Genomic DNA, 88,986 nt, shown 5'->3' with positions numbered 1-88,986 from the left:
GTCTGCTGGTTAGAGGATTCCGTATTTACTAGTATTATAAACTACCAATTTTTTAGCGATCGCTCTTTGGGGAAAAACTTTTTGGTTTACTGATACTAGACCTCTTGCATAAATCAAAAATAAGAACCCCACCCCCAACCCCTCCCGAAGAGCGGGGAGGGGTTGGGGGTGGGGTGTTACGGACTTTTGCAAGAGGTCTAGTCTACTATATTGTCGTTTCATTAGTGCTAACTTTTTGCGGCAAAAGATAAATACCCCCAGAGATTAAAGTCAGGGCGACAGAAATCCAAAAGGCAATCAGAGAGGGAGTTTGCCATACTTCAGGTAGGGGTGCAATCAGAAGTGCGATCGCAACTATTTGACTAACAGTTTTGAGTTTACCCCAAATGTTCGCCCCGGTAATTGTCGTTTGATTCACCCGCCAACCAGCGATCGCTAATTCCCGCGCTAAAATCAAAAACACTCCCCAAGCCGGCACTTTTCCTAGTTCAATAAAAACCAGCAACGGCGCAAGTACTAGAAATTTATCCACTAAGGGATCAAGAAATTTACCCAAGTCAGTAATTTGGTTGAGTTTCCGCGCCAAATAGCCGTCTAACCAATCAGTTAAGGCAGCAATGATAAAAATCGCTAAACATATCCATCTAGCTTGTACTGCGGGATTGTACAAGCCATAAAGCAGAAATGGTACACCCAGAAGGCGAGAGAAGGTAATCCAGTTGGGTATAGTCATAGGGAATTCAAAAATAAAAGTTAGCAAGTGTAAAGCAACAAGCAGCCAAGCAAATATGCAAAATATATGCAGATTAGTGTATCTGAGTGTACCTGCGTGGGAAAATCTGTTTTCTGTAGCTCTCCTAAAACAATACTATGACTGAATACACAGACTCCCAATTCCGCATCGAACGCGATTCGATGGGCGATCGCCAAATTGCTAGTAGCGTTTATTACGGCATTCAAACGCTACGGGCACTCGAAAACTTCCCCATTAGCGGCATCAAGCCTTTAGCTACTTACGTAGATGCTGGATTAATCATTAAAAAAGCGACAGCAATTGTGAATGGAGAACTGAATTGCATTCCCCAAGATATTAGTCAGGCGATTGTGCAAGCAACTGATGAAATCTTAGCTGGGAAGTTCCGCGATCAATTTGTCGTGGATGTTTATCAGGCGGGTGCTGGAACATCCCACCACATGAATATCAACGAAGTTCTAGCAAATCGCGCCTTAGAAATTCTTGGTGAAGAAAAGGGCAACTATAACCGTGTTAGTCCCAACGATCACGTTAATTATGGACAGTCTACCAATGATGTGATTCCTACCGCAATTCGCATTGGTGGTTTATTGGCATTATCCAAGACATTACACCCAGCAATAGATGGTGCGATCGCGTCTTTAGAAAACAAAGCTGTAGAATTTCAAGATATCGTCAAATCTGGCAGAACCCACTTACAAGACGCTGTACCCGTGCGCTTGGGTGAGAATTTTCGGGCTTGGGCGCACATCCTTACAGAACACCAAAACCGGATTTATACCGCCTCTGGGGATTTGATGGTGCTGGGTTTGGGAGGTAGCGCAGCCGGAACGGGGTTAAATACTCATCCTCTATATCGCGCCCGTGTAGTGGAAGTTCTCTCAGAATTGATTGATACTCCTTTAGAACCTGCACCCCATCTTATGGCAGCAATGCAGAGTATGGCGCCATTTGTGAATGTTTCCGGTGCTTTACGCAACTTAGCGCAGGATTTAGTCAAAATATCTCACGACTTGCGGCTGATGGATTCGGGGCCAAAAACAGGCTTGAAAGAAATTCAACTGCCCCCAGTGCAACCCGGTTCCTCGATTATGCCAGGGAAATATAACCCAGTCATGGCAGAGATGACATCAATGGTGTGTTTTCAGGTGATGGGTTACGACAGTGCGATCGCATTAGCCGCACAAGCCGGACAATTAGAATTAAATGTGATGATGCCGCTGATTGCCTATAACCTAATTCACAGTATCGAAATTCTCGGCAATACCATCGCCGCACTCACCGAACGCTGCATTGGGGGAATTACTGCTAATCAAGAACGTTGTTTAGCTTATGCCGAAGGCAGTTTAGCTTTAGTAACCGCACTAAATACCCACATCGGTTATTTAAACGCCGCAGCTGTCGCCAAAGAATCTTTAGAAACAGGTAAATCCCTGCGCCAAATTGTTTTAGAACGAGGATTTATGAATGAAACAGACTTAGCCACAGTCTTAAATCTAGAACAAATGAGTGGTATCTTACCGCTCAGAACAGAATAATAGTTAATAGGGCATTGAGCAATTCAATTTTGGATTTTGGATTTTAAATTTTGGATTAAATTTCAATCTAAAATCCAAAATCTAAAATCTAAAATTCTTGCTCCCCCACTCCCTCTATCCCCTATCTATCCATGCAGACTCAAAAACCATCTGTCAGTCTCATTCGGGCTACATCCTACGAACGAGAAGCCTTACGGGAATCCTTAGTCATTCTCCTGGAACCTTTTGGAGGAATGGCAGCGTTTGTAAAAAAAGGCGATCGCGTTTTACTCAAACCGAATCTACTCACAGGATCGCGTCCTGGTAAAGAGTGTATCACCCGTGCCGAACTAGTTTACGAAGTTGCCCAGATGGTAATTGAGGTTGGCGGTAAGCCATTTTTAGGCGATAGTCCGGCTTTTGGCAGTGCCAAGGGTGTAGCAGTCGCAAATGGCTATCTGCCTATTTTAGAAGAACTCAATCTTCCCATCATCGATTTTCACGGTCAGCGTTACCAAACCATTAGTGACAATTTTAACCATCTGCGGCTGTCTAAAGAAGCAATGGAAGCAGACGTAGTGATTAACCTACCTAAAGTTAAATCTCATGCCCAGTTGACATTAACACTCGGCGTAAAAAATTTGTTTGGTTGCGTCCCTGGCAAAATGAAAGCTTGGTGGCACATGGAAGCAGGAAAAGACGCGAATAGATTTGGTGAAATGTTAGTAGAAACTGCCAGGGCAATTAACCCTAACTTAACCATATTAGATGGGATCATCGGTCATGAAGGTAATGGCCCCAGCAACGGCGAACCTCGCCAACTAGGTATTTTAGCAGCCGCATCAGATATATTTGCCTTAGATCGGGCAATGATAGAAATCCTCAATGTTCCTCCTGAACAAGTGCCTACAGTTGCAGCTTCCCAAAGACTAGGAGTTTGTCCAGAACTTGCTGCCATAGAGTTTCCGCATTTAAATCCTGACTTATTAAAAATAGAAGATTGGCGGCTACCAGACAAGTTAATACCCATCGATTTTGGTATGCCCCGCGTAATTAAGTCTACCTTTAAGCATCTTTACACCCGATTTATCAAGGAACCAATGAGTGTTTATGGAAGGGAGTAGGGAGCGTGGGAGATGACAAAGACAAGGGGACAATAACCCATCCCCAATCCCCATTACCCCTTATCCCCAGAGGGGGCCCCACAATCCCCAATTTAGTGCAAACTTGGTTACAGCAATTTCATTTATTAGCAGAGTAATCTGTAATTACCCTCCGATTGCTTAACCAGACCGCCCTATCATAGTTAGTGGCGGTTTTTTTAGCTGATTAATTTGTTATACAGGTTCTTGTTTTAGATTTTGATTGATCCAAAAAGTTATACGGATTTAGGATCTGGAAATTGGGATTGGGTATTTTGTTCAGATATGAGCAAAATCTGGCGATAAACCACCACACCTTTACGCCACCTTCTGAAACATTTTTTACTCTACCTATATATAGATTGACAAAATTCCTGTGATCTTAAGTATATTTTAAAATTTAAATTCTGAAATATTTGTTTAGTGGTATCACTGAATCCATGCTGCACAACACAGTTGATGTATCTGTATTTATTCGGTAATTATGATTGCTTACAAAAATCATTCCGACCCATTTCTTCTCTGGTGTCAAATATTTTTGTGTATAACTACCGTCTAACAATCGAAAATACTGAATATCTATCAGTGCTTTTGCGGTTTTGTGTTCTGTATCACAAATTAGTAATTTCAGTAAAATGACCTTATCAAAGGCATTGCAGGATGTTATAATTACGAAGTATAGGACAAATACATTTTGCTAATTAATCTTTAAGCAGCGAAAAAATGTTATTTATGATGCTGTTAAAGTTGGCTTTGCGTATGCGAACCGTTACACCATACAGGGAAACATCTGAAAATATTAATCACAAAATAAAACATGATTTGTTGACTTGTAACTTGGTATTAAGAATTCCATGTATAAAAACGCTATTATGACAGTTTTAAAACTGGTTTAGCTTGTATAATGCTACACATTTTACAGTTTAAAAATAGCTAAAATAGCATCAAGACTCTCACTCAGAGAGTAGACTTACACAGTGTTACGAATAACTTCAATTTTGTATGAATTCAAATAGCCAGTCTGCCAATCCTGCCGATACATATTCCCAACGTTTGGCAGACATTGTGGGAACTGCGATCGCTCTGTTGACTCTTACCCTACCCGTATTTGTCATCGCTCACTATTCTTCAACTAATGTTCAAAATAACCAGCAACCCCTGATCCAAAACCTACAAGGAAATCAAGATTGATAAAGCTTCCCAGTAGCATTTACCCACGAGGAGACCTACAAAAAAGCAGAACACTGATTTTGAGACAATCTTTGTAGATTTTGGATGCAGTTGATCAGGAATAAGCTGAATCTCGATTGTGTGACTCCAGATTTCAGTTGTCTTAACAGAGTTGGGACAGAAATCCCTCTAACAGCAATTAAGGGTAGAGGATATCCATAATACCCTCTTGGAAAAAGCGTTGCGAAGTTTGTTCGCAACGCTTTTTCTATTTTTTGGCTAATTTAAGGGAACTGGGAATTGGGGAGATGTCGCTTTAGCTTCCCGCAGGGGTAGGAGATGAGGGAGAAATAACCAATGCCCAATCTTCAATACCGTGGAATGAATACCTTGGGAAGAGATCCATATTGTCCTAAAATTCTACACGGGGAGCGAAGCTGACTGAGTGCCCCCATGATTCACTGTTATCAGAGGAGTTTTTTGTGGACTTATCTCGTATTCCTGCCCAACCGAAACCGGGTCTAATCAACGTTCTGATTGAAATTACTGGCGGAAGTAAAAATAAATACGAATACGACAAGGAACTAGAAGCTTTTGCTCTAGACCGAGTACTTTATTCCTCGGTACAATATCCTTATGACTACGGCTTTGTACCCAATACTTTGGCTGATGATGGCGATCCCCTAGATGGTATGGTCATTATTGACGAGCCGACCTTTCCCGGCTGTGTTATTGCCGCACGACCGATTGGCTTTTTGGAGATGATTGACGGTGGCGATCGCGATGAAAAAATCCTTTGTGTTCCTGACAAAGATCCGCGCTACACTCAAGTAAAATCACTGAAAGACGTAGCACCACACCGCTTAGATGAAATTGCCGAATTTTTCCGTAGTTATAAAAATTTGGAAAAAAAGGTGACTGAAATTCTCGGTTGGCAAGATGTAGACAAGGTTGCAGCTTTAGTTGAAAAATCCGTCAAAGCTTATAGAGGATAATAGAAGAGTTAGGAGTTAGGAGTTAAGAGTTATGAATTTTTATTCCTAACTCCTCACTTTGATAACTTTCGCTTGTTACGGATTTTAAAATCTGCCACCAACCCCAAACCAGAATGCAGCGTACTCTCCTTTTGGCAAAAATTCATAACTGCACCCTCACAGGGGCGAATATCAACTACGTAGGTAGTATCAGCATCGATGAAATCCTTTTGGAAAAAGCTGGTATCTTACCTTATGAGCAGGTGCAAGTAGTTAATAATGCCAACGGTCAGCGCTTTATTACCTATGCGATCCCGGCTCCAGCCCATTCAGGAATCATTGAGCTAAATGGAGGTGCGGCACGTCTAGGCATTATTGGCGATCGCTTGATTATAATGACTTACGGGCAGTTCGCTCCAGAAGAGTTAAAAAGTTACTCTCCTACAGTAGTCATTGTGGACGAAAAAAACAGGCTGTTGGAAGTGCGGCGCTACGATGACCTGCTCACTAAGGTCTAATTTCAAGGAAAATGCCAAATTTTGAGTTGTCGGGTTCCCAGAGCTACATACCTATCTGAAAAGTCAGCTACCATGCCAAGTAGTCCAGCAAGTGAATTTCTCGTGCAATTCTGGGGTGTAAGAGGTTTGATTCCCACCCCAAGTAGCAACACCAATCGTTATGGTGGTAATACCGCTTGTGTAGAAATACATGTAGCTGGGAAACGCTTGATTTTTGATGGCGGTACTGGCTTACGCATACTGGGTAAAACTTGGCAAGAACTACAACAGCCACTGGAAGCCCATTTATTTTTTACCAACTGCCAATCAAACAGAATTCAAGGGTTTCCCTTTTTTGCTCCCGCATTTATTGGGGAAAATTGCTTCCATATTTACGGCACAGCTGCCTCAAATGGAGCCTCAATCAAACAATGTCTGTACGATCAGATGCTCCAGCCACACTTTCCTTACCCTTTACAGGTAATGCAGTCGGAATTGCAGTTTTACAATCTGACTCCAGACAGTGATGTGAAATTAGATGATGTCACTATTACAACTGCATTCATTAATCAAACTCAGCGGTCAATTGGCTACCGAGTCACTTGGCAAGAGTATAGTGTTGCCTACGTCACGGATTTGCACCAAAATGCCGATCAAGTAGAGCGAGAGCGGATTTTAGAGTTTATTAAAGGCGTTGATTTGCTGATTGCCAATGCCACTTACACTCCGCCGACATCTCACAACCATGACTCTGCTGATTTACTCTGGCAAGCTGCGGTGAATGCGGCTCTGAATGCTGGCGTTAAACGGCTAGCTATTTCTCATCATCACCCAGATGATCATGATGATTTTCTTGACAAGGTTCAACTCGATATTAAATCTGCTTTTCCTCAAGCCATACTAGCCCATGAAGGTCTAGTATTAGCGGTTGGTAAGTGATTTAGACACGATCAAGTTTCTAAGAGCATGTTGATAGTCTAATTCGATCATGAGTACTCTCGAACAAGTGCTGAAAGAAGCTTTGCAACTTTCCTCCGAGCAGCAAGAAATGCTGATCAAGATTCTCCAAAACCGCCACCACGAAAATCGTCGTGCAGAAATAGCGACGGATGCTCAACAAACCCTAGCTGATTTTCATATCATGTCCGCTTAATAACTTACGATAGTCGTTGCGAGTGCAACGAAGTGGAACGAAGTGGAACGAAGCAATCACAAGGGTTCGGAGATTGCAACTCTTGGAGACGCTCCGCGAACACTTCGTTCGCAATGACAACTAATCAGCCGGACATGATATCATACAGGGAAATTTCGGCATCAGTCAGCCCAAGATGTTATTTCAGCATTACGCGGGGTTAGCTAAGACAGATGCTTTAATGATTACGGCAACTCCCATTACGATGCCAAACTTTGATGCTGTCATTAAACGCATAGCTGACAATGGTTTTCCCATCTAGGCTAATTGTGAGATGGTCAATCCTAGACTTATGTCCATACAGCACACAAAGCTGCTGCCTATTCTCTAGATCCCAAACTTCAATTTCGTTAATATTGCCAACAGCAAGCAGTGAGCCATCAGGTGTCATAGCACTATGAGGCATACCCGAATCAGGTTCGCGCTGGCTGATGCCAAGTGTATAAAGGACTTCCGTGGTTTGTATATCCCAAATGGCAACGGTAGTTTCTTCACTAGGTTTGTCCCTTTGTGCCACACCAGCAATGATTTGACCATTTGGGCGAGTTCCAACTGCATCAAGCCAATGCCTACAAACACAATTGGGGGAATGGAGGGAAGAATTTGAAGGTAGGGCATTAAATGTGCTGAGAACTTGCCCATTTTGCCAATCCCAAACTTGAGTTAGGAGATCAAATGCTTGAGCTACCAAAATACTACTATCTGAACTGGCTACTAAACAGCGAATTGGAAGATATGCATTTGCAAATAGTAAGGTGCGGAGTAATTGTCCCGTTGAGAATTCAATAACATTAATCTCAATCTTGGCATTCGTACCATAAGGAGCTTTGCATGTGGCTGAAAATAATACTTTTCCATCAGGAGTAAATGCTAAAGCACTGGAATCTCCTTGAAAAGAGAAGACTTCCTCTCCTGTCCAAAAGTCATAGGTTCGGAGATTGCCATACCGATCATTACTGATGATGCTTTTCCAGTCTGGATTTACCAAAGTATTAAAGTGACCATACCGATCTCCATGCAGTTCAAATGAATGGTTGGTATTCCCAGTCGTTAAATCCCAAACCTTGACAAGATTGTGAAAACAGCCTATCAGAAGAATTCCATCTGGGCTTAAGCTCAAGCTGTTTAAGTACTCTGAATGAGGTTCATCAAAGGTATGGAGACATGGAAACATAAACAGACTCTAGAAAAGAGTTCAGCGATAATAAATTTTTTAAATTACATATTTGGCTGGAAAAGAAGGTAGAATCGGGAAATCTACCTCATTGGGCTGCTGCCGCTAGTAAACGAGGCGGAGCCTCACAGGGGGCATTCCCAGCCAGAGGCTGGGAACGAGAGAAAGCTTTTCTAGACTGTCTAATATGCTTAAGTTGACACCAATAACAGATGTGTGCTAAGAAGCATTTTGCAACTCAGCTGTGCGTACTGAAAGCTGCTGTGTCTGATTACCCCGTTGCACTTTTACCTGTAATACTTGACCAAGGCGACTGTCTTCCACAACATTCTGCAATTGTTCAGCACTGGTAATTGCTTTACCATCAACTTGCAGAATTACATCCCCCCGCCGGATACCCGCAGATGCCGCTGGAGAATTGGGGACAACTCGCATGACAAAAACACCATTGATTTCTGGTATCTGAATCGGAGAGTTGGGATCGGTGTTATTTTGCTTGGCAAGTTCGGGTGTCAAAGTTAGCATTTGCACGCCTAAATAGGGGTGAGCAACTTTACCATCACGTTGCAGTTGCGCGGCGATCGCTTTAGCTTTATCAATAGGAATTGCAAACCCAATACCCATTGCATCAGGGCGAATGGCTGTGTTGATCCCAATCACTTCACCTTGACCATTCAATAGTGGCCCGCCAGAGTTACCAGGGTTAATGGCGGCGTCTGTCTGAATGAAATCCAAGCGTTTGTCACTAATGCCGACTTGGGCGCTAGAACGTTTGAGGGTACTGATAATTCCCAAGGTAACGGTATTATCAAATCCCAAAGGATTACCAACTGCGATCGCCCAGTCTCCTACTTGTACATTACTGGAAGAACCCAAGGGTGCCACTGGTAAATCGTTACCAGCGTTAATCTTGACTACTGCCAAATCTGTAACTTCATCAATACCTTGAACTTTACCTTCAAAGGTGCGGCCATCTTTGAGTCGGACTGTTACTTTATCAGCCTTATCGACCACATGAGCATTAGTCAAAACTAACCCGCTCTTGTCAATAATGAAACCTGAACCTAAACCGCGTAACTGCTCAGAAGGCATCTGTTGAGAGAAACCATCACCAAAAAACCGACGGAAAAAGGGGTCTTCCAAAAATGGATCAACGCGACGAGTAATTGTCCGCTCAGTATCAATGCGGACAACTGCTGAACCAACACGATTAACTGCTGCTGTGACAAAGCTAGTGCTACCGATCGCAGCAGTAGCTGGTGATTGCTGTTGGGCAATTAGGTTTGAAGTATCAAGAGCAGTTATTGTGGGTGCTGGTTCGGCTTGGGAGGGTAACACCTGTAATGTACTAACCGCTAGCACAACTCCTAGCGCGATCGCTAAAACATGAGTACTAAGTTGACGTAAAGATCGAGATATTTTGGGAAATCGCATAATCACAACCTAATTTATAAGCTTAATTGTTGCTTAGTCGTGACAAATCTATTTACAGTTATTTTTACTTCAGGTTTCGCTTGCTCTTTCCACTACTAGGGTTAGGGCATTTTGCGAACTACCTGTAATCAACTTAATGGAAAATTTAACCCAAAAGCTATTATGGACATTTACCCTTTACAAGTTCGGTTTTTACCCATCCATAAAACTTTTGGATTGCTAACAAGACTAGCCCACTGTCTGTTCTAACCGTGGACTATGGATAAACTAACTTTTGTATAAGATTTCATTCCGATTAGATGCGCCTAGCTGGGGTAAAGAGTTTATCGGTGAATGGGGAGTGAGGGCAACAGGAACGGTTAGAGGTTGTTGTAATTGTTTGACAACACTTTGCAGTAGTTGGTCTTGTCCAGTCCGGAAACCCCAGACATTTGTACCACGGTTGATAATAGCAAACCAAACCAAACCGCGATCGCGTGTGGGCATCACTCCCGCTAAAGCGCTCACATCCCGGAGAGTGCCAGTTTTGATCACAGTCGCAAGGGGAATGTGTCTGGTGTGTAGTGTCCCCCGGTGATCAAATCCAGACATGAGGAACAAATCAGCCAGATTCAGTTGATGGGCAGATGCCTCAACTTGAATAGCCATCAGCATGGCACAAACAGCCCTGGGAGAAATGCGATTTTCCGGCCCCAATCCAGAACCATTGATTAACTGGATTTCTACTTGTGGCACTCTAGCAAGGTTGGCAGCAGTTGATTGTACTACAGTTGCTCCTCCCACTGAGTCTGCCAGCATCTCTGCCATATCGTTGTTACTGTAAACATTCATTTCCTTGAGCAGTTGCTTTAAGGGCAATGAGCGATGACGCAGTAACAAAGTTTGTTGAGGGTTTGGTTGCGCCTCAACTTTCACCCCACCTGCAATCACAACTTGAGGCTTGGGTGTTCCCTTGGGCATGATTGAGTATGTATAAATAGCGGGGCGACCCCAAGTCGCACGATTTAGTGTTTGCTTGAGCATCAGACCTGCTAGCATCGGCTGACGTTGGAAATTCATGGCAAAACTGCCAGTAACGATCAAATTTCCCTTTACCTGCTTGATGCCCATTTTATTGAGAGTGTTACCAAGAGCGATCGCTTCTTCCCAAACAAACAAAGGATCGCCACGGCCTGTAATCACCAAATCGCCCTGCACAACTCCATTTACCACTGGGCCAGTCACACTGACCAAAGTATCAAATTGGTAATCTGGGCCCCAAGTTTTCAAAGCAACTAGTGAAGTAGCAATTTTGGTTAAAGAAGCAGCTGGCAGAGGAGTCGTACCTTGGTGATTTGCCATCAGTATCGGCCCCGACTGCATCCAAATCCCCTGACTCTCAGCCAGATTTGGCGCCACTACTTTTGATGTTATGAGCTTTTTCAGATATTCCTGCACCGTAGTCGCCCCAGCTGGATTTGGATCAGGGGCAAGAACTAAGCCAGGGCTACTTTGCCAAGTCAAAGCATCTAAGGCATCTAGAGGCTTGATTTGTACCCCGGCCATTTCCAGCCAAAGCGACACCAAACCTGAACCCAATAATTCCAGCATCTTTTATTCCTCTGTTAGGATTTGAAACGTTGTTTACTGTGCTAATATACAAGCTTTTTTAGGATAATCAGTATTGAGTCATAATAACTGGTGTTTTTCTGATCTGTAAGTAGGGTGAATCATATAGCGCTTCTGGGTTGAGTCCAATACAGACCTAACCCCCAGCCCCTTAAGAGCAAGGGAAGGGGGTAAGATTCAAAGCTTCTCTCCTAAAAGGAGAGAAGCCAAAGTATATTTCATACAAACGAGAAGCACTATATTGTTTTCGTGGCTGCTTTGACAGTGCCAAAATGTCCATTACTCATGAAGATAGCCCCATGAAAATAAAAAATAAAAATGCCTATAAAGACTTTTTGATATGTACAGATACTACGCCATTAGCCTGATTCAGAAACTGGCGATATTTACGACGGGCTGTGACGCTCAATAGCCAAGCGGTAGCGTTCGCGCAGCGTCTCGTAGAGAGGAACGAGCGTCCGTCTCGCTATCGGTGACGCAATTTTATAACCTTGAAAAAAGGAAAGGGAAAGTAATTCAAAATTCTCCCCCTTCTTTTCCTTAATAAGCGAGTCGGCATTCAAGTTGCATAATCAGGGCGGGTAAGACTTCGGCGTGAGCGCTTAGTCGAACGCTGCCCACCTTACAAGATATTGAGAAAATTTTAATATGCAAATTAGATGTGTTTTAGCTTACTTACTTTCTTTCTGGATGCGCTACATCCTCTAGTGAAGGAGTACCCATCCGGTTAATTGTGGCAATCATCTGATATAAGCGCCCCAAGTCGCGTTGATTAAAGTACAAAATCAGGCGAGGTAGTCCAACAGTTTCATCTTGTGCTTCTTGAGGTAATGCCTGACTTTTTTCAATCCTTCCTTGAATAATAATGTCGCTAAAATCAGCATTGAGTTGCTCTAAAAGAGCGTCTGATATATCTGTCTTCAGGCGGATGACTAACTTATCGCCTACATAGCGGCTGGAATGATAAACCTGGTAAAAACGGGTGATAGCGTCGCAAGCCACATTCAGGTTATCTGTCACCGTGTAAAGGCTGGGGTCTTCAGGATTGACAAGACCATTTTGCACTAATTGCTTATCAATATATTCGCTCCAAGAGCGCCAGTAATCACCACCAGGGCGATCGATTAAAACTAGAGGTACTGGCCCAAATTTACCCGTTTGGCTTAATGTCATACATTCAAAAGCTTCATCTTGAGTGCCAAAGCCTCCCGGAAACAAGGCTACAGCATCACTTTCTTTGAGGAGAAACAGCTTGCGGGTAAAGAAATATTTGAAGTTGATTAGCTTGGGATCGCCCTCTATAAACGGGTTTGCTTGCTGTTCAAAAGGTAACTGAATGTTTAATCCAAAGGAATTTTCTCGCCCAGCACCTTCATGACCCGCCTGCATGATTCCACCACCACCGCCAGTCATCACCATAAATCCTAATTGAGAAATAGCACGAGCAAACTCAACGGCCATTTGGTATTCTGGCCTATCTGGCGCTAGACGAGCAGAACCGAAGATAGTGACTTTACGAACGTGTCGGTAATCATAAAAAAGCTGGAAACCGCGCTCCATATCTGCTAATGCAGCCGATAAAATTTTCCAATCGAGACGCTCAATTTCGGTATCAGCTAGACGAACAATAGTAGCAAGTGCTTGCTGAATAAATTGCCGATTTTTTAATGTCGGTAAACGAGCAATCAATTCAGCGATATCCGCCTGTAAAGACTCTAATGTGTCAAACGACGCAGATGAGGTCATGAGAACTGCCGCAACAATGGCACTATATTTTACGTGAACTACTCACACTCTAGCAAGCGGGATATATTAAGTTGTCACCAGTATACGGAGCATAGAAACGAGACATGAGACAATCTCTAAAAGCTTCTTCTAAACTGCCTCTTACTTGAAGTTGACACTAATCAGCAATGTTCTCTATGAAAAATCTATATGTATCAGGGTTTGTGTAAAATGGTATGACTTGCATTTATAGCGTATATCAAAGAAAAATTTTGTATCTTATTGCCAGATTTTTTGGGAATTAATCTCCATAATAAAAGCACTCTACCCCTAATCTAAGAAAGTAAAAAAGCTCTCTAGACCACAATGCCGTTCAGTTAAACCTAAAATCCTTGGTAGAGACGCGAAATTGGACTGGGCAACTCTTGGAGACGCGTTAGCGCAACGCCCCGCTATGCTAACGCGTCTTTACAGGTCAAAAATCAGTAGCAAAAATCCTTAACCCAAGCGTATTGCTCTAAAGGATCTTTTATCGAAAACCGTCTCAATTACGCTTCGACACATTAATGCATAATATGAGCTATTTGTATAGTGCCAAAATCCTAGTAGAATATTTTCGCAAATCTAAGTAGGAAGATAGATGGAAGTTTCTGGACGCATCAATTACCCACTGAATCCTCCTCCCACTATTGAAGATTTTCCCGTCCTTCAAACTGAAAAATATACCCTACGGCTGGCTTCAACTGAAGAAGAATTAGAATCAATTTTTCGGTTGCGCTTTGAAGTTTTTAATCTTGAACTAGGCTTGGGATTTCCTGCTTCTAACTTTACCCAGATGGATATAGATAAGTTTGATGCAGTTTGCCATCATTTAATCCTAATCTCCAAACAAACGGGTAAAACGATTGGAACTTATCGGATGCAAACCTATACAATGGCTTCTCAAAGACTCGGCTTTGATGCTACCGATATATTTAATCTTAATGGAATTCCCAATTCTGTGCTTCAGGTATCAGTGGAAGTTGGGCGTGCATGTATAGCTAAAGAATATCGCAATAGTCAGACACTTTTACTACTCTGGTCAGGGCTGGCAAATTATCTCATCTGGAGTAAAAACCAATATTTCTTTGGCTGTGCATCATTACTAACACAATGTCCTTGGCAAGCTGCTTGCGCTTATGATTATTTTCAGCAGAATGACTTGATGCATCCGAGTATTTTGGTTTATCCAAATCCACAATCTTGTCTAGAAATACCTCAAAATTCTCCAGATCCATATAATGTTGAAATTCCGAAAATTTTGCAGGCATACTTAAATATTGGAGCTAAAATATGCAGTGTTCCAGCTATTGATCGGCAGTTTAAGACTATTGATTTTTTAACTATATCTAATAGCAAAAACTTTGCTAGATGGCGTTAACAAATTTTGCAAAAATTCTCTTTGGCGCTAACGATAGTCAGTCACAGGCAGCGACAGGAAGTAAAGTTTGATGTTCGTCACTCTGAATCTGGGGCGATCGCATCAACTTCAACTTCAATTAACATCCCTGGTTCAACTAAAGATTTCACTTCTACCATAGTTGAAGCTGGTGGATTTTCTCCAAAGAATTCTTGATGTGCTTGTCCAAATTCAGCCCAACAGCTAATGTTTGTAACGAACATCCGAGTCCGCACAACATTGCTTTGATCGGCACCTAAGTCTTGTAAAGCTTTTTGGATAATTTCAAAACAGCGCTTTGCCTGTGCATAAGCATCGCCAGGAGCAAAAATACCTCCTGTGGTATCAACTGGTGCAGTACCAGAAATATAAATGTGGCTTCCGACTCTTATGCCTCGACAGTAACCTACTTTTGACTCCCAAGATGTATTAGAAAATGTCCGCTTAAGTTGCATGATAAACCTAATTTATTACCAATTTATGATATTTTACTCCACATTCGCATCTCGGCTGCAAAATCAAGATCAGTTTTGCGGTATTTGATACAACCTTATGTAATTGTTTTCAGAGTTAATAGAAGAGAGATATTTATTGTCAATCTTTCAAATCAGATGACTCTCACTCAAAGTACCTTGGCTATGTCTGATGAACAAACTCAGATATAATTCCTAACGAACGCACCTGATTCAGTCCACCTGAATGGATTATTTTAGACAAATTATTGGGAAAACTACTTATGCACCATCTCAAATTTGCTCCGAGTTGGTTGCGATTTTTAATTATTTTCTTATTGTCGATGGGTATATTGTTTCGCTTTTCTAATCTTGATGGCAAAGTTTATTGGCATGATGAAACTTATGCCTCATTGCGGATTTCTGGTTACACAATTAATGAAGTAAAACAGCAACTTTTTAATAATCGTGTCATTGGTGGAGAAAGTTTTGCCCAGTTTCAAGGTGCAAATCCAGAAAAAAGCTTAAATGACACAATTATGTCTTTGGCAAAACAAGATTCTCTGCATCCACCGTTGTATTACATAATAGCCAGATTGTGGATGGAAATCTTTGGTAATTCGGTGACGGCGATTAGAAGTTTATCAGCCTGCATTAGTTTGCTGGTTTTCCCTTGTGTTTATTGGCTATGCCGAGAATTATTTAATATACCATTATCGGTTCCTGGTGTTGCGATCGCACTCATGGCAATTTCTCCAATTCACCTCGTATACGCCCAAGAAGCACAAGAATATATTCTTTGGTTAGTCACCATTTTACTATCCAGTGCCTCTCTGCTGCGAGCCATACGGCTAGAAGATGAGCTAGCAAAAGAACGGCAAAAACCCGATTCATTCGCTATCTGGAGCATTTATACAGTAACTTTAGCCATCAGCCTTTATACATTTCTTTGGAGTGCATTTATAGCAGTTGCTCACGGAATTTATGTGATGATAACTGCCAAATTTCAGTTTACTGAAACTGTTAGAACTTATCTGCTAGCATCTCTGGTAGGTTTTTTAGCTTTCATGCCTTGGATAACAGTTGTAACTGGTGAATTTTTTCAATTTTTGATTTCAGCAGATAAAACAACAACGCAGTCAGATTTGACACCTATATTTCCATTTTTACTAATGCAGTTAAGCCGAATTTTTTTTGACGTAGACCTAAGCTCAGAAAATTCTTTAGGCAATTTAATTGCACTATTTTTTTTAACTTTGGTAGGATATTCAATTTATTTTATTTGTCTAACAACTAACTATAAAATCTGGTCTTTTATCATCACATTAATTGTAGTTCCAGCACTACCTTTAATACTGCCAGATTTAATTGCTGGGGGTATACGATCATCTACCGAACCATATTTAATCCCATCTTATTTAGGAATACAAGTAGCTGTTGCTTATCTACTAGCTACGCAATTATATAATGGCAGCGTGTCACGTCGAGGCATTTGGCACATAATCATGGCATTAGTGATTATTTGTGGTTTGATTTCTTTTAAGGTGAGTTTCCAGGCAGAAACTTGGTGGAATAAGGGTATGAATTATAGCAATCCACAAGTTACCCAAATCATAAATCAGAGTAATCGTCCACTTTTGATTAGTGATGCTTTGGGGAATAATTATGGTAATGTCTTTTCTTTAAGCTATCTTTTGGAACCAAAAGTGCGATTTCTGTTGGTGAACAATCAAAAAATTCCGAAAATTCCTGATGGGTTTACTGATGTGTTTTTACTTAATCCTTCAGACACTTGGGTTCAAACAATAGAAAAAAAGTATAAATTCAAGACAGATGTTGTTTATAGTGATAACTATTATTCGCTCTGTAAATTAGCTAAAACTCGTAATTTGCGCCGACGTAATATCTCACTTAATAATAAATTATCTACTAGTTTATAGTGTGCTATGGCGGTTCTCAGTTGAGTGGGGTATAAGAACCCTACCCCCAACCCACTAAGAGCAAACCAGGAGGGGACTATGATCTACTTCATCTGATTAGGAAAGGCGAAAGGCTATATATTAAAACCTCACCCCGATAAAGCTGTGCTTTATCTTCCCTCTTTGTGAGTTCAGAGAGTGTCTGGGGGTGAGGTTAAGAATTAGGAAACTTTATAAAATGTTGCATATTAGATGCCTCACTCAGATTGGCAGATAAAGAGTATAAAATTATAACTTTTGGTGACAGTAATTAAACCTCATACAGTTGTTTAGTTAGAGTAAATAATTGTGTACAGGTTATTGTGAGATTTAGTTATGCGGCATCTCCAACTTGCTCCAAATAGGTTGCAGTTTTTGATTGTTATTTTGTTAATATCAGGTATATTTTTTCGCTTTTTTAACATTGACGGCAAAGTGTACTGGCACGATGAAACTTTCACTTCATTGCGGATTTCTGGTTATACGGCAAATGAAGTCAGGCAGCAAATATTTAATGGTCGCATAATTAATAAGGAAAGTTTTGCCAAATTCCAAAGTCCCAATATGGAGAAAGGCTTAAGTGACACAATTATGTCTTTAGAAATAGAAGATCCACAGCATCCACCACTGTATTATATAATCGCTCGGTTTTGGGTGGAAATATTTGGCAATTCGGTGACGGTAATCAGGAGTTTATCTGCCTTTATCAGCTTGTTGATTTTTCCCAGTATTTATTGGCTATGTCGAGAATTATTTAAAGCATCGGTATGGGTATCTGAGGTTGCGATCGCACTCATGGCAATCTCCCCTATTCACCTAGTATACGCCCAAGAAGCACGAGAATATATTCTCTGGATAGTGACTATATTACTATGCAGCGCTTCATTGCTACGAGCATTACGGCTGGAATCGAAAGATCAAGCACCACGCATATTAACTTGGGCAATCTATGCAGTCACTTTGGGGCTTAGTCTCTATACATTTTTGTTGAGTGGATTTGTCGCAGTTGCTCATGGTATTTATGTAATTGCCACTGCGAAATTTAGGTTTACTAAGACAGTCAAAGCTTATCTATTAGCATCTCTAGCAGGGTTTTTAGCCTTCACACCTTGGATGTTGGTTGTAATAGATAACTTTTTGCAATTTGACAGTTCAACAGTCTGGACAAAGAGACAGTTACCCCTAGAGATTTTAATTAAATCTTGGCTTTTACAGTTGAGCCGAATTTTTCTTGATTTAAACTTTGGCTTTGAAAATCCGTTTAGCTATGTAATTACGCCAATTTTTTTAATTTTTATTGGATATTCTATTTATTTTCTTTGCCGAACAACTAACTATACAATTTGGTTGTTTATCGTAACGCTGATTATGATTCCCGCACTACCTTTAGTGTTACCAGATTTAATTTTTGGGGGTATACGCTCACTTTCCGAACGTTATTTATTGCTTTCTTATTTGGGCATTCAACTAGCTGTTACTTACTTACTGGCTATGCAGCTACATAACAAGAGTCTTGTACGCCGGAGAATCTGGCAAACAATCATGGGACTAGTGATTATTTGTGGGCTAGTTTCTTATGGAGCGAATTCTCAGGCTGAAACTTGGTGGAGTAAGGTTATTAGCTATGGTAATCCACAAGTTGCAAAAATTATCAATCAGGCTACTCATCCACTTTTGATTAGTGATGATTCTGGTATTAATTATGGTAATGTCTTTTCTCTCAGTTATCTTTTACAGCCAAAAGTGCAGTTTCAATTAGTAAAAGACCATTCTATCCCCAATATTCCTGATGAGTTCATTGATATATTTTTACTAAATCCTTCAGATACCTGGCGCAAGCAAATAGAAACAAATTACAAGTATAAAACATTTGTTATATATAGTGACAATCATTACTTGCTCTGGAAAGTAGAAAATCCGCGTCGCGACGTAATTTTTTGAAAAAATTAGGACTTACGCAAAACTACACGCTGTAGGTAGGGGCAATTCATATAGACTAATTCGCATCTCGTAGAGAAGCGGCTTACTGCATGGTATTGCCCCTACCTGAAAATCATTCTTTTCAACTATTATTTGTGTAAGTCCTGAAAATGTAACAAAAAATTTCCAATAATACTTTATATTAAAAAATATTTTCATGTGTTTTTTAATACATCAATTTGTTTACTAGATTCATCATTTTTTATCAGATATTCAAATATTTGCTTGATTAAAATCAGCTAAAAATAACAAAAATAAATATTAAACAAATTCTCATCTGAAATTAATTTAAGTAATGGTACGATGCTTTAAATTATCCTTTGTGATGAACTCAATGATTCATTAAAAGGTATTGTATGCAAATAACAGATTTTCTTAGTCTTTTACATCCAGCGATCGCAATTATATTCGTGTTTCCACTCATCGGTACAGTGGTTAATTTTGCTTGGCAGACACGCCAACGTAGATTGCAAATGTTAGCCGGAAGTAAAAGTAAAATTCCTCCAGTGGTGGGTGCAGAACATAAGCAGTTAGGTGAAAGGCTCACAAGTGCAGTTGTCGGATTAACTTTAATCGGATTAAGCTACCCTATTGGCAAAAATATTATCAAAAATCAATTGTGGAATAAAACACCTTTTCAAGTTATTTTTATCCTACTAATATTTGCTGCCACCATCGCCTCGTTAGTATTTCTTTATCGGGCAAAGCAGCGGGTGTGGCGGGCAGTTTTTGCAACTTTAACCGGTGCAGGTTTAGTAATTCTAGGCTGTCAAGATGGAGTCTATCGCCTCACCAAGGAGTGGTATTGGTCACATTATTATATTGGGATTACCGCAGCACTGCTGATGATTTTTTCATTAGCAATTGTTCAAGATATTTATCAAGATAAGTCCAATCGCTGGCGTATCGTCCATACGATTTTAAACTGCATTGCTTTGTTACTATTTATTGGACAAGGCATGACAGGAACGCGAGACTTATTAGAAATTCCCTTGAGTTGGCAAGAAACCTACATTTATCAGTGTGATTTTCCTAATAAAACTTGTCCAACGCCAAATTCCCAAGCACCAAAATAAGCTCTGGATAATGCATATTTCATTTCACCAGATGTCTATTAAAAGCTATATTTAGGCTGCTGGATGCATTGGGGTTTTGGATTGCGATATCTGCGGTAAGCTACGCTAACCCAACCACGTAGAGATAATCTAGCTCATAACACAAAAAAATAAGTGGATAATTGTAGCTGTTACACCACATATCCACTCCATACTTACTGTATTAGGGTGATTACAAAAGACCCCACGAGATGATTAAAACTTGGGAAAGTTCAAACCAATTAACGTGACTCAGTTCCTTGATTGGGGCTACCTGCTACAGAATCCTCTCCTGGTGCTTCTGGAGTAGCACTGGGTTTAGCATCACTCTTTTCAGCATCGCCAGTTTTGCGGATACCTTCTTCGATAGGGGTTTGGTAGCCACCAGAAGCGGTAGGCGTAGCTTCTTGATTATTGGATTTTTCTTTTTGTTCTTCAGCCATGACTACATTCCTAATCATTTATTCTTGTGATTATCTTAAAAAAATTAGGGGTGTGAGTGTATCTATCTAGAATATAGTTATGGCTGATTCTTCCCTCTATCGTAAGTATTGTTTAGTACTACTCATATATGCTGATAAAAATCCATAAATATAGAATTTGTTAACCCTTAGAACCCTTGCTGTCGTTAAGGGAGAACTTGGAATGGGTTTTATGTCCAAGATGCTTTTAAAATTGTGTTTATTGATAGTTGACAGGAAATAGCAAATAATCTGACTGGATCAGGACTTACGCAAAAATCACCAAAAAGCTTAAGTTATCGAACCGCCAACGCGCAGCGTCTCGTAGAGTAGAGAAGATTTCGTAGAGTGTGGGTAAGTCCTATGGATCTGAATGAATAATATGGTGTGATGATTGTGATACAAACTATCAAAGTGTAATTAATGAACCAGAGCAATCTATCGTTACCATCTGGATGTGTCCTTCGTAAGGCAACCTCTGCGGATCAGTGGTCGATTCGATTGCTGGTATTCTCAGCGAAACTCGACCCAACCCAATTAAATTGGCAGCAATTTTGGGTCATTGAATGCGATAAAAATCTTATAGCTTGCGGACAGCTACGTAATTTCTCAGAGGCGCAAGAACTTGGTAGTTTGGTCGTTGCATTAGCTTGGAGAGGTGGCGGTTTGGGTACTTTGCTAACGCAGCATTTGATTAATACAGCAACGCAACCACTTTATCTAGAATGCTTAGGTCAGCGACTGGTGCAGTTTTACAGTCGCTTTGACTTTGTGCCAATATCTTTTGAAGACTTACCACAATTTCCCAAGACAATAGGCTTGTCTACGCTCAAGAGGAAATTTAGATTCTCGCAGTTAGCTAAAAGGCTGCTCAAAGTTCCTGTGGTGTTTATGGAATATCAAGGTCAGACTAATTCGTAATTCGTAATACTCGCCGGAGGCGAGAAGCAAGCTACGTAATTCGTAATTTAAGATATGCAGAACAAGGCTTGAGTGTCCCCCATTCCCCATTTTCAAATTGGAGGTTTAGCAAAAATCGTTAGTAAGATAGGCCCTAGTAAATAATGGTGATTCAAACACAATAACCCAGCAGAGGAGCCAAGAAGTTGACGTTGATTAGGGCTGTAAAGTCTAATTCCACGGGGAGAGACTGGCAATAATTGAGGTTCTGTCTCTTTTTTGGAAGTAATGTCAACCAAATAAAAGCGTCCATTAGGAGAAAGTACCCGTGCTATTTCACTAACCACCTGTTTAGCTTCCAAATAGTGCAAAAAGCTGATAGTACTGAAAACGGCATCAAATTGACCATCAGCAAAGGGAAGAGACTCAGCTTTGCCCTCGATATAAATTAAGCGTGGACGGTGACGATTGCTCTGTCTTGCTACCCGCAACATGTTAGCAGATAAATCCAATCCGGTAGCTCGCAGGTCGGGAAACTGAGTAGCAAGGCGCTCAAGCAAGCGTCCAGTACCACAGCCGATATCAAGTACATTTGCTGGCTCTGGTAAATCGACGTACTCCAGCAAGCGTTTGTGAACGGCTCGATAAAACACTGAAGGAAAGAGCCAATCGTAACTTGATGCCCATAGGTCAAAAAGTAGCTTTTTGTTACTGAAAAAGTCATCAGTCATTAGTTTTCGCAGCTTTCTTAAAGCTTGATGCTTTTTTAGGGTAAGTTTAGCTGCGCCTCCAAGAATTTGGTTAACAACACAAGTTAATTTTAGCGGTTCTGAATTGGTTGTAATACCTGGCTTTTGTAGGATTCGGTGCGTTAGCTTACGGCGTAACACAACGCCAGTTGCTTCTCCCCCATGCACTGGCTCCCCGACAAAAATGCAGTTTAGCACAAAAGATATGTTTGCCTTGACAAATTATCGGGAACCGTAGCACTTGAATGTGTAGTTAATAGTGTGCCGAGAAACTCATTCTATCTTTAGAGGTATGAGTAAAAAAATGTAGAGGCATAGCACTACTACGTCTCTACAACGGTTCTGGATAAGGCATATTTAATTTCACCAGATGTCTTCTGTAGAAAACCAAAGAACGAGCAGTCAGTGCATAAAACTACAGAACTTAACTGTATATATCTATAAAGGTTCAAATACAAAAAACTCAATCTAGTTTGAAATTATCAAGATGAAAAATTATGGCAAGCATTATTCAAGTCGAGTTACATAATGATCTACTGCACCCAGTCCGCGAGTGCTTGGAAACGATCGAAATTCATAACTCCAAATTGGCTCATTTCCTGTGCAAAGCTATTCCTGCTCAGTGTCCCTTTGAGCGAGACATCACGCTGTTTGGTCGGAAGCTATTTCAAATTCCCCCGATGTGTAAATTAAATCCTCTATACGAGGAAGTGGTTGGTTTGCGTTTTAGAGCGCTCTGTTATCTTGCCGATGAATGCGGTGAAGATATCACAGCTTATTGCTAATAACCAGTTGGATTGTTATTTGATCGAGCAGCGATCGCTAATTGCAGATTTACGGTTGTTACATTACTCAGGTTTATACTAAGCTAACGTACACCTAATTTAGATGTTTGGCTATTAAGTAGCTGGCACCTCGAAGACAGTGTTTCTAGACCGTATTGTTGCTTACCGTATCCTGCTGAAATCATTAACATCATCATGACGCACATCTTACTGATTGAAGATGAGGTCAAACTGGCAAGATTTGTCGAATTGGAATTGAATTATGAAGGCTATCAAGTCAGTATTGCCTACGATGGATTAACTGCACTCACCGCAGCACGGGAGTTGCATCTGGATTTAGTGATTTTAGACTGGATGTTGCCAGGTTTGTCGGGGTTGGAAATTTGCAGTCGCCTGCGAAGTATAGCTGATAAAGTGCCGATCATCTTATTAACCGTCAAAGATGAAGTGAGCGATCGCATTGTAGGATTAGATGCTGGTGCTGATGATTACCTCGTTAAACCCTTCAGCGTTGATGAATTATTAGCCAGAGTTGGCGCTCACCTACAATGAAGCAACCAAGCAGAGGCCGCAGATGTTTTAGAATTTGAAGACCTAAGTTTAAATCGTCGCACGCGGAAAGTGTACCGAGATCAGCGGTTAATTGAGTTAACTGCAAAGGAATTTGATTTACAGAATATTTACTGGCCCATCCGCGACAGGTAATTAGCTGCGATCGCATTTTAGAGGATGTCTGGGGTTACGACTTCATGGGCGATACCAATATCATTGAAGCTTACATTCGCTACCTCCGGCTGAAACTTGAAGCCAATAATGAAAAATGTCTCATTCAGACTGTGATCGGTGTTGGCTAAACATTGCATGATTGAATTGGGTATTGGGGGGAGACAAGCGAAAGACTTTTCAATAATTCTTCCTTATTCCCCTAGTTGCAAGTCCCCAATCCCCAATCCCCAAAACCTTCAATCAGAAGACCTCTTGCATAAATCAAAAATAAGAAAGAACCCCACCCCGCCAAAGCTACGCTTTGTCTCCCCTCCCCGCTTGCGGAGAGGGGTTGGGGACTTTTGCAAGAGGTCTAGAGAAAGATTTGGGGTTTTTGGCAATCTCAGAAAAAACTCATCCAACTCAGAGTTAATTATACTAGGATGCACAAAGCTGTCATCATCCAAAATCGAAAACCCAAAATGGCATGAGCTATCTAGAAACAGCAGCGCCATTCTACCGCGAAGTTGCCCAAACCCCCCAAGTTGGACTTTGTTGTGTGCAAAGTACGCCCCTGCAACTACCAGGATTAAAAATTCCTTTGCCAATGCAGCAAATGAATTATGGTTGTGGTACCACTGTTCACCCCACCGAACTAGGAAACCAACCTACTGTACTGTATGTCGGCGTTGGTGGCGGCTTAGAAGCGTTGCAATTCGCTTATTTTTCCCGCTATGCAAGTGCTGTAATTGCCGTTGAACCGGTTGGGGCCATGCGGGAAGCTGCTGCACGTAATCTGAAAATTGCTGCTAAACTTGCTGCTATCAAGCCATTAGAAATAATTGTTACCAATTCAACCTGGCATTATAGCGGTGGTGGTTGCTGTTAATTTATTCAGAAAGAATTCAGGAGTCAGGAGTCAGAATTCAGAATGATTCTGTGCGACTGGGTAATGAATGCACAATTTAAATATTTCACTAATTACATTCTGACTTCTTCTTTATAAACCTCAAAATGTTGTTAATTAGTCTATTTTTAGCTACGCTTTTTTTAGCATATTCAAATGGTGCAAATGATAACTTTAAAGGTGTAGCAACGCTGTTTGGTAGCCGAACTAGCAGCTATCAAACAGCAATTTTGTGGGCAACTTTTACAACTTTTGCGGGTGCAGTAACTGCAACTTTTTTATCAAGAGCGTTAATTAAAAACTTCTCTGGAAAAGGACTATTACCTGATGCGATCGCTAATACCCCAGAGTTTCATCTCGCAGTCGCGATCGCTACTGGTTTGACTGTACTGATTGCCACCCTCATCGGGTTTCCCATTTCCACAACTCACAGTTTAACAGGTGCGCTGGTTGGGGCTGGATTAGTTGCGATCGGACTACAAGTTAATTTTGCCGCTTTGAGAACTTCCTTTATTTTGCCTTTATTACTCAGTCCAATCATTGCTATTCCTTTGGGAGCAGGAATTTATAGATTATCTGGCTATATTAATTCAAAATGGCATCTACCAGTCAACCAAAAAATGATTGATACTTGCCATTTTATCAGCGCTGGAATTGTCTGTTTTGCTAGAGGATTAAATGATACTCCTAAGATTGTTTCACTCATCCTAATTATTGAGTATTTCTCGATTCAGGGAGGAATGATCACGATAGCGATCGCAATGGCACTTGGCGGTTTACTCAACTCCCAAAAAGTTGCAATAACTATGAGTGAAAAGATTAGCTCAATGAATCAGATTCAAGGCTTATCAGCAAATATAGTAACTGGAGTTCTGGTCATTGCAGCTAGTCGCTTTGGGCTTCCAGTTTCTACCACTCACGTTTCAGTTGGTTCTATTTTTGGTGTAGGATTAATTAGCAAAAAATCTAATCCGCGTGTTTTTTATCAGATCCTACTATCGTGGATTTTAACTTTACCAATTGCTGCAATTATTAGTGGAATAACCTACAGATTATTGCAAGGTTAGAAAAATTGAATATAGTTGTGTAATTTTTAGGAGTAGTAACTAATGCAAACTCAAACAAAAACTCTACTAAATACAACACTCACAGCCTTCACAAGTTATCTAAATTGATATGTCTTTTATCGATGAAATTAATCCTGTCAATGCTTTGATTGTGGGAGCCAGCCAAGGTATTGGTTTGGGTTGTGTGAAAAAATTGCTACAAGATCACAGAATAGCTAAAATTTATGCAACTTCTCGTCAACCGGAATCGGCCTCAGAGTTAATAGCTCTTGTAGACAAATATCCGGAGCGATTAATTTGTTTGGAGATAGATATTACTGACGAGTTACAGATTATTGAAGCTGTTCAAAAAATACATACTCAAGTTGACAAACTGCATTTGGTAGTCAACTGTGTAGGACTGTTACATGAAGATACTTTGCAACCTGAAAAAAGCTTAAGACAGATCAATTCAGAAAATTTGCTGCGCTATTTTCAGATAAATAGTATTGGTGCTGTCTTACTGGCTAAACATTTATTGCCTCTGTTTCGTCATGGAGAACGCAGCGTGTTCGCCACTATTTCTGCTAAATTGGGCAGTATTGGCGATAACCAACTTGGTGGATGGTATGGCTATCGGGCTTCTAAAGCAGCACTCAATATGTTGATGCGAACTGCGGCAATTGAGTATAAAAGAAGTTGTCCGAAAGCATTAATAGTAACATTGCATCCTGGTACAACTGATACGCGCCTTTCTCGTCCTTTCCAGGGAAATGTACCTGCGGAAAAATTATTTTCAGTGGAACGTACTGTTACCCAATTATTGGCTGTGATCGAACAGCTTCAAGAAGGCGATAGTGGACAGTTTTTCTCATGGAATGGGAGCAGATTGCCTTGGTAACTGCGTTACGCTGGTGCTAATGAAAGTCACGTTACTTGTAACCAAAGCCTATGAAGTTTTTTGTGCCAGCAGCTAAGGATGATATTAAAGCAGAGCAGGTGTATAGTGCGATCGCTCAGGCTGTCAAAGCACCAATAACCGAAAAACGTATTTGGAAGTTACAGTGGCGTGACAACGAAATTGATATGGAATGCGAGGTAGGTAAACCCTTACCATCCTCTTACCAAACAGGGAAAGAGCTAGTTATGGCAATATTTAAGTGTGAAAATCTTTATAAGATTTGTACTCTTAGCCGTGGAGGAGTAAAGGGAGAACCTATTTTGGTTGGAAAAAACTCTCAATCCTCAGCAATATATTTTTCGGATAATACAAACAATTGACTCTGCATTTTAATAGGCGATCGCCTGTTTGATGGAAGTGGATGCGATCGCCTTAATAATATAGTAGATAAAATGCAACTAAACGATATAAAGTTCCGATACGAGTTAGTTACTGACTGACTGATTATCGGAGATGTGACTTAATGATTTTAGTATATTAGCGTTTCCTAATCATACAAGGTACGTCATAGCCCCCTCCTCGCAAGCGGGGAGGGGGTTGGGGGTGGGGTTCTTGTATCTCACTCAACTGAGAACCGCTATAATGAGTATTAGACTGCTAAGAACTAGGAAACTCTAACTCAGCACTTCCCCGTCTTAACTGCACCACCTCAGATGGTAGGTGTCGCTCCAACCAATCTTCTAAATCAGCCAGTACCTCGCGATAATTTAGGTCACTCTGAATCTCGTGATAGGCTCCGGGATACTCGATTCTCAGCTTATCTGTGCAGTTTACCCGTTGGTAAAAGATGTTGCTTCCTGCTGGCAAAGCTACTCGGTCTGCGCCACCGTGGAGAATCAATAATGGTAATTGCCAATCACCTGCATGAGCATTAATCCAATCAACTGTAGCAAAGAATTCTGTCGCTAGACGGGCAGCAGCACGGGTATGTCGCATTGTATCTTGGGCATAGGCGGCTAAAATTTTTTGATCTCGTGAACCAGCGCTAATGTCAATGCCTGTATTCAGGGTGAAACGCGGCCATACCCGTGAGAGCATTTTTCCTAAAAGTACCCGCATAGGTGAAACTCCAACTTTCCCCAAGGTTGGCGCGAGAGCGATCGCACCCTGCAATAATGATGCTTGTTGGGGATAGCGCAGGATGTAATCTAAGACAATCACCGCGCCTAAACTATGACCCAAGAGAAAAACTGGGCATCCAGGATTCTGGGTCTGAATTAACTCTAAAAAGGCTCCCAGGTCTTCGCGAAACTCACTCCAAGCGTTGATATAGCCTTGCTGACCCGGTGAGCGTCCATGACCACGCAAGTCTAAGGCGTAGACAGCATATTGCTTGGGTATCAAATGCTGAATTACATTACTGTAGCGATCGCTGTGCGCTCCGAGTCCATGCAAAATGGCTAATATTGCCCGGACTTTACCCTCTGGCTGCCAGCTTTGGTAATACAGTTCGAGTCCTCCAACACCTGGGAATGTGCCTTCCCTACGAGACGCGATGCTCACGCTATGGTCAATCATCTGGTTAATTTTTTACGTATTTTCCCAACAAGCTACTAAAAAGTCAATATCTATAATAATGTACAAGAATTCAAATTATGAAGATTGCATAGTCAGAGGACTGTTGTCGTGGTGAGAGATTATTGCCCTAAAAAGTTTGTAACTTTGAAATTTGATGTTCCCTCCCAACAGTGGTTCAAAAATGCGTTTACCTGACCATCTGCTGAATCAGCCGATTCCCTAGATGCATTAAATTGCACTGCTGTCACAATGTACTCAAAGATAATTACAAACTGCTTTTGGGGTGAAAGTCTTTCCACTACAATTGTTTCACCTATCTTAGGGATTTGAGATAAATTTACCACAAACGTCTCAATTTTTGGTTTATCTAATGGATTTTTGAAATTGAAGTATTTACAGTAAACAATAATTTTCACTTAGACAACCACCAATAACATTATAGATAATCAAAATTATCCTTAAATTGAAAAATTGTTACTATTATAATAGTTTATTAAAAAACATCTCCCAGCTTATACTAATTCTCCCAAATCAGACTACAGATGTAAATCTAGAAACCCAGGTGAAATCTGACAAGTCTTAATTTTACGAATTACGAATTAGTATTATTTCCCCTGCCATAGCTGCCGCAACGACTGAAAAATCTTTACAAATCTCTCTTCTAGCCAGACCATAACATAATCAAGCCATTCTAGAAGTTGCTCTAAGGGGTGTTTCTCATAACCCGTTGAAGTTACTTTGGTTTCTATCCAGTCTGGCTGTGCCTCAACTTGACTACTTTGGTGAAATCGCTGTTGCAAAATTTCCCCTTTACGACTCTCGCTTTTAGTTTGGGAAATGCGGCTTTGAGTTTGTTTTACAGAGGCGACTTTTCCAGATGTTTTTTGACTTGAGGTAAGATTACTACTTGGTTGTTTCCTTTGCACCAAACCAGATCCGACTTTAGCTTGTTTTACACTCAAATTCTTTTGTGGAAAATGCCCTATTGTTAAACTTGGGGCTAAAGCAGGATTTATCCTCGCAGAAAGTGTAACTGGCTTGTCAGCAACAGCTTCGGTGTCACCAAATAAATCATTCCACGTTAGCCAAGGATCATCTGTGAAATCCTGGTTCTCTACCAGAGGGCTTTTTGCCAAAGCTTTTCTAAGGGGTGACGAGAAGAGTTTACCTGGCAATCTTTTATTACTAGTTGTTGCCTCAAGTGTTTTTCTATTACCAACACCAAAAAAGTAATTAAGCGCTCCCTCAATCAAAGCCTGAAAATTCAGTGTATGAGTTTCCAAACCATCAGCATTGGGTGCAATTTCTCCCCTAGCAGCTAATTCCTCTTTGCCATAAAGAAATATGTTTAACTGAGTTTGGGCAACTTGGACAATTTCCTGGCTACGTTCTTGCACTGGGACTAAAGCATTCGATTCCAACTTAGCAAAGGCTATATCTAGAAATCCTAATAATCTATCTGTATTAAGTAAATCTTTTGGTATCCCCTCGGCTAAAACTGGAATTTTGGCTGTATTTCCGTCAGTGAGTTTTGCTAATAATCGGTCAATTTGTGGTAATAGCTGCGTTTCTTTTTTAGCTACAACCAAACGCCAGAACTGCCAGTAATTAGCAACTTCGTTAATAATTCGATCTTCTAATTTTGCCTGTTGTTGGGGTGTTAAGATATCTAGAATTTCATTGTCGGCAGTAACAAGCACTAAATTCCGACTGATCAAATTTGTGGCAATTCCTCGCACTATTGTAAGATGCTCTTGAAGGGCATTCTCTAACTGTGAAGGGTTGAGACTTCCAGCTTGATTCTCTGTAATATTTGATGATTGAGTAAGATGAGCGTTATGATCAACGATTTTCGGCCGAAAAACTCCCAATAAAGCCAAGGGATTAAAATTTTCAGATGCTTTTGTAGGAGTGGAGGCGGGTTCATCTGATGATAGATAATTGACTGCCTCTAGTACATTTTGAATGGGACTATCAGCATTGGGCAGAGTTTCGGGCTGGAAATCGGTATCATTAGGTTGTAACTTTAGTCTTGTTTGTGGTTCTTTAGTTTGTAGCGTTTTCCCAGATGATTCAGATGACTGAAACAGTAGATACACTGGGTAAAGTAGTACCTCAACACTCCACTTCGTGGCGACTTGCAAATGCCGGAAGGTGTGTTCCCACTGTTGTGTCACCCGCCGAGATTGCTGGTGGACAAAGTTAAATAGTCTGCTTTGATAACGACCAGAGGAACCAGAAGACATAGTAGTAATTTTTTAGTTCAAGTCTTGTTAAGTTGTGAGACTCGCGCCAAACAATAAAAACGACCAACACCTCATCTTAGCGAATATATGACCCCGACTGTCTCTCAATCCCAGACCAAATTTATCTCGCAAGCAATTGAGCAACTGCGCTCTTTTTGTCAAGTTAATCTTCAGTCTACGTGGCTATATCAGGAATCTGACCTGATTATTACTGATGTTGTAGCTGCTGATTTGTCTCATTGGCAACCTGTCCAGTTGAATGCTAAAGAACATATCGCTTGGACGGGCGGGAAAAAAGTGCTATGGCTAGTGCAAAGATTGGTGGTTCCCCAAGATTTACAGGGTTATCCCTTATCTGGGTTATCTTTGCGGCTGGCGCTGGTTTGGTGGGCAGATTCTGCTGAGATTTATCTAAATGGGGAGTTAGTGCTGGAGGGTGATTTATTTGATTGTTCGCCAAGAGTACTTCTCAGTCAAGGGGTAACGCCAGGGGAAGAGTTTATTGTGGCTTTGCGGTTAGTGAGTCCGGGACATTGTGATGGTGCTTTAGTGCGATCGCTCCTAGTTTATGAATCTATTATTGATAATAATCCCGATCCCGGTTTTGTGGCTGATGAGTTAGCTGTGGTGCAGCTTTATTTGGAAAAGTTTGCGCCGGAGAAGTTGGATGTTTTGGCGGCGATGGTGGGGGAGATGACGAACCGCAGAGGCGCAGAGGACACGGAGGAAGATAAGGGAGAGTTGGTACAGTCGTTTTTATCTCTACGCCAAAACCTAATTAAATCCGACATCTTAGCCCCCCAATTGATTGGGGGTTGGGGGGAGCAAAAATCCAAAATTTTCCTATTGGGTCATGCTCACTTAGATTTAGCATGGTTATGGCCTGTGAGTGAAACTTGGAATGCGGCGCAAAAAACTTTTGAGTCGGTTCTGAAGTTGCAAGAAGATTTTCCTGAGTTAATTTTCTGTCATTCGACTCCCGCACTTTATGCTTGGATTGAGGAACATCGCCCGGATTTGTTTCAGGCGATTCAAGCACAGGTGGCCGCTGGACGTTGGGAAGTTGTCGGCGGAATGTGGGTGGAACCAGAACTCAACCTAATTGCTGGTGAATCAATAGTCCGTCAGCTATTGTATGGTCAGCGCTATATCCAGGAGAAATTTGGCCAGCTTTCAACTGTGGTATGGGTTCCAGATTCTTTTGGTTTCTGTGCAACTTTACCGCAGTTTTTCGCTAATGCCGGAATTGAGTATTTTGTGACGCAGAAGTTGCGGTGGAATGATACTACTAAATTTGATTATGGGGCTTTTTGGTGGCGATCGCCTGACGGTAGCGAAGTCTTTAGTTTGATGTCTGCACTCATCGGTGAAAGCATTGATCCAGTTAAAATGGCAACTTATGCTCTTGAGTGGCAAACCCAAACTGATTTACCAGAATCCCTCTGGCTTCCCGGTGTCGGCGACCACGGCGGCGGCCCCACTCGTGATATGTTAGAAACCGCCCAACGCTGGCAAAAGTCGCCTTTCTTCCCAGACTTAGAATTTACGACGGCTGAAAAGTATTTACAGCAAATCAGTAAAGGAGTCAGGAGGCAGGATAGCGCAGCGTTAGCGAGTCCGCGAGCGTCGGCAGAAGGGAATAGTGATGATTCTCCCTCATTCCCTACTTGGAATGACGAACTATACTTAGAATTCCATCGCGGTTGCTACACTACCCACGCAGATCAAAAACGTTGGAATCGTCGTTGTGAAAATTTATTGTATCAAGCTGAACTATTTGCTACCTTGGCGACTGTAAGCTGTGGTGTGACATATCCGAAAGCAGAAATTGAAGCAGCTTGGAAGGTGGTGTTATTTCAACAGTTTCACGATATTTTACCTGGTTCTTCAATTACCCAAGTTTACACGGATGCGTTACCCCAATGGCAGCAAGTAGAACAAGTGGGAACGAAGATATTACAGTCATCACTTTTAGCGATCGCATCTCACATTACCCTATCAGAACCACCAAAACCCGATAGTTTGTCTATTTTCGTTTTCAATTCTCTCAATTGGCAACGTTCTGAGGTAGTCTCTGTAGCCTTACCGACACCAGAGGAATGGCAGATTTACGATGCTTCTGGAAAGCAGCTTGTCTCCCAATTATCTGAACCATCAACCCTACTATTTCTCGCCACCGAAATTCCACCCGTAGGCTACCGCATATTTTGGCTTTCCCCCTCATCCTCCCCATCTCGCACATCCCACCCACTCCTGCCAGACTTGATTTTAGAAAATGAATTCTTGCGAGTTGTTATAGATCCTGACACCGGAGATTTATCAAGTGTTTTTGACAAAACTTATCAACGAGAAGTCTTGAGTGGGGCGGGGAATCAACTGCAAGCTTTTAAAGACAGTGGTCAATATTGGGATGCTTGGAATATAGACCCCAATTATGCCCAACATCCCTTACCTTCAACAAATCTTCAATCTATTCAGTGGTTAGAACAAGGCCCAGTGCAAAGTCGTGTGCGCGTGCTGCGTCAGTTGGGTGAATCGGAATTTTGCCAAGACTATATTTTGCAAGCTGGTTCACCTCTGCTGAACATCGCTACTACCGTTAATTGGCAAGAAAATCATGTATTAGTTAAAGCTGCTTTTCCTCTGAATCTTGAAGCAGACTTTGCTACTTATGAAATTCCCTGTGGCGCGATTCGTCGCCCAACTAAATCACAAACCCCCGCAGAACAAGCAAAATGGGAAGTTCCTGCTTTGCGTTGGGCTGATTTAACAGCAGAAGACACACAGACAAATACCGCAATCCCAAATTGTTATGGTGTCAGTTTGCTCAATGATTGTAAATACGGTTATGACAGCAAACCAAATCAACTCCGCCTCACACTCCTACGCAGTTCTAATTGGCCAGACTCAGAGGCTGACCGAGGTTTTCACGAGTTCAAATATACCTTGTATCCTCATGCAGGTAGCTGGGAATCAGCCCATACAGTACGGCGTGGCTATGAATCGAATATACCCTTGCAAGTGATATTGAATCCAAGCACTCACAACTGGGCACAGTCTAAACGCCCCGCTACCGCTAACAGCACTATTGAAGGGGTGAGTTTCCTAAATTTATCAGCTGAAAATTTAATCTTGATGGCCTTGAAGCCATCTGAAGATGACCCACAGCAGTTAATTCTGCGGTGTTATGAATCTCACGGAGAAACAGCCGAGTTATCTTTGCAAAGTGATTTAGGGTTAAATCTAGGAGATAAAGTAGATTTGTTAGAGCGTTCCTCTGCTACTGAATTCTCATCTGGGCAACAAATCTTGACGATACAGCCTTGGAAAATCGCCAGTTTCAAGGTAATGCCAGCGATTAATCTCAGGCTTAAGTGAGCCACTATTGCTGTGTCAGTGGTCAATTATGGTTTTCCACAGACCACAGACCACTGAATAATGACTAATCACACATGACTCTTTTAATCTTCGTGGTCATCAAACGGATCGTTCAATTGCTTGCTAGGAGGGCCAAAAGAGGTATAAATCGACAGTCCAGTGATGACAACCACCACGGCAGCTACAGAAATGCTAAGAACTATTGCGGGTTCCATAATTGAGAGATAGATGATGAGTGCTATTCTTATAGAATATTACAGAAGATTAAAAAAAGCTTTGGTAAGTAATCTTGGGTGAACTATGGCACAAAGGACTTGGTTGGGAGATATCTTGAAACCCCTAAACTCTGAGTATGGGAAGGTGGCTCCAGGATGGGGTACTACCCCTGTAATGGCTGTTTTTATTTTGCTATTTTTCGTGTTTCTGCTAATTATTCTGCAACTTTACAATAAATCACTGTTGGTTCAGGATGTATTTGTCGATTGGCGGAGTTTAGGACGCTAACGGATACACACCGATAGAGTTTGGATAACAAGTTAAGTTACACCCGGTTCTTCCGGGTTTTTTTGTCAGTTGCGATTTCCGACTAGACTAACTATATATGTGAGTTTCTGTAGTGGTTCTATAGTTTACAGGAGACAAAAAATGAATATATTTGGTATCGGTCTGCCGGAAATGGCTGTAATTATGGTAGTTGCGCTGTTAATCTTTGGCCCAAAGAAGCTACCAGAGATTGGTCGGAGTGTGGGCAAAACAATTCGTAGTTTTCAAGAAGCTTCCAAAGATTTTCAAAACGAGTTTCAAAAAGAAGCAGAACAGTTAGAAGAAGCTGTAAAAACGACTGCTGAATTGGAACCTAAGCAAATCCACCCTGCTAAATCTGAGCAGGATACCGCTAGTTCTTCCCAACCTAGCTAGTAGTGTGTCAAGTTCGTAGTAAGGACTTTAGTCCGGGATTTTTTAAGCACTGAAATGCTTACTACGAACCCATCTAATGAGACAGACTACTAGTGGTTCATATCATTAATTCTGATAGGTGATGGTGGTCATATCCCCGACTTCGTAAAAGTTGTCGGGGATCTCGCAGACCCTCAAAACTAATGGGACAGACTACTAGAAGAGTGATGCATATCAATTGACTGTAGACAAAATGACAGAAGCTGTTACGCAACCAGCTTTGGTAATTCCCCAACTAATTGTCGGGTTAGGGAATCCAGAAGCTAAGTACGACCAAACACGCCATAATATCGGCTTTGCTGCTCTAGAAGCTCTCTCTGGTTATTGGCGCATTTCCTTAGCGTCAAACCGGAAGTTTCAGGGTGAGTATGGCGAGGGTATGGCCCCAGGTGGAGGTAAGATTCGCTTGCTAAAGCCGTTGACTTACATGAATCGCTCAGGACAGTCAATACAAGCGGTGACAAGTTGGTATAAATTGCCGCCTGAATCAGTGTTGGTAATTTATGATGATATGGATTTGCCCTTGGGAAAAACTCGTTTGCGCTTATCTGGTTCGGCTGGAGGACATAACGGCATGAAAAGTGCGATCGCACATCTTAGTACTCAAAACTTTCCCCGTTTGCGAATCGGTATTGGTAAACCCAAAGATGCAGCTAATAATGATGATTCCGGTGCTGTCTCCCATGTGTTGGGGCGATTTTCTGCTGCCGAAAATCAGCAGATGTCTCTTGTACTTCAGTTCGTTGTTGAGTGTCTTGAACTAAGCCTCAAACAGGGAGTAGAAAAGGCGATGAATGTTTGTAATAGCCGCACCATTAATAATTCTGAGTCTTAGAGGATGTTTGAAACGTCTCACATAACACATTAACTTTGACCTTACCCCCCCAACCCCCCTTGTAAAGGGGGGCTTTAAGAGCCTATTTGCCCACTTTTTCCAAGGGGGGTATTAAATACTTTTGGTAACAAAAATAGCTTTTCAAACATCCTCTTAGGGTTGGATGAATACTGTCAGATGATTATTTTGCTTGATGGCAGCGATTTTAGCTTGCTTCCCCGTAGGGGTACGGTGTGAAACCCAACAAAGTCCTGAAAATGTTGGGTTTCGTTCCTCAACCCAACCTACACAGAAGTGATTTTTAGGCTTGATTTAGCAGTATAGGAATCATATTTGATTTCTGAAAAAATCTCGGTAGTCTTGTAGTGAACTGTCATGGCTTTAATGTTGCAAAAAATTGTAGGTTGGGTGGAGCGGAGCGCAACCCAACATCCTGATATATGTTGGGTTACGCAAAGCCTCCACCCAACCTACGTCTACGTCTAATGCACTGAAAATGTTGGGTTTCGTTCCTCAACCCAATCTACACAGAAGTGATTTTTAGGCTTGATTTAGCAGTATATTATTAACTACTAAGATAAACAAGGAAATATGATTATATTTAAAGATTTTGATAGTTGATTCTGCCCTCATTTAGTAATTTATATCCAGATGCTAATGCTGTAAAAGCAATTATGAAATTCCATAAGCTAGTTGGCCTTAAAATAACTCCACCGCTTCAGAAAACTAGTACTATGCCAATGCCTAAAAAAATCCATCCCAAGTTACCAGTTTCTCTACGAAAAAAAACTAATGCAAATATACCAGTCATAGTTGCCAAAACTGAAGCTGTAGCAGGTAAGCTGCGGTAAAAATATGAATAGTAACCGCTAACAAATATGATGTTTTGACCAAAAAAGTATAATCCTGTGAAAATTAGAATTAAACCTATAAGTTTGATTAACAACCTGCCCATAATATTTTTACATTTTTAATGGCTGAAGCCAATTTCAATCTGATTATAGTGGAGTTTTTAAAATTATACTAAATTTTTCTTCCGAAAAATTTAAATCAAGTGAATATACGTAATAGAAGTCTAGACTGTCTGAAGATGTCAGTACAAGTAATGTTGATTACATAAAGTAGTCCTTGCCAGGGTTTGATCAAGGTGCTTTAATAGCGATCGCATTCTGCAAAACAGTCCTACTTACAGAATATGTACAAGATGTGCAGCGACTCGACATCGCTGCTGCTGTTGATAAAATTACAGACTCAAAACATTAAACTCAAAGATATGACAAGCTAGTAGCATATCCTTGACACTAAATTCTCCCAAAAGCTGAATAGGAGCATACATGGAGCCAATTATTGCTATAGTTTTAGCCCTTATAGGTTATGCATTAGGTTCTGCAAAACTGATTAATCAAGGAAATGAAGCCCTAGTCGAACGCCTGGGGCGGTATCATCGGAAACTTAAGCCAGGGCTGAACTTTATTGTTCCCTTGGTCGATCAAGTTGTGATGGAAGATACTACACGAGAGCAGTTTTTAGACATCAAACCTCAAAATGTGATCACCCAAGATAATATTTACGTAGAAGTGGACGCTATTGTCTACTGGCGCATTCGAGATATTGTCAAAAGCTTTTACGAAATTGAGGATCTGCAAGGAGCATTAACACAGATAACCACAACCACGCTCCGGGAAATCATTGCCCAAAATACCTTAGAGCAGACCAACGTTTCTAGAGCGGAGATGGACTCAGCTATCTTAGACCAGTTGAATCATATAACGGCAGATTGGGGAGTTGAGATTCTCCGGTTAGATATTCAGAGAATTACTCTACCTGAGAGTGTCCGCAAGTCTAGGGAAGAGGAACAAGCCGCAGTAATCAAAAAACGGGCGCTGATTACCGAAGCCGAAGGGGAAAAGGAAGCTGCCATTAAGAAAGCAGAAGGAACTATGGCTTCAGTACAAATCATTTCTCAAGCTCTACGTTCTAATCCTGATAGTAGGGACATTCTGCGGTATCTTGTAGCTCAAGATTACGTAGATGCCAGCCAAAAACTTGGTGAGAGCAATAATGCCAAAATTGTCTTTGTAGACCCAGCCAACTCAAGTGAAATGTTTCAGGAGTTGATAGCCGAGTCGGTAGTTACAGAAGGTCACGGCAAAAAATCCGAAAACGGTAATACTTAACAGTTAGGCTGTGCGGCTTGTCTCAATAGGGCATCAGCGACTAGTGAAACATCGCGCATTTCTTGAACATCGTGAACTCGGAGGATATCAGCACCATTAAAAATAGCAGCACAACAAGCTGCTGCCGTTCCCCAAACTCGTGCTTTGGGATCTGGTTGATTTAAAATGCGACCAATAAAACTTTTACGAGATGCTCCTACCAAGATAGGACAGTTGAGTGTTGTTAGCGATCGCAAGCCGCGAAAAATTTCTAAATTTTGCTCATAGTTTTTAGCAAAACCAATACCAGGATCAATAATAATTTTATCTAGGTCAATGCCCACACTCGTTGCTGCCTCAATTTGGCTAGCTAAAAAACTATAAATCTCACCGAGTAAATCTTGATAATCGGTCTGTTGTTGCATTGTCTGTGGTGTTCCCCGGATGTGCATTAAAATCATCGGCACACCTAACTCTGCCACTGTTGGCAACATTTCTGAGTCAAAGGTGCCGCCAGAAATATCATTAATAATATCCGCTCCAGCTTCTATAGATGCCCTGGCTACAGCAGCACGAGTTGTATCTACAGAAACTGGGACTGAAATATCTGGTCTTAGCACTTCTAATACCGATAACACCCGGTCAAGTTCCTCCGCCAGAGTAATTTGCTTTGCCCCTGGCCGCGTTGATTGACCGCCCACATCGATCATGTCAGCACCAGCAGCTACCAGTGCTTGCGCCTGTACTAAAGCGGCAGAGGTAGTATTAAACTCACCCCCATCACTAAAGCTATCAGGCGTCACATTCAAAATGCCCATCAAATAAGTCCGCTGTCCCCACTCGAAACAGCGTCCTCGAATTATCAAGTTCCTTGGCATAAATCTATATTAGGCATTCCCATGCTCTGCATGGGAACGAGAAAAAAGCACATCACACGGACTGAAAATTCACAATTCGAGCAAAACTCTCAGGTTCTAGACTTGCACCTCCCACGAGGACACCATCAATTTCTGGTTGAGCCATAATCTCATCAATATTATTCGGCTTCACTGAACCGCCATATTGAATTGATACATTCGGATTAGTCAACTGGCTACGAATTAAGCCAATTATCCGATTTGCCTCCGTTACTTCACAAGTCTCACCAGTACCAATTGCCCAAATCGGTTCGTAGGCAATCACCAAATTATTTTGATCAATATCTACCAAGCCTTTGTCGAGTTGGAGAGTAATCAGAGATTCAGTTTCTCCGGCATCTCGCTGTTGTTTAGTTTCGCCAACACAGAGAATTGGGGTCAAACCAAACCTTTGAGCAGTTCGGAGGCGCAGATTAACAGTGGCGTCCGTTTCATTAAAGTATTGTCGTCGTTCACTATGACCGACAATCACAAAGCGCACACCACTTTCTGTCAGCATTGGGGCAGAAATCTCACCCGTATAGGCTCCAAATTCTTCCCAGTGGACATTTTGTGCCCCCAGTTGGATGAGGCTACCGTGCAAACTCTTGGACAAAAGGCTTAAATCAGTGAACGGAGGGCACAATATCACTTCTCGCCCTTGCGGGGTTTCCTCTAAGTGAGGCAGAAATCCTTGTAAAAACTCCTGGGTATCTGCCTGAGTTTTGTACATTTTCCAGTTGCCGGCAATAACAATTTTCCGCACAGGTAATTTAGTCAAGATCCTAACGCGTTATATTTAGATGCATTTTTCAGTTTATGACCTTTTGTTAGTCATTAGTCTACGAGTTGGGCATTGGGCATGGGGCAAAACATTTCCGTTAGCGGATAGCTAGGGTTTAGCCCGTCCTGAGTAAATAAGTGAGATTCCTAACTCAGCACTCCTAAAGGGCATTGGGTATTGGGTATACTTATCCCCCTTGTCTCCTTTGTCTGACTCATCTCGCCAAACCGCTCTTAAAAATAACTAGGATAGTAAACGGGGTGAATCTAAAATCTAAAATCTAAAATCTAAAATCTAAAATCTAAAATCTAAAATCTAAAATTAATATGACTTCCACATTCCCCGTGCCTGAACCTCATCAAAGCGATTCTGCTAACACTGACGCAAATTCTCTCAGTTGGGAGGAAGAACTGGATAGTGCCATTTTCAGTTTTGAAGACATTCAAACAGAACTGAACTATAAACAAGCACAAACGGCGCTGCGAAACTTGGTAGCCAATCTTGACCTCACCCCCCAAGAAAAAACCGGTTTAGAGGCGGAAATTGCTGATTTAGAAACCATGCTGGGAAAGTTAGACCGCATGGTAGTGCAGATTGCGGCTTTTGGCATGGTGGGACGTGGGAAGTCTTCTCTACTCAATTCTTTGATTGGGCAAACGGTATTTGAAACTGGGCCTCTGCACGGTGTCACCCGTGCTGCCCAAACAGTTAATTGGAGTATTAGCGAGGAGATGATTGGGGAAACTGAACGTGCTTTACGAGTTACTCTCCCTGGTGTAGGTCAATCGCAGGTGGAATTAATTGACACTCCTGGGTTAGACGAAGTAGATGGTGCAACCCGTGCCGCCTTAGCTGAACAGATTGCTAAACAAGCGGATTTGATTTTGTTTGTGATATCTGGCGATATGACGAAGCTAGAATACATGGCCCTTTCTCAGTTGCGGGAAGCAGGTAAACCGATCATTTTGGTGTTTAACAAAGTAGACCAGTATCCAGAAGCAGACCGGATGGCAATTTATCACAAAATCCGGGATGAAAGGGTGCGGGAATTACTTACGCCTCTAGAAATTGTCATGACTGCGGCATCGCCATTGGTGAAGACGGCGATTCGTCGCCCTGATGGTACTAGGGGCATACAGTTGCGTACAGGTAATGCCCAAGTCGAGGAACTGAAGCTGAAAATCTTGGAGATTCTCCACCGTGAGGGTAAAGCTTTGGTTGCTCTTAATACTATGCTTTATGCGGACATTGTAAATGAGCAGTTGGTTGAGCGAAAAGTGATGATTCGGGAACAGAATGCCAATCAGTTGATTTGGAAGGCTGTGATGACTAAGGCATTAGCGATCGCACTCAATCCCGTAACTGTGGTAGATATTCTGAGTAGTGTGGTAATTGATATTGCTCTGATTTTGGGTTTATCTAAACTCTATGGCTTCTCTATGACGGAAGCCGGGGCTGTACAATTGCTCCAAAAAATCGCCCTGAGTATGGGCGGCATCGGTGCAAGTGAATTATTGGCAAATTTGGGCTTGAGTGGATTAAAAACTTTACTTGGGATCTCTGCAACAGCTACGGGTGGCATTGCGCTAGGCCCCTATATATCGGTGGCACTCACCCAAGCGGGAGTAGCTGGTGTTTCTTCTTACGGCATTGGACAAGTTACCAAAGTTTATTTAGCCAATGGTGCAACTTGGGGGCCTGATGGGCCGAAAGCAGTGATTAATCGGATTTTAGCAAACCTGGATGAGACTTCAATTCTCAACCGGATTAAAGATGAATTACTCCACAAAGTCAAACTCAAAAAGTGATGCCTAGACGTGGAGTTAATAAGGTTCCGTTAGCCATGTTAATCTCTAATATAGCGGTTCTCAGTTGAGTGAGATACAAGAACCCCACCCCCAACCCCCTCCCCGCAAGCGATGAGGGGGCTATGACGTACCTTGTATGATTAGGAAACGCTATAGTAATCTAGCATCCGCAGATAAATTGGTTTTGGGGATTTAATCGTGGTTTGAAATTCCAGGTGTAAAATCCGATTTTCTGTTTGTAGAAATGTCAGTGAATCAGCACGTATCGGTTCAATGCTCAATTCGGTTTTTAAGATTTCAATTGTTCGCGGTTCTTGATTTAATAACCAACGGATAAAATCACGGGGATATTTTTCTGCAAGTATTTTACAAAGGTTGTCATATTCTGCCATCTATAAAGGTTGCACCTAATTTTATTGATTATTTGGGGATTTACAACAAATAAATTATCCAATCTTGTCAGATAGACTGAAAAACCCGCCGGCTAAGGGCGGGCGAGATACTCACCCTAATTATGCAATTTAAATGTGGAACAGCTTATTTCAGAATGCAGAACCATCAAACGCAGTTTTGTAAGCATCAGCAGTTTCTATCCCAAAACCTCCAGCTTCGACATGACGAACTAGCGATTGAATGATTGGTGTAGCAATACTAATACCAAACAAAGCATTGAAACCTGCAACAACCACTGGTGCTGACAAAATGACTGTAAATTCTGGAAATAAAGCTAACACAGCCACCAAGACCAAAAAAACAATTGGTGTCGCAATACCTGCTGCCTTTGCTGCTTCAAAAATTAGATTTTTATACTCTTCAACAGTAATGTCGCCCCGATAAAGATCCAAAGAGTAGGAAATCGCCGTTACTACAACCTGGGTGAGAATAGCTGTTCCTGTTGCAGTAATGCCAAGTTTAGCGATTGTTCCAGAATTGCTGACAATAGAATCTACCGCATTATAAACCCGAATATAAAACTGCTCGCCAACGGTCATTACTTTGGCACCTCGGCGGAGATTGTCAACACCTACTTCCCAAAGGATATTATCAGCAGCATTCGCTCCACCTTGGGAACGTGGCTTGATGTGGCTACCATGCTTATTTCTAAGAAATTGACGAATTGTATATTCTTTACCTCCAAGCTTTGATGTGCCAGGAATTTTCTCAAAAAGCTTCATGACATCTGCATCAGAGCGAGGTAAGTCTCCCACGCGAACACCAGCACGATATCTCAGCCTATTGGCAATCTTGGGCATCTCTTGGGCTAATTCGCCAGCTGTCTTTGGTAAATTTTGCAAAGCATCAGCCATAACCATGCTAGATGCGGCAACTCCAACAGCAGTTTGTTGAAATGTTTTACTAACATTTTGAACAGTTTGAAAACTTGACTGTGCTGCTATAGTTGACAAACTTTGTAAATCATTAACTGCATGGACACTTGAAGTAGTTATCTCGGTAGTAGCGTTCTTGATTCCATCAACTACGTCATCCATCCCGTTTACTACATTGTTGGCTGCTTCTTGAGCTTTATCTCTAACTGTATTTGCCAACTTCTGTGCTTGGTTGATAAAATCCATGTTTTAGTAACCTTTCATTTCTGCTGTGGAGTGGTTGCTTCAGTTTGTCTTTTTCAAACTAAGAAGCACCTCAGCATTCATGACGAATTTACTTCCAAAATTGTTAAAGAGATTGTAATCACTTTATATTGTTTGTGTATCGTTGTTTCAAAAACTGAACTATCCGACTAGTTTGACCAGCAATTTTGGATTTTGGATTAAAAGAATTATTACCAAAGTTAAAAATTTGTGGAGGTTGCTCTGTTCCACGATCAAACTCTGCTGCGAGATAGAACTTTCTTCAATGCGATGTCTACGACGGGCTACGCCTACGCAGTTAACGGCACTAAAAATATCCTTTGAAAATTTATTAATTTAATTTTTTCAAGTTACTAAAATATTGTGGATACTCGATTGCGCGACGCTTAACCCCGAATTTCGACCTCTGAACTCGGAACTTCGACTTCTGAACTCGGAACTTGAGCTTCTGAACTCGGAACTTGAGCTTTTGAACTCGGAACTTCGACTTTTGAACTCGGAACTTGAGCTTCTGAACTCGGAACTTGAGCTTCTGAACTCGGAACTTGAGCTTCTGAACTCGGAACTTGAGCTTCTGAACTCGGAACTTGAGCTTCTGAACTCGAAATGTCAAGTTCTATACTCAAACTCCGAGCTTCTAAGCTCTAACTTTCAACATTTTAGGCACAATTGCCGTTAGATTTTCTCCAATATTGACGATTACATCTGCACTTTTCGAGATTTACAAACGAAATTGCGCCTTCACCAACTTTTAGTTTCTACCTTTGAAAGAGTTTAGCCATTCTTGAACTTGCTCTCGTGCAATATCGCGCCCTCCAAGACCAAAGGCTAGGGCAATAGCAACTGCGATCGCACCTAGTAAAAGTCCAAAGGCTAAATTCACAATATCACTGGCAACTCCAATCTGTTGCAGTGCCATTGCAGAGACTAAGGCAATAATTGCAATCCGCGCCACTTGTCCCAAAATCTGGGCTTGGCGTTCGCCGGAACTGGTAATGATGTTAAAAGCCAGATTTGCCAGGAATAAACCAATGGCAAATATTACCAATCCTGCCAAAATCCGGCCGAATACGATCACAATCCCAGACACTAATGCTGTTAGGGCTGGAATATTCAAGATATTCACCGCCGCCACCGTCGCAAACAGCATGATACCCACTAAGGCAACAATGCCTACAATTTCCGATGGAGTGCGGGTTGGAATCGGGGGGGTTGTTGATTCTGTTGAAATTACGATTCGTCTGCTGGTTGTTGTCACACCCAAAATAGCGAAAATGTTATTAAAGCCTAAATTGGTGAGAATACTTGTAACCAAATCCGCGATAAACCGCCCCACGAAATAGGCAACAATCCAAATTGCCACGGCTGTAAAGATGGCTGGTAAGGCGTTGAGAACTTGTTGCAGCATGGCGATCGCCGGGATTGATATCGCATCAATTCGCAAGGCATTCAACGCTGCGATCGCTACAGGAATCAAAATCAAAACATAGACAATTGTGCCGATAATACTCGATAGAGGTTGCACCCCCGCAGCTGAAGATAATCCCAAGCGACTACCTAAATGGTCGATCCCAGTTGTCGCCAACAAGTTCGTCACAATTCGCCGTACTACATTAGCGATGAACCAGCCAACTACAGCAATTAAGATCGCCGCTAAAATGTTCGGTAGAATTAGCAGAACTGCTGTAATCAGAGCTTGTACTGGTTGTAAAGCCTGTCTGAGTCCAAGAGTATCTAAAACTGGGGCGAGAAATAGTAAAAATATAAACCAATACAGAGCATTGCCTATCGTCTCACTCAAAGACAGCTGATTCAGGCTAGGTGCAGTGTTTTCTGGTTCTGGATTCAAACGCTCATCCAGGTTAAATGCCTGTAATGAGCGCACAGTGATAATCTTCACAATGGTCGCCAAAAACCAGGCGGTTCCTAAAAGGATTCCCGCACCAACTAACTTTGGCAAAAAACCAATAAGTTGATTGAGAAAATTATTCAGTGGTTGAGAGGCTACCTCCAGATTCAATGTCTGTAAAACAGCCACCGCCGTCAATAGGATTATGCTCCAAAAGACTAAGCTGGAGATTAATTTCTCCACTTGGGGAACATCTTGACGACCCGTTATCCCTGCGGCAATACGGTTATCTATGTTTGTGCGTTTGAGAATTCCTTGCGTCACTGCTGCTGCGATCGCTGCAATTAGCCAACCTACTAGCAAAATTGCCACTGCCCCCAGTAGACGGGGTGTAAACAGAATCAACTGTTGAACAATACCTTGCACATCAGCGATTCCTTGATTCACTACCGGTTGCACCGATTGCAGGCTGGGCGATTGCGCCAAAAATTGCTGCACTCTCGTAGACAAATCAACTCCGAAGGCGTAGCCCGTCGTAGACATCACCTGGTTTATTCCTTGCCAAGTTGTGTTCATGGTTTTCGGGAATTATGCTTAAGTATTCGCCGCAAACACTGAGTTAGTGTTTTGCCTATCAATTTACCAGTAAAAACACACATCTATATTGATATCAAGACTAATTTTTGACTTTGTTACTCATATTTGATTTAATCTACTGACAGTGGCGAATTTTGCGTTACTCTAATTGCAGCAACAGCACCAAAGATGTAGAATGTCCCAAGTTTTGGAACAATCGATTCAAATTAATGCTACAGCTACGGTGGTGGAGCGCTGTCTTAGCGATTTAACCCTCATGCACCGTTGGCTCAACCCCGTCCTCCGTTGCGAACCTGTAGGCGAAGCTTGGAGCACCGATGTCGGCAGTCAAAGTCGTTTTATTATTCAAATTCCTCTACTAAAACCCACGTTGAATAGCCTAGTTGTGGAACGACAACCGGGTTTGGTAGTTTGGGAATTTCAGGGATTTTTTCAAGGGCGCGATCGCTGGGAATGTCAACCCACAGAAAAGGGAACGCTTCTATTGAACCGCTTTGAGTACGATATCCCTAACCCCTTAGTGAGTTGGGGCTTCAACACCTTTGCCGCATCTTGGACAAAAGAAGATATGCAAGCCCAGCTGCGCCGCCTCAAACGAGTCGCAGAAGAACAACAAAATTAGTCATTAGTCATTGGCTTACTGAAACTCTTTCCCAGTACCCAATGCCCACTCCCCACTCCCTAGTTGTCTTTACCCAATTCGGTAAGTAGCCGCCGAATCACAGAGGCATCTTCGGCATCGGGAATTTTTGTTAAATAATTTTGTAAGTCGTCTACGGCTTGGGGGTAGTAACCGAGTTGATAGTAAATCAAGCCGCGATCGCGCAATTCTAAAGTTAAACCAGGAAACAGCAACAAAATTCGTTCAACCGCTCCCAGCGTTTTTTCTAGCTTTTGCTGTTTGAGGTAAATAAATTTTAAATTTGTCAGCATCCGTGCCAAAAATTGCCGATTACTGACTACAGCTAAAAATTCTGGTTGTAGCGTCACAGGTTGCTGATAAAGTTGAGACAGCCGTTCCTCGCAATCTTGGGCAAATATTATTTCACCGCCATTGAAAGCATCTACAAAAATCTCTATATCGGGAATATCTGGGCGGATTAGGAAATGTCCTGGCATTCCTATACCCACCATCGGAAAATCAATCCGTCGAGCAACCTCCAGGTAAACCAGCGCTAAGGTAATGGGAATCCCCACTCGGCGATCAATTACATCATTCAAAAAGCTGTTGCGTGGGTCATAATAGTCAATTTTGTTACCAGAAAACTTTAAATCATCGTAGAGATACTGATTAATACTTTGAACTATCCGCAAAGGATATCGTGAGGAAGGCAGGCGTTCTTGTAACTCCCATGCCATTGTCTCAAGGGCGTTGAGATATTCCTCTGGGTCTAGCTTGGGATATTCTTCTAGTGCAATATACAAAGCTGCCTTTGCTAGGTCAATCTGCTCGTCAGACTGCTGAATTTCCTGGTAAAAATATTGTCGTGCTGACGAGAAATTCATAAGCTGTTGTTCGGTGGAAGTGTGAGGATGAAGCCGCAGCTACGCCCAACTTAGGCATCGCGGCTTGGCTAAAAGCAGTTTTTCGTATCTATCTTTATCTTATGGATATTCAGAAGTTTTGGAAATGTAGTTTGTAGATAGCTTTATATATATAGGAATCATATTTGATTTCTGAAAAAATCTCGGTAGTCTTGTAGTGAACTGTCATGGCTTTAATGTTGCAAAAAATTGCTTTGTTGGATGGAGAGGAGCGCAACCCAACATCCTGATATATGTTGGGTTACGCAAAGCCTCCACCCAACCTACGTTTACGTCTAATGCACTATTAAAGCCTAGACAGTCCACTACGTGCATTTCAAAAATCAAATACTAGTCCTATATCTATTGCCAACTAACTTTTACTAAATGCTGTGTTGGTGATGTCTACGACGGGCTGCGCCCAGGCAAATCACATATCTTAATACAAATATGTATCACGATATATAAATTATTATAATTTTATACAAATTTTATATATTTATTAATTTAGTAATAGCCGGAAAATCGCGATAAAAGCTTTATATACTATGGTTTACTATGGTTTTGGCAATTTTTATATTTTAGAAAAATACAAATTACTATTATAAATTTTTAGTGAATATGAGTAATAATACTTGTTTTTCCAACTCTATTTACCAATAATGCTCATAGTTATACGATTTAGCTGAAATCAAGTTAATACTATGCCAGTAGCGCCATAAATTACTGCTTGTATGTGCGATCGCTATGCGTAGTTTGCTTGCCCCCGTAGGGATATGTCGCTCCCTACAATAGGCAGTCGCGTTGGGCAGGTAATGCCCCACTTGAAGCAACTGCTGTAAGAATCCCACAACAGGGTGGCTCACCTCCTGCCTTATCCCAACGACAAATAACGCCGAACGGCCAATCTATTTATGCTCTTTGAGTTTTTTTAATGGAGGAGTAAAAAATCTCATGAATACTTTAATAATGCTAAAAAAATTATCAATACTTGCTGCTGGAGTTTGCATAACTTCAGTTTCTCTTACTACTACAGTTCACGCCATTGTTATTGGTAATTCTCCTGGTCTAAATAGTGGAAACTGTTTTCCTTTTAACTGTTTGAATGGTACGCGCTATCAGCAAGTATATAATGCTGATTTGTTTTCAGATGCAGTTGTCATTGATGAAATCTCGTTTTTTAACACCGAATACTTGAGGGTATCGAATATTATCGACACAGCCACCTATGAAGTTTATTTATCAACAACAGCAAAAGCTGTGAATGCTTTAGATACTGTCAATTTCAGTAGCAACGTAGGTACTGATAATAGCTTATTTTTTAAGGGGAAGCTTGGTGGAACCATCATTGGCAAGACTTTCAGCATATCAGCACAATCTAGCTTTCTCTACAATCCTTCAAAAGGTAATCTTCTGCTTGATATTTTCAAAACTAACAGTCTCGGCGAAGGTTCGGGATTTTTAGATGCAAGAAACGGTACTTTCGGTAATGATTCTAGCCGCGCACATAATTTTGGCACTGGGTTTACAAGCTATGGTTTAGTTACTGAATTTAGGACGCATCCAATATCAGTTCCTGAACCAACCTCTATTACCGGACTGCTGGCATTCGCTGCTTTAGGCGCAGGTTTGACACTGAAAGACAAACAGCATAAAGCTATAGCTAGAGTCTAAAATACATCGCCAACCGAATTTGAATACTGCCGGTCAGCAATCGCCTGACACGGCAGTTTGAATTTTGGATATTTCTGATGCGCTACAAACCTCAGCCGCTAAACTCCTTTTTAAGGAATTACTAAGGGAGTTATGTCCCCGTCCGGTGCTACAGTGAAAGGTGACATTGCTTATTATTATGTCTTCTCCGACCTTATCTGAAATCTAGCTTCACTCATTAGGCGCAGCATGGTCACAACCGCAGAAAAAACAAACATTGGTTACATTACCCAAATCATTGGCCCAGTTGTAGACGTTAAATTTCCCGGCGGGAAATTGCCACAAATCTACAACGCTTTGAAAATCAAAGGCACCAACGAAGCTGGACAGGAAATCAACATCACCGTTGAAGTACAGCAACTGCTGGGCGACAACCAGGTGCGGACTGTTGCAATGAGTTCCACCGAAGGCTTAGTGCGCGGTTTTGAAGTCACCGATACAGGCGCTTCCATCAGCGTACCAGTTGGGAAAGCCACTTTGGGCCGGATTTTCAACGTCCTTGGCGAACCTGTGGACAACAGGGGTCCTGTAAATGCTGAGACAACTTTACCCATCCACCGCTCTGCTCCCAAATTCACCGACCTGGAAACCAAACCTTCGGTGTTTGAGACTGGGATTAAAGTTGTTGACCTTCTGACTCCCTATCGACGCGGCGGTAAGATTGGTCTATTCGGCGGTGCTGGTGTTGGTAAGACCGTGATCATGATGGAGTTGATCAACAACATCGCTACCCAGCACGGTGGAGTATCCGTTTTTGCTGGCGTGGGTGAGCGCACCCGTGAAGGTAATGACCTTTACAACGAAATGATCGAATCTGGGGTGATCAATAACGAGAACCTCAATGATTCCAAGATTGCTCTTGTGTATGGTCAGATGAACGAGCCACCTGGAGCCAGAATGCGGGTTGGTCTGTCAGGATTGACAATGGCCGAATACTTCCGCGACGTGAGTAAGCAGGATGTGCTGCTGTTTATTGATAACATCTTCCGATTCGTACAAGCGGGTTCGGAAGTTTCGGCGCTACTAGGTCGGATGCCATCTGCGGTCGGATATCAGCCCACATTGGGAACCGACGTAGGTGAATTGCAAGAGCGGATTACCTCGACTACAGAGGGTTCCATTACCTCCATTCAAGCAGTATACGTACCTGCGGATGACCTCACCGACCCCGCACCTGCTACCACCTTCGCACACTTGGACGGTACAACAGTGCTGTCTCGCGGTTTGGCATCGAAGGGAATTTATCCCGCAGTAGACCCGCTTAATTCCACTTCCACCATGCTACAGCCCAACATTGTTGGTGATGAACACTACAATACGGCTCGGGCGGTGCAATCAACTCTGCAACGTTATAAAGAACTCCAAGACATTATCGCCATTCTTGGTCTAGATGAATTATCTGAAGATGACCGTCTGATCGTAGCGCGGGCCAGGAAAGTTGAGCGTTTCTTGTCTCAGCCGTTCTTTGTGGCAGAAGTATTCACCGGTTCTCCTGGTAAGTACGTGAAGTTGGAAGATACCATCAAAGGCTTCCAAAAGATTCTGTCTGGTGAGTTGGATGCTCTGCCAGAACAGGCTTTCTACTTGGTTGGCGATATTAACGAAGCGATCGCCAAAGCTGAAAAAATGAAAGGTTAGTCATTCGTCATTGGTCATTAGTCATTAGTTCAAGTGCTAATGACTGATGGCAAATTGCAAAAGACACAGGACAAAGGACAAAGGACAAATGACATTAACCGTTCGTGTAATTTCCCCAGATAAAACAGTATGGGATGCCCCAGCTGAAGAAGTCGTTTTACCTAGCACTACTGGTCAACTAGGTATCCTAACTGGACACGCACCACTTTTGACCGCTCTGGATATTGGTGTCATGCGAGTCCGTGCCGCTAAAAATCAGAATTGGCAAGCGATCGCTCTTTTGGGTGGCTTTGCCGAAGTCGAAGAAAATGAAGTGACAATTCTGGTTAACGGCGCTGAACGTGGCGACAAAATTAACCTTGATGAAGCCCGGACTGCTTATAACCAAGCAGAAGCGCGACTGAATCAAGTGACAGCAGACGATCGCCAAGCCCAAATCCAGGTAAACCAAGCCTTCAAACGCGCCCGCGCTCGGTTTCAAGCCGCTGGCGGTTCGGTCTAATTTAACTTTATATTTCAGATTTGTAGGTTGGGCAATTTCCAACCTACAAAATATTTATTAATTTTTCCAAAAAATTACGCCAAGTTTAAGAAATCGAGGCAAGTCTTGCTGAAGTGTTAACTTAACTAATTAGTTGCCCAAATGGGCACAAATTATGAAAAGCTTTTCATCTTCCCTTGGTAAGCGTAAACAAAATAAGGTAGCTCGTTTTGCAACATCTGTCGTAGCAACGTTAGCCATCGCTGGTAGTATTCATTCTGCCAATGCTACTTCTGTCAAAATAACTACTGCAAAAGAAATCACTTCGGCATCAATCCAGCTAAATCAGACCACACCAAATATTACCCAGTTACAAACTAGCAGGACTCAATATCAAGCTGCTGGAATTGATCCTGTTGTAATGGTTCCCATTCTACTTGTTGGCGGTTTAGTCATATTTGTCCCCCTGTTCTTTGGTGGACTGGTGGTGATTGGCGAACGTGAAGTTGGCATTGTGGTGAGGAAATTTACCCTTTCCGGGCGTGGACTCCCCGCCGGCAGTTTGATTGCCCTCAACGGCGAAGCTGGCTTACAGGCAGATACCTTAGCTCCTGGTTGGCACTGGGGCTATTGGCCTTGGCAGTATTCTGTAAAGAAAGAATCGGTAATTGTCGTTCCCCAAGGGGAAATCGCTTTGATTGTGGCGGCAGATGGAGCATCCAACCCACCAGAGCGGATTTTGGGTAAAATCGTGGGTTGTGACAACTTCCAAGATGCTCGGAAATTCCTTATCCAAGGCGGGGAAAAAGGGCGGCAAATGGGTTTTCTCACCGCTGGTACGTACCGGATGAATACTGCCCTGTTTAAAGTCATCATGGCATCAAATGCCAGCGCTCATGGCATGACTCCAGAACAGTTGCGAGTGTACAGTCTGGCAGCTGACAAAGTTGGCATCGTTACTACCTTAGATGGTGTACCAATTTCTGCTGGTGAACTCGCAGGCCCGATAATTGACAAACACAATAACTTCCAAAATGGTCAGAAATTTATTGATGGTGGTGGACGGCGAGGCTTACAAGAGCAAACCTTGCTTTCTGGTTCTTGGAACTTGAATCCTTGGTTTGTCCAGGTTGAGCAAGTACCGATGACAGAAATTCCCATTGGGTATGTGGGTGTGGTAATTTCTTTCGTGGGTAAGGCCCATCAAGATGTCAGCGGCGCCGCTTTCACCCACGGTAACTTGGTGAATCAGGGACATAAGGGTGTGTGGGTCGAACCGCTATATCCTGGTAAACACCCGATTAATTCCCGGATTATGAAGATGGAACTGGTGCCAACGACCAACATAGTATTAAACTGGTCAGGTCGTACCGAACGCCACAGCTATGATGCTCAACTTGCTTCCTTGACAGTGCGATCGCGTGATGGGTTCGCCTTTGATTTAGAAGTAGCGCAAATTATCCATGTGGGTGCCTTAGATGCCCCGAAGGTAATTTCTCGCGTTGGTGCAATGCAAAATCTAGTAGACCATGTATTAGAACCGACTATCGGTAATTATTTCCGCAACTCAGCCCAAAACTGTACTGTACTAGACTTTCTGACTGCTCGGAGTGAGCGACAAACTGAGGCTGCTGAGTATATTAAAACAGCATTGCGGGCTTATGACGTGCAAGCAATCGATACCCTGATTGGTGATATTCAGCCACCAGCATCACTAATGCAGACACAGACAGACCGGAAAATTGCTGAAGAAGAACGCAAGACTTATGAAGTCCAGCAGATGGCGCAAACCCAACGGCAGCAGCTTGTCCGGGAAACGGCACTGGCTAATATCCAGCAAGAAATGGTGAAATCGGAGCAGAGTGTGCATATTGCTGACTTGAAAGCGCAAGCCCAAATCAAAGAGGCAAACGGTGAAGCTGAGGGGACAAAACTCCGGGCAATTGCTGAGGCTGAAGGTATTCGGGCCACAGGTAACGCTAAAGCGGAGACATACCAAGCTGGTGTGGAAGCTTTGGGTTCCCAAGGTTATACAGCAATGCAACTAATGCAAATTATCGGCGATCGCAATGTCCGCCTGATTCCAGATGTCTTAGTTAGCGGTAACGGCGGCAATAACGGCTTAGTGGATGGGCTACTATCCCTGATTTTATGGAATCAAACTGGTAAGGGTGAATTGACACCAACACCTTTGCATCCGCAACCAGTAATTACCAAAGCACAACCAACCACAGAAAACGGTTTTCCACCGATAGTTGTGAATTTCCCTGTAGATAATAAGTCAACTTAACGTTAAAAGGGCGGTTATAAACCGCGTCTACACAGGTAAAACCCACCTCCGTGGGTTTCAAATCCTCAATTTTTCCTTAGTCGGCGGAGGCGCAATACGGTTCGGATCAGATCCCCCCGCCTGCGGCGACCCCCTTAACAAGGGGGTAAAGATCAGAAAAAGCCCCCCTTTTTAAGGGGGGTTGGGGGGATCTTCGAGAGACAAACATGTTAACCGAACCATATTGCGCGGAGGCGCACTTTGTTTGTGTAGCCGCGAATTCTATTCGCCTTGGCTAGCTGTAATTCTGGCGGAGAAATTTTGCTGTTACAAGAACGTTATCGTTTAATGAAGCAGATTAGTAAAGGGGGATTCTGCAAAACCTTCCTCGCTGTAGATGAGGGTCAGTTTCCGCCAATTCCTTGTGTCGTTCAAGAATTATCGTTGGAATACGAGACATCTAAAACTTTTCAGCAAAAGGCGCAAAAGTTAGAAGAATTAGGAAAGCATCCCCAAATTCCTGCTTTATTGGGTTATTTTCAACAGAACGGGCATTTTTATTTAGTGCAGGAGTTTATTGCAGGTACTAATTTAGCTCAGGTGGTTGAGGAAGAAGGCGCTTTTAATGAAACTCAGATTTGGCAATTGTTAGAAGATTTGTTGCCAGTTTTTCAGTTTATTAGCGATCGCCACATCATCCACCGCGATATTAAACCCCAAAATATCATCCGTAGATCCCCAATTACCAAGAACGGGGATTTGGTCATAGTCGATTTTACAACTGCGAAAATCGTCACAGAAATCGATCGGCTCACATCTGAAACCAGTATTGGCAGTCCAGAATATGCTGCACCAGAACAAGCGAGAGGAAAAGCGGTTTTTGCTAGTGACTTATATAGCTTGGGCGTAACTTGCATTTACTTACTTACGCAGATTCCTCCCTTTGATTTATTTGATATTGCAAATGATTGTTGGGTTTGGCGAGATTATCTTACAAGTAGAATAAGCGATGCCTGGCGACAAGACGCTTTGCATCTACGCTTGGCACAAATCCTCGACAAGCTACTGCAAAATGCTGTTAACCGTCGTTTTCAATCAGCTGATGAAGTTATGCAAGCAATGGGTATGGAATCTAAAATCCAAAATCTCAAAATCCAAAATCCTCCTTGGCAGTGCTTACATACTCTAACTGGACATTCTGGGACATTCAGTAGTGTGAATGCCCTTGCCATCAGTCCTGACGGTTACACTTTAGTCAGTGCTAGTGATGATAAAATCGTCAAATTGTGGGATTTAAATACCAAAAAAGTCCTAGCTAGCTTATCAGGACATTCCCAAGCTGTAAAATCAGTTAGCTTCAGTCCTGATGGTCAAATTCTGGCAACTGCTAGCGATGATAAAACGATCAAATTGTGGCAGGTTGAGACATTAGAGGAAATCTGCACCCTATTGGGACACTCACATATTGTAAAATCAGTTGCTTTCAGTCCAGATGGGCAGATTCTCGCTAGTGGTAGCTGGGATAAGACAATCAAACTCTGGGATGTAAATAGTGGCACAGAGATTTTTACCATAACTGGACACCAATTACAGGTAAATTCAGTAGCATTTAGTCCCCAAGGACAGCTTTTAGCCAGTGCTAGTTATGACAGAACAATTCGCTTGTGGCAGATACCTCTATTAGAAGGTTCCCAGAGAGAACTTCAAAACCGCCCATGCTATAGCTTGTTAAGCACCCTTTCGGGTCATGCCTGGGCGGTTTTGACAGTCGCTTTTAGTCCCGATGGTCAAATTTTGGCGTCGGGTAGTGATGATAACACTATTAAATTGTGGGAGGTAAACACTGGTCAGTTAATTTGCACACTTGTAGGCCATTCCTGGTCTGTGGTGGCTGTGGCTTTTACTGCCGATGGCGAAACGCTCCTAAGTGCAAGTTGCGACAAAACAGTTAAACTTTGGAGGGTAAGCACAGCAGAAGAGATTGTTACTCTCTCTGGTCATATAGACTCAGTATCTGCTGTTGCTGTGAGCAAAGTTACACAATTAATTGCAAGTGGCAGCCGGGACAAGACTATCAAACTGTGGCAGCTTGTAGAACAGCAAAATAGCTAATTTTGTAATATCAGGCGCTACCTGTGAAGGCAACTTCTGGAAATTTCAACTGAGCTTCTGCCATTGGACGGTTTCTGCCTTCCTCTTGCCAGTAGTTAATCACTTCTGTCGCTTTGTTAAGCAACTCAACACGATCCAGGTCAGTAATCCAATGTTTGGATTCGAGTTCCTTTTTTAACTCTTCCCAGGCATCATTTCTGGGCCAAAAGAAGTACTTAGTCAAAGGACTGGTGCCTTTGCCTACAACTTGATCGACTGCTAGAGCAACGTTCTCGTCTAACCACAGAATTTTCAAAATAAACTTGGTCAATCACACCTCCGGGAATTTCCGGGCATTACTTAACTAGGATAGCGATCGCTTATTTTAACGCAATACTCTATCAAATGACCAAACAGTAATTGAGAATGGTCTCCCATCAGGTTTTTGGGCTGTGTTATCCGGTTAGTTTCGTTTTGGTGAATAATCACTAAAGCCAAGCTATCGATGATGTCTACAAAAGATTAAAGCGTTTACTGGCATAAACTTTCGTTTTGATTAAAATGCTAGAATCGCTTCAGCACAAATGCTTTCAGGCATCTTTGATGACTCTCGACCTTCCCGACTCTCTGATTCTCGATACAGCGCTTTCAGTATCTGGATTAACTGACTATATCCGCTTGCTGTTAGAGCAAGATGAACAATTGCGGCAAGTTTGGGTAACTGGCGAAGTTTCCAGTGCTAACCACCATCGCAGTGGTTTATTTTTTACGCTGCAAGATACGGATCGCACCGCCGGAATTAAGTGTGTAGTATGGAATAGCCAATTGCCAAAACTCGCCCAGACACCCGTTCCCGGTGAGCAAATAATTATTTTGGGCAGTATTCGCCTGTATCCGCAACGGGGAGAGTATCAGTTATCAATTTGGCAGACTCTACCTGCTGGTGTTGGTTTACAGGCTCTGCGCTATCAACAACTCAAAAATCGCTTGCTGGCTGAAGGGTTATTTGATCCTCAAAGAAAGCGATCGCTCCCCACCCACCCCCAAACGATCGCTGTCGTCACTTCCCCAACGGCTGCTGCTTGGGGCGATATTCAAAAAACCCTGAAGCAAAGGTATCCAGGTTTACACGTTTTATTTTCTCCGGCGACAGTCCAAGGTGAGCAAGCGCCGGAATCTATCGTTAAAGCAATTGAGCGCGTGGAAAGAGATGGCCGCGCCGAAGTGCTAATTTTATCGCGGGGTGGTGGCGCGGTGGAAGAGTTGGCTTGCTTTAATGATGAACGAGTGGTGCGATCGCTGGCTAGTTGTTCTATTCCTGTAATTACTGGTATTGGCCATCAACGAGATGAATCTTTGGCAGATTTAGTCGCAGATGCTTGTGTGCATACACCGACTGCGGCAGCAGAAATGGTTGTGCCAGCACTTTCAGAGTTGTATACTGAACATCGGGGGCGAGTTGTGGCTTTAGATGAGGCGGTGCATGACTTTAGGGAAAATGCTGAGAATAAACTGCAAGTATTGCGAAACCGTTTGCGACGTTTGCGGTTAGATCGGCAAGTGCAGCAGGAGGTGGAAAAGCTAGCTTGGAAGCGTCAGCTTTTGGTGCAAATGACGACGGGGCGATCGCAGCAAGCAACGCAGCATTTAGAGTTATTGCGGCAGAAGTTGGCTAGTCTTGACCCGAAAGCGGTGTTACAGCGTGGTTATGCGGTGGTGAGGCGGGAAGATGGGGCGATCGCTCGTTCGGCAACGGAGTTGGCTGTGGGGCAAGATTTGTTGATTGAATTGGGGCAGGGTGGAGTTAAAGTAAAGGTTATGGAAGTGAACGAATCGCTCCAGGCGTAGAGGACACAGAGAGTTGAATGGTTAAACGTAAGGGTGCTTCTAGTTCTGAGGAAGGTTGGAATTATGAGGCGAAGGTTGCTGAAATAGAGGGAATTATTACTCGCATTGAGGCGGGTGAGTTGGAATTGTCGGCTGTGTTTGACCAATTTGCAACTGCTGTGGAGTATTTGCGTCAGTGCGAGGGTTTTTTGCAGCAGCGACAACAGCAGGTAGATTTGTTGATTGAAACATTAAACCAAGAGTAGAAGCTAGAGCCTGATATCAAGGCTGAAGTAGTCGAATTTCAACCCGGAGATTCCCGAATTATTGAAAAAATCAGGGACTTGTTTCTGCGCGTTTGATTCAGGATTGCTATAGTTAAAGTATCTATTTAAAACCTGTATATTTTATAGAGAGTTTTATTAGTAAGTTAAATATAATTAAAAAGCTAAATAGCGAAAAAGAAATAATTTGACTTAGTAAATCTCTGTTTTCACTAGATATTCAACATTTCTGATTTCTATCAAAGTTCTAATGAGGAGTTTGAGAAACTGAGAATGACTGATGAGATCATTGATTTGACAAACTGCGATCGCGAACCGATCCACATTCCAAGTCTGATCCAGCCTCACGGCGTTTTACTGGTTTTGCAAGATCCAACTCTGGAAATCCTTCAGGTGAGCAGCAACACTCAAAAAGTTGTTGGTCGTCAACCTGATGAATTGCTGGGCAAGTCGCTGTCAAATTTACTCGATGCCAAGCAGCTGAAGCTAATTCAAAAATGTCTGGCAGAGGATTTTGAGAGCGTTAATCCCCTTAACCTGTCTATCAAATATCTGAATAAATCAATTTATTTTGATGGTATTGTACATCGTTTAGATAATATCATTATTCTAGAATTAGAGCCGAAAAAAGCAAAGGGAAAAACAGACTTTTTTGACTTCTATCAACAAGTAAGAGGAAGCATCACTCGCATTCAGAAAGCACCAACGCTGCTGGAAATGTGCCAGATTGTGGTTACAGAAGTCCGGCGAATCACTGGCTTTGATCGCGTCATGGTCTATCGATTTGATCGGGAAGAGGCGGGCAGGGTAATCGCTGAAGACACCAATCAGGAAACGCCCTATTTAGATTTACACTATCCACCCTCTGACATTCCTAAGCAAGCCAGACAGCTATATACCCTCAACTGGCTGCGGCTGATTCCAGATGCCAGCTACCAGTCTGTCGCCTTAATTCCAGCGAACAATCCCTTAACAAATCAACCGCTGGATCTGAGTGTATCGGTGTTGCGGAGTGTTTCTCCAATTCATCTAGAGTATATGCAAAATATGGGCGTGACCGCCTCTATGTCTATTTCTCTGATGCAGGATCAAAAGCTTTGGGGATTGATTTCCTGTCATCATTCCTCCCCCAAATATGTTTCTTACAATATCCGCACCATCTGCGAGTTTATTGGACAGGTGATGTCTGTGGAACTGGCAAACAAAGAAGCCAGTGAAGACATTGATTACAAAAGGCAATTGAAGTCACTGCAAACTCAATTTGTGGAAGGCTTGTCTCAGGCTGAGTATTTCCTGGATGGGATGGTGCAACTGAAATCTGAATTACTTAATCTGACCAGCGCCACGGGAGCGGTAATATGCAGTGGCAACCAGTGTATTCGAGTCGGTAAAACGCCATCTGAGGAAGAGGTTCACGCCTTACTTGATTGGATTAAACCTCACCTGGATCATAACTTGTTTGAGACGCGATCGCTCACGAAAGATTACCCTGCTGCCGAGTCATTTAAAGCGATCGGCAGTGGCGTTTTAGCCCTGGAAATTTCTAGAGTTGATCACAATTACATTCTCTGGTTTCGTCCAGAGATAATTCAAACGGTGAATTGGGGCGGCAACCCCAACAAGCCTGTGGAAGTTTTGGCAGATGGCAGTTTCAGAATGTCTCCTCGCAAATCCTTTGAAATCTGGCAAGAAACAGTGCAAGGGTCTGCCCTACCCTGGAAACCTTGCGAAGTTGAAGCGGTTGCTGAACTGCGAAGCCTAGTTGTCGGTGTTGTGTTGCGACAAGCAGACAAACTGGCATCGATGAATTTTGAATTACAACGGAGTAACGAAGAACTCGATTCTTTCGCCTACGTTGCCTCCCATGACCTGAAAGAACCGCTGCGGGGCATTCACAACTATGCTAACTTCTTAATGGAGGACTATGCAGACGTACTGGATAACGCTGGAGTTGCCAAACTCCAAACCTTGGTGCGGCTGACGCAGCGAATGGAAGACTTGATCAATTCACTCCTGCATTTCTCCCGGTTGGGACGCGCCGAACTGATCCGGCAACCAGTGAATCTGAATGAGTTATTGCAGCAGGTAATCACCACGTTGACCATTGCCCGCCCCCAGAGTGAAGTTGAGTTTCGGATTCCTCAACCCTTTAAGAGCGTTGAATGCGATCGCGCTCAAATCAATGAACTCTTCACCAACCTGATCAGCAACGCTATTAAGTATAATGATAAACCCCAGAAGCGGGTCGAAATTGGTTTCATCGAAGGAGATGCTCCCACTTATCTAACTTTCTACGTTCGTGATAACGGCATTGGCATCCTCAAAGAGCATCTCGAAAAAATCTTTGAGATATTCCGCCGCTTACATGGACGGGAGGAATTTGGCGGTGGGACTGGAGTAGGGTTAACCATAGCCCGCAAAATCGTGGAACGGCACGGTGGTAGAATTTGGGTGGAATCTACCCCAACTCTTGGCAGTACGTTTTACTTCACCCTGTCAGTGGAGGCAAATACATGACTAGCTTTTCAGCTTCTCCTGTCAGGCAAACGCCATTACTTTTAGTTGTGGAGGACAGCAACGAAGATTTTGAGGCACTACAACGATTTCTAGGGCGCTCTAGCATTGCGATCCCGATTCAGCGGTGTGTGAATGGGGAACAAGCTTTGGCGTTTCTTTATCGAACTGGCAACTTTGTTGAGCGTGAAACTGCGCCCCGCCCCGGCTTGATTATGCTTGACTTGAACCTGCCCGGAACTGATGGACGAGAAGTATTGCGCCGGATTAAACAGGATGACAGCTTGAACATGATTCCGGTGGTAGTGTTTACCACCTCTAACAATCCCAAAGATATCGAAGTATGCTATCGATATGGAGTCAACAGCTATATCGTTAAGCCGATCAATTTTGCTCAACTGAAACGAGATATTCAGATGCTGGTAGAGTATTGGTTTGAAGTGACGACACTGCCCGATTCCCCGAAGGATTAGTTATGAGTCAGAGATCGCGCATTGTCTTAATTGTCGATGATTCGCCAGAAGATCGAGAACTCTATCGGCGGTGTTTGCTGCGCGATCGCGAGTATTCCTATACACTTTTAGAAGCAACCTTGGGGCAGGAAGGATTAGAACTTTGGCAGCAACACCAGCCCGATGTTGTGTTGCTTGATTATCGACTGCCCGATCTCGACGGACTGGAATTTCTCGCTCAATTGCAATCCCTGAGTCCACAGCCGTGCTTACCTGTGATTGTTGTCACAGGGCAGGGCAATGAGGCGATCGCAGTTCAGGCGATGAAAGCGGGCGCACAAGATTATCTCGTCAAAGGGCAAATTACCCCAGAAGGGCTGCAAATAGCAGTCAATGGGGCAATTGAAACAGTGCGGCTACGCACCCAACTACAACAGCGTATTGACCGAGAGCGCGTAGTCGCACAGATTACCCAGCAAATTCACCAATCGCTGAATCTAAATGAAATACTTCAGACAACCGTAGCCGCAGTCCGGCAGTTTCTCCACACCGATCGCGTTGTGGTTTTTCGGTTAAAACCTGACGGGGATGGGACTGTAGTCGCAGAATCCGTTGGGAGAGAGTGGCGATCGCTCCTGGAATCGACGATCCACGATCCCTGTCTTGCTGAGAACTACCTGGCATGGAATCGACCGGAAACCTCAAGCTACGATCCGGCTTTTGTGAAGAATTATCTCGAACGTTATCGTCAAGGTTGCGTAACCGCGATATTTGATATTCAAAATAGCAGTATTGACCCGTGCCACGTTGAATTATTGGCTCAGTTTCAAGTAAAAGCTAATCTGGTTGTGCCAATTCTGCAAGATAACCACTTTTGGGGATTGCTAATTGCTCATCATTGTGCTTCCCCTCGCTTCTGGCAACCCTTAGAGATTGACTTGCTCAAAGAGTTGGCAACTCAGATGAGTATCGCCTTGCGACAGGCAGAACTGTATCAGCAAGCACAGCATGAACTAAAAGAACGCCAACAGGTAGAAGCAAAACTGCGCCAGAGCGAAGAACGGCTACAATTAGCACTCTCAGCCTCTCGGATGGGAACGTGGAACTGGAACATCCAAACCGGAAAAATTTCCTGGTCGGATAACCTGGAAGCCTTATTTGGAATGGAACCAGGAGAGTTTGACGGCTCATTCGAGATGTTTGTGGCGCGGTTGCACCTTGACGATCGCGATCGCGTGATCGCAGCCGTAGATCGTGCTGTCGCCACCAAAGAAGACTATGACATTGAATTTCGGGTAGTATATCCCAACGGTAAGATTCGGTGGGCACTGAGCCAGGGCAAGGTATTTTACGACCAACACGGGCAACCGATTCAGATGGCGGGTATTGATTTAGATATCACCGAACGCAAACGATCAGCCGAAGCTCTGCGCGAGAGTGAGGAACGTTTTCGGCAGCTGGCAGAAAATATTGATGCGGTGTTCTGGATTACAGAAGTGTCGGAAAACCGAGTCAGCTATGTCAGTCCTGCCTACGAACGACTGTGGGGATTTAACCCGCAGGAATTGTATCAAGGACAACAAGCATGGATCGATCGGATTCACCCAGAGGATCGAGAATCGACCCAGAGAGCGTTTCAGCAAAAAGCTGTCGCCGATAAATTTGATCAAGAGTATCGGATTATTTTAGCCGATGGTAGTATTCGCTGGGTTCACGATCGCTGCTTTGGGCTTCGAGATGAAACAGGAAAGATTTATCGGTTTGCAGGTATTGCCGAAGACATCAGCGATCGCAAACACTCTCTTGCAGCCCTGCAAGAAAGTGAAGAACGCTTCCGCACTTCAGTTGAAAATATGCTGGATTGTTTTGGGGTATACCGTGCTGTCCGGAATGAGCAGGGACAGATTGTCGATTTTGTGACTGAATATGTCAATAATGCGGCTTGTTTCAACAATCAAATGACTTATGAGCAGCAGATTGGGCGGGGGTTGTGTGAATTACTACCAGGGCATCGTGACGGTGGATTGTTTGATGAATACTGTCAAGTAGTAGAAACAGGACAGCCGCTCGTTAAAGACAGCCTAGTTTATGAGGATGAGTACGGACAACAACGCTTGGTTAGAGCGTTTGATATCCGCGTGGCTAAATGTGGAGACGGATTTGTTGCCACCTGGCGAGATATCACCGCTCGCCAACAAACCGAGGAAGCCCTGCGCCAGAGTGAAGAATTTAAAAACCGGATTTTAGACAGCAGTTCTGATTGCATTAAGGTATTAAGCCTGGATGGGCGTCTTTTGTACATGAATACAGGTGGACTGTGTTTAATGGAAATTGACGACTTAAATCTTTATCTCAATACGGAATGGCTCTGTTTCTGGGAAGGCAGTTCTCGGCAACAGGCAGAGCAGGCACTCGCTGCCACTAAAACAGGCCAAGTCAGCATTTTTCGCGGATACTGCCCAACCAGAAAAGGCACTCCGAAATGGTGGGAAGTCGTCGTTAGCCCGATGCTGGATGCTTCCGGGCAGCTGGAAAAAATCTTGTTGATTTCACGAGACATCACCGATCGCAAAAAGATAGAACTCCTCTTGCAGGAGAGCGAAGCCCGGTTGAAATTGGCGTACAAGGCTACGCGATCGGGATTATGGGACTGGGACATTATCCGCAACAGCGCCCATGTATCTGAAGAGTACTACAATCTATTTGGGCTTGACCCAACTATAGAGCAAGTCAGCTATGAACAGTGGTTAAGCCTGCTGCACCCAGACGATCGCGCCTCAGCCAATGAAACAGTCACTCACACCATCCAGCAACAGCAAGAGTACTATGAAGCTGATTACCGGATCTTACATCCTGATGGCATTCGCTGGTTAGCGTCTAAAGGTCAGGTTTTCTATGATGCAGCGGGCAATGCGGTGCGGATGGTGGGAAATGTGCAAGATATCACCGATGGCAAACAAGCTGAAATCGAACGCGATCGCTTATTGAAATTGGAGCAAGCAGCCAGAGCCGAAGCCGAACGCGCCAATCGGATCAAAGATGAGTTTTTGGCCGTTCTCTCCCACGAATTGCGATCGCCTCTCAACCCGATTCTCGGCTGGACAAAACTGCTGCAAACCCGCAAATTTAGTGAAACCAAAACGGCTGAAGCTTTAGCTACCATTGAACGCAACGCTAAACTGCAAACTCAACTGATTGATGACTTGCTCGATGTCGCCAAGATTCTGCGCGGCAAACTCAGCATCGATGCGGCTCCTGTAAATCTGGCATTCGTGATTGAATCTGCGATCGACACCGTAAGTACAGCCGCCCTTTCCAAATCCATTGTGTTGCATTCACTACTGCCGAATATTGGGCAAGTCTCTGGAGATTCCAACCGCCTTCAACAGATCGTTTGGAATTTACTTTCCAACGCTATCAAGTTTACCCCCAAGGGAGGACGGGTAGAAACCCGACTAAAGCGAGTCAACGATCAAGCAGAGATTATCGTCAGTGACACTGGCAAAGGCATTAATCCAGACTTTCTCCCGTATATTTTTGAATCATTCCGTCAAGAAGATGTCTCAATTACTCGCAAGTATGGGGGATTAGGATTGGGGTTGGCGATCGTCCGGCAGTTGGTTGAGGCTCACGGCGGCACGATCGCGGCTGATAGTCCTGGTGAAAGCTTTGGAGCCACCTTTACAGTCCAGTTGCCACTGCTGAATGTTGAACCGGAAATCAAGCAGCCAGATGAGTTGCCACAACCAGGACTTGAACTCACGGGGATTCGAGTCCTCACAGTTGATGACGATCCCGATGCGCGTGAGCTATTAACAGTATTGCTGGCTGAATATGGAGCAAAAGTGCTGACTGTTGCCTCTGCGACGGAAGTATTGGCAAATCTGGAGTCTTTTCAACCCGATGTCTTAGTCAGTGATATTGGGATGCCGGAAGTTGATGGCTATTCCCTGATTCAACACATCCGCACTTTACCCCCCGAAAAAGGGGGAGAGATTCCGGCGATCGCTTTGACTGCTTATGCCAGAGTTGAGGATTCCCAGCGAGCCATAACAAGTGGCTATCAACGGCACGTTACCAAGCCCCTTGATCCAGAAGAGTTAGTTCAAGCTGTGGTGGCACTTGCACAGACAAAACTAAAACATCCCATTCTCGAAGCGGGGTGAAAGTGAAAGTTAAGATTGGCAAATTGGAATTACGATCGTGAATGTGGCTCCCTGCCCAGATTCGGAAACACACTGCAATGTGCCTTTGTGTTTTTCAACCACAATCTGATAACTAATGGAAAGTCCCATTCCTGTGCCTTTTCCGACAGGTTTTGTCGTAAAGAATGGATCAAACAAGCGTTGCTTGATCTGAGCCGGAATTCCGGGGCCATTATCTGTGATTTTAATCACAACTTGTTTGCTTTCTACCAGGGCCGTGCAAATCGTAATCGTAGGAGTTAAGAGTTGGTGTTGAATATTCGCTTCTTCTAAGGCATCAATGGCATTGCTCAAAAGATTCATAAAAACTTGATTGAGTTGTCCGGCATAGCACTCGACTAACGGTAACTTCCCATAAGCTTTGACAATCTCAATGCCAACAGAATCAGGTTTCGCTTTCAGCCGATGTTGCAGAATCATCAGTGTGCTATCAATGCCCTCATGAATATTGACTTCTTTCATTTCAGCTTCATCCATACGGGAGAAGGTGCGTAGAGAGACAACAATTTTTTGAATGCGTTCGGCTCCCACTCGCATGGAAAAAATAAGTTTGGGTAAGTCTTCTAGCAGAAACTCCAAGTCCATCGCGTTGGCTTCTTCTTGAATTTCAGAATGGGGAATTGGGTAATGTTTCTGATAAAGTTCCAGGAGTCTGAGAATATTTTTGGTGTATTCATTTGCATGGCTAAGATTGCCAAAGATAAAGTTGACTGGGTTGTTGATTTCATGGGCAACACCTGCCACCAGTTGCCCCAATCCTGACATTTTCTCAGTTTGGATCATCTGCGTTTGGGTGTGCTGGAGTTGTTGCAGGGTTTGCTCTAGTTCTGCTGTGCGCTGCTTCAATTGGTTTTCAGCGCGTTTGCGATCGCTAATATCGTGGATATTGCCAAGAATCACCGCTTCACCATCCAGAACTATTCTGGTAAGTGTGATGTCGGCATCAAAGACTGTACCATCGCGGAATTTTCTGCTTTTCCACTCAAAGTTAACGGTTTCTCCAGTTAATGCTCTTGCCCAAAAGTCTGTAGCCAGGTGAAAGGGATTATCGGGTGCAGAACAGTGCTGCAAGACAGAGGTTTGTGTAACTTGCTCTCTGTCTAGCTCATAGAGCTTTAGTGCCGAATCGTTAGCATTCAAAACCACACCATTCAAGTCGTGAACAAAGATGGCATTATTAACGTGATTGAAAATGGTACGGAGATTTGTCTCAGAAGTTTGCAGAGCAGTTTCGGCAGCTTGACGTTCGATTTCAGCACGTTTGCGATCGCTAATATCAATCACCATCCCATCCCACACAATCAAGCCATCGGCTTGCAGTTCTGGGCGAGAAACACATTGAATCCATTTGATCTTGCCGGAAGCAGTCATAACTCGCCACTCGTGACTAAAAGGCGTTAACATTCGACCAGAATCAGCAACTAACTGTCCCAGCGTTGAGCGATCGTCTGGATGCGCCATGAGGTGAATGTTGTGTACCCCTGCCATCACTGCCTTTGGATCAACCTCATACACGTCATAGCAACCCGAACTGACGTAGGGTGTCCAGGAAGAGCCATCAGTAGCCAGACAGAATTGGAATACCATGCCTGGAATATTGTCAGCCAGCTTCTGGAAGCGGGCTTCACTGGCACGCAGTTCTACTAGTGTTTGTTGTTTCTGCTCAAAGAGGCGAGCATTTTCTAGAGAAATGGCGGCTTGAGTACATAACAGGTTAAGCAGTTCGACGCGATCGCTAGTAAATGCCCCAGTCGTTAAGTTATTCTCCAAATAGAGGATACCTGTGAATCGACCCCGATAGAGAATCGGACTACACAAGATGCTTTTTGGCTGTTGGCTCTGAATGTAAGTATCGCTGGCAAAGGCTGGATCAGTAGTGGCATCTATCAACACCACAGGTTGTAAGGAATGTTTGACGTGATAAATCACTCTCAGAGGAATCTCCTGGCTTTCCTCCACTGGAATTCTTTGCAGAACGATGGGTTGAGTATTAGTGCTGATAGTGCCTTTAATCAGCAAGCGATCGCCTTTGGTGTCGGACAGCAGCATTAACACGCATTTTTCTGCCCCAGCGTTTTCAATTACTATCTGAAGCAGCATCATTAGGATTTTTTCTAATTCAATTTCACCAGAAAGAGTTTGAGAGGCTTTGAGAACGGTTGCCAGATCGAGCAATTCTGTAATACTGCTTGAGCTAGAGGTTTGAATAGAATTAAAAGATGGAGCAAAAATTGTGTCAGATGCCCTCAGTAACGGTTGCCGTTGTTGCACAATTGCGGTCAAAAGCTGAGGATAGCGCTGTTCCAAATCGGCGACTTTGGCTTTAGCTCCCCAATGGGCGTAGCAGTAATATGCTTCTTGCATATATGCTTGGGCGAGTTTTTCTTTGCCCCAGTTGAGGTAGAATTTACCTGCTAGTTCATTGCTTAGTGCTTCTTCTTGAATATATGCATTTGCTTTGGCGGAGGCGATCGCGCGATCGTAGTAATCCATCGCTTCATACATCTGCCCCAACACCCGATACTGCTCTGCTTCCACCAAATAAAATTTGTGTAAATGGTTTGTAGGTGCGTGGTTTGCCCATTCTTTGAGCTTCTTCTGGTTGCCAACAACTTCCTGGGGTAGGCATTCTTTACCTTGGGCGTTGGCTATGATCGCCAGATGGGTCAATGAATCGTAAAAGTGAAACACCGGAATCATGAAACAGCCAGATACACCATGCAAATATTGTTTGGCAGCAACTGCTACTTTCATTGCTTGCTCCCACTCATTGAACAAGTAACAAAGAATTAGTTTATTGATATACAGTGTTCCCATTGCATAAAGATCGTTAGCCTGTTGATGCTTGGGCAACATCATTTGTTCGTCATAGACTACACCTTTAATTTCCCAAGGACACTTACTCTGTCCCAGTAAATTTAAGACGGATTGGTAAAAGACTCTCAGATAATTGTGAGCAACTTCCTGTTTAAGTTCAGCCAATGCCTGACTGTAAACCTTCATCTCTGGTTCTAAGATTGACAAATCTTTTCCGAGAAAATAGGACAGCGAACAGTAATTGTAGGCACAGTAAGCAGCATATTCTAAAGTACCCATCTCCAGACCGCTATGGTATCCGTCGAGCAAAGGAGCGAGTGAATTTTGAATATGATGTTTCCAGGGCTTCACGAAGGGATAAACCATGTTAATCGTGCTGGCTTTAAATTCTCTACTCTGGCAGCGTGATAGTAGTCCCATTGCCAGTTCACCAACGCGATCGCCTAAATCTATTTCTCCAATCCCACACAAAATTACTCCATACCAAGCATAAGCCTGGGCTGATACCGCAGCATTACCATAAGTAACTGATAATCTCACCTGCTTGCACACAATTAACGGCAGTAATTCTGGAACCGCTTGATAGACTGCTGCTGTCACAGTCGCTAAAATTCGGATCACTGCCAGACCTCGGAGGTCTTTCATCTCCGGCAGTTCTAAGAAATCTTCTAAATCTTTTCCTTTTAATACATCTTGAGTCTGTTGCAAACTTTCAGTAATATCTGCGTCACTCGGCTGCTCTGGAAACAACACTCCAAATAATTCCAAAGTAGAAAGAGCAGTTTGAATTGCTTTAGGCTGTTGACTCTGGGCGACCTCAGCCAAAATTCTCACTTCATAGACCTTCACTTTATCTAATAATTGACGAGCATTTTGCACTACCTCGTCAACTATCTGCTCCATTTGCCTAAAGTCACCGCTCAGACAGGTTAATTCTGCGGCTAAATTATACAGAGCCAACGTTAGCTCATAGCATTGCTGCCAACAACTTGCTGTCAGAAGTTGTATGCCTTTAGTGGTGTATTCAATTGCTGCGACGTAAGCGGTTGCAGATTTTGCTTTTTGTGCAGCAGCTAGATTTAGCTTCGCTAATCTTTCCCGTTCAGCTTCTAAAACAATTAAATCGGCTCCTTTATTTAATTGATTAACAATCTCGAAGATTTTTTCCTCTTTTTCCGTTTCGTTCATTACACTTAAAAGCAATTGCCCAATTTTTAAGTGCATCAGTTGTTTTTGGTTATCGGGGATCAGCGAATAAGCAGCTTGTTGGACGCGATCGTGGAGAAATTTGTAGAAAACAATTGCTTTATTATCTGCTTCAATCTGTCCATTCTCCTCAATCAACAACTCTGATTGGGACTGATAAAACTTGTAAATATCATTGCTGGGAATTGCTAACCCTTCCTGAAGGGCTTTCCATAAGTCAGTAGCAGTTTCAGCTTGAGACTTTTCATAGACAATTGCCAGCGTAGCTAAATCAAAAGAGTTACCAATGCACGCGGCGAATTTCAAGACATTTTGAGTGGCAATTGGTAACTTCTGCAACTGCATTGCCATGAACTCCACCACGTCATCTCTCAAAGAGAGCAATTGCACATCACTAATATCACACTGCCAATGCCCAGCTTGAGGATCAAACTCAATACTTCCCTCTTCATGTAGTGCCTTCAGAAACTGTGTGCTGAAAAAGGGGTTTCCTTGAGTTTTTTGATAGACTAGCTCGGTCAAAGGTTGAGCGATCGCTGCTGTACATTGTAATGTATCTGTAACTAGCGAATTTAAACTTTCTTGACTTAAGGGAGCTAGTGTGAATGTATTGACAATAGTGCCAGCTTTCTTGATTTTTTCTAACGTCAATATCAACGGATGAGCAGACGAAACCTCATTATCACGATATGCACCAATCAATAACATGAAGCCGCGTTCTCTCTGGCCAATCAACACCTGAATCAAGTTTAGTGATGCTGAATCTGCCCACTGTAAATCATCCAAAAACATCACCAAGGGATGTGTAACTGTAGTAAATACTTGAATAAATTTTTGGAACAACAAATTAAAACGGTTCTGGGAAGCACTACCTGAGAGTTCCACAACTGGAGATTGTTGCCCAATAATCTGCTCTAACTCAGGAATCACTTCGATAATTACTTGAGCATTTTCCCCCAAAGCTGTCAGAATCTTCCCTTTCCATTGCTTTAATTGGGTGTCACTTTCGCCTAACAACTGCCCCATCAAGTCACGGAAGGCTTGTACAAAGGCACTAAGGGGAATGTTGCGGTTGAACTGGTCATACTTGCCTTTGATAAAGTAGCCGCGTTGTCGGACAATGGGCTTATGTACTTCATTCACCACTGCGGTTTTACCAATGCCGGAGAATCCCGCCACTAACATGAACTCCGATGCCCCATTAGCAACCCGCTCGAATGCTTCTAGTAGTATTTTAACTTCTTGCTCCCTGCCATAGAGTTTTTCTCCGATTACGAAGCGATCGCTAATATCTCGTTTTCCAATCGGGAAATGCTCAATTTTTCCTATTTCGTTGAGTTGTTCTCTGCATAGATGCAAATCATGTTTTAGTCCCAACGCACTCTGATAGCGGTCTTCGGCATTTTTCGCCATCAGCTTGTGGATAATCTCTCCCACAACCAAAGGGATCTCAGTGTTGACATCGCACACACTAGGAGGAAGTTTTGCAATATGACAATGCACTAACTCCATCGGATCTTGAGAATCAAAAGGCACTTTTCCTGTCAGTAGCTCAAAGAAACTTACTCCCAATGAATAAAAATCACTCCGGTAGTCAATCCCCCGATTCATGCGTCCTGTCTGTTCTGGTGATAAATAAGTTAGAGTCCCTTCCAGGACATTGGGATTTTGGATTTCGGTGGTTTCTCTTGGTAACAATGAGGAGATGCTGAAATCTATCAGCTTTAACAGCTTGGTGTCCGGGTGAATTAGGATGTTAGCGGGTTTAATGTCTTTATGAATTACCCGTTGCTGATGTAACTGGTGCAGAATATCTGTTAGTTGTAGGGCTATAATTAAGAATTGCTTTAAGTCTTGCGGCTGTTTTTTTGTAAATTGTCGCAGTGATATACCACCAAAATCTTCCGTCACCAAGGCATAGCTATTATTATAGGGTTCTAGGCTGTAGGGCTTAATAATTCCAGGAATCTCTAAGTTTTTGGCAAGGGCATATTGGTTGCGAAATTGTACTAGTTCGCTGAAGCTGGGGTATTCCTGTTTTAAAAACTTGATCACAACTGCTTGATTATCTGCTTCTCTGACTGCGCGATACACGAGTGTGCGTGAACCTGAGTATAGTTGCTCTCTAATTTGGTAGCCTGCCAGTGTCACACTTATATCCAGTTTTGCGCTCATCACTTTTTCGGGGAATTTTTCTAGTTAGGTTAGAATTCCCTACAGGGCATTTTATGTAACACACTTTGGTAATTATTTACGTTCTGGATGTATCGCTTGTATGAGAAACTGCAAGTTAGCGATCGCTCTTTTTGTGGCGGAGCAAGAGTGATGATTCTGTTGGGGTAGGGTGGGGTTAAAGGAAGTAAACGAACCGCAGAGACGCAGAGAGGTTGATGGTTGAGCGTAAGAGTGCTTCTAGTTCTGAGGAAGGTTGGAATTATCAGGTAATTACAAATTATTTATGGCGGTTATCGCTTGGGTGCAGTAAGTAGGTGGGAAAATTTATAAGTATGTCATTGCGAGTGTAACGTTCGCCTCCGGTCTCCAAGAGTTGCAATCACAAGGACTTTGACGGCTTTACATTTTGTTACATAGTTAGATTAATTCGTGCCTACCTACTTACAATTTTGACCTCACTTCCATTGGAGTTGGATGTTGTGGAGACGTGTTGACTGCGATCGCCGGCAGTATGAGGTAGTTAAATTGATTGTATCGTAGTGCATTAAGCGAAAGAGACGTAGCAGTGCTATCTCTACATTGTATTTTCGATGTTACGTCTCTGTAGACACCGCTCAAATTTAAACATTAGTTGTCAAAGTTTGAGCGTTTGCAACAAATGCTCTTCCATGTATAAGAAATGCTTAAGCATTTGCAGGAAATATATAATTATTTCTCGCAAATGCTTAATACTTTGCAACAAACACTCTTCCAGATATAAGAAACTTTTAAGCATTTGCAGAAAATATATAATTATTTCTCGTAAATGCTTAATACTTTGCAACAAACACTCCACCATCTATAATAAACCTTTAAGCATTTGCTGCAATCATTGTAATAAACTTATAAGTCTATTTATTACCTGAAATATAACAGATATCCTAAGAGGCTACGGTCTACACACAAGTCCTAAAAACCTGGTTTGATCAGGCTTGACTCGTTCCCAGTCAGAGACTGGGAATGCATTCATTGAGTCTCTGACTCAATGTCTTGACTGGAAGCGGACAACTATCCCTTAGAGGATGTTTGAAAAGTCCTATTGTCGGTATCAAATAGTTTTAGATCCCCCTAAATCCCCCTTTTTAAGGGGGACTTTGATTCCGGTTCCCCCCTTTTTTAGGGGGGTTAGGGGGGATCTAAAAGTGCCTAAAGTCACAGCGAAACACTTTTCAAACAACCTCTTAACCCCGAATTGAATGTCTGGCATATTTTGTTTTGAGCAACCAAACCTCTTGCAAAATTCCCTTCACGCGGTAGAATAACGAAATTTTGCAAGAGGTCTAATCATGAAACCATTTCTTTTTGTAACAGACTTGGATGACACCCTCGTATACCGGACTGTGGGCGATGACAGCGCTTTACCAGAACTAAATCAACTCCTGAAGAGACATCGCCAAGAATACGGCACTAAAATTGTTTATTCTACCGGGCGATCGCCTGTACTTTACAAACAACTCCAAGCTCAAAAAAATCTTTTGCAACCGGATGCCCTCGTTCTTTCCGTGGGTACAGAAATTTACCTTGATGGCACTGATACTCCAGACTCAGGTTGGTCAGAAATCCTCTCTCCGGGATGGGAACGGGAAACTGTATTATCCATTACAAAAAAATATCCTGAGTTAGTTCGGCAACCAGATTCAGAACAGCGTCCCTTCAAAGTGAGTTTTTTCCTAAAACAAGAAGCATCTGCAAATGTTCTCCCACAACTTGAAGCAGAGTTGCAGAAATCTAAATTAAATGTAAAGTTAATCTACAGTAGCGATATTGACCTTGACATTGTACCCCATAGCAGCGATAAAGGTCAGGCAATGCAGTTTTTACGCCAGAAGTGGAAATTTGCAGCAGAACAAACAGTTGTCTGTGGTGATTCAGGTAATGATATTGCTTTATTTGCTGTAGGCAACGAACGGGGAATCATTGTGGGGAATGCCCGAAAAGAGTTACTCCAATGGCACAATGAGTATCCCGCTGACTACCGCTACCTGGCTTCATGTTTTTGTGCAGGTGGAATTATTGAAGGCTTAAATTATTTTGGTCTCTTGTAATGATTAGTTATCTAAAAGGTATAGTCGCTGGTATCCAAACAATTGGCGCTAATCGCGTGATTCTGACTCTGGAAGTGAATGGCTTGGGGTATGATTTGCAAGTTCCCCAACGGCTAGCAAACCACTTACCAGAGTCGGGAGGAGTGACGCAAATTTTTACCCATTTGCAAATTCGCGAAGAAGTGCCCTTTCTATATGGCTTTGCTTCGCCATCCGAACGCGATTTATTTCGTCACTTGCTGACTGTCACAGGTATTGGTGCAGCCTTAGCGATCGCCCTCTTGGACACTCTGGAACTACCAGATTTAGTCCAAGCAATTATCGCTGGCAATACACAAATCTTAATTCAGGCTCCTGGTGTGGGCAAAAAAATCGCTGAACGCATCTGTTTGGAACTGAAAAGCAAATTGGTCGAGTGGCGCAAATCAGCCGGGTTCTTCGTCGCCACAGGCGGGCCAGCACCAGGAATTCTCGAAGAGGTGCAAATGACCCTCTTCGCCTTGGGATATACTGCCCATGAGGTCAGTCACGCCCTGCACGTAGTCAGCGAAGACATCGGACTACCCAAAGACGCTTATGTCGAAGATTGGATTAAACAAGCGATCGCTCATCTCAGCAGCGAACAAGTTTAATTGTCATTTGTCATTGGTCATTCTCCCCCTACCTCCCCCATGCCCACCGACCCTTATGCCTGGCTAGAACAGTCCTTAGCAACAATTCATCGGGCAGACTGGTATCGTTCGGTACAACCTATTAATGGTCGTCCGGGTGCAACGGTGGTTTTAGCTGGGCAAGAGGTAATTAATTTTGCCAGCAATGACTATTTGGGATTGGCTGGGGATGAGCGGTTGATAGCAGCCGCAACAGCTGCGATCGCCGAATTTGGGACTGGTAGTACTGGTTCTAGATTACTCAGTGGGCATCGAGAATTACACAGGGAGTTAGAGTCGGCGATCGCATCTACCAAACAAACAGAAGATGCCTTGGTATTTAGTTCTGGGTATCTAGCTAATTTGGGTGCAATTACCGCCCTTGTAGGCAAGCGTGATTTAATTTTCTCTGACCAGTACAATCATTCCAGTCTGAAAAATGGAGCGATTCTCAGCGGTGCAGCAGTTGTGGAATACCCGCACTGTGATCTGGCAGTATTAAAAACTCAGTTGAGTCAACAGCGGCAAAACTACCGACGCTGTTTGATTATTACTGATACCGTCTTCAGCATGGACGGCGATTTATGTCCAATGCCCGCACTATTGGCGATCGCTGATGAGTTTAGCTGTATGCTGCTAGTCGATGAAGCTCATGCCACTGGAGTACTAGGAAAAACTGGCGCTGGGTGTGTCGAACATTTTGGGTATACAGGAAAGCAGTTGATTCAAGTTGGCACCTTGAGTAAAGCTTTGGGTAGTTTAGGCGGATACGTAGCGGGAAGTAGCGCCCTAATTGACTTTTTGCACAACCGCGCACCCACTTGGATTTACACCACTGGGCTTTCACCTGCTGATACAGGGGCGGCCTTAGCAGCAATCAAGATAGTGCAACAAGAACCGCAACGCCGTGCCCAATTGTGGGAAAATGTACATTACTTGAAACGTTTGCTGCAACAACAGTTACCTAACTTAAAATTATTGCCTTCAGAATCACCTATATTATGTTTTCAATTGCCAAGTGCTACAGATGCTCTCAAAGTTGGAAAACAGCTAAGAGATGCTGGCATTTTTGCCCCAGCAATTCGTCCTCCCACAGTCCCCACAAGTCGGATCAGAATATCTTTAATGGCAACTCATGAGGCAGCGCATATTGAAAAATTGGTAGCAGTGCTGAAGATGATATAACTGGGCATTGCGTTGTCGCAAAAGTAAGATAAGATACTTTGAAATTTAAGATATTGGATTAATTTATGAATTTCGTCAAAGTATATACTCTGACAGTTTTATTTTCAGCATTTACATTTGTTCAGGCAACTCGCGCTAATGCTATTACTGCGCCACCACTTCAGACACAAGTCAAGCAAGTAACACAGTGGTTCACTGGTTTGTTCGATAATTCCCAACAAGTGGTAACTAACCCTTCTGTTCCACTTATTACTCTCTCAAGTTGTAGTGTGGAATTGACCAATGCTAACCCTGCAACTGGAACAGAGAATATTTATCTTGAACAAAAAAGTATTAATCGCTTCCGTCTTTATTCTTTTAGCCAAGAGAATTCAGCAGTGAATCTCAGCATTCGTGCCTTTGATACAAACTATTCTGTTACTGGATTATGTAATCGACCAGAGTCGGAACATACTCTTGACTCTAGTAAAGTTTCGGCAACAAGCTGCAACTTGAAACTTTTCTGGGAACCTGCTGACTACATTGGTAATAACTTTCCTAATGGCTGCCCAACAAGTTCTGGTGGTAAGGTGGTTTCTAGTGTAACTGTCTTTAAAAATGGCATTGACTCTTTAGACAAGATTTTTGGGGCTAATGGTAATTTGCTTTTCGCTACGCCGATTGAGTTTCGCCGAGTTGACTCTATTCCTGAACCTTCCTTCACATTAGGAATACTAGCACTAGGTGTCTGGGGTACAAGCAAAACGATTTTACGCAAACACAAACAGAAATAAATTCAATCGCTTTTCTCTAAATTTTGAGAAAACCTACTGGCTAGATGCGGCTTGTGTTGGTGCATCAACGCCAATTTTAAATGTTCAGAACATTTAAAATCATCTTGATTTTGGCATTTGTTATAGCGTTTCCTAATCATACAAGGTACATCATAGTCCCCTCTCGAAGAGCGGGGAGGGGGTTGGGGGTGGGGTTCTTGTACCTCACTTAAGCGATAACCGCTATATAAACTTAAATTACAGCATCTCTTAGAGGATGTCTGAGAAGTATCAAATATTTGCTGATCCCCCCTAACCCACGCCAGTCGCTCATGGGGGAAACCCCCATCGCTTTTAGCGTCTCCCCTTGGGAGAAGACCGCGCTGGCTCCCCTTAAAAAAGGGGGAATAAGAGTTGCAAAAAAAAATTGCTTTGTTGGGTTACGCAAAGCCTCCACCCAACCTACTAGCGTAAATTACAGCATCTCTTGAAATTGAGTATTATATCATCAACAAACCGATGTTATAGATATAAAAGATTAATGGTCAGAGACTATTTATAAAGTAAATCAAAAGTTAGGGTGTGTTATGGCTTTAGCCTAACGCACCGTATTATGTGGCAGTGGGTTAGGCGCTTCAATTATCCTTTTTGTGACCAATCATATCGAAAATATGCGCCTCACACACTCTACAGAAATTTGATTTTTACTTGATAAATAACCTCTAAGCTCTGGCTTTCAATACTATATTATTGAGTAATTAACCTCTAACAAAAGAGGTTTTTTTTAAGAAAGAAAAATCTATCTGTAGACAAGTTACTAAAATTTACAAACTAACTTAGGGTATGTACAGCCTCTGCAATAAGTATTGGTTGTTCCAAGACATTTTCATGCCCCATATTCATGATTCCCAATTAGTGCGTTATAGCATTGTTGTATTAATTGTCGCACTTACATTACTGCTAATGCTGATGTTAGACCCCTCATTAAGCATGAGTGGAACTCCTTTCCTGCCGTTTTTTAGTGCTGTAACAGTGAGTGCCTGGTATGGTGGTTTGAAATCAGGGCTTTTAGCAACCGGCTTGTCTATACTACTGAGCAATTACTTCTTTCTCCCGCCAGTTTTTGAGCTAAGTTTTGATTTATCAAATTCTGTGCAAATTGGGTTGTTTGCATTACAAGGATTGCTCTTTAGTGTGTTATGTGATGCATTAAAGACTGCTAAAAGGCGGGCGGATGAAAATCTCCAAAAGCTGAGAGTTAGTGAGGAGCGATTTCGATTAGCGTCAAGTAGTTTAGATATCGCGATCTTTCAGCAGGATCGCGATTTGCGATATCAGTGGATTCATAATCCTCAAGGTCTAAAAACTGTTGAGGAAATGTTAGGTAAGTCTGATGATGAATTATTTCCAGCTATAGTAGCAGAGCAATTAGGGGCAATCAAGCTGAAGGTAATAGAGACTGGTATTGCCACCCGTGAACAGGTTTATCTGACAACTTGTGGAGAAGACCGTTATTATGATTTGCTCGTTGAACCACTAAGGGATTTAGATAATAATATTCAGGGTATTGCCTGTGCAGGTGTGAATATTACTGAGTGCAAGCAGGCAGAACTAGAAAAAGCCAGGTTGCACCAGGAACTTCAGCAAGCGATTCAGCAAAAAGACGAATCTCTGGCTTTAATCAATGCTTGGGTTACTAGTTCACCAGTGGCGCTGGCTTTTCTCGATACTGAACTTCGCTACATTCATGCTAATGAAGCGCTAGCCGCCATTAACGGTGTATCCCAAACTCAACATATTGGTCGCACCTTTAGGGAAGTACTGCCGGAATGGGCGGCACAAATTGAGCCTGTGTTTGAGCAAGTGATGGAAACTAGGCAGCCTTTACTCAACCAGGAAGTGAGCGGTGAAACCTATCCACTTGGGGTCTATCGTTATGGTCTTGTCAGCTATTATCCGGTGTGTTTGCCGGATGGACGGTTGTTGGGAGTAGGCATTAGTTCAATTGATATTACTCAACTGAAACAAACTGAGCAAGCACTGCAAGAAAGCGAAGCGAAGTTTCGTAGCGTGGTGGAGTCAAACATGATTGGTATTGGCTTCTGGGACAAAGATGGTACGATTACAGACGCTAACGATGCCTTGCTAAATATGGTGGGTTATACCCGTGAAGAATTAGTTTCTGGAAAAATTAGCTGGCAAAAGTTGACTCCTACAGAATACTTACCACTTGATAAGCAAGCACTAACTCAATTTCAACACAGTTCCTTTTGCGCCCCGTTCGAGAAGGTATATGTTCGTAAAGACGGCTCACGCTTCCCAATTTTGGCAGGTGGTAGCCATTTTGAAGGGACTGTAGATCGAGGAGCTTTTTTTGTTCTCGATATTACAGAGCGCAAGCAGGCCGAAGAAAGACTGTGCTATATTGCCCAAATTAGTAGTTTACTCTCTAATTCGCTAGATTATGAACAAACCTTAGAACAGATCGCCAAAATCTCAGTTCCCCAGCTTGCTGATTGGTGTAGCGTTGACATTTTAAATGAAGATGGTTCCATTCGCCGCCTACCTATTGCCCATGCAGACCCATCGAAAGCGGAGTTGGCGCGTAAACTTCAGGAATATGTAACAGATTATAAAACTGCAAGTGCAATTACTAGAGTACTGCAAACCGGGCAAAGCGAATTAATCTCAGAGGTATCTGACTCGCTATTAGTGGCAAGTACTCAGAATCAGGAACACTTAGAACTTGTTCGGCAATTGGGGATGAAGTCTGTGATGATTGTGCCGTTAGTCGCAAAAGGGCGAGTACTCGGTAGCATCACCTTTGTCACCACTCAATCAGACCGTCGCTACGATCGCTCTGACCTAACTTTAGCAACAGATATTACCCATCGTGCTGCCTTAGCAGTGGAAAATGCGCGACTTTATCGAGATATCCACCAGGCTTTAATCCATTATGCCGAATCTCTATCTCTTCTAGATGCGCTGCTAGAAGCTGCTCCTGTTGCCGTATGCTTTTTGGATGGGGAACTGCGATATATCCGAATTAATCAAGTTTTCGCTGACATTAACGGTTTGACTATAGAAGAACATCTAGGACGCAAATTTAGGGAAGTGTTGCCAGCGATGGCGGCTGAGTTAGAGCTACAGTTACAGCGCGTGTTAGATACTGGAGAACCGCTGCTGAATATGGAAATCAGCGGTGAGACAAGGGGACAACTAGGACGTTACGGTTACTGGCTGGGGAACTATTACCCGGTTAATAACGCAATGGATGAAACGGTAGGAATTGGAATTATTTTGGCAGATGTGACAGCAGCAAAGCAAACAGAAGTTGCTCTGCGAGAAAGCGAAGAAAGGTTTCGGGCAATGTTCAACCAGGCTGCTGTGGGCATTGCTCTAGTAGCGTTGGATGGACGATTTCTGCAAATTAATCCTGCTTTGTGCGAAATTACTGGGTATAGCCATGAAGAGTTAATTCAAATCAACTTTCAGGAAATTAACCACCCTGACGACTTAGCAGTTGATTGGGAAAATGCTCAGCGAGTTTTAGCAAAAGAAATTAGTGGTTATTCTCTAGAGAAACGCTACATCCGCAAAGATGGTTCTATCGTTTGGGTAAATCTAACTTCATCAGCAGTTTGGGATGCTAACGGACAACCAATGTATGCATTAGGGATTATTGAGGATATTAGCCATCGCAAACGAGTTGAAGCCACCCAAAACTTTTTAGTTGAAGCTAGCACCTTACTCGCGGCCTCATTAGATTATGAAACCACCTTAGAAAATGTGGCTAATCTAGCAGTTCCAACTTTAGCCGATTTGTGTATTGTAGATGTCTTCCAGGAAAATTGGTCAAGTAAACAAATTGCGATCGCAATTGCCGATCCCACAAAACTAAATATTTTAGACGAAATCCGCCGACGTTATCGACCCAAAACCAAAGCCAAACAGCTTGTGCAGCAGCTAATGCTGGGAATATCTGTCTTTTATCCCGAATTATCTGACTCTCATCTTTTACAGATGGCTGAAGACAAGGAACATCTGCAATTGCTGCAAAGTCTGGGTATTCGTTCTCTAATGGTGATTCCAGTTCGTTCCCGTGGGCAATTATTTGGAGCAATCTCTTTTTTTACCGCCGAGTCAGGTCGGCAGTACAAACAAACAGACTTGGCTTTAGCAGAGGATATTGCTCGTCGGGCGGCGACAGCGATCGACAATGCCAGACTTTACCAGGAAACTGAACGGTCTGTCAATCGCACACTACTTTTACAAAGAATAACTGCTGCCCTCTCGGAAGCCCTAACTCCCCAACAGGTCGCTGATGTAGTGGTGAACCAAGGGATTGCCGCTTTGTCAGCCACTGCTGGCTCCGTTGTCTTACTTACTGACAGAGGTACTGAACTGAAAATTGTGCAAGCAATTGGCTATCCCCAATCAATCATAGATACTTGGGCAAGTTTTCCGATCGCAGCACCTAACCAAATCGCGGAAACAGTCAGAACAAGAGCGCCGATTTTTTTAGAAAATTTAGCAGCCCTGATTGCTAAATATCCCAACTTAGCCGATGCTGTAGCTCTTACAGGAAATAATGCCTGGGCTTCCATTCCCTTGATAGCAGAAGGCAAAATAATTGGGGCACTAGGATTAAGCTTTACCACTGGACAAATATTTAACGAAGAAGACCGGGGATTTATGTTGACATTGGGACAACAGTGTGCCCAAGCGATCGCCCGCGCTCAACTTTACGAAGCCGAAAAGACCGCAAGGGCACAAGCTGAGACAGCCAACCGGATTAAAGATGAATTTCTCGCTGTCCTTTCCCATGAACTGCGAACTCCCTTGAATCCGATTTTAGGGTGGGCAAAGTTACTCAGAACCCGCAAGTTCGACGAAGCTACTAAAATCCGAGCATTGGAGACAATCGAGCGGAATGCCAAGTTACAAACCCAATTGATTGGAGATTTACTAGATGTTTCGCGGATTTTACAAGGTAAAGTCAGGTTAAATCTCTATGCAGTGGATTTGAAAATAGCGATCGCAGCTGCATTAGAAACGGTACGTTTAGCAGCAGAAGCCAAATCAATTCAAATTCAAATGCTGTTAAGTAATGATATCGGCAAAGTTCTCGGCGATAGCGATCGCTTGCAACAAGTGATGTGGAATCTCCTCTCTAATGCCGTTAAATTCACACCCACAGAAGGATTTGTAGAAGTGCGTCTAGAACAAGTTGGTTTAGATGCCCAAATCCAGGTAATTGATACAGGTAAAGGAATTAATCCAGAATTTTTGCCCTACGTCTTTGATTACTTCCGCCAAGCAGATGCCAAAACAACCAGAGTCTTTGGCGGACTGGGATTGGGACTAGCAATTGTGCGTCATCTAGTAGAACTTCACGGGGGTACAGTTCAGGCAGAGAGTTTGGGAGAAGGACAAGGGGCAACCTTCACAGTTAAACTACCCTTGCTCAAAAATTCTGAGTTGCGAGTTAGCAGTAGTGATGCTTCTCAAGCAGAACTCAGTGCTGAGGAAACATTACTTGCGGGAGTGCAAATCTTGCTTGTGGACGATCAAGCTGATGTGCGAGAGTTTTTTAGCTTTGCGCTGGAACAATATGGCGCGACTGTAACGGCAGTTGAATCAGCAGATGAAGCCCTGCAAACATTAGTGCAGTCAAAGCCAGATATCCTCTTAAGCGATATTGGAATGCCCTTGATGGATGGGTATATGTTGCTGCGCGAGGTGAGAAAATTACCGCCAGAACAAGGCGGACAAATTCCCGCGATCGCTTTGACCGCTTATGCGGGAGAACTTAATTATAATCAAGCAATAGCCGCAGGATTTCAAAAGCACCTACCTAAACCCGTCGATCCAGTCGATTTAGCTACAGCGATCGTTAATCTTATATCAAGTTCGGATAATTAGTTATGATTTTTACAGTCATTGCACCTCACCCCAAAGCTGTGCTTTGGGGTGGGGTTATTCGAGTTTAATAACTAATCACTCGAACTTAATATTACAAGTGGAATATATTTTTGATTTTTCTTCAGAAATTTGCCGTTTGCAAATTGATGTTATAAATTGGTGCTCAGGTTTTAATCTAAATTTATTTACCAATGGAAACCCAACTATTCACTTCAACCACACAAGAAACTAGACCTACCAAGACGAAAAAACAGTCTTTTCTTGGTAGGAGTATTGGTACTCCTAAAGTACCATTCCGTAAATGCAATAAAATAGCACAACAGCATGAGTTACTGAGTGACTGGGAAGACGCAAGTTAATTTAGTGGCCTACTTTTACACCAACTTACACTATGGTGTAGGCTAACCACATTTATCATATAGGAATCAGATTTGATTTCTGAAAAAATCTCGGTAGTCTTGTAGTGGACTGTCATGACTTTAATGTTGCAAAAAAATTGCTTTGTTGGGTGGAGGCTTTGCGTAACCCAACATCCTGATATATGTTGGGTTGCGCTCGGCTCCACCCAACCTACTAGCTTGCCCCTACTAGCTTGCCCCTGACTTGATTGCTGGGGTAAATCTAAAATCTAAAATTGTGTGACCTTCACAAAACCACATTTATCATAGCAGCGGATAGCGAGAGGATTGTCAACGTGGGGATCTATGACAATTTTATCAGCTTGCCGCTGTTCAAAAAGATAGTTGATAACTGCTGACAGCATTTTTGTACCAATTCCCTTGTTCCAGTAGTCGGTTTCGCCTATGAACAAGTCAATCGCATAGACAAAAGAATCCTTGTGTTATGGAGAAGGGAAAAAGCTATGCAGAGGAAAGTGAGCAACCTAATTCAATCCTTTACCCTTTACCCCTCTTATTTATAGAAATTGTTTAAATCAGCGATGCAATGATATTAATACTCATAGCTAAAATGGTGGTATTGAAAAAGAAAGATAATATGCCATGTAACAGAGTCAAACGCCTCATATCGGGTGATGTCGTCTGTACATCTGAAACTTGACTAGTCATGCCAATTACAAAAGAATAATATAAAAATTCCCAGTAGTCTGGATAGTCGTTATTAGGAAAATCTAAACCTCTGGTGATTTCTTGACTATTATTACGACTAATATATTTGTAATAGCTGTGTGCATATTGCACTGCAAACATCGTATGCACTAGTAACCAGGAACCGACAATGGTCATAATTGAAAGTATGACATGTAGGATAAGCAGAATTGTTGACAATCCTTTTTTATCAGTTAGTAAAAACCCAATGGCTAAAACACTGGCACAAGCCGCAGCAATCACCAGCATGAATATAGCTAAATGTCCTTCATATTCACTCTCAGCATAACGGCGAATTTTTTCTGGGTTAGCCTTGAGCATCTTCCACCAAGTTACGGCTAAGAAAAAGTCAGTACCGGAGTTCCAAGCGCAGAGAATGCGAGTAGGTAAGTGCAGCCAAAGCGGAAGGATTACTGAAACTAATACCGCAAGTCCGACAGCAATGATTAGTCGGGGACGGGAGTCAAAGTTTTTAAATAAATTAAGTTTCACAAATATTGCGATCGCAGAGTTTAACTAATTCGTAATTCGTAATCTTTGGTGAACGATTCGCGTCTAATTGTAAAGTCATTAGTTTTTGAGCTAATCGTCATTCCAGATTTGGTTAGGGTATGAATTCACATACTTATATTAATAATATCGGCTCTTTGATAAAATCTAATACTAGAAACTTACCGTTGCTAATACCTAAATTATTCGGTCGTTTACCAGCAAAAACCATAGTTACATCTTTGCGTAAGTGATATAAGTACACTGTCACACATTTGTTTTCATCAGTGTAATACTTTGCGGTGATTGCATCTTCTGGCAAATGACAGATTCACTAAAACATCGGTGATGCGATCGCTCTATGATCCGGTAAGTATCGTCTAGACGAAAACAGATTTATGACGCAAACAATTTCAATCAACAACTCTGGGCGCTTGCAACTCACACCGCTAGAAATCCCATCCCGTCTGCTGTTGGGGCCAGGGCCTTCTAATGCCCATCCCACAGTTCTCCAAGCGATGAATACCTCACCCGTTGGGCATCTTGATCCAGCTTTTCTCGCACTCATGGATGAAATTCAGTCGTTGCTACGCTACGTATGGCAAACAGAAAACTCACTTACGATTGCAGTCAGTGGTACGGGAACAGCCGCAATGGAAGCAACCATCGCCAATGCTGTAGAACCCGGTGATGTGGTTTTAATTGGTGTAGCTGGTTACTTTGGTAATCGCCTCGTGGATATGGCTGGACGTTATGGCGCTGATGTGCGAACCATTACCAAACCTTGGGGACAAGTCTTTAACTTAGATGAACTGCAAACTGCCTTAAAAACTCATCGTCCAGCTATCTTAGCTCTAGTTCATGCCGAAACTTCCACAGGCGCACGTCAACCATTGGAAGGAGTCGCTGATTTATGTCGTGAATTTGGTACTTTGCTACTAGTAGATACGGTGACAAGTTTGGGTGGTGTCCCCTTGTTTTTGGATGCTTGGGGAGTTGACCTAGCTTATAGTTGTAGCCAAAAAGGGTTAGGTTGCCCGCCTGGTGCTTCTCCCTTTACCATGAGTTCGCGTGTAGTTGAGAAATTGCAACAGCGCCAGACGAAAGTCGCAAACTGGTATTTAGATATGTTGTTGCTGGGCAAGTATTGGGGCGCTGAACGCACCTATCACCACACAGCACCGATTAATTTATACTATGCATTGCGGGAAGCACTACGTTTACTTGCAGAAGAGGGATTAGCAAATTCCTGGCAGCGGCATCAAAAGAACGTAGAATATCTCTGGGAAGGTTTAGAGAATTTAGGACTGAGTATGCACGTTGAGCAAGAGTATAGACTGCCAACGCTTACTACTGTCTGCATTCCAGCCGGGGTAGATGGTAAAGCGATCGCTCGGCAGTTACTCAATGAACATAATATTGAAATTGGCGGTGGTCTTGGCGAACTCGCTGGTAAAGTTTGGCGCGTGGGATTGATGGGCTTTAATAGTCGAAAGGAAAGCGTTGACCAACTTTTAGCAGCACTACAGCAGGTTTTACCTAAGTAGTTTTTGCGTATCAGGTGCGTTAAAAGTAGCTTAACGCACCAAACAAAAAGAGCATAGGCGTAGCCCGCCGTAGGCATTGCGCTAAAATTGTTTAAGAATTAAAGGAAAGTCGATACTTTACACTTACTCTTTTTACTTATCCCAAAAATTAAAGAAAGAGCAGGTTAATTTTTGCAGGTCAATACAATCGCATTGTTAGTTGATGCAATGGCATTGTTAGTTGATGCAATGGCATTGTTAGTTGATGCAATGCCATTGTTAGTTGATGCAATGGCATTGTTAGTTGATGCAATGGCATTGTTAGTTGATGCAATGGCATTGTTAGTCGATGCAATGGCATTGTCAGTTGATGCAATGGCATTGTTAGTCGAAACAATCACATTGTCAGTCATTGCACCCCACCCCTCAATCCCCTCCCCGATGTTTTGGCTACGGTGTACACACAAGTCGAAAAAAGCTCGATTCTCATTGTTTTCTCGTTCCCAGGCGGAGCCTGGGAATGGCTGATTAGAGGCTCTGCCTCCAGTTAGACATTGAGTCAGAGACTCAATGAATGCATTCCCAGGCTCCGCCTGGGAACGAGTCAAGCCAAATCACGCAAGGTTTTTAGGACTTGTGTGTACACCGTAGCCGATGCTTTGGGGAGGGGAGACAAAGCGTAGCTTTGGCGGGGTGGGGTTCTTGGGGTCCATTAATATCTGTTGAGTATTCCTCACTAACTTCACTGCGAGAAAAAACCAACAACCAGCAGAGGCAAGAGTATTAAGATAGACACAATCAAAACGAGGGTTAACCAACAGCACTCAATAAGCTTTCCATAGCTCACATTCACTCATCTTTTCTTACTTTTATTTCTTCCAAGGCAATTTAGTCCCCATTTCAGTCAATGCGGAGAAGACGAGATAGAGAATCAGTAACCCAACGCCCACAAAGAAAGCCAGTAAATCGTTATCCATAAATGCTATTTGCTAAAACTTCGCTAATCATAGCGGAATCATCTAATCTTTAGCATTTTTCTACAGCCCTACAATCTTTGGTCTTCTGGGTGCAAACTGTACCAACCATGCCAGTGACGAACTGCTAGCCAAACCGCTGAAAGCAAACCAGCCAAACTAAGGGTTAGTCCGCTAAACGGTACTAATAATCCAAAAATAGGTAGCACTGCCCCAGCAATAGTAGCGACGATCGCAGCCAGGGAAGCACTGCGGCTAGCTCCCAATCCCCATGTTAAAATTAGTAAGATGATAGAAATTAAAGTCCAAGCCAACTGAGCATTGATAACGCGAGCTAGATAGGTCAAAGTCAATAGACAAGCAAAGAAAATACTACCAGCGATCGCAATATTTTTGAAACTCATTGGCAATGACAAATATAACAACAATATCCACCACAAAAATATTGCCGGTGCTAGTAACAAAAGCCGGGGAATGATGCCAGTATGACGAATGGGGTCGGTGTTAGTAAATACTCCAAATGGATTTTTGACTGAAACATTATCGTCAAATTTCCAAGTAAACTTAGTACTACGTCCATCAACTTTAATCTCATTTGGTACAACACCACTAGCAAAATCAGCCGGAGCAAAGTTGGCAATTGCTGTGAGGCGAAAATTAGAAAGCAACTGTCCTGCTGCACTATAAACCCAGCGCGGCCCTCCTTGAGCCTGATAGGTGACTCTAAAGGTGGTTTCTTCCCCTGGTTGCAGCCGGAAAGGAAAGCCATAGTCTCCCGGATTGGTTTGTTGTAGCCTTATACCGTTACGCTCTACTTTGTAGCCAGCAAGCAGTGTGTAGCCATCAGGCGGCGGTGTTTCAAAAAAGAAATTATTAATATCCTTGAGTTGGTTAACTACTTTATAATCAGCAGTGTATTCCACGCGATAAATTGAACTGCGACCTGGAACATCTACGCTTTGATCTAGCTTGACTTGAATTTGCGAACCACCCAGCGTTAAGAAGCGGCTAATCTCTCGCGTATCATTGACTTTGACTATTTTGCCATTAGCTTGCGTAGTATAAGAATATGGCTCCTGGGTAGTGTAGCGCACTTGCGGGGCAGATTGTTCGAGCTTTTCACCTGCGACACTTTCAGCCACTTGAGTCACCCTTGTTTGTTCCCAGTAGTGATAACGATTGCTCAAAGTTGAACAGAGAAAAAATCCCGGTACTAGCAGAACTAATATTAGAGTTAAATGCTGTAATCCCCGCAACAGTTGGGAATAACGAACAGCCCATTCGCCAATGAATATAAATTGTTCCGGCTGGTTGCGACGCAGAGAAAAACTTATCAGTGCGATCGCAACTCCCAAAGCTACAACCAAAAATACTAATAACAGTGAAGCTTTGAGCGCCTGGGTTCCAAATTGGACAAGCTCAACTGGATGCGTCAAATCGGGTAATCCGGGAATACCTTGAGCAGAAGATGACATTGGTTGATTTTTACAGAGTTTGGAGAACCAGACCAATAAAATCTCTTAAAAGTTTCTGGACAATAGTTTTATTTGATACGCGGACAGTTTCAAGAAGTGCTGCGTAGGCATCGCTCTGTCCCTGAATTGCTTAACTGCAACTTAGTATAAACATCAAAAACCCGGTCTTCATGACCGGGTTTTTGAGCGGAAACAATGAGGATATATTCCCCGAAGGTTAGTTATAGAAGTTCAGTATAATCTCGATGCTCTAATATGTACTACCACGCCGTTGTTACCGATTCCGGAAAATTAGCTAAGAAATTTTGACTAGCCTTCGTTGATCTCCCAAAATACAGCAACCTACTGGTAGCGTCAGCGTGTAGGATTGATAAATATTAATTTTCCGGCTTTTGCTGATGAACAATGCATTTGGTAGCTGGCAAGAATGGCTAACAGTATTCACCTATCTAGGTTTCACCGTCTTCATTATCTGGCGCGTGTTTACCGCCGAGAAGAATTAAAAAAGCTGCATATCATCTCACCAGGGCCTTTTTGCTCAAAAGGCAAAACAGTCCCAGCTTCTTAAACCTTGACTCCTTCACGACAATTGTAAACCTCGGTAGGTCTTTTGACTCCATCTACGCTAACGGTTGCCCTGTATTCCCAATAATTTTTAGCACTTCGGCTGATACTGAGAATGCAAATCTGGTGGTGTAGGCGTAGCCCATTGTAGTCATCGTAATTGCGGCATACAGATGCAAAAGCCGGATTTACCACGCAGAAAGGTAGTATGAATAGCAACACAAATATTATGTATTTAATCCTGCTCATAAAAAATTATTTAACATTATTTGGAAATATGATTAAATTTTTAAACCCTTTGAGTTGAGTCAATTACTTTTCCTAGTTTGACAGACCAGAGATTGCAACTCTCTAGCACACAAAGCATGAGAGCAACAGCAAAAAAGCTCACAATACTTTATGTGCTATTTTCCGCTAAAGTTTACTAAGCTAAATTGAACCATGCTCAAACACCTCCTCTACTTTGAGGGTAAACATCTAGTGCGTCTGTTCATGTACCATACCCTAATACCAATTCGTAATATCCTGCGGGAAGCTGCACTAAGTGCGGCTATTTAATTGAGAAAGTCAGATTACATCTGGCTGGGTTTCCACCATTTGTATCTGTAGTCTTATTTTGGAGAATTGATATAACAACAAATGTGCAAAAAAAGTCAGTCGTAAGGACGATAAAATTGCAACCAAAAACAAATTTTGAGCAATCTTGGATTACACGCTGTTGTGCAGCAATACTGCTCTTTGGTCAAGTGTGGCTACATTTACTCCAGGGAAAAACGTACTATCGCAAGATTTTGCAACATCTTGTTACCGCCGGTCCAGGTTCTATCTCTCCAGTTCTCCTTGTCAGCGGTTTTGCAGGAATGATTTTTACTATTCAAACAGCGAGGGAATTAGTGCGATTTGGGGCTGTCGATGCAGTGGGAGGTGCTTTTGCCTTAGCTTTTTGTAGAGAATTGGCTCCAATTTTGACCGCTAGTATTATGGCAGGACAAGTAGGTTCTGCTTTTGCAGCAGAAATAGGTGCAATGCGAGTCACCGAGCAAATTGATGCACTTTATATGCTCAAAACTGATCCAATTGATTATCTAGTACTTCCTAGAGTAATTGCTTGTTGTTTGATGGTGCCTTTGATGACGATTTTGGCTTTAGTTACGGGCATCATCGGCGGAGTTTTTGCCGCATCAAAGTTTTACCAAATTATTCCCGAAACATTTTTAGAATCAGTCAGAAATTTTTTGCAGCCGTCAGATTTGTTTATTATTTTGCTCAAAGGGTTTGTTTTTGGAGTGCTGGTTGCTGTCATTGGCTGTAGTTGGGGTTTAACTACTAGAGGGGGAGCAAAGGAAGTAGGAGAATCTGCAACAAAAGCAGTTGTTACTAGTTGGGTATCAATTTTTATCATGGATTTTTTCCTCTCTCTACTGCTATTTGAACAGCCTGCATTTTAAACCCAAGTATTGAATAACAAGATTCCCAACTTTTTTAATAAATTGGGAATCTAAGTCAAACAATTTTGGATTTTAGATTTGCAATTTTGAATTGACTCTGCCCACAAGGGTACTTAGCTCAAGAATTTTAGATTTGCTTTCTTCTCTACGAGACACTTTGCAAACGTAGCGTTACCGAGTTATCGAGCGTCTTTTAGATTGGTTCTGTCCACAAGGGACGGGGCATGAACCAAAAATTATTTTAATCCAAAATCCAAAATCTAAAATCTAAAATTGCTAGTCAAACAATTTTGGATTTTAGATTTGCAATTTTGAATTGACTCTGCCCACAAGGGTACTTAGCTCAAGAATTTTAGATTTGCTTTCTTCTCTA

The 88,986-nt window shown here is 42.7% G+C and carries 66 protein-coding genes and 4 pseudogenes; 44 read left to right on the top strand and 26 right to left on the bottom strand.

The genetic code is table 11. The features are described from left to right. Positions 1-205: 205 nt before the first annotated feature. Complete coding sequence (gene pgsA / locus V7K62_RS29155; protein WP_334870354.1) at positions 206-733, bottom strand: CDP-diacylglycerol--glycerol-3-phosphate 3-phosphatidyltransferase; 528 nt, start codon at positions 731-733, stop codon at positions 206-208. Positions 734-870: 137 nt separating this feature from the next. On the opposite strand from pgsA, the gene V7K62_RS29150 reads away from it, so the two are divergent. The 7 genes from V7K62_RS29150 to V7K62_RS29120 all read left to right on the top strand — a co-directional run bounded on the left by V7K62_RS29150 (position 871) and on the right by V7K62_RS29120 (position 7,207). Continuing rightward, positions 871-2,292, top strand: coding sequence for an aspartate ammonia-lyase (locus tag V7K62_RS29150; protein ID WP_334870352.1), 1,422 nt, complete (start codon positions 871-873; stop codon positions 2,290-2,292). A 131-nt stretch (positions 2,293-2,423) separates the two neighbouring features. After that, complete coding sequence (locus V7K62_RS29145) at positions 2,424-3,395, top strand: DUF362 domain-containing protein (protein ID WP_334870350.1); 972 nt, start codon at positions 2,424-2,426, stop codon at positions 3,393-3,395. A gap of 1,020 nt (positions 3,396-4,415) precedes the next feature. After that, on the top strand, positions 4,416-4,604 hold the full coding sequence (locus tag V7K62_RS29140) for a hypothetical protein (protein ID WP_334870348.1): 189 nt from the start codon (positions 4,416-4,418) through the stop codon (positions 4,602-4,604). A 461-nt stretch (positions 4,605-5,065) separates the two neighbouring features. After that, on the top strand, positions 5,066-5,578 hold the full coding sequence (locus V7K62_RS29135) for an inorganic diphosphatase (RefSeq protein WP_292767096.1): 513 nt from the start codon (positions 5,066-5,068) through the stop codon (positions 5,576-5,578). Positions 5,579-5,691: 113 nt separating this feature from the next. Further along, positions 5,692-6,075, top strand: a complete 384-nt coding sequence (panD, locus tag V7K62_RS29130; RefSeq protein WP_334870346.1) for an aspartate 1-decarboxylase — start codon at positions 5,692-5,694, stop codon at positions 6,073-6,075. A 72-nt stretch (positions 6,076-6,147) separates the two neighbouring features. Further along, a complete protein-coding gene (locus V7K62_RS29125) occupies positions 6,148-6,993 on the top strand; it encodes an MBL fold metallo-hydrolase (protein WP_442937349.1) in 846 nt (281 codons plus the stop codon). 49 nt (positions 6,994-7,042) lie between these two features. Continuing rightward, positions 7,043-7,207, top strand: a complete 165-nt coding sequence (locus V7K62_RS29120; protein WP_334870344.1) for a hypothetical protein — start codon at positions 7,043-7,045, stop codon at positions 7,205-7,207. A gap of 217 nt (positions 7,208-7,424) precedes the next feature. Here the strand turns inward: V7K62_RS29120 and V7K62_RS29115 are convergent, their stop codons facing one another. The 4 genes from V7K62_RS29115 to V7K62_RS29100 form a co-directional block, all read right to left on the bottom strand. Next, positions 7,425-8,420 carry a WD40 repeat domain-containing protein gene (locus V7K62_RS29115; RefSeq protein ID WP_334870342.1) on the bottom strand — a complete coding sequence of 332 codons (996 nt, stop codon included), beginning with the start codon at positions 8,418-8,420 and terminating at the stop codon, positions 7,425-7,427. 219 nt (positions 8,421-8,639) lie between these two features. Continuing rightward, complete coding sequence (locus V7K62_RS29110; protein WP_334870340.1) at positions 8,640-9,854, bottom strand: HhoA/HhoB/HtrA family serine endopeptidase; 1,215 nt, start codon at positions 9,852-9,854, stop codon at positions 8,640-8,642. A gap of 267 nt (positions 9,855-10,121) precedes the next feature. Next, positions 10,122-11,444, bottom strand: coding sequence for a D-alanyl-D-alanine carboxypeptidase (locus tag V7K62_RS29105; protein WP_334870338.1), 1,323 nt, complete (start codon positions 11,442-11,444; stop codon positions 10,122-10,124). A gap of 693 nt (positions 11,445-12,137) precedes the next feature. After that, on the bottom strand, positions 12,138-13,208 hold the full coding sequence (locus V7K62_RS29100; RefSeq protein ID WP_334870336.1) for an LOG family protein: 1,071 nt from the start codon (positions 13,206-13,208) through the stop codon (positions 12,138-12,140). A 619-nt stretch (positions 13,209-13,827) separates the two neighbouring features. Here V7K62_RS29100 and V7K62_RS29095 point away from each other — a divergent pair. Continuing rightward, positions 13,828-14,607 carry a GNAT family N-acetyltransferase gene (locus tag V7K62_RS29095; RefSeq protein WP_334870334.1) on the top strand — a complete coding sequence of 260 codons (780 nt, stop codon included), beginning with the start codon at positions 13,828-13,830 and terminating at the stop codon, positions 14,605-14,607. Positions 14,608-14,684: 77 nt separating this feature from the next. Here V7K62_RS29095 and V7K62_RS29090 read toward each other — a convergent pair whose 3' ends face one another. Next, positions 14,685-15,080 (bottom strand): RidA family protein, encoded by a 396-nt coding sequence (locus V7K62_RS29090; protein WP_334870332.1) that lies wholly within the window; start codon positions 15,078-15,080, stop codon positions 14,685-14,687. Positions 15,081-15,361: 281 nt separating this feature from the next. Between V7K62_RS29090 and V7K62_RS29085 the strand changes: the two genes are divergently transcribed. From V7K62_RS29085 to V7K62_RS29075, 3 genes are all read left to right on the top strand, one after another. After that, positions 15,362-17,017, top strand: a complete 1,656-nt coding sequence (locus V7K62_RS29085) for a glycosyltransferase family 39 protein (protein WP_334870330.1) — start codon at positions 15,362-15,364, stop codon at positions 17,015-17,017. A gap of 354 nt (positions 17,018-17,371) precedes the next feature. Then, positions 17,372-18,976, top strand: coding sequence for a glycosyltransferase family 39 protein (locus V7K62_RS29080; RefSeq protein ID WP_334870328.1), 1,605 nt, complete (start codon positions 17,372-17,374; stop codon positions 18,974-18,976). A 395-nt stretch (positions 18,977-19,371) separates the two neighbouring features. Further along, positions 19,372-20,091, top strand: a complete 720-nt coding sequence (locus V7K62_RS29075; RefSeq protein WP_334870326.1) for a DUF4079 domain-containing protein — start codon at positions 19,372-19,374, stop codon at positions 20,089-20,091. Between the two features lie 260 nt (positions 20,092-20,351). On the opposite strand, the gene V7K62_RS29070 is transcribed toward V7K62_RS29075, so the two are convergent. Further along, positions 20,352-20,552 (bottom strand): hypothetical protein, encoded by a 201-nt coding sequence (locus V7K62_RS29070; RefSeq protein ID WP_334870324.1) that lies wholly within the window; start codon positions 20,550-20,552, stop codon positions 20,352-20,354. Between the two features lie 441 nt (positions 20,553-20,993). On the opposite strand from V7K62_RS29070, the gene V7K62_RS29065 reads away from it, so the two are divergent. Next, the gene (locus V7K62_RS29065; RefSeq protein ID WP_334870322.1) at positions 20,994-21,491 is read left to right on the top strand and encodes a GNAT family N-acetyltransferase; all 498 of its coding nucleotides are present in this window, start codon (positions 20,994-20,996) and stop codon (positions 21,489-21,491) included. A gap of 92 nt (positions 21,492-21,583) precedes the next feature. Here V7K62_RS29065 and V7K62_RS29060 read toward each other — a convergent pair whose 3' ends face one another. Continuing rightward, positions 21,584-22,201: a class I SAM-dependent methyltransferase gene (locus V7K62_RS29060; protein WP_334870366.1), complete on the bottom strand. Its 618-nt coding sequence runs from the start codon at positions 22,199-22,201 to the stop codon at positions 21,584-21,586. Between the two features lie 515 nt (positions 22,202-22,716). On the opposite strand from V7K62_RS29060, the gene V7K62_RS29055 reads away from it, so the two are divergent. The 6 genes and pseudogenes from V7K62_RS29055 (at position 22,717) to V7K62_RS29030 (ending at position 26,943) form a co-directional block, all read left to right on the top strand. Beyond that, positions 22,717-23,004, top strand: a complete 288-nt coding sequence (locus tag V7K62_RS29055; protein WP_334870321.1) for a Mo-dependent nitrogenase C-terminal domain-containing protein — start codon at positions 22,717-22,719, stop codon at positions 23,002-23,004. A 195-nt stretch (positions 23,005-23,199) separates the two neighbouring features. Next, a pseudogene (locus V7K62_RS29050) lies at positions 23,200-23,858 on the top strand (response regulator transcription factor). Positions 23,859-24,196: 338 nt separating this feature from the next. Further along, a pseudogene (locus V7K62_RS29045) lies at positions 24,197-24,523 on the top strand (arsenosugar biosynthesis arsenite methyltransferase ArsM); the annotation flags it as partial. Between the two features lie 200 nt (positions 24,524-24,723). Next, a complete protein-coding gene (locus tag V7K62_RS29040) occupies positions 24,724-25,683 on the top strand; it encodes an inorganic phosphate transporter (protein WP_334870319.1) in 960 nt (319 codons plus the stop codon). A 109-nt stretch (positions 25,684-25,792) separates the two neighbouring features. Beyond that, positions 25,793-26,563, top strand: coding sequence for an SDR family NAD(P)-dependent oxidoreductase (locus V7K62_RS29035; protein WP_334870317.1), 771 nt, complete (start codon positions 25,793-25,795; stop codon positions 26,561-26,563). A gap of 62 nt (positions 26,564-26,625) precedes the next feature. After that, on the top strand, positions 26,626-26,943 hold the full coding sequence (locus tag V7K62_RS29030; protein WP_334870315.1) for a hypothetical protein: 318 nt from the start codon (positions 26,626-26,628) through the stop codon (positions 26,941-26,943). A 277-nt stretch (positions 26,944-27,220) separates the two neighbouring features. On the opposite strand, the gene V7K62_RS29025 is transcribed toward V7K62_RS29030, so the two are convergent. From V7K62_RS29025 to V7K62_RS29015, 3 genes are all read right to left on the bottom strand, one after another. Continuing rightward, positions 27,221-28,141, bottom strand: a complete 921-nt coding sequence (locus V7K62_RS29025) for an alpha/beta hydrolase (RefSeq protein WP_334870314.1) — start codon at positions 28,139-28,141, stop codon at positions 27,221-27,223. Positions 28,142-28,260: 119 nt separating this feature from the next. Continuing rightward, positions 28,261-28,557, bottom strand: a complete 297-nt coding sequence (locus tag V7K62_RS29020) for a hypothetical protein (protein WP_334870313.1) — start codon at positions 28,555-28,557, stop codon at positions 28,261-28,263. A gap of 189 nt (positions 28,558-28,746) precedes the next feature. After that, the gene (locus V7K62_RS29015) at positions 28,747-30,387 is read right to left on the bottom strand and encodes a hypothetical protein (RefSeq protein WP_334870311.1); all 1,641 of its coding nucleotides are present in this window, start codon (positions 30,385-30,387) and stop codon (positions 28,747-28,749) included. An 87-nt stretch (positions 30,388-30,474) separates the two neighbouring features. On the opposite strand from V7K62_RS29015, the gene V7K62_RS29010 reads away from it, so the two are divergent. After that, complete coding sequence (locus V7K62_RS29010; RefSeq protein ID WP_334870309.1) at positions 30,475-33,765, top strand: alpha-mannosidase; 3,291 nt, start codon at positions 30,475-30,477, stop codon at positions 33,763-33,765. 83 nt (positions 33,766-33,848) lie between these two features. Here the strand turns inward: V7K62_RS29010 and psbN are convergent, their stop codons facing one another. Next, a complete protein-coding gene (gene psbN / locus V7K62_RS29005; protein ID WP_273765903.1) occupies positions 33,849-33,980 on the bottom strand; it encodes a photosystem II reaction center protein PsbN in 132 nt (43 codons plus the stop codon). Positions 33,981-34,065: 85 nt separating this feature from the next. Between psbN and psbH the strand changes: the two genes are divergently transcribed. The 3 genes from psbH to pth all read left to right on the top strand — a co-directional run bounded on the left by psbH (position 34,066) and on the right by pth (position 35,557). Continuing rightward, positions 34,066-34,269 carry a photosystem II reaction center phosphoprotein PsbH gene (psbH, locus tag V7K62_RS29000; RefSeq protein WP_334799939.1) on the top strand — a complete coding sequence of 68 codons (204 nt, stop codon included), beginning with the start codon at positions 34,066-34,068 and terminating at the stop codon, positions 34,267-34,269. A 141-nt stretch (positions 34,270-34,410) separates the two neighbouring features. After that, on the top strand, positions 34,411-34,683 hold the full coding sequence (locus tag V7K62_RS28995; RefSeq protein WP_298917780.1) for a TatA/E family twin arginine-targeting protein translocase: 273 nt from the start codon (positions 34,411-34,413) through the stop codon (positions 34,681-34,683). A 232-nt stretch (positions 34,684-34,915) separates the two neighbouring features. Next, positions 34,916-35,557 carry an aminoacyl-tRNA hydrolase gene (gene pth / locus V7K62_RS28990; protein ID WP_334870364.1) on the top strand — a complete coding sequence of 214 codons (642 nt, stop codon included), beginning with the start codon at positions 34,916-34,918 and terminating at the stop codon, positions 35,555-35,557. A gap of 601 nt (positions 35,558-36,158) precedes the next feature. On the opposite strand, the pseudogene V7K62_RS28985 reads toward pth, so the two are convergent. Further along, positions 36,159-36,512: pseudogene (locus V7K62_RS28985) on the bottom strand (hypothetical protein). Positions 36,513-36,685: 173 nt separating this feature from the next. Here V7K62_RS28985 and V7K62_RS28980 point away from each other — a divergent pair. Next, entirely contained in the window at positions 36,686-36,820 is a 135-nt protein-coding gene (locus V7K62_RS28980; RefSeq protein WP_334870307.1) for a hypothetical protein, read from the top strand. 71 nt (positions 36,821-36,891) lie between these two features. Continuing rightward, positions 36,892-37,734, top strand: a complete 843-nt coding sequence (locus V7K62_RS28975) for an SPFH domain-containing protein (protein ID WP_334870306.1) — start codon at positions 36,892-36,894, stop codon at positions 37,732-37,734. Here V7K62_RS28975 and folP read toward each other — a convergent pair. Beyond that, a complete protein-coding gene (folP, locus tag V7K62_RS28970) occupies positions 37,731-38,591 on the bottom strand; it encodes a dihydropteroate synthase (RefSeq protein ID WP_334870304.1) in 861 nt (286 codons plus the stop codon). The genes V7K62_RS28975 and folP overlap by 4 nt on opposite strands. Before the next feature lie 52 nt (positions 38,592-38,643). After that, positions 38,644-39,375, bottom strand: coding sequence for a triose-phosphate isomerase (gene tpiA, locus V7K62_RS28965; RefSeq protein ID WP_334870362.1), 732 nt, complete (start codon positions 39,373-39,375; stop codon positions 38,644-38,646). A gap of 344 nt (positions 39,376-39,719) precedes the next feature. Here tpiA and V7K62_RS28960 point away from each other — a divergent pair, with 344 nt between their 5' ends. Then, entirely contained in the window at positions 39,720-41,201 is a 1,482-nt protein-coding gene (locus V7K62_RS28960; protein ID WP_334870302.1) for a GTP-binding protein, read from the top strand. A gap of 152 nt (positions 41,202-41,353) precedes the next feature. Here the strand turns inward: V7K62_RS28960 and V7K62_RS28955 are convergent. The 4 genes and pseudogenes from V7K62_RS28955 to V7K62_RS28940 all read right to left on the bottom strand — a co-directional run. Then, positions 41,354-41,593, bottom strand: a pseudogene (locus V7K62_RS28955) (hypothetical protein); the annotation flags it as partial. Positions 41,594-41,743: 150 nt separating this feature from the next. Next, on the bottom strand, positions 41,744-42,775 hold the full coding sequence (locus V7K62_RS28950) for an HNH endonuclease (RefSeq protein WP_334870300.1): 1,032 nt from the start codon (positions 42,773-42,775) through the stop codon (positions 41,744-41,746). Positions 42,776-43,179: 404 nt separating this feature from the next. Beyond that, on the bottom strand, positions 43,180-43,419 hold the full coding sequence (locus V7K62_RS28945) for a hypothetical protein (RefSeq protein ID WP_334870298.1): 240 nt from the start codon (positions 43,417-43,419) through the stop codon (positions 43,180-43,182). Positions 43,420-43,544: 125 nt separating this feature from the next. Further along, complete coding sequence (locus tag V7K62_RS28940; RefSeq protein ID WP_334870296.1) at positions 43,545-45,218, bottom strand: mechanosensitive ion channel; 1,674 nt, start codon at positions 45,216-45,218, stop codon at positions 43,545-43,547. Between the two features lie 196 nt (positions 45,219-45,414). Between V7K62_RS28940 and V7K62_RS28935 the strand changes: the two genes are divergently transcribed. After that, on the top strand, positions 45,415-45,861 hold the full coding sequence (locus V7K62_RS28935; RefSeq protein WP_334870294.1) for an SRPBCC family protein: 447 nt from the start codon (positions 45,415-45,417) through the stop codon (positions 45,859-45,861). A gap of 59 nt (positions 45,862-45,920) precedes the next feature. Here the strand turns inward: V7K62_RS28935 and V7K62_RS28930 are convergent, their stop codons facing one another. Next, the gene (locus V7K62_RS28930; protein ID WP_334870292.1) at positions 45,921-46,745 is read right to left on the bottom strand and encodes a SirB1 family protein; all 825 of its coding nucleotides are present in this window, start codon (positions 46,743-46,745) and stop codon (positions 45,921-45,923) included. 972 nt (positions 46,746-47,717) lie between these two features. Between V7K62_RS28930 and V7K62_RS28925 the strand changes: the two genes are divergently transcribed. The 5 genes from V7K62_RS28925 (at position 47,718) to V7K62_RS28905 (ending at position 54,976) form a co-directional block, all read left to right on the top strand. Further along, on the top strand, positions 47,718-48,437 hold the full coding sequence (locus V7K62_RS28925; protein ID WP_334870290.1) for a hypothetical protein: 720 nt from the start codon (positions 47,718-47,720) through the stop codon (positions 48,435-48,437). 228 nt (positions 48,438-48,665) lie between these two features. Continuing rightward, on the top strand, positions 48,666-50,114 hold the full coding sequence (gene atpD / locus V7K62_RS28920; protein WP_334870288.1) for a F0F1 ATP synthase subunit beta: 1,449 nt from the start codon (positions 48,666-48,668) through the stop codon (positions 50,112-50,114). A gap of 88 nt (positions 50,115-50,202) precedes the next feature. Beyond that, entirely contained in the window at positions 50,203-50,616 is a 414-nt protein-coding gene (gene atpC, locus V7K62_RS28915) for an ATP synthase F1 subunit epsilon (protein ID WP_334870286.1), read from the top strand. Between the two features lie 154 nt (positions 50,617-50,770). Then, a complete protein-coding gene (locus tag V7K62_RS28910; protein WP_334870284.1) occupies positions 50,771-52,885 on the top strand; it encodes an SPFH domain-containing protein in 2,115 nt (704 codons plus the stop codon). A gap of 327 nt (positions 52,886-53,212) precedes the next feature. Beyond that, entirely contained in the window at positions 53,213-54,976 is a 1,764-nt protein-coding gene (locus V7K62_RS28905) for a serine/threonine-protein kinase (RefSeq protein WP_334870360.1), read from the top strand. Between the two features lie 10 nt (positions 54,977-54,986). Here V7K62_RS28905 and V7K62_RS28900 read toward each other — a convergent pair whose 3' ends face one another. Further along, complete coding sequence (locus V7K62_RS28900; RefSeq protein WP_094333099.1) at positions 54,987-55,286, bottom strand: 30S ribosomal protein PSRP-3; 300 nt, start codon at positions 55,284-55,286, stop codon at positions 54,987-54,989. A gap of 272 nt (positions 55,287-55,558) precedes the next feature. On the opposite strand from V7K62_RS28900, the gene xseA reads away from it, so the two are divergent. The 5 genes from xseA to V7K62_RS28875 all read left to right on the top strand — a co-directional run bounded on the left by xseA (position 55,559) and on the right by V7K62_RS28875 (position 64,198). Continuing rightward, a complete protein-coding gene (xseA, locus tag V7K62_RS28895) occupies positions 55,559-56,803 on the top strand; it encodes an exodeoxyribonuclease VII large subunit (RefSeq protein ID WP_334870358.1) in 1,245 nt (414 codons plus the stop codon). A gap of 17 nt (positions 56,804-56,820) precedes the next feature. Next, positions 56,821-57,048 (top strand): exodeoxyribonuclease VII small subunit, encoded by a 228-nt coding sequence (gene xseB, locus V7K62_RS28890; protein WP_292865122.1) that lies wholly within the window; start codon positions 56,821-56,823, stop codon positions 57,046-57,048. A 291-nt stretch (positions 57,049-57,339) separates the two neighbouring features. Then, a complete protein-coding gene (locus tag V7K62_RS28885) occupies positions 57,340-59,583 on the top strand; it encodes an ATP-binding protein (RefSeq protein ID WP_334870281.1) in 2,244 nt (747 codons plus the stop codon). Then, positions 59,580-60,053, top strand: coding sequence for a response regulator (locus V7K62_RS28880; RefSeq protein ID WP_334870280.1), 474 nt, complete (start codon positions 59,580-59,582; stop codon positions 60,051-60,053). The genes V7K62_RS28885 and V7K62_RS28880 overlap by 4 nt, the downstream gene beginning before the upstream one ends. Before the next feature lie 2 nt (positions 60,054-60,055). Further along, entirely contained in the window at positions 60,056-64,198 is a 4,143-nt protein-coding gene (locus V7K62_RS28875; RefSeq protein WP_334870278.1) for a PAS domain-containing protein, read from the top strand. 9 nt (positions 64,199-64,207) lie between these two features. Here the strand turns inward: V7K62_RS28875 and V7K62_RS28870 are convergent, their stop codons facing one another. Then, positions 64,208-70,435, bottom strand: coding sequence for an ATP-binding sensor histidine kinase (locus tag V7K62_RS28870; protein WP_334870276.1), 6,228 nt, complete (start codon positions 70,433-70,435; stop codon positions 64,208-64,210). A 1,325-nt stretch (positions 70,436-71,760) separates the two neighbouring features. Here V7K62_RS28870 and V7K62_RS28865 point away from each other — a divergent pair. The 5 genes from V7K62_RS28865 (at position 71,761) to V7K62_RS28845 (ending at position 81,031) form a co-directional block, all read left to right on the top strand. Continuing rightward, on the top strand, positions 71,761-72,519 hold the full coding sequence (locus tag V7K62_RS28865) for a sucrose-phosphate phosphatase (RefSeq protein ID WP_334870274.1): 759 nt from the start codon (positions 71,761-71,763) through the stop codon (positions 72,517-72,519). After that, on the top strand, positions 72,519-73,151 hold the full coding sequence (gene ruvA / locus V7K62_RS28860) for a Holliday junction branch migration protein RuvA (RefSeq protein ID WP_334870272.1): 633 nt from the start codon (positions 72,519-72,521) through the stop codon (positions 73,149-73,151). The genes V7K62_RS28865 and ruvA overlap by 1 nt, the downstream gene beginning before the upstream one ends. Positions 73,152-73,190: 39 nt before the next feature. After that, entirely contained in the window at positions 73,191-74,354 is a 1,164-nt protein-coding gene (bioF, locus tag V7K62_RS28855) for an 8-amino-7-oxononanoate synthase (RefSeq protein WP_334870356.1), read from the top strand. Positions 74,355-74,419: 65 nt separating this feature from the next. Further along, a complete protein-coding gene (locus V7K62_RS28850) occupies positions 74,420-75,127 on the top strand; it encodes a chromophore lyase CpcT/CpeT (RefSeq protein ID WP_334870270.1) in 708 nt (235 codons plus the stop codon). Positions 75,128-75,994: 867 nt separating this feature from the next. Then, positions 75,995-81,031: a PAS domain S-box protein gene (locus tag V7K62_RS28845; protein WP_334870268.1), complete on the top strand. Its 5,037-nt coding sequence runs from the start codon at positions 75,995-75,997 to the stop codon at positions 81,029-81,031. 628 nt (positions 81,032-81,659) lie between these two features. Here the strand turns inward: V7K62_RS28845 and V7K62_RS28840 are convergent. The 3 genes from V7K62_RS28840 to V7K62_RS28830 form a co-directional block, all read right to left on the bottom strand. Continuing rightward, on the bottom strand, positions 81,660-81,848 hold the full coding sequence (locus tag V7K62_RS28840) for a GNAT family N-acetyltransferase (RefSeq protein ID WP_442937350.1): 189 nt from the start codon (positions 81,846-81,848) through the stop codon (positions 81,660-81,662). A gap of 112 nt (positions 81,849-81,960) precedes the next feature. Then, on the bottom strand, positions 81,961-82,629 hold the full coding sequence (locus tag V7K62_RS28835; RefSeq protein ID WP_334870266.1) for a DUF1345 domain-containing protein: 669 nt from the start codon (positions 82,627-82,629) through the stop codon (positions 81,961-81,963). Positions 82,630-82,762: 133 nt separating this feature from the next. After that, entirely contained in the window at positions 82,763-82,897 is a 135-nt protein-coding gene (locus V7K62_RS28830) for a hypothetical protein (RefSeq protein WP_334870264.1), read from the bottom strand. A 127-nt stretch (positions 82,898-83,024) separates the two neighbouring features. Between V7K62_RS28830 and V7K62_RS28825 the strand changes: the two genes are divergently transcribed. Together V7K62_RS28825 and V7K62_RS28820 are read left to right on the top strand one after the other, a co-directional pair. Then, a complete protein-coding gene (locus V7K62_RS28825; RefSeq protein ID WP_334870262.1) occupies positions 83,025-84,173 on the top strand; it encodes an alanine--glyoxylate aminotransferase family protein in 1,149 nt (382 codons plus the stop codon). A 171-nt stretch (positions 84,174-84,344) separates the two neighbouring features. After that, positions 84,345-84,680, top strand: coding sequence for a hypothetical protein (locus V7K62_RS28820; RefSeq protein ID WP_334870260.1), 336 nt, complete (start codon positions 84,345-84,347; stop codon positions 84,678-84,680). Between the two features lie 517 nt (positions 84,681-85,197). Here V7K62_RS28820 and V7K62_RS28815 read toward each other — a convergent pair. Further along, positions 85,198-86,601, bottom strand: coding sequence for a hypothetical protein (locus tag V7K62_RS28815; RefSeq protein WP_334870258.1), 1,404 nt, complete (start codon positions 86,599-86,601; stop codon positions 85,198-85,200). 1,238 nt (positions 86,602-87,839) lie between these two features. Between V7K62_RS28815 and V7K62_RS28810 the strand changes: the two genes are divergently transcribed. Further along, positions 87,840-88,613, top strand: coding sequence for an MlaE family ABC transporter permease (locus V7K62_RS28810; protein WP_334870256.1), 774 nt, complete (start codon positions 87,840-87,842; stop codon positions 88,611-88,613). Positions 88,614-88,986 lie beyond the last annotated feature (373 nt).

This window comes from Nostoc sp., from assembly GCF_036917935.1.
In the GTDB taxonomy this organism is placed as follows: domain Bacteria; phylum Cyanobacteriota; class Cyanobacteriia; order Cyanobacteriales; family Nostocaceae; genus Nostoc.
Note: the sequence above shows the minus strand (reverse complement) of the source record. Positions and strands in the feature narration are given on the sequence as shown.

Bases quoted from the DNA above. Each gene is read 5' to 3' on its own strand.
- V7K62_RS28975 (WP_334870306.1), top strand. From the start codon at position 36,892: ATGGAGCCAATTATTGCTATAGTTTTAGCCCTTATAGGTTATGCATTA.
- V7K62_RS28825 (WP_334870262.1), top strand. From the start codon at position 83,025: ATGACGCAAACAATTTCAATCAACAACTCTGGGCGCTTGCAACTCACA.
- atpD (WP_334870288.1), top strand. From the start codon at position 48,666: ATGGTCACAACCGCAGAAAAAACAAACATTGGTTACATTACCCAAATC.
- V7K62_RS29125 (WP_442937349.1), top strand. From the start codon at position 6,148: ATGCCAAGTAGTCCAGCAAGTGAATTTCTCGTGCAATTCTGGGGTGTA.
- pgsA (WP_334870354.1), bottom strand. From the start codon at position 733: ATGACTATACCCAACTGGATTACCTTCTCTCGCCTTCTGGGTGTACCA.
- V7K62_RS29035 (WP_334870317.1), top strand. From the start codon at position 25,793: ATGTCTTTTATCGATGAAATTAATCCTGTCAATGCTTTGATTGTGGGA.
- psbH (WP_334799939.1), top strand. From the start codon at position 34,066: ATGGCACAAAGGACTTGGTTGGGAGATATCTTGAAACCCCTAAACTCT.
- V7K62_RS29025 (WP_334870314.1), bottom strand. From the start codon at position 28,141: ATGATTGACCATAGCGTGAGCATCGCGTCTCGTAGGGAAGGCACATTC.
- V7K62_RS29055 (WP_334870321.1), top strand. From the start codon at position 22,717: ATGGCAAGCATTATTCAAGTCGAGTTACATAATGATCTACTGCACCCA.
- xseB (WP_292865122.1), top strand. From the start codon at position 56,821: ATGGTTAAACGTAAGGGTGCTTCTAGTTCTGAGGAAGGTTGGAATTAT.
- V7K62_RS29010 (WP_334870309.1), top strand. From the start codon at position 30,475: ATGACCCCGACTGTCTCTCAATCCCAGACCAAATTTATCTCGCAAGCA.
- V7K62_RS29040 (WP_334870319.1), top strand. From the start codon at position 24,724: ATGTTGTTAATTAGTCTATTTTTAGCTACGCTTTTTTTAGCATATTCA.
- V7K62_RS29075 (WP_334870326.1), top strand. From the start codon at position 19,372: ATGCAAATAACAGATTTTCTTAGTCTTTTACATCCAGCGATCGCAATT.
- V7K62_RS29120 (WP_334870344.1), top strand. From the start codon at position 7,043: ATGAGTACTCTCGAACAAGTGCTGAAAGAAGCTTTGCAACTTTCCTCC.
- V7K62_RS28935 (WP_334870294.1), top strand. From the start codon at position 45,415: ATGTCCCAAGTTTTGGAACAATCGATTCAAATTAATGCTACAGCTACG.
- V7K62_RS28950 (WP_334870300.1), bottom strand. From the start codon at position 42,775: ATGGATTTTATCAACCAAGCACAGAAGTTGGCAAATACAGTTAGAGAT.
- folP (WP_334870304.1), bottom strand. From the start codon at position 38,591: ATGCCAAGGAACTTGATAATTCGAGGACGCTGTTTCGAGTGGGGACAG.
- panD (WP_334870346.1), top strand. From the start codon at position 5,692: ATGCAGCGTACTCTCCTTTTGGCAAAAATTCATAACTGCACCCTCACA.
- V7K62_RS29140 (WP_334870348.1), top strand. From the start codon at position 4,416: ATGAATTCAAATAGCCAGTCTGCCAATCCTGCCGATACATATTCCCAA.
- V7K62_RS29095 (WP_334870334.1), top strand. From the start codon at position 13,828: ATGGAAGTTTCTGGACGCATCAATTACCCACTGAATCCTCCTCCCACT.
- V7K62_RS29090 (WP_334870332.1), bottom strand. From the start codon at position 15,080: ATGCAACTTAAGCGGACATTTTCTAATACATCTTGGGAGTCAAAAGTA.
- V7K62_RS28870 (WP_334870276.1), bottom strand. From the start codon at position 70,435: ATGAGCGCAAAACTGGATATAAGTGTGACACTGGCAGGCTACCAAATT.
- V7K62_RS28995 (WP_298917780.1), top strand. From the start codon at position 34,411: ATGAATATATTTGGTATCGGTCTGCCGGAAATGGCTGTAATTATGGTA.
- V7K62_RS29070 (WP_334870324.1), bottom strand. From the start codon at position 20,552: ATGGCTGAAGAACAAAAAGAAAAATCCAATAATCAAGAAGCTACGCCT.
- V7K62_RS28875 (WP_334870278.1), top strand. From the start codon at position 60,056: ATGAGTCAGAGATCGCGCATTGTCTTAATTGTCGATGATTCGCCAGAA.
- V7K62_RS29100 (WP_334870336.1), bottom strand. From the start codon at position 13,208: ATGACCTCATCTGCGTCGTTTGACACATTAGAGTCTTTACAGGCGGAT.
- V7K62_RS29105 (WP_334870338.1), bottom strand. From the start codon at position 11,444: ATGCTGGAATTATTGGGTTCAGGTTTGGTGTCGCTTTGGCTGGAAATG.
- V7K62_RS29085 (WP_334870330.1), top strand. From the start codon at position 15,362: ATGCACCATCTCAAATTTGCTCCGAGTTGGTTGCGATTTTTAATTATT.
- V7K62_RS28925 (WP_334870290.1), top strand. From the start codon at position 47,718: ATGAATACTTTAATAATGCTAAAAAAATTATCAATACTTGCTGCTGGA.
- V7K62_RS28815 (WP_334870258.1), bottom strand. From the start codon at position 86,601: ATGTCATCTTCTGCTCAAGGTATTCCCGGATTACCCGATTTGACGCAT.
- V7K62_RS28865 (WP_334870274.1), top strand. From the start codon at position 71,761: ATGAAACCATTTCTTTTTGTAACAGACTTGGATGACACCCTCGTATAC.
- V7K62_RS29110 (WP_334870340.1), bottom strand. From the start codon at position 9,854: ATGCGATTTCCCAAAATATCTCGATCTTTACGTCAACTTAGTACTCAT.
- atpC (WP_334870286.1), top strand. From the start codon at position 50,203: ATGACATTAACCGTTCGTGTAATTTCCCCAGATAAAACAGTATGGGAT.
- V7K62_RS29065 (WP_334870322.1), top strand. From the start codon at position 20,994: ATGAACCAGAGCAATCTATCGTTACCATCTGGATGTGTCCTTCGTAAG.
- ruvA (WP_334870272.1), top strand. From the start codon at position 72,519: ATGATTAGTTATCTAAAAGGTATAGTCGCTGGTATCCAAACAATTGGC.
- V7K62_RS28960 (WP_334870302.1), top strand. From the start codon at position 39,720: ATGACTTCCACATTCCCCGTGCCTGAACCTCATCAAAGCGATTCTGCT.
- V7K62_RS29015 (WP_334870311.1), bottom strand. From the start codon at position 30,387: ATGTCTTCTGGTTCCTCTGGTCGTTATCAAAGCAGACTATTTAACTTT.
- V7K62_RS28885 (WP_334870281.1), top strand. From the start codon at position 57,340: ATGACTGATGAGATCATTGATTTGACAAACTGCGATCGCGAACCGATC.
- V7K62_RS28930 (WP_334870292.1), bottom strand. From the start codon at position 46,745: ATGAATTTCTCGTCAGCACGACAATATTTTTACCAGGAAATTCAGCAG.
- V7K62_RS29060 (WP_334870366.1), bottom strand. From the start codon at position 22,201: ATGACTGATGACTTTTTCAGTAACAAAAAGCTACTTTTTGACCTATGG.
- V7K62_RS29080 (WP_334870328.1), top strand. From the start codon at position 17,372: ATGCGGCATCTCCAACTTGCTCCAAATAGGTTGCAGTTTTTGATTGTT.
- V7K62_RS28940 (WP_334870296.1), bottom strand. From the start codon at position 45,218: ATGAACACAACTTGGCAAGGAATAAACCAGGTGATGTCTACGACGGGC.
- V7K62_RS28845 (WP_334870268.1), top strand. From the start codon at position 75,995: ATGCCCCATATTCATGATTCCCAATTAGTGCGTTATAGCATTGTTGTA.
- V7K62_RS29150 (WP_334870352.1), top strand. From the start codon at position 871: ATGACTGAATACACAGACTCCCAATTCCGCATCGAACGCGATTCGATG.
- V7K62_RS28850 (WP_334870270.1), top strand. From the start codon at position 74,420: ATGAATTTCGTCAAAGTATATACTCTGACAGTTTTATTTTCAGCATTT.
- xseA (WP_334870358.1), top strand. From the start codon at position 55,559: ATGACTCTCGACCTTCCCGACTCTCTGATTCTCGATACAGCGCTTTCA.
- V7K62_RS29115 (WP_334870342.1), bottom strand. From the start codon at position 8,420: ATGTTTCCATGTCTCCATACCTTTGATGAACCTCATTCAGAGTACTTA.
- V7K62_RS28910 (WP_334870284.1), top strand. From the start codon at position 50,771: ATGAAAAGCTTTTCATCTTCCCTTGGTAAGCGTAAACAAAATAAGGTA.
- V7K62_RS29145 (WP_334870350.1), top strand. From the start codon at position 2,424: ATGCAGACTCAAAAACCATCTGTCAGTCTCATTCGGGCTACATCCTAC.
- bioF (WP_334870356.1), top strand. From the start codon at position 73,191: ATGCCCACCGACCCTTATGCCTGGCTAGAACAGTCCTTAGCAACAATT.
- psbN (WP_273765903.1), bottom strand. From the start codon at position 33,980: ATGGAACCCGCAATAGTTCTTAGCATTTCTGTAGCTGCCGTGGTGGTT.
- V7K62_RS28905 (WP_334870360.1), top strand. From the start codon at position 53,213: ATGAAGCAGATTAGTAAAGGGGGATTCTGCAAAACCTTCCTCGCTGTA.
- pth (WP_334870364.1), top strand. From the start codon at position 34,916: ATGACAGAAGCTGTTACGCAACCAGCTTTGGTAATTCCCCAACTAATT.
- V7K62_RS28880 (WP_334870280.1), top strand. From the start codon at position 59,580: ATGACTAGCTTTTCAGCTTCTCCTGTCAGGCAAACGCCATTACTTTTA.